The sequence below is a fragment of the Synechococcus sp. JA-2-3B'a(2-13) genome (genome assembly GCF_000013225.1).
In the GTDB taxonomy this organism is placed as follows: domain Bacteria; phylum Cyanobacteriota; class Cyanobacteriia; order Thermostichales; family Thermostichaceae; genus Thermostichus.
The window spans coordinates 2,784,619-2,899,576 of sequence record NC_007776.1 but is presented as its reverse complement, the minus strand read 5'-3'; the positions used below and the strand labels follow the sequence as shown (position 1 = coordinate 2,899,576).

Sequence of the window (114,958 nt, the reverse complement as noted above, 5' to 3'; positions counted from 1 at the left end):
GGCCCTTACCACCAACGGCTTCAACCTCAGCCAAAAAGCTCAACTCCTCTATGAAGCGGGGTTGCGCCGCATCAACATCAGCTTTGATTCCCTCAACCCCGAGACCTTTCGACTGATCACGGGGCGGGATCGCTGGCGGCAGGTCTGGGCCGGGATCCAAGTTGCCCACCAAGTGGGGTTTGATCCCCTCAAGTTGAATGTGGTGGTGATCCCTGGGCTCAACGAATCGGAAGTGGAAGATCTGGCTGCCCTTACTCTGGAGCGACAATGGCATGTGCGCTTCATCGAGTTTATGCCCATTGGCAATGCCGCCCTCTTTCAGCAGGCCGGCTGGGTGGAGTCTGAGGTGCTGCGACAGCGAATTCGCGCTCGCTTCGGCCTGGAACCTGGGTTTGTGGCCGGCAATGGGCCGGCGGATGTGTTTCGAATCCCGGGGGCAAAAGGCACCTTGGGCTTTATCAGCCAGATGTCGGAGTGCTTTTGTGATCGATGCAACCGCATGCGGCTATCCAGCGACGGTTGGCTGCGCCCTTGCCTGCTCAACGAATCCGGCCAAATCAACCTGCGGGATCCGCTGCGAGCTGGGATCCCTGCCGAAAGGCTAAGGCAGCAGGTGCGGGAATTGCTGGACATCAAGCCGGATATCAACTTCAAAGGGCGGGACACCGGCAGCCAGGGATCCTACCGGCGCACCATGTCTCAGATTGGCGGCTAGCGGGGATAAGGGATCCGCAAAAGCTGGTTGACCGGTGGGTGGGCCACCTGCAACTGTTTCCCATCTGGCCACTGGATCTGGATTTCCTTGACCCCTGTTTCGGATCCCAGGCCAAAGTGGGCCACCGGCTCCATCTGACAGAGGTAGCCGCTGCCGGCGTCGATGGCCTGGATCTGGGTACGGGTGGAGGTGAGCAGCCTTACCAACGCGCCGCGGGCCGGGGCTCCCTGGCGGGTGAGGGGCAGAACCCTCAGCCAGTTGTTGGCATTGGCCTGAGGGCGATAGAAGCTGAGAGGCTGGGCGCCAGACTCCCCATGGGCAATCAACAATTCCAGACGACCATCCCCATCCACATCGGCCACTGCTGCTCCTGTCCCCAATCCCTGGGGCTCGGCAGCATCTCCAATGTCAATGGCTTGCCAACGGCCTGAGCGCCAAGCAAACAGACGGTTGGGCTCGCCGATGTTGTTGAAAAACAGCTCTGGGTAGCCGTCGTTGTCGAAGTCGGCAGCGATGACTGTGCGAATGCGGGAGGGCCTAGCCAACTCCGGGGGGGCTACATCCTTAAAAAAACCGTCGGGGGTCTGGATCCAGAGGCGATGGGGGCCTTCCCAGTTGCCATAGAGCAAATCCAGCCGTCCATCCCCATCCAGATCCACCGCCGCCACGCCACGTCCGTGCTCGTCCGGATCCGCCAGGCCCACCTCAGCGGCAATCTCTTCAAAGGTGCCATCCCCCCGGTTGCGAAACAGAAAGTTGGGCCCCTGCTCATTGACGGCAAAAATGTCCATCCGCTGCGAGACCAAGGGCAAGGCCACCAACCCCCGCCCGCCCGTCACCCGATTGAGTCTCGCTTCTGGCGCCACATCGGCGATCATTTGGTTAGGGCCCAACTCGTAGAGGCGCATAGGGCCGCCGTAGTTGGCTACGAAAAATCCATAGCTCCCCTGGCCAAGACGATCCACACAGGCTACAGAGCGACCTGCCGTCAAGTTGAGGGCATCTTGGTTTTGCGGCAGGGAGAACAGGTCCACCCAGGCGGATCCCTGCCAGTCGAAGAGGCGATCCCCAAAGCGCTTGCGCCCGCCGAAGGTATCGGTGTTCAAGACATAAAGTTCTTCCTGCCCGTCCCCGTCAAAGTCGGCGGCAGCCACCCCAATTGCCATGCGCCCTGCATCGGCCAGGGTGTCGTCTGCTTGATCCACCAAGGTTTGCCCATCCCACTTCAAGACTCGATTGGAGCCGCGGAACCCGCACACAAACAGCTCAAAGGCCCCATCCCGATCCAAATCGCAAGCGGCAACCCCGTAGAAAAGGGCAGGTGGGTTAAAGCGGATCTGCGAGCTGCAATCTTGGAACATGGGGATCCCATCGGAGAACAATAGGAACTGGTGGAGCTTCCAGCTCTGATGGTATGCTGGATCTTCGCTGGAACTTCCCCTTCAACCATGCCACGCATCAAATCTGCCATCAAGCGCGTTCAGATCGCAGAGCGTAATCGGCTGCGCAATAAAGCCACCAAAGCCATGGTGCGCGCTCTGATGAAGAAAGTGATCTCCCTCTCAACTGCCTATGCCGCCAACCCACAGCAAGAAACTCTGCAGGAAATCCAGGCGGCGATGAGTGCTGCTTTCAGCCGCATTGATAAAGCTGCCAAAACCGGCGTCCTGCACAAAAACACAGCCGCTCGTCGTAAGGCTCGGCTGGCCCGGATTGTGAAGCTATCTGTGGCTTCCTCGGAAAAATCCCAGGCTGAGGCTTTGGTTGAGCATGGTTGAATTCTCCTGCTGCTTCGGAAGTGGTGCTTGTGCGGGATTTCAGCCGCACGCAAACGAGATTTTGCCTCGGTGCCGGCAGGGATCCCAAGTGGCAGCCAAAACCTAATCTTGAGTATCCAACCTGCGCACCAACCAGCGCCGCAGCGGATGCCACACCGGCAAGGACAGGATCCAGCGGGATTGCTGCTCCAGCATGAGACGCTCCACCGGATACAGGCCGAACAGCTCATAGCGGCTTTGGGCGATCAGGATCCCCATCGTGAAGCTGACACAGAGCAACAACCCCAAAGTCGGCCATCCTGGGCGGTGAAACAAGGCATATCGCAGGCCCGTCCAAGTAAAGTAATCCCACAGGCGGGCTATATCCGCTCGCAAAGCCCAGAGACTGGGGATCCCGACCACCAGCCACAACAGGCCCAGAAAGATGAAGCTACCACCGTGATAGAGGCGCAGCAGACGCTTGGCTGCCGGAGACAGAGCTTGAGTGCCGGAAGAAGCTTTCTTTCGCCCAACTGAGCCAGGATCAGGGAGCAAGGGCATGGGGATCCCAATTTTCGACACCTCAACACCCATTTTGGACTTATCTCCGACGCAATAGCTCGGTTGCATGGGATCCTCGAACTCAAACGAGTACTTTTCTGCTTTCGGCTCGCCCATTTTAAGGGATCGATGCACAGGGAGCCCAGTTGTGGCTCTCCCGCTGCACAGCGCCATCCAAAAAGGCACTGATCAAAGCATCTGCTCAAAGCATCTGCCGTCTGCAAGTCTTCCTTATCCGTACAGTCAAGTTTCCTGAGAGACGCCCAGACGTCCCGTTCCAAGAGCTTGGCAGACGATCTCTTTGACGTTCATATCCTGAGCGAAAACCAACATTCCCATGGTGAAGGGATCCCGCCCTGGCTCCCTAAGGCAAACCGCGCAATTTGCCCAAGCAACACTGCGGAAATCCAAGCCAGAGGCAGGTGGGCAGGGTTGGGGATTGGGAACTGGGTCGGGGATATAATGGCTCTGCACCCTTTTCTTCGGCCTTGCTAGCTCAATGGATAGAGCACCGACCTTCTAAGTCGATGGTTGCAGGTTCGAGTCCTGCGCAAGGCGCTGGCCTTGCCCTCTAAGCCTTGCTTGGGGTTTCCGACAAGCTGCCCTGGTGGGGGCACCACACCTGAACAACCACCTGCCGGGAGTGGCTTTCCACCCGCAGGGATCCCTGCAGCAGCTCCACTGCCTTTTGAACCAGCGATAGACCCAAGCCCGTTCCCCCGGCGTTGCGGCAATCCAACTGGGGGAGGCGATAGAACTTTTCAAAAAGGCGGGGCAACGCTTCTGCAGGAATTTCCACCCCTGTATTGCGCACCGTGATCAGCCAGCCGGGACGGCCATTGGAGTTAGCCTGGCTCACACTTAAATAGATGCTTTCCCCAGTGGGGGTGTACTTACACGCATTGTTTAAAAGCTCGCTGACCACCCGCGACAAGAGGCTCTCATCCGTGCAGAGGGGCCAAAGGTCGGGATCCCATTCCACCTGGAACTGTTGGCCTTGCTGCGCAGCCCGCAGCCGGAAGGGCTCGGCAAGATTGGGGATCCATTCCTGGGGAGATAAACAGGTAAGTCTGAGGACTTTGTTTCCGGATTCGAGGGCTTGCAATTCCAACAGGTCGTTGATTAACTCCAGCTCGCGGTTGGTCTCCATCTCCAAAATTTGAAAGTAGCGCCTTTCCCGCTCAGTTAGGTTGGCTTTAGATAGAAACCCAATAGCCAGCTTCATGTTGGTGAGAGGTGTGCGCATTTCGTGGGAGACCATGTGCAGAAACTCATCTTTGAGTTGGTTGAGCTCCTGCAACTGTTGCACCTGACGCTGGATCGTTTGATAAAGACGTGCTTGGCGAATGGCGATGGCACATTGGCCGGCTACCCGTTGGATGAGCCGTTGTTCCCGCTCGGTAAATATCTGCCCCGGTGGACGGGATCCACAAATATTCCCCAAAACAAGCAGTTCCTCGTGTTGAGCTGTCAGATCCCTTTTGTCGCAAATGGGAGCGATGATCAGGGTGTAGCGGTCGTGGTTGGGCCAGCAGGGGTGATGGAAGTTGCTCAATTGGCAAAGCTGTCCGCGCTGGAGCTGACGAAGCACATGGGTGAAATCCGCAAACGAAACCTCCAGGGGGAAGCGCTGGATCCCTTCTCCGGCCAAATAGTCCACCGCCAAAACGCTGACCTGCCGCTCTGGGTCATGAAGGGCAATGGTGCAATTGGATAGGTTCAAGCTCAGGGCCAGTTCTCGGGCTACCGTTTCCAAGATTTTTTGTTCATCCAAAGTGGAGCGAATTTCTTCGGTGATGAGCTGGAGTAGCGCTTCGTCGTTGTAAGCTTGTTCGAGCTCTGCATTGCGCACCCGCACTTGGTAATCCAATTCAGCATTGGCCTGCTGCAGCTTTTGATAAAGCTCTGCCTGCTGAATGGCCACCGCCAGGTGCTCCCCGATAGCCTTGGCCAGCTCGATCTCGTCGGTTTGCCAATCCGGATCTGAGATCAGGCGCCGCAGGGCCAGGGCACCCCACACTTTTCCCTGGCAAGCCACTGGGATCACCAACCAAGGGCCCAGGTGGTATTCTCGCTTTTCATGGATAGCAAAGGGATCCAAAACTTGCTCGGGATCCGGCGCATGAAAAACTTGCAGCTGCTTCAAGTATTGGATGGCCACAATGTCTGGACTATCCGGGATGTGCAGGTGAAGGGCAGTGGGCAGATCAGGCGATTGGACGTAGCTGGCAACACCTAACCATACAGCCTCAGCCGGCAGGTACTGGTAAAGGGTAACCCGTGCTGCCTGTAACACTGCCCTCACTTCCCGGACTGCCACATCAAACAGGGTGGGCAAGTCGAGCGAGGCGTTGATGGCCTGAATGAGCTGGCTGAACAGCCTTTCTCGCTGCAATTGCCGCTGCAGCTTCAGCTCGGCTTGCTTACGAGGGGTGATGTTTCTAATGATCATCAGGACTTGATCTTCCCCATAGGGGGCGATGCGAGCCTGCTGATATTGGGGCTGAGGGGATCCCTCTGGGCAGGGGTACTCGATCTCTTGAGCTTGCCGGGTTGCCAAGGCCAGCTCCAGATGCTCGCGAATGGCTTGGGCTGTGGGCTCTGCCGCACCGGCGCAGGCGACCTCAGGAAACAGCTCTTCAGGAGTTTTGCCCAGGTAGTAGGCAGGGGGATGGGGGACAGAAAAATAGCTGGGCGGCTTGAACTCCAGACATCGGCCCTGGCGATCCAGACGAAGCAGCATGTCGGGCAGGGCTTCCAGGAGCTGGCGATAGTGGCGCTCTCGCTCGGCCAAGGTGATCTCTAATTGCTTGCGCTCGCTGATATCCAGGGTCACCCCGACAACCTGGCCGGGATCCCCTTTCGGCCCCAAGAGCACAATCCCCTGGGAAAGCTGCCAGCGCATCTGGCCGTCGGCCTGGTAAACCCGATATTCCACCGAAAAGTTGGGATCCCCCTCTACCGCCCTGGGCCCAGCCGTCTGCAAAGCTTCTTTCACCCTTTGGCGATCTTCCGGGTGAACGTGCTGCAAAAACACTTCCAGGGTGAAATCTTGGCCGGGATCCAGCCCGTATTTGGCCTTGCACTGGGGAGAAGCACTCAACTCCCAGGTGCGCAGATCCAGTTGCCAATAGCCCAGTTGGGTGGCTTCTAAGGCCAAATAGAGATGCTCTGGATAAAAGCTGCCGTCTCCTGGCCGCACCGGCACCAGGCGGTATCGAGTTGAAGCCATCTCCCTCACCAGATTCTATGAGCCCTGCCTCATTGTGGACAATTTTCAGAGAACCTGGGAGATCCTACTATTCGAACTGTTAGAAATTCTTAACCTTAAGCATGGCTCCAGGGTAACTCTTAGATATGTGTTCTCCGACACCAAACCTTCAACTTGAGCTGGACTTCAACTTCACGGGGAGAAGGCCTAGGGTCACACCCTGCTGATGCGACCGGGAGGCTTTGGGCCGGGCTTGTGGGAAAGGGGGGTGCCTCTGCTATAGTGATGGTCGGTTGCATTTCGGATCCCAAGTGGTGGGATCCCCCTGGCAGGTAGGGTCAGGGCAGGCTTCGAGATGTCTTTGCGCTCTTGCGAGAGTTGACGTTGCGTTGAGCTTTCTCGGTGTGATCCTGCCCTTAGCCTGCGTGAAGCGTTTTCTCTTTTTTATGCTTTCCTGTGCAACGTTAAGCCTGACGTTTAATCACAGAAAACTTCTCCTGCTCTCGAGTTTGGGTTTATCTGTAGTAAGACCTGTATTCAGATTTTCCCGATGGGTTGACGGCTTCCTGTTCGCCCTGGCGCGGCTTCTCAAGGTGCCGTTGCCCTCTTCATTTGGTTAGCGGACGGGGAAACAGAAGATTGCTAGATCTGGACAATTAGCAGGGCCGAGGTTGTCTTCACTTCCTTGGGCTTTGGCTTAAGTTTTCCTTTCCCCGGGTATCTCTTGCAAAGTTGCCCGATGTTGGCGATGGCAACAGGATAGTCTGTTTAGCCTGCTGTTAGGTTTTCTGGATTCTCTGAGTTGGGTTGATGGGCTGGCCCGCGGCATGGCGAGCGAAGGGATCCGTTTGGCCGTTCCCAACAGACTTCTCTCCATTTTCTCCTACTCAGCTCAATCATTTTCCAACCGAAGAATTCAAGGTTATTGCTGTGGTTTGTAAAGTTTCTCCCAGTTTGGATCGACATAGCCAGTCGAGTGAATCTGCTTTGCTTGGCCAGGCTTCATTGCCCCAAGGCCACCCCTTGGATCCCCTTAGCGCCGAGGAGATGCGGCAAGTGGTGCAGATCCTGCGCCGGCAACGGCCCCTCAGTTCTCAGGGGCGCTTTGTAACCATCCAGCTACAAGAGCCGGAGCGGCCTTGGATGGAAGCGTGGCAGCCGGGGCAGCCGTGGGATCGGCAGGCTTTCGTGGTGCTGTTGGATCCGGCCAGTGGCAACACCTACGAAGCCGTGGTCTCTCTGTCAACACAGCAGGTGCGCTCTTGGCAGCTCGTTCCGGGCGTGCAGCCCCCTCTGCTCGACGATGAGGTGTACGCCTGCGACCGCCTGCTCAAGGAGGATCCCCAATTTTTGGCGGCTCTGCAGCGGCGGGGGATTGCCGATGTGGATTTGGTGATGGTGGACTACTGGACGGTGGGCTACTTCGGGATCCCGGAAGAAGAAGGGCGGCGGCTGGTGCGAGGCTTTTGTTTCCTACGTACTTCCCCTTGCGACAACGGCTATGCCCGCCCCATCGAGGGGCTCTACCCCTGGATTGACCTCAACCGCATGCAAGTTGTCAAGGTGGAGGATCGGGGTCTGTGGCCCTTGCCGCCGGAGTCCGGCAACTTCGACGAGCTGTTTTTCAAAGATTTTCGCCAAGACTTGAAGCCGCTAGAAATCACTCAGCCCCAAGGGGTGAGCTTCCAGGTGGACGGCCACCACATCCGCTGGCAGAAGTGGGATCTGCGCATCAGCTTTAACCCGCGAGAGGGGCTCGTCCTCCACCAGGTGAGCTACGAGGATCAAGGCCGCCTTCGCCCCATTCTCTACCGCGCCTCGGTAGCCGAGATGGTGGTGCCCTACGGGGATCCGCGGGATCCCCACTGTCGCAAAAATGCCTTTGATGTGGGGGAATACGGCATTGGCATGCAGGCCAATTCCCTGCAGCTGGGCTGCGACTGTCTGGGGGAAATCTACTACTTCGATGCCTGGCTGCCCACTAACAGCGGTGAGCCCATGCTTTTGAAAAATGCCGTCTGTATGCACGAGGAGGACTTTGGGGTGCTCTGGAAGCACACCGACTGGCGCACGGAACGGGCGCAGGTGCGGCGCTCGCGGCGGTTGGTGCTTTCCTTTTTCACCACCATTGGCAACTACGACTACGGCTTTTTCTGGTATTTCTACCAAGACGGCACGCTGGAGTTTGAAGCCAAGCTCACCGGCATCATCAACACTTGCGCCACGTTGCCGGGGGAAGAGCCGGAGTTTGGCGTCTTGGTGGCACCCCAATTGTCTGGCCTCAACCACCAGCACTTTTTCACTGTCCGCCTCGATATGGCGGTGGATGGGCCGTGCAACTCCCTCTATGAAGTGCATGCAGAACCTCTGCCTCTGGGGCCGGATAACCCTCACGGCAACGCCTTTCGCGCCCGCTCCACCCTGCTCAAAACCGAGCAGGAGGCTAAGCAAACGGTGGATCCCTTGCGGGGCCGCTATTGGAAGATTGTCAACCCCAATCGCCACAACCGCCTGGGACAGCCGGTGGCCTACAAACTGATGCCGGGGGACAATGTCCAGCTTTTGGCCCACCCCGACTCTTGGCTGTACCGACGGGCAGGATACCTGGCCCACCACCTCTGGGCCACGCCCTACCATCCCGGCGAGAAGTTCCCAGCAGGGGACTACCCCAACCAACACCCCGGTGGCGAAGGGCTGGTGCAATGGACGCAAGCGAACCGATCCCTGGAAAACACCCGCCTGGTGCTCTGGTATAGCTTTGGCTGCAATCACTTCCCCCGCACCGAGGACTGGCCAGTGATGCCGGCTAGCTACATCGGCTTTATGCTCAAGCCCCTGGGCTTCTTTGAGTGCAACCCAGCTCTGGATGTGCCTCCTCCCCCGCCGAAGACCAAAGGCTGCTGCAGCTTTATTGACTACCCCCCTGCCTAGAGGGCGAGGATTCTTTCAAGTGCGAACAGCTTGGGCGCGACAGGAGTGAGAGGGGAGGCACTCTTCGCCCACGGGGCTTGAGACCTGGTTTCTGGGTCACCGTAGCAGGTGCCTTCCATTGCTCAGCCCCGGTCTTTGGTGCTGGGCAAAAGCTCTGCTCAGATCTGCTCAGATTGAGAGTTCACAAGCTGCTGCGAATCACAAACGAGTAGTTGCTGCCCGGTTCCAGCAGATAGTCGGATTTTTCCAGAAAACGGCTCAAGGGCTCGCAAATCAAAGCCCGCCCCACAGAAGGCTCCACTCTGAGCTCTCCGGCCCGAAAGCGCCAGCAAAAGCGCCAAGCCCAACCATTGGCGTTGACTTCCCCCTCAATGGCACCCTCTTGCCAAGAGCGGCGGGTAATTTGGATGTGGGCAGTGGTCTGAGGCAGTCGGCTCATCCGGCATCTCCCGACGGGATCCCTTGTAGGGTAGCGCGTGGCTCCCTCGCTGCCGCCAGCAGATCCAGCATGGGGAGTGAGGTATCAGAAGCTCAACCCATTGAGTGAAAGGGATCCCCTAAATAGGGTCAGTTCTTTTGATTTTCTTGATTTTCTGAGAGCGGCTGCAACAAACCCCCCAGGGTAGGGGGGCTGTTTCCTGGGCTCCTGCTGTAGGAAAAGCTGGCCAGAAGCTAGCGAGCGGCAGTTGCAAGGGTCTTCGAGGATTTTTTCTCTGGCTTTTCAGCCGCAACCTCTGCTAACAAAGCTCGCAGGCTGGGAAAAAGGAAGTGGTTCTCCTCGACATATTGCGCGCCGAACAACCCCTTCTCCGCCCAGAAAAACCGATCAACTGTATGTTCATTTCGTCGCACCAAAATAAGTGCGGGGGGCTGAATAGACTTCTCCTGAATATATTTTCGAGCAGCGGTTACAGACTTCTCCTCACCACTGTCCAAATTAAATTGAGGAATGTGATCTAAAATCTTGCGCCCTTCCAGACGACGGCGGCTCTTACGCTTTCTTCTCCTAACCAATGTAAGCCTCCTGTAGAAGGATGACCGAACAACCGCAACCGCAAAGAATATATCAGCGCTGCTTAAGAAAAGCAATAACTTTTACCCATTTTTGTTATCATCTTTTACAAAGGCAATAAAGACAGCAGTCGCCCTCAAAGCCCTTGAAGGGTTACTTATGGACGCGCCCAAAAAAATCTAATCGGGAACCTTTCTCCGAACAAAAAATCCTCCAACAATCGCCTGCAAAGAGAGCTGGCGATTGGGCGTTTGCTAGGTTAACTGCTGATATTGATAGGGGATCCACGGGCTCTGACACCTGCGAAGAAAGTCAGATGCCGATGTGGGAGATCCGCATCAAATCTGGCCCCTAGCCTAACATTAACAAAAACGATACTCAACAGAACATATACCTAAGCTCAGCTTCAAGACAACCCCCTTTGGGCTGAAGTGCTAAGTCAATTGCCAATGCTGCAAGTCTGGAGCTGCTCAACCGAGGAGAGAAAGGGGCACTCCGGTGCCGGGCTACCGTTGAACAGCGCATGTAAGACTGTACAACCAACTTCTTGTTTCTACAAGAGATCCACTGCAGATCCCCAGCATGTCCACACAGCCCTTTCGCGAGTTCATCCTGGGAGCCCTGGAGTGAGGAGTTCTGGTACCGTAGGGATTGGATGGATCCCGCCTCAGGTGCCGGCAAGCTGGAATGAGCTTGATGGGCTGCCAGGACTGCGTTGAACCGATTAGACGGAATTCAGGCATCTTGCTAGTCTGGCTTCAGGTTTGGCTGCACCTCAAGGGCTTAGGTCTATCTTGTCTGGGTTTGGGGAGTTTTGGGCATGATGAAATTCGCGTTGCTGATGGGTCTGGGACTCAGCTTGGGATCCCTGCCGGCTTGGGCACAGGGAGCAACCCCGTCGCCTGGCCCTGCTGCAACTGCTTCTCCAACTTCGGGGGAGGCTCCGGCCACAGCAACTCCTAGCCCTCTGGCATCTCCGACTCTAACCCCAGAGCAAGTCACCGATGCCCAGGTGGAACAGTTGGTGCGGATTTTGTTGGAGTTGGATCCCCTGATTCGGGAAGCGAGCGCCCAACTGCGGGAAACCCAGAACGAGGAAGAGTACGAGCAAATTATGCAGCGCACAGAAACCCAAGCCAGCCGCATTGTCGAGGAGCAAGGGCTGACAGTGCTTCAATACCGCGAATTGATGACCTTGGCGAACGAAAATCCTGTTCTCAACCAGCGGGTTCGGGCCCGCTTGCAAGAAGTTTTGCAGGAAGGGGAAGCTTCCAACTCTCCAAAGCCGGCCACCCCGACGCCTACACCCTAGGCTGAGCTGGCTTGCCTTGGCCAAAGACAGGGAGAACCCGAGGCAGCCGCAAGGTAAAGCAGGTGTGGTTGGCCTCGCTGTTGAGGTGAATGCTTCCTTGCAACAGGCTTACCCGCTGCTGCACAAGGGCCAACCCCAACCCTGTCCCCCCTTGCCGCCAGGGATCCACGCTGGGCACCCGATAGAACTTCTCGAATACCCGCTTTTGTTCTTCTGGAGGAATGGTTACGCCGGTGTTGAGGACTTGGATGTCCAGGTGGTCGGAATGGCAGGTGGCCTGAAGGCTGATCAGGTGCCCAGCAGGGGTGAATTTACATGCATTTTTCAGCAATTCCGCCAGCACCGACTTTAGCACTCCCGGCAGGGTAAAAATGGCAGGCAGTCCTGAAGGGATCCCAAGGCTGAAGCGCTGATGGCGGCTATGGGCCTCCTGAGCAAAGGGCTCCGCGATCTGGGGCAACCACTCTTGCAGCTCCAACCAGCAGGGCCGCTGTGAACCGTTCGCGTTAGCGGGACGGAGTCCCTTGAGCACCTCTAACTGCTGCAGTTCCAGCAGATCCTCGACCAGTCTGATCTCCCGCTCACATTCGTTGTCCAACACCTTCAAGTACTGAGAGATTTTGGCCGGATCCGGGGATCTGGGAGCGCCCTGGGCAGGCAGCAGGACGGAGCTGAGCAGGCGGATGGCCATTTTCATGTTGGAAAGAGGGGTGCGCAGCTCGTGGGACACCGTGCTAAGGAAGTCATCTTTCAGGCAATCCAGCCGATGCAATTCCTGTATCTGGCGATCCAGTTGGGCGGTGCGGGCCTGTACCTTTTCTTCCAGGGTGCGGTTCAGCTCCTGAACCTGTTGGAGCAATTCCGCCTGCCGAATGGCGATGGAGAGGTGATCGGCCAGGGCCAAGATCAGATCCTGATTGGTGGCCAGCCAACCGGGACGTGCTGTTTTCAGCTAGAACCCGCAGGAGCCCCGCACTCTATTAGTGGCTAGTGACTAGTGGCTAGTCACTACCCACTCACCACTATCCAGGGTCAGTGCCGGAAGGAATGCGGCCTTCCTTGATGAAGTACAATCGGCGCATGACCCAAGTCCTGACTGTAGCTTGCAAACTCAAGGTGTCCCAGTCGCAAGCTGCAAAATTGGATGCGACAATAGATGCCTTTGTGCAGGCGTTGAACTGGGTGAATCAGAACACACCACAAAAGACAGCCAACGCCGTCAAACTGCAATCCCTTTGCTATATTACCAGATGGTACCTCAAGGCAGCTATCCAGAGTGCAGTCCACAGTGGTGATCGGGGCGGGGCCAGCTGGATTGAGTGCCGCCTACGAGCTGAACAAGCAGGGCTACCCGGTAACGGTTTTGGAAGCGGATCCGGTGCAGGTAGGGGGGCTATCCCGCACTGTAACCTACCAAGGCTATCGCTTTGATATCGGTGGACACCGCTTTTTCTCCAAGTCGGCGGAAATTGAGGCTCTGTGGACGGAGATTTTGGGCTCGGAAATGCAGGTTTGCCGTCGGCTTTCCCACATTTTTTACCGAGGTGTTTTCTTTGATTATCCAATTCGACCTACGGATGTTTTTGCCAAACTGGGGCCAGGGTTTACCACCCTCTGTCTGCTCAGTTACCTAAAGGCGCGCCTCTTTCCCAGGCCCAATCCTGTATCTTTTGAAGATTGGGTCATTAACCAATTTGGGGAACGGCTGTATCGCACTTTTTTTAAGACCTACACCGAGAAAGTGTGGGGGATCCCTTGTCACGAGATCAGCGCCGACTGGGCAGCCCAGCGGATCAAGGGTCTGTCGATGGCTTCTTTGATCCGTAAAACCTTTTTCCCCAACCGAGAGGGGGTGATCAAAACCCTGATCGATCGCTTTCGCTATCCTCGCCTAGGGCCAGGCCAGATGTGGGAGCGCGTTCAAACCTTGCTGGCAGAAGCCGGGCAGCCGGTACAACTGGATCGCAAGGTTACGGCAATCCACTGGAACCGGGCCGGAGTTCAAGCTGTACAAGCCTGTTCTCAAGGGGGAGAGACCTTTTGGGTGACCGGCGAGCAGTTCATTTCCACCATGCCGCTGCGCTCTCTGGTGCGGGCTTTGGTACCTGCAGCACCGGAGCCGGTGCGAGAGGCCGCCGAACAACTGCGGTATCGGGATTTTTTGACGGTGGCTTTGCTGGTGGATGAGCCCAACCTATTTCCAGATCACTGGATCTATATTCACGATCCCTCGGTGCGGGTGGGGCGTATCCAAAACTTCAAGAATTGGAGCGCGGACATGGTTCCGGATCCCTCGGTCACCTGCTTGGGTTTGGAGTATTTTTGCTCAGCGACGGATCCCTTTTGGGGACAAACCGATGGGGATTTGATGGCCTTGGCAACGCTGGAATTGCAGCGGTTGGGCCTGCTGGGGAGGGCAAAGGTTTTGGGCGGCACAGTCATTCGCGCCCCAAAAGCCTACCCAGTTTACAATCACGGCTATCAAGCTCACATCCAGACCATTCGAACCTTTTTGGAAGAAGCACTGCCCAATTTGCAGGTGGCAGGCCGCAACGGCATGCACCGCTACAATAACCAGGATCACGCCATGATGACGGGCCTTTTGGCCGCTCGCAACATTGTGGCGGGGGAACGGCGCTACGATGGGTGGCGCGTCAACCAAGATGCTGAGTATCTGGAAGAGGAAGATTCAACGGCAGCCCTGGCGGGAGGACGGGCGGTGCCCCGGGCCCTGGGTCACCGGAGCTAGCGGCAAAAGGGATGCCGCTGGGGGCCGGCTGCGCCATCCAACACCTCTAGGATGGCCTTGGCAGCGCGAGCCAGAACGCCGGGTTCTCCCAGGGCTGCCCGCATCGCGGCGTAGTCGGCTTGCAGTTGGGCTTTGCGTTCGGGCCGAGTTAGCAACTCCAGCGCCAGTTGGGCAATCTTCTCTGGCTGGGCCTGCTCCTGCAGCAACTCCGGGACAATGGGGCGCATCTGCACCAGGTTGGGCGGAGACATGAAGGGCACCGACACCCTCAGCCAATGGCGGGCGATCCAGAAGGTGAGGGGGTTGAGGCGATAGATCACCACCTGGGGGATCCCCAAGATGGCCGTCTCCAAGTTCACCGTGCCCGACTTGGCCAACACCAAATCAGCCGCTGCCAAGGCGAGGTGATGAGCTTTGTGGGGGGAGAAGAAGGGCAGAGCTTGGGGATCCAAAAGGGTGAGGTTGAGCCCAAGGCGGCGGGCAGCCCGCGCAATCGGGGCAGCAAAACGGGGCGAGGCCAGGGGCACCCAAAACTGTGCCTGAGGCAGGTGAGCTTGCAACAACTGAGCCGCCTTGAGCAAGACAGGCAGAACCGAGCGCAGCTCTTGCCGACGCGAAGCCGGCACCACCACCACCACCGTGGCTTCGGCAGGGATCCCCAACTGGGCTCTGGCGGCAGCACGGCTGGGCACAGCGGCCAAAATATCCAACAGGGGATGGCCCACATACTGGACATGGGCTCCTGCCGCCGCGTAGTAGCGGGCTTCCTCAGGGAAAATTGCCAACATCAGCCGCATCTGCTGGGCCAGTTGGTAGGTGAGGCGGGCGTCCTGCGACCACACCCACTCTTGGGGGGCAATGTAATAGACAGCAGGGATCTGCCGCCGTTGCAGCAGACGGGCAATGCGGCTGTTGACGCCGATGTAGTCCACCAGCACAGCCACATCTGGCGGGTCTTGGGCCAAAAAGCGGCGAATCTTCCATTCCGTCCAGAGGGCGGGGCCGATAAAGGGAAGAGCCTCTAAAATGCCAACGGAGCTGATCTCGGTAGTGCGGTGCAATAAACGGGCCCCGGCAGCAGCCATGCGCTCTCCCCCGACCGCTGTGATGCGCAGTTGAGGGCGCTGGCGCAGCAATTCTTCAATCAGATGGCCGGCCTGCAGATCCCCTGAGACCTCGCCCGTGCAGATGAACAGGTGGCTCACCAGAGCTACGCTCCCGACCCCAATCTTTAGTCATCCAGCTCTGAAGTGCTCTGCATCGCTGTCGATAAGGAATCTTCCCCCCTCCCGCGCAGGGCCGGCAGAGGGCCACGTCGTTGGGGCTGGGAGAGGGAGTCTTCCAAAAATTGCAGCAGATGTTGCAGGGATCCCGTCTCGTCCACCCACTCTTTCCCCTGTAGGGAAAGGACATGGCGCTCTCCCTCCGCACCGCTGTTACAAACGACACACAGGCTGCTGCGCAGCGTTTGCAGCGCTTTTTCCAAAGGCAACCCTGAGCGGTACAAAAATCGGTAGACCTGCCGCAGCAAGGGCAGGGATCCCTCCATCCCTTGGGCTCGCCGCAGCCCCACCAAGTTCAGACCGCGGATGCGAGCCGGATGTCCTTCCACCAACATGTAGGGGGGAACGTCGCGGTCAACCCGGCTCATCGCCCCCACCATGGCCAAGCGCCCAATGCGGGTGAACTGGTGGATCCCGACCATGCCGCCGATGCGGGCTTGAGACTCGATGTGGATATGGCCGGCCAAGGAAACAGCATTGGTAATCACCACCTGATTTTCGATGACGCAGTTGTGGGCGACATGGGTGTAGGCCATCAGCAGGTTGTAATCTCCAATCAGGGTGGCTTCCCCTTCATTGGTAGCCCGGTTGATGGTGACGAACTCGCGGATGCGATTGCCTCTGCCGATTACCACTTGAGAGGGGGCGCCGCTGTACTTCAGATCCTGAGGCTCGGTGCCCACAACTGCTCCCGGAAAAATGTGGTTGCCCTCGCCGATTTCCGTCCAGCCATCGATCACCACATGGGCCCCCACCACCGTATGGGCAGCAATGCGAACATGCTCGCCGATCACCGCATAGGGGCCAACCTGCACCGTTTCGTGCAGCTCAGCTTTCGGATGGATCACCGCAGTGGGATGAATCCGCTCCCGTGAGCGGTGCGGCGCACTTGCAGAGATGTTGGGAGTGGATCCCGCTGAAGCGAACGAACTCATTTCCGACCTAGCCAGCAACTGTGGTTACGCTCCCAACCCCGCGAAGGATCACCAAGACTTGACTCCAGGGGAGATGAGCCTTAGAGCTACGCCCCACTGTCGCGACAACATGTTTACCGTATCCCGACAGAAAGGCGCAAGCAGCCCCTGAGCCATCTTTCTATCCCAACACTTTATCTCAATTGCGAGAACACCCACACCGGAGCGCCTCCTGGATGGCCGCTGTTGGCCCATCAATCCACCAGGGAGAACATCAGCTCCCCCTCGGTTACCAGTTGCCCTCCCACCTGAGCGCGGCAGAACATCTTGCCAATGCGCCTCTGGCGAATGGTGAGCAAATCGGCGGAGAGCAGCAGTTGATCCCCCGGCAGTACCGGGCGGCGAAAGCGAACGCCATCGATCCCGGCAAACAGGGCCAAACGCCCGGCCACGTCCGGCAACTTGGTCAACACGATCCCCCCTATCTGGGCCATGGCCTCGACGATTAGGACGCCGGGCATGATGGGTCGGTTGGGGAAATGCCCTTGAAAAAAAGGCTCGTTGAAGGTGACGTTTTTCAGGCCCACCGCCCGTTGCCCCGGTTGATACTCCACAACCCGATCCACCAGCAAGAAAGGATAGCGATGGGGCAAGATCTCCAAAATCTGCTCCGTTGTGAAGACGGGGGGAGCGGTTGCCAATTGAGCGGCTGCCTCAGCCGAGAGAAGGGGAGGAGGAGAGACATCAGAGGACATGGTGAACCCACAGAGGCAGAGGACAAAACCAAATCCCGGACGGGGAGGACGGCAGGCCAGAACTCAGCCAAAAGAGCACCCAGGGAGCTGCGGAAAGGAGGGGAATGAAGCGGATCCCACCCTGGGGATCCCCTTGAAGACAAGTGCTCCGCACCGCTCTCGCAACTGAGGATGGCAGGGTTGTTGCTGCGCAACCGGATCCCTTGCTCCCCCTCACTCTTCATGGATCAGCAGGGATCCACTCTTGAGCAACTGCTCGGCCAAACGGTGGTGCAGGGCATGGCCCGCCTTGTAGGCCACAATGTGCCCCTGCAGTCGGCAGCCCAGGAGGCTGAGATCTCCTAGTAAATCTATCAGCTTATGGCGCACCGGCTCATCTGGGTAGCGCAATGGCCCCAACCACTCGGTTTGGCTACAGACAATGGCATTTTCCAGGCTGCCCCCCTGGATTAGCCCCCGTTCCCGGGCCAGCTCCACATCCTGCTGGCGGGCGAAGGTGCGGGCCGGCGCAATGGACTGGACAAAATCCGGCCTGTTCTCCCTCCAGCTCAGCCACTGTTCTCCAATCGGGCAATCGGCAAAATCGATGCCATAGGTAAAGCGGGCTGTAGGATGGGGGAGGGCGCTGACAAAGGCTTCCCCCGCCCAGACAGTGACCGGTTCTTGGATCACCCCCAGCAGGGCTGGCTGATCTTGGGCCTGGATCCCGGCCTGGGCAATGGCCTCTACAAAGGGCAGGGCAGAGCCATCCAGAATCGGCAGCTCCGGCCCCTCCACCTCGATGCGGCAGTTGTCAATGCCCAGGATGTAAAGGGCGGCCAGCAGGTGTTCCACCGTCTGCACTTGAACAGAGGGGGATCCCTGCTGCAACAGGGTGCAGAGATGGGCAGGGGCCAGGGATCCCAACCGAGCCGGGATCTCAGGGGATCCCGGTTGATCCACCCGCACAAACACCCGACCGCTGCCGGCAGGAGCTGGATGCAGACTGCAGCCAATTGGCAGGCCGGTGTGCAGGCCAACGCCTTCTAGGGCAATAGAGCTGGCTAAGGTGTGTTGCCGGCCTCTCATCGTGCTCCGCAGCGCTAGTGCAAACGCTCTTGGCCCTGGTCGAAAACGCGGTAATACAGCTCCCGATAGCCCACGCGCAGGTTGCTGCTGGCATCTGCCAACTTGGCTTTGTGGCTGCGGGTGCCATAGGCGCTGAACACCTCGTAGGTATCTCCCTCAAAGAAAAAGGAAGAGACATCGGACATCTCTTCGCCCCCCAGCAACTGCCAGCGCCCCTGGCGAAACTGCAGCCGGTAGTGGGCTTTATCCAAGCTGCCGGAAGGACGGTCGATCATGGCGTCGATGCTGCCCTCGTAGAACGGCTCGGCACCACCATTGGGGATGGATATGTCCACAGGCCACACGTCCACAGCGATATCTCGGTAGCGGCAGTTGGGCCGGTTGCACAGGCGAATCGAGCGCATGACCTCGGCAATGGCTTCCAGCCGCTGCCGCGCCTCGGCCAGAGAAAACCGCTCTGAGTCGCTATCGCGAACGAGCTGGGGCGATACCTGAGCCGGCCCTGCCAGCGATGAAGGGGCAGCCAGCGCCGGGGATCCCCAGCAGCATCCCACCAACACCAGACAAATCAAGCTCAGCCAACAACGGTATGCGGATCCCATGGATGCAATCTATGACAGAATCAAGCTCCTCTTCTCTACTCTAGGCACTCTGGGGGATCCCAACCTGATGCCGATATTACCCCACTCTGGCCCTGAACAACTGGCGCAGGTACGGCTTGTATTGGTGCAGCCGGCTGGGCCGCGCAACCTCGGCGCCATTGCCCGCGTGATGAAAAACATGGGCTTCAGGCAGTGGGTGCTGGTGGATCCCCAATGCGATCCCCTCGATATAGAAGCGATCACCACAGCCGTGCATGGGGCAGACCTGCTCCATCAAGCCCGGAAGGTGCAAACTTTGCCCGAAGCCCTGCAAGGGTGTGTGCAGGTTTTCGGGACAACGGGGCGCAGCCAAACCTACCCACCCGAATGGCAAATTCAGTCCCCCCGCCAAGCCTTTCCCGCTCTGCTGGCCGCCGGCCCTGCCGCCCTCGTGTTTGGCCCCGAAGATCGCGGCTTGAGCAACGAGGAGCTGGCCCTTTGCCATCGCCAGATCCAGATCCCCACCGATGCGACCTATCCCTCTTTAAACTTGGCCCAAGCCGTGGCCATTTGTTGCTATGAGCTGTACACCCTCGTCTGCCAGAGCCCTTCCCCTGCTCCTCCTATGCCCTCACCGCAAAGGCTTGCCCCCTTCGAGCTGCTGGAGGGATTTTTCGACCACTTAGAAGCGCTGTTGCTGCAAATTGGCTACCTGCACCCCCACACAGCCCGCCGCAAAATGCTCAAGTTTCGCGCCCTGTTCCAGCGAGCCGGCCTGACCGTAGCCGAGGTGGCCTTGTTGCGCGGGATCCTGCGGCAACTGCAATGGAGCCAGGGATGCTCTCGTCAGGAACCTCTGGAAGCAAATGCAGCTCCCGTCCCGCCGACGCAACCAGATTCCAGCAGGACCCCATCTTGACCCCAAGGCTGGGCCTCCAGCCCCGCCCTACCGCTACTGGAAGCAAGCTAGAAGGGCGGCTTCCTGCTTTCAGGCGGCGCGGAGCGCTTGTCAAGAATCTTGAGGCTTTGGCCGTGGGAGAATATCGGAGAATATCAATGCTAGAGCTTAAGGGTGGCGCGGGGATCGTAGGATTGAACCCGCTGCAGCTTTTCGTAAAGTTCTCGCTCTTCTTCGGAGATCTGGGTGGGCAAATGGATCTGCACCACCACGTAAAAATCCCCCCGTTCTCCGTTGCCTTTGGGAAATCCCCTTTCCGCCAGCCGCAACTTTCGCCCCGGCTGCATGCCAGGTGGGATCCGCAGCTTCACCACCCCATCCAAGGTGGGCACTTCCACCTGGGCGCCCAAAACCGCTTCGCTGGGGCTGATGGGCAGATCGCAGTAAACGTCGAATCCCTCTAGGCGATAGAAGGGGTGGTCTTTCAGCTCAATTTTAAGGTACAGATCACCGGCACCGCCGTTGGGGTTGGGGTGGCCTTGGCCGCGCAGGCGAATCCGCTTCCCTGGCGTAATTCCCGGCGGGATGTTTACCTCGAGCACGCGATCCCCGCCCACCCGCAGGCGACGCTTGCCCCCCTCAAAAGCTTCTGGAATGCTGATCTGGATGGTGGCCTCAGCATCGTAACTGGTGTTGCCAGTGGATCCCGAAAATCCGCTGCTGCGGTCTGCGGTTTGGCTGCGCACCCGGCCCAGCAGTTGATCGATGAAGTCTTGAAAATCATCAAATTGGCTGAAATCGACGCCACTCCCCCCAAATCCGCTCCCCCCAAAGTCTTGGCTGAAGGGGCTGCTGCTGTAGGTGTAGGCATCGCGGCTGGAGCGAAACCCGCCCTGCTGATAGTATTGGCCAAATTGGTCGTATTGCCTGCGCTTGCTGGGATCCGAGAGAACTTCGTAGGCTTCGTTAATGTCTTTGAATTTCTCTTCAGCCGCTTTGTCGTTGGGGTTGACATCTGGGTGATACTTGCGGGCTAGGCGCCGATAGGCTTGTTTCACCTCATCGGCAGTGGCCGTTTTGCTGACCCCCAAAATCTTGTAGTAGTCCTTAAAGTTTTGCATGGAGGCGTCCGCAGGCAAATCGCTGAGAGTGGGCAGAAAACCACGAGGCTAGGCGTCCCCGGCAAGGGCTCCTTCCCTCCGACCTACTGAAGAAAATGAGGAGGCGGGCTAGACGCCATCGCCCATCCCGTCCCTCCTCATTATCGGCGCTACAAGTAAGGGCGGGATCCGCCCTGGGCCCGCGGCCCACGGAGGGATCCCTGAGCAGTCACTTGCTCTCGGTGAAGTCGGCATCGATCACATCATCGCTGCCGCCGGAGGTTTTCCCTGAGCCGGGAGTGGGGCCAGAGGAGGCCCCCGGCTGTTGATACAGCTCGCTGCTCATGGCGTAGAGAGCCTCTTGCAGCTCCCGCTCTTTGCTCTGGATGGCGCTGTCGTCCTCCCGCTGGATGGCCTCCCGCAGTTCTCGCACCAGAGTCTCGATTTGGCTGCGTTTGCTGGAGGAGATCTTGTCGCCCAACTCCTTCAACTGCCGCTCGGCTTGGTAGGCCAGCGAGTCGGCCTTGTTGCGGCGCTCAATTTTCTCCCGGCGGGCCCGGTCTTCGGCAGCGTATTTTTCTGCCTCAGCAATCATGCGCTCCACCTCTTTGCTATCCAAAGTAGAGGCGCCGGTGATGGAGATGCTCTGCTCTTTGCCGCTGCCTTTGTCTTTGGCCGTCACCTTGAGGATGCCGTTGGCGTCGATGTCGAAGGTGACCTCGATCTGCGGCACACCGCGGGGGGCCGGCGGGATCCCGTCCAGCTTGAAGCGGCCCAGAGATTTGTTGTCGCGGGCCAGCTCCCGCTCCCCTTGCACCACGTGGATTTCCACAGAGGTCTGCCCATCTTCGGCAGTGGAGAAGATCTCCGACTTGCGGGTGGGGATGGTGGTGTTGCGCGGGATCAGCTTGGTGGCCACGCCGCCCAGGGTTTCCACCCCCAAGGACAAGGGGGTGACATCCAGCAACAGCACGTCTTTGACTTCGCCCGCCAGTACGCCAGCCTGAATGGCTGCCCCAACGGCCACCACCTCATCGGGGTTGACGCTCTGGTTGGGTTCTTTTCCCAGCAGCTCCCTCACCAGCCGCTGCACCGCCGGAATGCGGGTAGATCCCCCCACCAGCACCACTTCGTTGATGTCGGCCTTGGTGAGCTTGGCATCCCGCAGGGCTTGCTCCACCGGCCCCTTGCAGCGCTCCAGCAGGTCGGCACAGAGGTGCTCAAACTGGGCGCGGGAGAGCTTCAGCTCCAGGTGTTTGGGCCCATCGGCAGTGGCAGTGATGAAGGGCAGGTTGATGGTGGTTTCGGAAACGCTGGACAGCTCGATCTTGGCTTTTTCCGCGGCTTCCGTTAGCCGTTGCAGCGCCTGCCGGTCTTGCCGCAGGTCGATCCCTTCCATTTGCTTGAACTGCTCGGCCATCCAATCGACGATCTTCTTGTCGAAGTCGTCGCCCCCCAACTGCGTGTCGCCGCTGGTGGATTTCACCTCGAAAACGCCATCCCCCACTTCCAGGATGGACACGTCGAAGGTGCCGCCGCCCAGGTCGAAGACGAGGATGGTCTCGTTGTTGCGCTTGTCCAAGCCGTAGGCCAAAGAGGCTGCTGTCGGCTCGTTGATGATGCGCAGCACTTCCAAACCGGCAATGCGGCCCGCATCTTTGGTGGCCTGCCGCTGCGAGTCATTAAAGTAAGCAGGAACCGTGATCACCGCTTGGGTGACCGGCTGGCCCAGGTAGCGGCTGGCATCATCCGCTAGCTTGCGCAGCACCATGGCCGAAATCTCTTCCGGCGCAAATTCCTTGTTCAGGCGGGGGGCGTACAGTTTGACATTGCCCCGCTCGTCCCGCCGCACCTGGTAGGAGACCCGCTTGGAGTCGGCATTCAGCTCATCGTACTTGCGACCGATGAACCGCTTAACGGAGTAGAACGTGTTTTCGGGGTTGAGCACCGCTTGGCGGCGGGCCATTTGGCCCACCAGGCGCTCTCCATCTTTGGTGAAGGCGACCACCGAGGGTGTGGTGCGAGTACCCTCAGCATTGGCGATGACGGTGGGGACACCCCCCTCCATTACGGCGACAACCGAGTTGGTTGTGCCCAGGTCAATTCCTACAACTTTTCCCATCGGCTCCTTATTCTCCTCTTCTTGAGTACATTGCTTCGGTTACCGCCGCCAGCCTGTGTGAAGTAGCTTGGGCAGCCAATCTGTGAAAATCCGGCAGATGCTTGGTCACTTCCTGGGTCGATCCTAACCAGCTGGTTGGCGAGGCCAGGGCGAGAATGCCGCCCATTTCTCGGGGCTGAAGGGCAGACCGGTTACGGATCTCCGTACCTGCAGCAGCCTTGCTTTCGGTGCCGCTTGGGGTATGGCCTGGGTTGGCAGCTATTGGCAACTCTTGGGGGACTACTGCCAGGCTAGCTCTGGATAAGCTGCAGCGCCTCCAGGCCGCGGTTCACAACGGTTGCGGCCAGGGGCAGGTAGCCCATCTCCTCGGCCAGGGCTTGTCCTTCGGCAAGGGCCCAGCGGAGCACAGCTTGCAGGGCGGCGGCCATGGCGGGATCCGAGTACCGGCGGTAGGTCAGGATCCAGGTGTAGGTGACGATGGGATACGCTCCAGGGCCAGCGGGATCCGGCACAAAAGCCCGCAGGTTTTCCGGCAGCTCAATTTCGCTCAAGGCCAGGGCCGAGGCTTCCGGGGAGGGGAGAATGAACTCGCCGCGGCGGTTCTCCAGAGCTGCCACCGACAGATCCAGCTCGCAGGCATAGACCGACTCCACGTAGCCGATCACCCCTTCGCTGAGGAGCATTTGGGCGCTCATGCCCTCGTTGCCCTTTACCCCAATGCCCACCGGCCACTCTAGCGACATGCCAACACCGATTTCTGAGGCCCAAGCCGGATCGATGGCCGCCAGGTGGCGGGTAAAGGTATCGGTGGTGCCGCTGCCATCGGAGCGGTAGCAGACGGTGATGGGCAGATCGGGAATGGTTAGCTCCGGGTTCAGGGCCAGGATCTCCGGATCCCGCCACTGGTCGATTTGGCCGCGAAAGATCTTCACCAAAACGGGTCGAGACAGCTTGAGTCCAGAAGGGATCCCCGGCAGGTTGTAGCCTACGGCAATGCTGCCTGCGGTCATCGGGATCATGACCACACCCCGCTTCACCTCGGCGATCTCGGCATCGGTCATGGCCACATCACTGGCGGCAAAGTCCACTGTCTGGTCAATAAATTGCCGGATCCCAGCGGCGCTGCCCACCGGTTGGAAATTGATCTCCACCTTGGGATCCACCTGGCGGTAATCGGAAAACCAGCGCAAGTAAAGAGGAGCCGGAAAGGTGGACCCGGCTCCGTTGATCAGCAAAACTTTGTCGGAGGACTGGCTGCCGGAGGCAGGAACGGGATCCCTGCCGCTGGGTTGGTCAGAACGGGATCCCCTTTGGCAGGCGCTCAAGGTAGCGCCGGTGGCCAATAAAGAAAGCAACACTTCTCGGCGACGGAAGCGGGGCAGTTGAGCCATGGTTCAGGTTCTCCGAGGTCACCGCCCCGATCCTTGTCTTGCCTGCGGGGCCCTGTCAAGGGTTGCCGGCGAGAGCTCTTGGGATCCCGTGCGTGGCCCACTTTCCCCAGGTGGCTGTCTTTCCCTCTGTACCATCCCCGTATTCCTCGCTACGCTTCCCAGCAAAAGTCGGGATCCGACCCAAGCTCAGAAAGGAGAGACGGAAAATGGAGAATTCAAGAGAAAAACAAAGAAAAACAGCGCAAACAAGAGATTAAGCGAGCTGAGTTCTGCGGCAGTTGCACAGAGATCCCCAAGCCAAAGCCTTGTCTGGCAAGGCTTAGCGGTTTTTGGGCCTGAGTCCCCCCGCACCAGAAAAATCTTGACATATTCTGGAATAGGGCAATATATTGTGAATTCTGTGCAGAAATCCTGCGCTGTTCACATCTCGGTATCTGGGGGACTACTATGCCGACTTTGACTCGTTCTCCCTGGACACTGCGAGACAGCGAAAAGCTCTATCGCATCTCAGGTTGGGGGGATCCCTACTTCCGTATCAACGCCGCCGGTCATGTGGAGGTGACCCCACAGGGCCTACAGCAGCAGGAACCGGGCATTGACCTGTACCACTTGGTGATGGATCTGGTGGCACGGGGTTTGCAGTTGCCTCTGTTGATTCGCTTTCCCGAGATCGTGGCCGACCGCATGCGGCAAATTTGCGAGAGCTTTCAGCAGGCCATCCAGCGCTTTGGCTACCCCAACGTCTATCGGGGGGTTTACCCCGTTAAGGTGAACCAGCAGCGCCACCTGGTGGAGGAAGTGGTGAAGCACGGTCGCGCCTACCACTTTGGCCTGGAGGCGGGATCCAAACCGGAGCTGTTGATTGCCCTGGCTCTGCTGGATACTCCTGGGGCTTTGTTGATCTGCAACGGCTACAAAGACCGCGACTTTATGGAGACGGCCCTCTTGGCCCAGCGGCTGGGGCGCACCCCGATCATCGTTTTGGAGCGGCTGCAAGAGCTGGAGCTGGTGCTGCAGGCTGCCGACCAACTGGGCATTGACCCCATCTTGGGGGTACGGGCCAAGCTCTCCGCCCAGGGCAGTGGACGCTGGGGCACCTCGGCTGGGGATCGGGCTAAGTTCGGCCTCACGGCCACCGAGATTTTGCAAGTGGTGGAACGGCTGCGGGAAGCGGGCAAGCTGCATTGTCTACGCCTGTTGCACTACCACATCGGCTCCCAGATCTCGATGGTGAGCGTGCATGGACGGGCCGTGCGGGAGGCCAGCCAAATCTACATCGAGCTGGTCAAGCTGGGGGCCCCCATGGGCTACCTGGATATCGGCGGCGGCTTGGGGGTCGATTACGACGGATCCCAGTCCCCCAATCCTTTTTCCCAGAGCTACAGCATGGAGGACTACGCCGCCACCGTGGTGCAGACCGTGCTCACCGCCCTGGAACCCCACGGGATCCAGCCGCCGGTACTGGTGACCGAAAGCGGACGCGCCCTCATGTCCCACCAGTCGGTGCTGGTGTTTGACGTGCAAGATGTCAACGCTGCCAGCCCCTACCCGATGCCCACCCAGCTCACTTCCGATGCGGAGGTGATCCAGAAGCTAAACCAGCTTTACTACCAAATCCAGCCCGATACTCTGGTGGTCAATTACCGCCGTTGTCAGGAGCTGAAGGAGGCCGCCCTGCGCCAGTTCACTGAGGGATCCCTCAGCCTGCAGGAGCGGGCCGAGGTGGAACGCCTGTTTTGGAACTGCTCCGACAAGATCTGCACCTTGGCCTACGAGCAGCACCAAGCGGGGCATCCGGTGGCGGTGGATCTCTTGGATCTGGACGAAATGTTGGCCAGCATCTACTACGGCAATTTCTCTCTATTCCAATCCCTGCCGGATAGCTGGGCCATCGACCAGGTATTCCCCATCATGCCGATTCATCGTCTGGATGAGGAGCCACGCCAATGGGCCACCCTGGCCGATCTCACCTGCGACAGCGACGGCAAGATCAACCGCTTCTTCGGCGAAGACGGGCAGATCACCTCGGTCTTGCCGCTGCACGACCCCAACGGACATCCCTACCTGCTGGGGGTGTTTCTGGGGGGCGCTTACCAGGAGATTCTCGGAGATCTGCACAACCTGTTTGGCGATACCAACGCGGTGCATATCCGCTCCCGCCCCGGCGGCTACCACGTTTCCCAAGTCATCAAGGGGGACACCATTGGCGAAGTGCTGAGCTGGGTGCAGTACAACAGCGAAGATCTGGTGGAGACCCTCCACCACGCCACCGAAGCCGCCCTACAACGGGGGCAGATCAGCCTATCCCAGGCCCGCGCCTTGCAACGGCACTTTGAAGACAACTTGCGGGCCTACACCTACTTGCACTGAAGCTGGGTTTTTTCTACGAAACCCTTGAAACCAGAAAGGGATCCCGGTTTAGGCCGGGATCCTTATCTCTCTGCATCTGGAAGTTTGGGATCAAACTTGGCCGGTTACAGGCGCACTGGACTGTTCAGGGTCAAGTTAATCGTTTGGTTAGGGCGCAACACCACGACTTGAGGTGCTGTGATATTGCCCACCGCCACTCCGGCTCCGGCTCCGCCAATGACCCCTAAGGCAGAAACGCCTCCTGTGAGCAAGCCCAGCACCGTACCCCCCACAGCACCAATGGCTGCATCTTGAGCAATCGCTTCGGCAGAATAGTGGCGCGGGTCTTTCTCAGTGTGGATCAAATCAGTGGATCAAATCAGAAGACATCTGCACCGAGTAAAGTCGCCCATTGGCAATCAAAGCCGTGCCGAAGAACCTGGCCCCTCCCTGAGTCGGTCGTAAGCTGCCTCGCACCTCGCTGCCTGCTGGGATTACCAATTGGCCGCTGCCGTTGTAGATGTCCTGAGCCACCCGCAGGGTAAGTGGGTGGGTGCTGTTGGGGCTGAAGTACTGGGGCTCTTCTCCCTTGAAGCTTTGGACGGGAATGATGGTGCCCGGCTGCAGTTGGCGCACTCCCAAATCAAACAAGTGCTGGGCAGAAGCAGATGGCATTGTCAACAGACCCATGCTGGGGATGGCTAAGCCAATCATCGCTGCCGAAAGAACACGAATGCTCATAAAAATTCTCCGGTAAATGTTCGATTAAATGTTCGATCAAGATCCCAACGGAAACACAAGCCCTTGCGGGCCATCTTAAAGATCAAGCCTGACGAACGAAGCCAATTAACGCCAACAAAACCAAAGCCCCAACGGTAGCCATCAACAAACTTCCCAAAAGACCTGTAGCCGACAGGCCAAGCAAATCGAAGAGGAACCCGCCAAAAAATGCCCCGCAAACACCAACGATTATGTTGCCTATCAATCCAAATCCGTAACCGCGTCGAATATTCCCTGCCAGCCAACCCGCCAGGGCTCCGATCAAGAGAAACCAAAGGATACTGTCCATAGAACCTACTTCTCCATAGTATGCTGTTTCTACAGCATACCTATTGTTGTGAGAAAATAAATTCCCTGAGAACTAACCTTCTGTACACTTGGCACACTTGACGCCCACTTGACAAATTGGTAGCCTCTGCCGAGAACAGATCGTTATTTGTCTTTTAATATACAGACTCTATAGATTTAATAGACTGACTCTATAGAAAAGAAGATGGGAATTTCATGAATGCTAGAAAGGGATCCCCCGCTCGCTGCGACTTCACAGCCCCCAGGCCCTAAACAAAAAAAGACTGGCAGTGTGAGGTCTACCAGTCTGAGTCAGTTCCCTGTGAGTGAGCTGATGCCGTCGTTGCCAACGTCTTCAACCCAATCCTCAGTTTGTGTTGCTTTTTGCCATTTCGAAGTGATTCAGATCACTTGAAGCTTGAGGAGCCCGCAGCTTTGGCGAGCACTCCTGTCCTGATTTCTTCGTACAGGGATCCCCCATCCCCACCCCTACGAACCCTGAGGCGACAAAGGGAGCATCTCAAAACAAAGGCAACTGCTCCTCTTCTGCTGAGGCAGGGCTTGAAGCTCCCGGCTCCTCCCAGTTGGGATCCCAGTCCTGCAAGGGATCCGCATATTCCTCCAACAACTGACGGGCGGCGGCCAGCAAATCGTTGTGCAAGGGGGCCAGATCGCTGCGGTTGGCCAAATACTGCTCCAGAGCCGTCAGGGGCTCAAGTCGGCTGGGATCCCATCCCGGCAGACGGATGCGGCTGGGGCTGACCACTTCTGGGGCGATGGTGTAGCTAAAAGCAGGGGCAAGAGCGTTGTGCAGAGCCCGCTCATCAATGCACTCTAGCTGGTCGGGCCGTATGCGGTAGATCAACCGCAGGATGGAGCCGGCCACGGGGGCCTTGGCGATGGCGGCCAGCAGCTTGGACTGCGCCTGCTGGGGTGGATCTGCGCTCAGATCCAGGCGAATGGTGTGAAAGGTACGGGTTGGCAGGGGCAAAAATTCATAGCTGGCCCCCGTAGGGGTGACTTCCACCAGCACACAGCCTTTTTCCTCTTTTTCTTCGCCAAAATCCACCCGCTCAATGCTGCCGGGATAGAGCATCAAGGGATCCCGACACAGCACCTGGTGACGGTGTACATGCCCCAAGGCAACATATTGATAGGCAGGCCGAGCCAGCAGCGAAAGGGGCACCGTAAATCCTCTGCCCACCGAAAGATGGCGTTCTGCTCCGTAGCGGGCTGTCTCCACCATGACGTGAGCCAACAAAATCGCCGGGATCCCTGGCTGCAGGGTGCGGATCTCCCCTTCTAGGGCTAGGCGGAGGCGCTGCAGGAGCTGATGCGCGAGGATTTCCCCTTCAAGCGCCAAGCTTTCCTGTTGGGCGAGTAGAGCAGAGCGACTCAGCCAAGGTAAAGTGGTCACCTGCACCGGGCCACCGCGAGTTTCGATCCGATGAGTTTCCAGTCTGTCCCCCACAATAAAGCCTGAGACCCCCAAAGCGCGGTAGATAGCCAGGCTGTTGCCTCCCTGTCCCTGCCCGTACTGATCGTGGTTGCCCACCAACAGGACGGTTGGGATCCCTGCATCGGCCAGGCGGCGAAACTGTTGGGCAAAAAGCTCTTGATGGAGAGGGGGGGGTGTCGCATCGGGGAAAGCATCGCCCCCAAACAACACCAGATCCACCGCTTGGTTGAGAGCATGGTCAATGCACAAGCGCAAAGAAGCTACAAAATCTTCCAAACGGGTATTCAGGCCGGTAGCTGGGTTAATGTGGCCGTAGGCAAGACCACTGCCCAGATGAATGTCGGAAAGATGTAGCAACCTTACCATCTTGGGCGCTCTTGGAGACTTTGCAGCTCTCCCATCTGTTGGGATAAACCTTGCCGTTCGCGTTAGCGGGACGGAGTCCTTTGGTTGCCCAGAATGGCAAACCCAGGGTTGAACAATCTTTGCTTAGGCTTGGCGGCGGGGCCTGGCTCGATCCAAACGCAGAGGCCGGCCCATGAATTCCTGCCCGTTCGCGCTCTCGATGGCTTCGTCCTCCTCAGCTTCGGTTGCCAGATCCACAAACGCGAAGCCTCGTGTCTGACCTGTCTCTCGGTCTATCGGGATTGTAACCGACTTAACGTTCCACCTCTGCTGGAAGAAAGCTTTCAGTTCTTCTGTTGAGGCTTTATAGTTTAGGTTCCCCACAAAAATGGTCATGGCAATTCAAGCAAAGTAAGTCACCAATCAGCAAGGGTGGCAACAAAGCTCCAGAGTACTTCACTTCTATCATGGAGCCCTGCCGAATCGCCGAACATGACGGGATGTAAAGGGATCCCTGCCGGAAAATCTTCCCCCTTCCCCATCCAAAATGCGCTTTCGTCAAACTTGACGGGCCTGTACTTTTTCTGCCATTGGGTTGAATGCCTCTGCCCTCGCCTCGGCCAAGCTCCCTTCCGGCACGTCGAGATCCGGCATCTTGTCACGTTGTTGCGATTTGTTAAGATATGTATTATCCTGCTTGCACTACCTGGCCAGATCTGCGCTGTTGGAACTCTTTGCAGACCTCTCTACCTGAGCACCCTGAGGTGATAATGATGGATGAAACGCTAGAGCTTTCTTTGGAGCAGCAATTTCGCCAGCGGGCTTTCGAGACCTTGGTTTCTCGCATGAGCCCCGAGCAGGCCAAAGACATTTTGGTCAAACTGCACAAGCAAATGCTGTTGCAGGAGGCCACTTACCGCCAACTGCTGCGTCATTCCCTCAGCGCCTGATGCACGCCCTTTCGCTTCCCACCTGGTGGATTCACATTGCCAGCGTCTTGGAGTGGATCGCTGCTATTGTGCTCGTGTGGCAATTTGGGGAGCGGGTGGGCCAGCCCGAATGGCGAAGTTTGAGCTGGGCGATGCTGCCTGCTTTGTCGGGGGCGATGTGCGCGATCACCTGGCACTGGTTTGACAACGACCCCAAGTTAGACTGGGTGGTGACTGCACAGGCCAGCTTCACCTTGCTGGGCAACTGCACCTTGGCTTGGGCTGCCTACCGCATTTGGCGAGCTGAGAGAGCCGACGAGCCTGCACAGGAGGGGGATCCCGACTAGGCGATGAACAGTTTATTTGCCCTCTCTCTGTTCCCTTACTTGGTCTTTTTATTCTTTCTGTCGCGGCTGCGCCGGATCCCACGTTTGGCTTTGGTTGGATTTTGGCTGTTGTTGCTTTTTGTGGCCGTCAGCATCCCGGCAGGGCTGTACGCTCAGATGCACTACGGCACTTCCCTGGCCAATGTGGATCCCTTGCATGGAGGGGCAGAGGCTTTTCTCACCCTCTCCAATATTTTGGTGGCCTTGGGCTTTAAGCAGGGAATTGACCAACAGGCCCAACGACTTCCAGAGGCTGGCGACGGCAACCCTGAGCCATGATCATCCCAAACAGGTCCCTACCCCCTCTTCAAAACCAAAAAGGAGAAGAGAGTTAGGCAACAGTGGTTTCGGCGCAACTGGGACTGAATGTAGAATAGGGATCCAGGCCTGATACCTGCTGTTATTCTGTGAGATCTGCCAGATGGTGGCTACCCTTTCTGTTGCTGTTCCCAAAGTGAAGCTGAAGCATCCGCCCCTGCGCATTTATCGCATGGGGGACAAGGTGCTGCGGCAGCCGGCCAAGCGCATCAGCCAGGTCAACGACGAGATCCGCCAGCTTGCCCGGGACATGCTGCAGACCATGTACAGCTTTGATGGGATTGGTCTGGCGGCTCCGCAGGTTGGCATTCCCAAGCGCATGATTGTGGTGGATCTTTATCCCGATAAGCCGGAGGTGCCACCGCTGGTGCTGATCAACCCGGAGATCCGGGAGTACATTGGCGAGGCCGTTGCCGGGCAGGAGGGTTGCCTGAGCATTCCGGGGGTATTCTGCGAGGTCATGCGCCCAGAAGGGATTGTGGTTTCGTTCAAGGATGAAACGGGGCGGCCCCGCACCCTTCGAGCGGACGATTTGCTGGCGCGGGTGATCCAACACGAAATCGACCACCTCAACGGCGTGTTGTTTGTGGATCACGTGGAAAACGAGCTGGTGCTGGATCAAGAGCTGCGCAAGCACGGCTTCCAGATGCAGGATGTGCAACGCAAAGGCAAGCCCTCTGCTGTTCCCCGTTGAAGCCTTTCCAGACCGGTCCGGACGACTGTCGGTTTGGTTTAGTGTTGCAAGCGCTGGGCCAAGAGCTGCTCTTCCAGAGCGGCAATGCGGTTGTAGGCAGCGGTTAACTGGGCACTCAGGCGCTGTATTTGGGCTTCGGGGGCCAGCTCATGCCCCATGCTGCGGTTGCTCACCACGGTGGGTTCATCATCCAGCAGGAAGTTGTGGCTGCCATCTTCCACCAAGTCTGAGATTAGAACGCTGTAACGGGAGGGGGTGGGGGTGTTTTTTTTGGCTTCCTGGGTAGCCAGGAGAACAGCCACCACCTGCTCGGGCATCCGCTCGATGGCAGCTTTTAGCTCCTGTATTTGCGACTCCAGACGCTCAAGGTAGTGCTGCACTGCTTCGCTCATAGCTGCCCCAGTTTTCGACTACCTTCATTGAAAAAGGCAAATTTCGGATCCCCTCTTCTTCCCCCAGATCATTTAACGATTGCTTCCGGGAGGTGTTCCCCGAAACTCCTGGGTTCTCTCACAAGCCACAATTGAGGTGTGCATTTTCCGGAGATTTTGGTTTTCCGGTCATCCATTTCCGAAGCAAAAAGCTGTGCAGATGCAGGATGCTGTTCAGGGATCCCGACCGCGGGGCTATACCTTGCCCGTTTTCGCCGTTGCCTCGGCCAGGGCTGCTCTTCACCACCTTCTGGGGATCCCTTTGGAGAAGGAAGGGGGGCGCTTGGTTGTTGCGGTGCAGGCTGAGCCCCAGTCCCTTGAGGCTCGGATCCACATCCCGGTGGAGCAGGTAGCTGCCTTGGAGAAGACAACAGCTCTGGCCATTACCCGCTCGGATCCCGGCCCCCACCTGGATCTCACCCGCGACACGCCGGTCTGGGCTTGGGTGAGGTTGGAGGAGAGGGATCCCGAGGATCCCCCCTTGATCTTGGAAGCCGGGGAAGGGCTGGGGCGACGCACCGATGGCAGCCCGGCCATTTATGCCTATGCCCGCCGTTTGTTTGAGATCAATCTTTTGCCCGGGATCCCCCCCGATTGCCGGTTGCGGGTTCGCATTATCTTGCCTGAAGGAAAGCTGCTGGCCGAGCGCACCTCCAATGCTGCTTTTGGGGTGCTGGAAGGGCTGGCCCTGTTGGGAACGCGGGCGGAGGTGGAGCCTTCCTCAAGTGTTGAGAGCTTAGAGCAAGCCCGCCAAGAGCTGCAACAAAAGTTGGAGCGGCACAAGCATTTGATCTTTTGCGTGGGCAGCCATGGGCAGCAGGTGGCGCTGCGGCAAGGGATCCCGGAAGACCAGATCCTGCGAGTAGCCAATTGGATAGGGCCGTTGCTGGTGGAAGCGGCGCTGCGGGGGGCGGAGTCCATTCATTTGATCGGCTACCACGGCAAGCTGATCAAGCTGGCAGGGGGGATCTTCACCACTTCCAGCCACGTGGCCGATGCTCGCTTGGAAATTCTGGCGGCAGCCCTGATCCGGCGCGGAGGAACGGCAGAACAGGCGCGGCAGGTGTTGGAGTTGCGGACAGTAGAGGCAGCGGTGCACTATCTGGATGGCCTTGGCTGGGCAGCACCCGTGATGCAGGAGTTGGCTCGCCAAATCCTGGAGAGAGCCACAGGCTATGTGCAAAAGTATGCCGGTCGATCCCTGCTGTTGGCGGTGACGTTGTTCGACCGACAGGGGCAAATCTGCGCCCAGGTGGGGATCCCATAATGAGGTCATTTCGATTGAGACGAGGACATTGCAATCCCCCCGGATCCTCAACCATTTTTCTCCCGAAGTGTCTTAAGCGCTCCGTGCCGCCAAAGGCAACCACCCCCGGCTCCTCTCCCTTTAGTCCGTGCTCCAAAAGTCAATCCCTCTGCTCGAAACCCGCTGAGCAACGGTGGATCCCGGCCAAGACCACATAGGAGAGCGTTACGGCTGAGGAAGCAGATCCACTTTCCCAGCCACTGCCAATCAGACTCAGGTTGGCACTAGGATCCCACACCTAGTTCCCGGAGATGTTGACACTATCCACCCGCCAGCGAGTGGCCGAGCCGGAAGCTGTACCAGAAGAGCGATAGCGGAAGGCAATGTAAACACGGTTGGAAGGCTGGATCCCAGCCAGAGAAATCGGGCCGGAGTTGACGAAGCTGCCCGTAGAGAGAGTGGGAATCGTCAGAGCAGTCCAAGTGGCTGCATTCACTGCCGCTGGAGTGCCTGCACCGCTGTAGTTGGTGGAGTAAAGAACGCTTAGTTGTTGCGAAGGAGGAAGGCCGTTATCTCTAAAAGAACTCCGATTGCGGAAGGTCAGAACTGGGTTGCTGACGGAAGCCAGGTTCAGAGGAGGAGTGATCAGCCAGTCATTACCCGGTTGCTGACCGTTGAAAGCGTTGGCCTCGGCAAGGGAGTTGACACAACGCCAGGAACGACTGGTGTCGCCGTCCACATCCACAATCTGCCAGCCGGCTGGAGCAGGGTTGCAGTTATCAAAGCCTTCAGTCAAAGGCAGGTTAACGGAAGGAGGAGTTGGTGTCGGTGTGGGCGTCGGTGTCGGTGTTGGGGCCGGAGTCAGGTTCAAGCCAACGAGCACCGGATCGTGGTCGGAAGAGCGGAAGGGATCGCTGGCGTAGAAGAGGCTCTGCTGAGAGGGACTCTTGAAGCTCAGGGTGTAGTCCAAGCTCACGGGCTCATCAGCGTTGATGTGCCACTTAGCTGAGCCTGTAACTTGGGGTCTCAGACTGCTGTTGGCCAGGGCATGATCCAGAGATCCCCACTGTCCTTGGAAGCTAAAGGAGTAGCTGTTGGGGCCATTGAGGTTGATGAACCCGCCCGCCTCCAGAGTTTTGATCGGATCCTCCATAGCGTAGGAGTTGAGATCCCCCATAATCAACACATCCGGATCGGTGGAGCCAGTTGGATTGGTGGCGAGCCAGCTCAAGAGTTGCTGAGCGGCCCGGGTGCGGTTGCCGTTGCAATTGCCTTGGAAGGGATCGTTGTCAATAGGATCGCAGGGAGAAACCTTGGACTTGAAGTGGTTGACCACAACAGTGAAGGTGGCGTTGTTGCTCCGCTGCCGGAAGGTTACAGCCAGAGGAGGACGATGGAAGCGTCCGGGGCCTTGGGTGAATTCCCCTGTGTCCAGGAAGGCCGGGTTAGTGCCGGGGGCAATTTCAACCGTAGCTGGCTTGTAGATAAAGCCGTTGGTGATGGCATCGCCGCCCAGGTTGGGCACTCCAACATTCACAAAGGCGTAGGTTCCTGCCCCCATGACCTGGTTGAGCCCGTTCACCAAATCCTGAATGGAACTATTCGAACCGTATCCATCGTTTTCTAACTCGTTGAGGCCTACGATATCGGCATCCATGCGGCGAATAGCCTCGATGAGCTTATCCCGCTGGCGGGTGAACTCGGTGGCGTTGCTGGCTCCCTGACAGGAGGAGTTATTGGGGAAGCAGGCGTTGCCAAAGGTGTTGAAGTAGTTGAACAGGTTAAAGCTAGCTACCCTCAGGGAGCCCCCTACTGAGGGTGGGTTTTGCGGGCGAGGGTTGGTGGCTGTAAACCTGGGCAAGTTGTTGGGATCATTGGGGTGGATACGGTAGTCGATGGTCGCATCCACATCGCCACTGACATTCCGGCCTCGCAACTGGGTCATGATCCCGGTGATGTTGCTGACGCGATCGCCGCCGCGCACAGTGTTAGCCGCGCTCAGGCCACCCGGAGTGGGGTAGATAACCGGATCTGGGTTTTGGGTGAGCAGCCGGTCATCAATGCGAATCCGCTTTCGGTCGTTTTCCGCTTGAATGGCAGCTGCCTGGCTGGGAGCCGCAATTTGCGTAGGAGTGAACAACCGCTCTGTGGCCACACTCAGCTCCCCGTGGCGTCCCAGCAAGAAGGAGTCGCTTACAAACAGGGGCTGATTTCCAAATGTGACCAGCATTCCTTCCAGAGCTTCCCTTTGCTCCGCAGTCAGCGGTAGAGAGATCTGCACTGGGGCCGGCAACGGATTGTCAGAGCTACAGACAGTAAAGCTGGTGACGTTGGAGAGCTGGGTTTGCTGGCGGAACTCAGCAACCGTTCCGGTCACCTGAACCCTATCCCCAAGCCTGACGTTATTAGCTGTGCCACTGAAAACGAAGATGCCATCTGATGTGGCGGGATTCCCGTCACCATCATCTTGTAGGTAGTAGCCCTGGAGATAGGTTTGGCCAGCCACCCCCTCATTTTCAAAGTCTCCTACTACGATTCCAGAAACCGTGACTGTTTGGTTCACCAGGGGGGAAGTGAAGCCAGTGCCCTGGACAGTGCCAACTGGGATCAGGTTGGCGTTGGGATCACAGCCTCCCGGCGTGGGCGTCGGTGTTGGCGTGGCTGTGGGTGTTGAAGTCGGGGTCGGTGTGGGCACAGGTGTAAGTATTGGCAAAAGAGTTCTTCTGGAGCCGAACCCTTGAAGAGAAACCAAAAGCACCAAACCAAAAACTAGCACCGCAATTGATTGGGCAACACGACGCGAAGTAACCCTAGACCACATCTGCTTCACTCCTCCCGAAACTTCAAAGGATCCCGTATTTTTACCGTCTATATGGACACCATCTTCAGGAAGGAATCTGAGTAAAGGGGCAGTTAAGGTACGCTTAAGAAGACAAGAAGTTACCCCCGCCTGAGTCAAAACTCAGGGGAGAACATGGGCAGGCTTTTTCCCCTAATCCCCCAATTCGGGATCCGGTCGTACCCGCACCCCCATCTGGCGCAGCAGACGCAAAGAGTTTTCCGGCCCATCGATCATCTGCTGCTCGTTGATCCAGTAGGTAGCAATGCCCAGGTCTTCTAGAAATCGCACATAGGGATCTGGCGGTGGCCCATCGAAAACGGCGGCCTTCTGAACGGAAAAGCCCTGCTCGATCCAAGGGCCGAGGGCAAAGCGCTCGTAGTAGAGCAACTGTCCCACCACTTCCTGCAAAGCCTCTGCCGCATCCTTGTGGTGCAGGAGCTTTACTTCGGCCAAAAGCAGATGCCCGTCCGCCACGGCCAAAAAGTCAAAGGTATGCTGATCCTCCCGGACTTCCAATCCTGCCAGGCGGAACCAGCGGCGAAACTGGTGCAAGATCTCGTTGTGGCGTTCGCTGCGCTCCAACTGACGGCGACGGCGGCGTTCTGCCATCAGCGGGTCTGTCCCGGCGCTGTGAGGGATCCCACTGCTGCGGAACTGGGGCGGCTCATCGGGATCCAAAACCACCTTGCCCCCAGCAGGTTGATGCAGGAGGGGCGGCATCTGGGGCAAGAGTTCTGTGGATCCCCACTCCACCTCTGGCTGCTGAGCCCAGGTAAGCAGGTGTCGATTCAAGGGGTGCTCAGGGTGGGTGTCGAACAACAGGCGCAGTTGAGACTGGCTAAACTGAAAATCCAGACGAAATTGCTCGATGGAGAGGCTGCTCCGCCCCTTTTGCAAAGTTTCCTGGCCAAAGTAAAGCATCACCAAGAGCGGGTAAATCGGCAGCGGACGATGGGAGGGAATGAGCATCGCCCACATGTCATCCGTCCAGTGGGGGAGCAGGATCTCGGCCTGTTTGCCTTTGCCCACCACCTGCAACATTTTGGGGTGTCCCGGCTGCCAGCCACAGGGGTGATCGTCAAAGCCGCAGGTCTGCCGCCCTTGATCCACGCTCAAGGGGTAGCGCCCATCATAAAGGCGGAAAGGACAGAGATCCCGGTCTTCGGCCAAAAAGCGCTCGTCTTGCCACAAGTGGGCCGCCAAGGCATGACAGCCGATCCCTTCCTGGCTGTTGCAGGCTTTGAGCCAGCGCCGTTCCGCCAGTTTCCCGCCCACTTTGCTCGGGGCCAGGGGCCGGATCAAACCGTTTTCCCCCTGGTTGAACAGAGGCCACACCAAAGGCTCGCCGGTTTCGGGCAAGGTCGGTAAAAGAGGGTGGGTTTTGCTGTAAAACGGGTCGCAAATGCGCTGGGCCACTTGCTGCAAGGGCAGTCCGCGAGGGGATCCCACCCAAGGCAAGAGGGATCCCGATCCGGCCTGAGCGCGGTGATACTGGATGGCCAGAGCCACCTCTAGCCCTATGGGACGGAGTTCCGGCGTGAGCTGCCGGTAGCGCTGCAGCAGCCGGGAAGCCTGCACAAACAGGTCGTAGCGCCGAACGGGAACTGCGTCAGCCATAGTGTTGCAGGAAAAGCTCCCCACTGCCTTGGGCAAGAGCTGGCACAGACAAGCACCATGGCCTCAAGAAATGAGACCTTGGCAACTGTCTCTGCAGACCCTGACCTTGCCGAGGATATCGGGCCGACACCCATTCCCCTTGGCGTCAGGTCAGTAGTCAGTGTAGTGGAGAAACCCAGGCGCGAGAAGATGTTGCCACCTGGCGGCAGGTTGTGGGAAAAATGCGCAGCAGGCCCTAGCGTCGCGGCCACCAAGGAAACCAAGGAAGCCACCAAGGAAACCAAGGAAAGGGAAAGGGGCGCTCTGTCTCTGCGTCGCGGTTGTACTCCGTAGGTCGGCCTGTGTCCCGCTGAAGCACCAAGCTGCCCACATAGTCGGCCTCTCGATAGACGCGGGCAATTTGATGGTGGATTTGGGCCATGTCTTCAGCAGAGACCACGCCATTGTCGGTGGCTTTGTAGAACTGGACCGTGACCCGAATGGGAAAGCGAGGATCCCGCTCGATGTCCAGGTTGTTGACCTCGGTGAAGGGGCCCTCTACCTCTCCATGTCCGATGACAGCGGCTTCTACATTGCTGAGGCCGGCCAGGTCGGCTGCGGGTCCGAAAAACTTGACAGAGATATCCTCAACTTCCCTTCGCGGCGGCTGCCGCTGCTGGAGAGCATGCCTCTAACCCCCAAAACCCTGAACTTTGCTGAATTTACTGAGCTTTAGGCGGTTTGGCAAAAGTCATTGAGAGGGATATAGTAGACCAAGTTTCCCCCTGATCCTTGAGTCCACCGCAACGGTTGCCGGGAAGTGAAGGGGGAAAGCGCTCGGGGGGTATTCCTCAGGGCTTTGCGGGATACCGCCTTCCTGTTTGGACTCCGTCCCGCTGACGCGAACAGAGATAGGCAGGATGCGATCGCTTCTTTCCTGAACCATGTTCAGGAGAGTTCAGCGTGAATGTATCAGGTACTTGGATCACCATCACCAGGTTCAGGGCTTCTTCTGCTACTTCCGCCGAATGGGGATCCTGAGGGGTTGGGTTGGCGGCTTGCTCGGCCCGAAAATCGCTGAGGCGCTGCCCGGTGAGGCTGGCCCGTTCACCGTTTTGATTGAAGAAAAGGCGCTGGCCCCAAATAGCCCCGCCCACCTTATCTACCTTATCTTCGGTGCGGTTCTCGATCACCGTAATGCTGGTGCCCTCGTGGGTGGCCAAGATTGCCAGCACGGCTGGGTTGCCGGGATGGGATTGGTAGTTGAACAGCACCGGGTTGAATTGAGCGGATCCCCCGGCAGGGATAGGCAAAAAGGCGGCCTGGGCGCTCACCAACACATGGCTATCCCGTGGAGCCAGCAGGGAGTTGCGGTTGCCGGCCCAAGAGCCGGGATCATGTAAGTAGCGGCGCAGATTCCCCAGCAGCTCTCGCAGCGACACGGGTTGCAGGGGTTTTCCTTTTTCGTTGCCCACCAGCACCTGTAGGCTATCGAGGGGCAGGTCGGCAGACAGATCGGCAAAGTTGGGGTAGCGGATCACCGGCATCAAGCTCAGCTCGTAGTGACCCGTTCTGGGGTTGAGCTGTTGTACCTGGATGGTCATGTCGCTGATGTTGGGGCCAAGGGCAGATCCCTTGTGGCGTCCGGTATCTTCCCAGGTGATGTTGACGATATCCAGCCCATACTGCTTTGCCAAGGCTCGCGCTTGCGGATCCCAGGTCATGGAGATCGTCTGGTCAATCACCTGCCTGTAGGCCAAGTACTCTGCCCACTCTGAAGGCGAGGGGGAAGAAAGGAACTGGTGGAGGGGAAAATCCGTAGGGGTTGCCTGAGAAGTAGACACCATCGGCGGAGCGGCCAGGGAAATGCCCACCCAGCTCAGTGAACTCAGCAGCCAGGGGATGGGGGCGCGCATAGCAATATTCCTGAGGATTGGAAATTGGGGGACTATACCCTGACAATAGCTCCCAAAAGGGGAGAGGACGTGGCGGTTTCGCTTTTGGCAACCCCATGCTTTTGCCGGGATCCCAGGCTGCCTGGGCTAGGATAAGAGGCTGTAGCGCTTTCGCAGATCATTCCAGATCATGGCCAATATTCGCCGGGATCCCGAGGTCAACGCTTCTGTGGCTTCTGTAACTCCAGCTTCTCCAGAGCCTCAGGTGCAGGTTCAGTCTTTGCCGCTGCATGTCATGTTCCGCCTGGGCCTGTTTCAGATGGGCTTGGGAATGATGTCGCTGCTCACTCTGGGAGTGCTGAACCGCGTCATGATCGACACGGATCTGCTGGCCATCCCGGCAACGGTGGTGGGGGGATCCCTAGCCATGCACCAGTTGGTCTCCCCGGCTCGGGTTTGGTTTGGGCAGCTCTCGGATGCCAAGCCCCTGTTTGGCCTGCATCGCACCGGCTATGTGCGTCTGGGATCGGTTCTATTTGCCGTTTGTATCTTCCTGGGGGTGCAGGTGGTGTGGGGTTTGGGGGAGAGCTTTGCGGCCACGGGTTGGTCTGGAGCCACCTATGGCTGGGTAGGCTTGGCCTGTTTGATGTTTGCCCTCTATGGTCTCTGCCTCAGCGCCTGCTCCACGCCTTTTGCGGCTTTGCTGGTGGATGTGTCAGACGAGGACAACCGCTCTAAGTTGGTGGGGATCGTCTGGTCTATGTTGATGGTGGGGATTGCCGGCGGGGCCATTGGCTCGGCAGTTCTGCTGCGGGGCTTGCAGCCAGACAACCTGCAGAGCACCGTCAACCGCCTCTTCGTCATCATTCCAGCCGTGGTGATCCTGCTGGGGGTGATCGCCACCTGGGGAGTGGAAAAGCGCTATTCCCGCTACGGATCCCGTTCCACCTTGGCCGGACGAGAAGACCAAATCACCCTGGGTACGGCCATCAAGGTGCTGACCGCCAGCCGCCAAACCCTGATCTTTTTCGGCTTCTTGGTGTTGATGACCATGGGCCTGTTTATCCAACAGCCGATCCTAGAACCCTACGGCGGCGAGGTGTTTGGCATGACGGTGGCCCAGAGCACCCAGCTCAATGCCTTTTGGAGCCTGGGTATTTTGGCAGGGATTGTGCTGACCGGATTTTTCATCGTGCCTAAGCTAGGCAAGCAGACAACGGCTCGTCTGGGCTGCCTGCTGGTGGCAATCTCTTTTGGGCTGACCATTGCCTCAGGGTTTACAGGCAATCCACGGCTGCTGCAGCTGTGTATGATCCTGTTTGGCTTGGCTTCTGGGATCACCACCAATGGCGCCATTAGCCTCATGTTGGACTTGACGGCAGCGGAGACGGCAGGCACCTTTATCGGGGCTTGGGGTCTGGCCCAGGCCATGTCCCAGGCGGTTTCCACCTTGCTCGGCGGGGCTTTGCTCGATCTGGGGCGCATTCTCTTCCCCACTTCTTCAGTGCTTGCCTATGCCACCGTCTTTGGGGTGGAGGCAGCGGTGATGTTGCTGGCCGTGCATTTGCTGGGACGGGTGAGCGTGGCCGAGTTTCGCGAAAAGACCAACCGTGCGCTGACCCAGGTGTTGGCTCTGGAGCTGGAGGGCTAGCAACGCGGGGCCGACTCGTAGTGGGGGCAGCCCTGACAGGGCCCGCTGGGGTTGACGGCACAACGCAGCAAGGGCGAGTGGGCATTGAACCGACAGGAGGGATCCCCCAGGCAATTCCCTGCTTCCTGCGGTGGGTTTACCGAACGCACCAGGGCGCGGATCCCACACAGGTGGTATTTGCCTTGCCGGAGCCGGTAGGAATGACGCTTTTCCAGAACCAGGTAGTGCTGCTCTGCCAGTTGGACGTAGGTGCCCGGATGGGGACTACTCTGCCAAGGACATTCCTCCACCACCTCTCCTGAATCCACATCAATCCACTGAATGGGCAGGGTCAGGTTGGGGGAAGACATAAGGTGCCAACGGAGCCAGTTTAGGGCAGCAGACTACAGGATGATGGGCTTGGTTTGACCCATGATAAGACCTGGGCAGCTTTTTCCGGCAACACTGACTAATGTTCCTAATGTTCTCTCTTCTGTGACTTGGATCCCGCTGATTTACAGAACTTCTACAAAGTCAAGCCCAGAGAAAGCTGTATCAGAAAAAGCTGTATTTAGAAAGCTGTATTCAGTGTAATGGAGTAATGGATTTTCCGCAGCGGGCGGAGAACGGGATAGGTTGGGCCTGTGGCGGCGAAAAGACGGATGCTTGGACTAGCTGTTGGAATGGGCTTGGCGGGCCAGTTGGGTGAGAAAGGCCAGAGGATGACGGTTTTGGAGCTGCTGCCTAATCCGCTCTTGCAGGATTTCCTCTTGCCAGGGATCCCCAGAGGACAGCCACTCTAGGTAACTGAGCCCCGCCACCCGTGTCAGATAGGCCCCCGTCACTGCCTGCAGGGGGATCCCCATAACCATCAAGGGGCTGGCCTTGAGCAGAGAGCCCAAAGCCTGAGTGGCCAGCTCCAGCCCCCCCAGTTGCACCACCATTTGCGCCAAACTCTGGGCGATTTGCTGGGCCCGGCGTAAGGTAATGCGTCGGTCAAACACCTGGTGCAGTTCCCCAATCATGCGCGCCTGAATGGCTACTCCTGCCAGCACATCCAAAGCAGGAAGAGGGTTTGCCGCCAGGGCAGCAGCGGTGGCCCACTGCATCCGTTCCACGATCTGGCGACCCTGTTGGCGACGTTCTTCTTGGAGGGCCTGCTGGACGGCTTCGCTGAGAGTTCGGGTTTGCAACAAGGCATTGGCCAAGCGCAGGTGGGATCCCTTCTGCTGCAGCAGGTGAGCCATTTGTTGAATGAGGGCCTCTGTCTCGGGGGGCTGCGGCTCCCAAGTTTCCCACACAGAGCCATCTTCGGAGTAGTAGCGAACCTTGAGGGGCTCTGGATCAGCGGCGATGGCCACCACCTGTTCGGCAGGGATAACACCGGCGGTGCGTCGGCGCAAATGGGCCAAGATGGTCTCTACATCCTCCGGCAGCATCTGATCGGTTTTGTTGAGGGCCAGGATGGCGGATTTGCCCAGCCGGGCCAACTCCAGCATTTCGGCATACTCCGAAGCCAGCAGGTCTCCGGCCACCACCAAGATCAGCAGATCCGCCTTCTGGGCCAGGGCGCGGGCTTCCGCTTCACCTGCTCCCCCAATCGTCAGCAGCCCAGGTGTGTCGGTAAGGGAAATGGGGCCGTTCCAGCCCTCCAATTGGTAGGTGTGGATGGATCCCTGCTGGGTGGTGCCCAGGGTGGGGGCTGTTTCGCCCACTGGTCGGCCCATCAAGGCATTGATCAACGAGGTCTTGCCGGCGGAACTGGTGCCGAACACCACCAGATGCAATTCCTCCTGGTTAAGCCGCTGATTGATCTCTTGCAGCTTGGCACGCAGGGCACGGCGACTGATGTCATTCTGCAGCTTCTGGATCAGGCGATCGGCATCTTCCAGATCGGCTTGCACCTGATTCCGAGTTAACTTAACCCGCCGCAGCGGTTGTGTCCGCTGGTTTGGAGTACTTTGCCGTCGGCCAGCCTGCTGCCACCAATGGCGCGCTGCCAGACCTGCTGCTGCTGTCCCTCCCAGGATCCCGGCCACTGCCAGATCCGCCAGCGGCAACGAATGGGGGGCGATAAAGCTATAGATCCCGCTAACCCATTGCAGATATTGGCTCAGGGCCGCCAAACCCAGCCCTGCCCACAACCACACCCAAGTGGAGCGCGACAGCACCATCCCAACCCACAGCCTGCCCAAATCTTCAAATCAAGCAACCCAAAATTGCTGAGCCATCCGAGTCGCTTCTCCAGCATAGGGCTTGCTGTAGCTGAGCATACAGTTTTGTCGAGAGCTTTTTTGTCGAGAGCTTTGCTGAGAAGTAGCTGAGCAAGAGACCAGAGAAGGGAGCGGGGAGTCAAAAACACCCTCAGCTCAACCGGCCAAATGAGCCAGGGATCCCCTCTCCCAAAATCGCCGGCGGCTCCAGTGGTGCCGGCAAAAATTGGCCGCCGCGATAGTCCAATAGCTGCACCAGCAGCAAGTAGCCCACCCCCAGAGCAATGGCCAGGATCCCTGTAACGATTGCTACCCACTTAGGCCGCTCCACGCTGAATCTCCCCAATAAAGTGCTGGATCTCGATGCTTCTATGATGCCCGAAGTGGTGGCCCAATTCCTAACGCGGCGGGATCAAGACGGTGTCGATGACGTGGATGATGCCGTTGGAAGCTTGAATATCCGCGGCGATCACGTTGGCGTTGTTGATGCGAATCCGTCCGCCCTCAAGAAGCGTGACGGTGACGGGGGATCCCTGCAAAGTCGTTACCTGCTGGCCGGATCTGAGGGCACTGGAAGGAGCCAAGCCAGGAACCACGTGGTAAGTGAGAATGCGCACCAGCTCTGCCCGGTTCTCAGGTCGCAGCAAAGATTCCACCGTGCCAGGGGGCAAAGCGGCAAAAGCAGCATTGGTGGGAGCGAATACCGTGAAGGGACCTTCCCGCTGCAAAGTCCCCACCAAGCCCGCTGCCTGCAGGGCCGTCACCAAGGTACTGAAGTCGGGGTTGGCGGCGGCAACGGCGACGAGGTTGGGCAGCGGCGTAGGGCTGGGAGAGAGAGTTGGGGTAGGCGTCGGCGGGGCAATGGCCGTATCGCTGCTGGAACTGGCACAGCCTACCAAGGCTAAGCAAGCAGCCGCCGTCAGCCCAAGGGTGAGGGCTTTGTAGTTCATAACAAAAGTTAATACTCTAAAACATTTGTCATCATCTTAGGGGTAGCAGCCGCTCTCGCACGGTTAGCTGTAGAGCAGAGCAGGGATCGCCTTCGCGTAGAAGTGGCTGCGATAAAGTTCAGTATCCTGGGGGTGTGATTGCTGGAGAGGAGAAAGGCCATGAACGGGATCCCGTCGTGGTTGCGGCAACTCCGCCGCTGGCTGCCCTGGGTTGCTCTGCTTCTCATTCTGGTCTTGATCGGCTACTGGGTCGGCCCTCGGCCCAGACCCTACCCCCAAGAGCAGGAGCTGCCCACCCTTGCCCCTCTGCCGCAGCACCCCCGCATTCGGGTGGAGTTCAACCAAAGCCGGGAGAGCACCTATCGGGATCCCTACCGCCAGATCCGCCGCTACGGCTACAACCTGGAAGAGTTGATCATTTCCCAGATTCGCTCCGCTCGTCAGTCGGTGGATATTGCCGTGCAAGAGCTGAACCTACCGCTCATTGCCCAAGCCCTAGTGGAGCGACGACAGGCCGGGATCCCGGTGCGTTTTATTACTGAAAACACCTACGTGCGAGCCTGGCACCAACTCACCCCTGACCAAGTGCGGGCGCTGGACGAGCGCAGCCGTCGCAAGTTCGAGGAGTACCGCAACCTGGTGGATGTGAACCGCGATGGACGGTTTTCTCCCGAGGAGATTGCCAGCCGAGATGTGTACGCCTTGCTGGATGGAGGCCAGGTGCCCTGGCTGGATGATACCGCCGATGGCTCCAAGGGCAGCGGCCTGATGCACCACAAATTTGTGGTGATCGACGGGCAGAAAGTCTTGACCGGCTCGGCCAATTTCACCCTCTCTGATATTCACGGGGACTTTGATGCGCCTGGCAGTGTCGGCAATGCCAACCATCTGCTGCTGCTGGACAGCCCGGAGCTGGCCCGCCTCTACACCGAGGAATTCGATCTCATGTGGGGCGATGGCCCCGGTGGCTTGACCGATAGCCGCTTCGGCGTGCAGAAGCTCAAGCGTTCCCTGGAAACGGTGTACATTGACGATGCCATTGTGGGGGTTCACTTTTCTCCTGCCAGTCGCTCCCTGCCCTACGAAGCCACCTCCAACGGCATTATTGCCGCCACCCTGGCCCAAGCCCGGCAACAGGTGGATCTGGCTCTGTTCGTCTTTACGGATCCGGGCATTGCCAACCAACTCAGGCAACTGCGCCAGGAGCGCAACGTAGAAATCCGCGGGGTGTTCGACCCTGGTTTTGCCTTCCGGGACTACAGCCGCACCCTGGAGATGTGGGGGCTGTTGCTCCCCGACGAAAAGTGCCAGGTGGAGGCGGCGCGCCTGCCCTGGACGCTGCCGGCCCAGTCTGTAGGCATACCCAACCTCGCCCCCGGCGATAAGCTGCACCATAAGTTTGCCATCATCGATCCCGGCACTCCTCAGGCCACGGTGATCACCGGATCCAACAACTGGTCGGTCTCGGCCAACCACCTCAACGACGAAAACTTCCTGATCATCCGCAATGGCCGAGTGGTGGATCACTTTGTGCGGGAGTTCGACCGGCTCATTGCCGATGCCCGCTTTGGCCCCAGCCGCCGCCTGCAACAACAGGCAGAAGAGGCGTCCCGTCGCTGCCCCAACCCCGTCCCCGTTGCCGCTTCCTTGCCTGAACCGGAGCCGGAGCTGCTGGAAGTCGAGGTCGTTCTTCCTCCTGAGGCGGGATCCCCTTCCCCGTCGGTTGCTTTTCCGGTGGCGTCTCCTGGGGGATCCCCTCGCGTTAACCTGAATACGGCCACGGCGGCGGAGCTGGAACAGTTGCCCGGCATTGGCCCCGCCCTGGCGCAGCGCATTATCGAGGCCCGCCCCTTCTCCTCTTTGGAGGATCTGCAACGGGTCAATGGCATTGGCCCAGCCCGGATTGAGCAGCTGCGGGATCGGGTAACCTGGTAGGAGTTAGCCCCCTCTTGGTCAGGTTGAGGGCGCGGAGTGCTTTCGGAAGTTCATCCCAGAGCAGCTCCTAAAGGGCCTCTCCCCTCGAATAAACCCCAAATTAAACCCCAAATATAGTCATTTCAGTTCAAACCAGGACACTGCACCCACGCCTAAAATGTTGGTCGCATCGGCGTTGCAGAGCAATAATGCAGGGGGCCAAAAGGCTTTTCAAGGACTCCGTCCCGCTGGCGCGATCAATGGCCCAGGTGTCTCACCCTAATCTGAAACGACTATAAATCAGGGATGCATAAGTCTATTCAGAAAGCTCCAGAAACGCTCCCATGCGGCGAAACTTTTGGTAGCGCTCCTCGCGCAATTCTCGCCCGCTCAGGCTAGAAAGTTCCTTGAGATGCCTGAGAAGAGCCTCTTTGAGGGTTTGAGCAGCTTCCAAGGGCGCGCGGTGGGCGCCGCCAACCGGCTCTGGCAGGATCTCGTCGATCACCTCCAGTTGCAGCAGGTCTTGGGCGGTAATGCGCAGGGCTGCCGCCGCTTGGGGAGCCTTCTTGGCATCCTTCCAGAGAATAGCCGCGCAGCCTTCCGGCGAGATCACGGAGTAGACGGCGTGCTCGAACATCAGGATGCGGTTGCCCACCCCAATGGCCAATGCTCCGCCGGATCCCCCTTCGCCGATGACGGTGCAGATGATGGGGATCTCCAGCCGGAAAAGGGTCTGCAGGTTGGTGGCAATGGCCTCTCCTTGGCCCTCAGCTTCCGCCTTGACGCCTGGGTAAGCCCCCGGCGTATCGATGAAGGTGAGCAGGGGCAGGCCGAAGCGGTGGGCATGTTCCATTAGCCGCATGGCTTTGCGGTAGCCGGCGGGATTGGGCATCCCAAAGTTGCGGTGGATATTGTCTTTGGTGTCGCGACCCTTTTGGTGGCCTAGGATCATCACCGGCTGATCCCCCAGCTTGGCCAACCCGCCCACAATGGCTGGATCGTCCTGGCCGTGGCGATCCCCGTGCAGCTCAAACCAGTCGTCACAGATGGTCTGTACGTAATCCAGGGTGGTGGGGCGGCGGGGGTGACGGGCCACCTGGAGCCGTTCTACCGGCGTGAGCTGGCTGAAGATCTCGCGGCGCAGCTCTTCGGCTTTGGCTTCCAATTGGCGAATCTGCTCAGAAGCATCGATGTCGTTTTCTTCTGCCAAGGCCCGAATTTCTTGAATTCGTTGCTCCAGGGCGGCAACAGGCTGCTCAAACTCCAGCAGCAGGCGGTCGGTGGACTTGGTCATGACCGGTTGGCTAAACTTCGGGGGCGTGCTGTGCCTGGCAAAGGCTGCACAGATTTGGGGATGGGACTTTGATCTTCTCACATGTAGATCCCGTAGGCTAGAGGGAGCAATCCCCCTACTGCCCAAGAGGGATCCCTTGTCTGCTTCTGTCTCTTCTCCCCCTTCACCCCTTCCCCCCTGGCTGCGCTGGGGGGTGGTGGGATCCGTCGTCTTGGCTATCGGGGTGGGAGCCTTTTGGCACTACGGGCGGCCTGAGCGACAAATCCGCGTCCACACGGAGAGATTGCTGCGGGCGGTGGAGCAGCGCAACTGGGATCAGGTGGAGATGCTGGTCTCTGAGGCCTATAGCGATGGTTGGGGCCTGGATAAGCAGCGGGCGCTGGCCTACAGCCGCGAGATCTTCGGGCAATTTTTTCGCTTGCGCCTCCAACCCCAAGCGCTGCAGGTGCAGCTCGACCTAGGGGATCCCAGTCGCCAAGGACGGGCCACCCTCTGGTTTGTTATCGAGGGCTCCGGCGGCCCCTTGGCCAACCTGACGCGGGATCAGGTGAACGCCTTGGAGCAACCCTTCCAATTGAATTGGCAGCGACGGGGTGGGGAGCCCTTTCGCTGGGAGCTAACCCGCGTGGAGAATCCAGAACTGCAACTGCCCCCTCTCCCTTCTCAAGAACAGGCAGGCCAGAGATGAGGGTCGAACACCAACAGGGGGAGCTGGCCTTCAACTGGCGGGATCCACTGCACAATACCCCGTTGGCGGGCCTGAGCTGCATAGCGGCTGGGGAGAGGCTGCAACTGGGAAGAGGGCAGACGGCGCAGGAGGGGCTGAGTGGGAATGGGCAGAGCCCCTGTTTCTGGGTTGTCGATCTGGTCGGACAATCCGTCCTCAGAACTGCCTGGCTGCAACAGAATAACCCCTTCCGGTTGAAAAGGGATCCCTCGGCCCAGCAACAAACGACCGGTATCCAAAAGCTGGGGGCCGCCCTCCTGAGCAAGCTGAAACTCTGCCCAGCTAAAAACTCGCCGCGCCCGATCAACAGGGAGGCCGAAGCAGTAGGAGCCCAGTTGGAAAGTAATCAAGGTCTGCCGGTTTCTCAGTTGTTCTTGCCGAGCCAGACGACGCAGGCGCAGAGGGGAAAGCAGGGGCATGGACTACCTCGCCATCAAAACGCCGGTGGAAGGTGCCGAAGAGGCTGGTTGCAGCAGTTGCCGCAGCTTTTGGATCAGCTCCTGTTCCTGGAAGGGCTTGGAGAGGTAGGCGCTGGCTCCCAGCCGCTGGGCCAGTTGGCGGTGTTTCTCGCCACTGCGGGAGGTGAGCATGACCACGGGAAGCTGGTCATACAGGGGGTGGGCACGAATCTGGGCCAGCAAGCCAAAGCCATCCAGCCGCGGCATTTCAATGTCGGTAATCACCGCTCGGATGGGAATTCCTCTCTGCAAGTGCTCGAGGGCCTCTTGTCCGTCGCGAGCCTGTTCAACCCGGAACCCTGCTCTTTCTAGGGTCATGGCCAAGAAGCGGCGCACGTTGACCGAATCTTCCACCACCAGCAGGGTGGGCTGGGCGGCAAACCTGGGCTGGGGAAGGGGATCCCTTGCCGACTGACAGGGCTGATCCCGCTGGGCGAGCAGCCAGCTCAAGAGGGCAGGCGGATCCACGAAAAGAGCGATTCGCCCATCGGCCAAAACCGTACAGCCGGAGAATCCCGACGGCAGAGGCAGACCTCCCTCCACCGGGCGCAGAGTTACCTCTTGCTCCCGCCAAAAGCGATCCACCAACAGGCCATAGGGCCGGTTGTCTTCTACCACCAGCAGCACCACAGGTCGGTCGAGAAGGGGGGTCTCGTCAATTTCCCGGCGAGGCTGCCAGCGCGCGAAGCGAAACCAGTGGCCCACAGGAATTAAAGGGATCTGCTCCCCTTCCCAGAGAAAGGAATCGGCAGGCAACTGCGGGGGGATAAGCAATTCTTCCACTGCGTTGGCCGGAAAAGCCAACATCAACCCCTGGCATTCTGTCAGCAGCACGCGGGTGACGCTCAAAGAAACGGGCAGAGTGAGGGTAAACAGCGTGCCCCGTCCCGGCCAAGATTCCACCTGCACCTGGCCGCCAATTCGTTGCAGGTTGGTGCGTACCACGTCTAGACCCACTCCCCGTCCAGATAGCTCGCTGACTCGCTCGGCGGTGCTGAAGCCCGGCTGGAAGATCAACTCCAGCAGCTCCTGGGAGCTGGCCTCAGCCAGGTCGGCAGCGGAAAACCCTATCTGCAAGGCGCGGGCCCGGATTTTATCCAGACAGATCCCTGCCCCATCGTCTCGCACCGTGATCAGAGTGCGGTTGCCCCGTTGGCTGGCGGCAATTTCGATGAGGCCCTTGGCCGGCTTGCCCTGGGCCAGGCGGGTGTCTGGAGCCTCGATGCCGTGGTCAAAGGCGTTGCGCACCAAGTGCAACAAGGGATCCGCCAAGGCCTCCAAAATCGAGCGCTCGATTAGGGTGGATCCCCCCAAGACCCGCAGCTCCACGGGCTTGCCATGGGCTAAGCTCAGCTCCCGCAGCGCTCTGGGGAAGCGATCCGTCAAATCCGATAGAGGCTGCATGCGCACCTGGTCGAGACGGGTTTGCATTTGCCTGGAGAGGCGGCTGAGCTGGCGGGCGCTGCCTTCGGTCTCCTGCAGGGTGGTGTCGATATCGTGGGTTACCTCATCAATTTGCACAACGGTTTCCATCACCTCTTGGGTCAGCAGGTGCATCTCTCCATAGCGATCCATCTCCAAGAGGTCAAAGGTATCGGCCAAGGTCAGGCCGGGATCCCCTTCTTTTTTCAAGAGCACAGAAGCAGGCACGGTGGCAGCGACGCGGTCGTAGCTGCTGCGCAGGCGGCTGTTGGTTTCTTCTAGAGTGCGAACCCGCCGTTTGAACAAGCTGACCAGCTCCCGCAGCCGTTGCAGGCGACTGTTTAAGCGGTTGCGCTCCCCTATGAGCTCTCCCAACAGCTCCCCCAACTGTTCCAGAGGGCGAGCCGGCACCCGTAGCATCTCGGCAGCGCTTTTGGCCCCGGCTGGAATCGAATCCGGCAGCTCGGTGGCTCCTGCCATTGCAGGGGGAGGGGCTTCTGGCGGGGGGGAAACTGGAGGCTCTGCCGGATCCCAGGAGCTGGGGAGAAGAGCGACCTGACCGACCAGCACCAGGGCCTGCGAGCGTCGCCAAGCTTGTAAAGCCGCCTGAGCAACGGGCAACACCTGCTCCTTGGCATTTGGCGGCAGCGTCTCCAGAGCTTGGACTACTGAGCCGCACAGGGTGGCAAAGGCAGGCAGATCCAACATTTCCCCCAGCGCCCCCAGCTCTTGGGCAGCAATGAGAAACTCCTCCCGCAAACAGGGCTGCTCGGGGTGGGCCAGCACACCTTCCAACCGCTGCAGACAGGCCTCCACCTCGGTTGCAAACAGCAGCACCCGCATATCGCCCCCGGCCTCTGCTGCCAGGACTTGGACGTTGTCCTCAGGCTGCAACTCTCCCAACTGCTCTCGCAATTGATCGAAAAGAGGCTGCACCCGCTCTGCCAGCCAAGATTCGTCCAAAAGCCGCTGCTGGCGGTGCTGCTGGGCTATTTGGCGCATGCAATCCAACGCCGCCAAGAGGTTGCGCTCCACTGCGGGGTCGGCTTTTTGGGGATCCACCTGCAAGATCTTGAAACCATCTTCCAGGCGATGGGCTAAGTCGCTAAGCACCGGAAAGCCCATCATGGCCGCCCCGCCCTTGATGGAATGAGCAGCCCGCAGCAAGCGATCCAAACGGGGGCGATCCAAACTCTGGGATCCCAGGCCCAACACCCCTGCCTCCAGGGTGTCGAGGTAAGCCTGGGCTTCGTCCAAAAACTGCAGCCTAACCTGCCACTCGCGTGGGTCGAGGGAAGTGGGATTCGGCCCCATGCTAAACCGCCTCCCCCACCTTGAAGGTGGACACAGAAGTCTGCAACTGACGGGCAACCGCCACCGTAGCCTGGAGAGAGTTGGCCACCTGCTGCGAGGCTGCCGCCGTCTGGGCGGCAATGTTGGCGATTTGCTGCATCAACTGGCGCACCGTTTGAGATGCATCTGCCTGGGCATCGGTGGAGCGGGCAATGGCCTGAAAGAGCTGGTTCACCTGCCGCGAGACTTCCACAATTTGTCCCAGGCTCTGCTTGGCTGCTTCCACCAAGCGGGTTCCCTCCACCACCTGGCCGGTGCTGGTTTCCATCGCCTGTACCACCTCGCCGGTTTCCCGTTGGATCCCTTCCACAATGCGCTCGATCTCGCGGGTGGCTTCTGCCGACTGGGCCGCCAGTGCCCCGACTTCCTCGGCGACCACCGCAAAACCTCGCCCTTCTTCGCCGGCACGGGCTGCCTCGATACTGGCGTTCACCGCCAAGAGGTTGGTTTTCAGCGCAATCTGGTTGATCAAGGACACCACCTTGGAAATCTGCTGGGAAGATTCCCCCAGCCGCTTCACCTTCTTGGCCGTTTCGGCCACCGTTTCCCGCAGTTGCAGGATGTTTTGCACTGTGCGATCCATAGTCAAGCTGCTGTTGATGGCCGTGGCGGCGGCAGATTCGGCAACGGTGGCGGCCTGTTGGGCTTTATCGGCTACCTCCTCGATTGAGAGCGTCATTTGCTCGACAGAGCGCAAGGTCTCTTCGATTTGGGTGGCCTGTCGGAGAGCGGCTTCGGCCAACTCGCGAATGGCTGCCTCGTCACGACCAATGGATTGGTTGACTTGACCGGCGGCCTGCTGCACTTGAATCACGATGTCGCGCAAGCTCTCGATAATGACGTTGAAAAAGTCCGCCATGATGCCAACTTGTCCGGCTGTTAGCTGCGCCCGCACCGTGAGATCCCCCCGCGAGGCTTCTGTGACCTCGCTGATAAGCTGCAGCAGCTCTCTTTGCAGCGCTTCCGACCGCTCCCGTTCCTGGGCGGCCACGGCTTTTTGCTCCAGCGCCCCCAGGTTACCCAAAGCTTGACCCAGGCGGTTGGCCAGCTCTGCCAAGGTTTTCTGTTCTTCGTCAGACCAGCTCTGGCTTTGGGCGCGGCCTATTGCCAAAAAACCGTAAAGCTCATCGCCACGCACCACCGGCGCTATCATCTCGGCTTTCAGTTGGGCTGTGGCCAGCCTCTGCAGGTAGTCGGCGCCCAGATCTGGCCTAGGCACCGGGCCAAAAGCGTAAACTTGCCCGCCGTGGAGAGCCTGCTGGATCGGAGCCGGGATCCTGCGGAGGAGGGTGCCCAAGGTGTCGGGCAGGCGGCTGTCGTGAGATTCAGCGATAACCTGCGCCTCTTCGGGAGCGGTCAAGCGATAGAAGGCCACTCGTTCGGCACCGAAGCGCTGGCGCATCTCGCCCAACAAGTCAGTTAGGGGATCGATCAGCTCTTGCTCTTGGCGAATCCGGGCAATATCGGCAAACCGCTGGGCCAGTCGGGTGTCGGAAACCTGTCGCTCGTAGGTGGCGTTGCGTTCCCGCACAAAGTTGCGCACCAGGATCAAAATGATCCCCCAGCTCAGCAGCAGAATCGGGAAGCTGATGCCGGAAAAGATCAAAGCCTGCAGCAGATTTTGCTCGTAAAGCTGGACGCTGGCCTGAATGTTGCTGCGAATGGCCTCCAGGGTTTGGTTGATCCCTTCGGCGTAGATGCGCTTTTGCTCTTCGTACTCAGGGCTGTGCAGCAAGTTGAAAGCCCGTTCCTGCTCGCCGGCCCGAATCAGATCAAAAGCCTGCACTTCCCACTCCACCAGCTTGATGTTGGCTGCTGTGGTTTTGGCTGCATAGGCTTCGTAAGAGGCGGGATCCAATTGCTGAATCTCCGCCAGCACCTCATCCAACTGAGGGACATGGATGTTGTAGCGCTCTTCCCAGGACAGATCCCCGCTGGCAGCGGCCATGCGGGCAGACATGGTCAAGACTTCATCCAAATAGATCACCTGATCGCTCAGGTTTTGCAGGGTGAACTGCCGCGAGATCGCCGGCTTGAACTCGAAATAGGTGCGGGCTACGCTGCCGGCAGAGACGGCAAACAGCAGGGAGCTGATGCCCAGAGGAAAACTGATTGCCAGGGCCAGGCGGGATCCCGCGACTTTGCGTTGGGGCCGGGAAGATGGAGCAGGCCTGAGAAAGAGGGGACGGAAGGAAACCATAGAATTTTGCCTTTAAGTGAGGGTAAGTCGGGGAAAAGGTCGCCAAGATCAAGGGTTTGCCGAGGAATCAACTGAGTTGAGCTTTTGGACAATGGCAAGAGGGTCGAGCACCCAGAGAGGCTCATCCCCTTCCAACACCAGCCCTTTGCAAGAGTCGTAGAAGTTCTCCAGTCGAAAGTTGTTTTGTGCTGCCTGGGCTTTTGTTAAGGGTTGGATCTCCTCGGCGGGCACTCGAGCTACTCCTTTCACGTGTTGGGTTGCCAGGCCCAAGCCTGTTCGCACTGGCGATGCAGAGCCCCCAAATTCTGGGCGCATCACCACCAAGTGGTGTTCGGGCTGCCCAAAGTCCAAGGGCTCTAGGCCGAGAAATTGCGGCAGATCCAGTCCCCAGAGAATGCGATTGCGATAGTTGAACAAGCCCAGCACCCATGCGGGCTGGTTGGGGAGAGGGGTAAAGTGGTGCGGGCCAACAATTAGAGCTTCCTGGGCAAATGCCATGGGCAAAAGGGCCCGACAGTCTACCCCCAACTGTAGATGTAAGTACAGCTCGCCGGTACGGGTAGAAGTAGGGCTGTGTGGGGAGAAAGCTACCGCCATTGCCGTTCTCGCTCTGCCAATTCTAAGACATCTCCTAAGAACAATTCGTGATAATCACAGGGATCCTAACTGGAGGCGCAGCTCAGCAAGGACAGGAGTGGCAAAAATCATGAGCTCGGGCTGAGCACTACTGATTTCACGGCCCGCAAAATGTCTTCGCGGGTAAAAGGCTTGGTCAGATAAAGATCGATCCCTTGCTTCATGCCCCAGAGTTTGTCCAGCTCTTGATTTTTAGAAGTACAGGCCACAACGGGCAACTTTTGGGTTTCCGGGTTTTTCTTGATTTGGCGGCACAATTCCAGCCCGCTCATGCCTTCCATGACCAAGTCCGTCAGCACCACATCGGGTTTGTCGTTGCGGATCTGCTGCAATGCCTCTTGGGCGTTGGCCACCGCTACCACCTGATAGCCTTCTGAGCGGAGGTAATCGCTGATGAGCTGTCGCTCCGAGGCCACATCTTCCACCACAAGAACTTTCACCATGATCGACATCTCCTTATCTCTTTTTCGACGAACCTTTAGAGGGATCCCTAGCTGAGATAGCGAAACACCATCTGCAGCAATTCTTCCTGCCGAAAGGGCTTGGTCAGGTAATCGGTGGCACCGGCCAGGCGCGCCTTCACCCGATCGATCAGACCTTTGTGGCCTGTGACCATCACCACCGGCACATCCTTTAACACGGAGGATTTGCGGATGAGGCTGCACAATTGGTAGCCATCCACGTTGGGCATACCCACGTCCAGCAGGATCAAATCTGGCTTGAGGGTGGTCAGCTTCATCAGGGCTTTCAAAGAGTCGCTGATGGTGTGAATGACCAGGTTGTGCCCTTCCAACAACCGCTGCAACTCGCTGAGCATGGCTTCGCTGTCGTCAATACAGGCCACAATCCAGGTTTTCGAGGCTTGGGGAGATGGGCCTAGATCTGCAAGCCCGTTGGCCAGGTGAAGAGGGACGGTGGGAGTTTCTGAGGGCTGTGATTCTGTCTCAAGCTTGGCCGAGTAGGTTTTGGGCAGCCGATCAAAGGGGGGCTGGGGATCCCGCAGGACAAGGATACCGGCTTTGACCAGAGGATGTAGGCGGCGAGCGATCTGGAGGTCGTCTTGATCGAGAAGGGCGCTCAACTGGCGGAAGCTAAACCCCTTCAGTAACCGGCCTAGCCGTTCCTGTTGCTCGGCGGGAAGGCGTTCTGCCTGGGCCCGGCTGGCAAAGTAGGGCCGTTGGTAGGGGGAGGTGATCTCAGGCCCCAAAGATTGCCATGCCCGTAGCCGCTTTTGGATCAGGTCGAGCAGGGATCCCCCATCCCACTGGCCCAGGGTGGGCACGTTGTCCAGTGGGATGATCTCCTGCTGAAAGCCCCCTGGAACCAGCAACAGATTTTGCAGCACCTCCTCGCCGATCCAAGCATTCAACCTGCGCGCAGCTTCCCAAGGCAGCAGTTGCTCCGTTACCATCCAACTCAGCCCCAGAAGGTCTGCAGGTAGAGGCCCAGTCTCCTGAGCCAATAGCGCCTCCACCTGCCGATGGATGCGTAGGCAATTTTGGCGAGTCAGAGAAAAGACTTGATGGCTGAGCCGACGCAGGTGGCGATCCAAGCGCTCCAAGGGCTCCAAGCTGTGGTGAGCAAACCCCAGGCGACCTTGGTGAAACACCAATGACCAAGTGCCCAGCCCCTCCCCTTTGTCCAAGGCACTGAAATACCGAACAACTCCTGTGAAGCTGACCTCTGCGTTCAGCAGATGGGCCGAGACTTCTGTACAGACGGGGGGACGGTTCATGGGTCGAGAGGACGTGCTCGGACAATTTCCTGCGCTGAGGTTGATGACACGACTGAAGTCTTAGCTACCCCACAAGCCGGTGAAAAAATGCTTTCCAGAATACAGTTCAAGCCCAGCCCTGACCCAGACGAGATCTTTAGATGAGCCAAGCCCAACAAGACGGCCAAGGCTGCACGAACTCAAAGGCAGTTTCAGCGTTCAATCCGTATTCAGAAAAACTCTCCTCCTGGGGAGATCGATGACTATTGCTCATCAGCCAATCTCTAAAGGTGAAGGCTATCCCTCAGATTGTCTGCTGGCTTTCTTACTCGGGAACTTCCCACGGAAAGCCTGCAGGACAAGATAATAAAGGTAACCCCGATAAACCTCTTCCGTAAAAATACGGAACTTAGGTCTTCTCCAATTTCCAAAGCTGCTCCAGGTGGGCTTGGCAGCGGCGCAGCAGTTGCCGACTTTCTTCAAAGCTGATCTGCTCCAAGGCTTCGGGGTAGGAGCACCAGCGGTAGGCGGCCACCTCCTCCGGTTGCACCTGCAGGGCCGGAGGAGGAAATTGGGGCGGCAGCAAGGCCACGTAGTAGGTAACGGTTTTGGCCACTCGGTTCCCCTCGGGATCCGTAAAGGTGTAGGCTTCCTGCAGCGTCAAAGGGTCAGACTGGCCGGGCAGGGTCAGAAGCTGGTAGTCGGTCAAGCCGGTTTCCTCTCGCAATTCTCGCTGCGCCGCCTCCAGGTCGCTTTCGGAGCTATCCTTGTGCCCTTTTGGGAAAGCCCAATGCCCCTTCTGGTGCTGGATGAGCAGATACAAATGCGAAGAGCCGGGTCCGGGAGCTTCCTGGGCGGGTGGGTGGGGCAGGATGGGGATCACCCCATAGGCAGCATCTATCAGCATTGGGGAGCTAATCTCCAAAGAGTTTGATGGCTGGCGGCTTAGGAGCGAAGACCTCGTTGGGATCCACCTGCGGGCGCTCTACCCCCTGCAGGGGCGAGAGGGGGCGACCGGTGTCGAATTGGAAGAGATAGATGGGCAACTGGCCATTCCCCAGAGGCAAAAGAGCTAAAGTATCGATTTGGGTCAGGGCGTTGCGGCTGGTGGGTCGGGTTAGGTTGAAAGCAACGATTCGGTCTTCCAAGGAATTGTCCGGGCTGGAGCGCCGGCCCAGGCCAATGCTGAACTGCTGGTTGCCCTGCTCATCCACTCCCAAGGCCCGCACATCTCCCAACTCCGCTTGAGGAGCGCTCCCCGGCAGGCCGGCTACCACCGGCGGCGCATCCACCGGCGGCTGCGAAGGCAAAAAGCGCAACTGCGTCCCTTCTGGCAAAATGCGGTAGTCCTGGTAGTCATGCTGGATGGACAGGGATCCCCTGAACACGCGGCGGTTCAGGCCCTCCAGGGTCCAAAAGCCATAGCCCAAATTGATGCGGGTGCTCTCCGGCAGCCAGTAGCGCTCCCCTCCCTCGGGAGCTGGCACCGCCGTAAACCCCATCAGGACATAGGCCTGCCCCCACACCCCCGACAAAAACAGCAACACCTGCCGCGGCAGCCCCGACTGCGGATCCAGCCACAGCTCCCGCAACTGGCCTTCCTGAATGGGCTCTAGGCGCAAGTGCTGGACAGGGGATCCAGCCAAATCCACCCGTTCTGAGGAGAGGACGCGGTAGCGGCTGGGATCCGCCTTCAAGTAAAAGCTCACCGAGGGCAAGAGGGCTTCCGGTCGGCTCACATACACCGAGTACAGCTGCAGCAGATCCGACTGGTTCACCACTTCCAATTGGCGCGAATCCAAGAGGCGGATGCGATCCCCTTCGGCTACCCAAGCCTGCCAACTGCCGTCGCGGCGGTAGAGCACATCCAACGTGGCTGTGAAGGTTTGGGATCCCTCCACCCGCACCTGCTGGCGATATTGCAAGTTGGGCAAAGGGGGCAATTGCTCTAGAGCGGCGTTGTAGCGCTCCAGCCAAGCTTGGGGATCCTGCTTAGGGCTGGCAAGAGAAGAGGGAGCCGATTGGGCCACGGCTGGATCCCCTGACGGCAGACCGACCAGTCCCGTTGCCAGGAACACCACCCCGCCGAGATAGCCCCAGCCTCGAAGGGATCCCTGCCGCTTCCTAAATTGGGAGGGCTCAGGGAACATCAGCTCACCTCGCAACACCGCTCTTGCTGCCCTTCTTGTCGCTGCTTGTGCCCGGATCAGAGCGCTTCCCACACCTGAGAGAAAGCGTTCGGAAGGGATCCCTACTCTCTGCCCGCCGATTGAGTACGCCTATTCAATGGAAATGGATTGGGGGCCGTCGGAGCGACCGGAAGGCGGGGGCTCCTCCACCCTCAGCCCCTGGGACTCCAGCCAACTGCGCAGCGGATCTTGCTTCACATCCAAACGCAGCAGGCCGCTGAGAAAACCGCCACAGAACGGAACAGGATTGCTCAGAAAGGTCTTCCAGACCTCATTCATCTCCATAGCCGCAACACCAACCACCCCCCCAATCCTAGCAAGGCCGGCAGGTGGGGATCCCCTCCCTTGGCTAGACGGCAATCAACTTCTCTCGGTTTATGTTCTGCAGCACACTAAAAATGCTGTTGCCAATGCGCTGGAACTCTTTACTGCTTTTGTCGGCAAAGTGCAATACCCAAGGAAGCCTACAGGCTTGAAAACCACTGGCGGGATGAAGCTGGGAGAGATGGTAAGTTTGTATAGCCAGAACTTCCAAAGGAGTGTTGCCGTGTTCATGGACAACTCGCAGCGGTCTTGCGCTGCCAATTGGCACCGAGGACTTCTTAATGGGCTGGCTTGTTACGAGCATAAATGACCTTCGTTCATGGTCAAAAATGACAGTGCCCATTGCAGCGTCTCTATAGCTTCCTTTTTCCTCTCTTCCCATTCTGACTGTGCCACTTTTGCGCACTCCAACAATATCCACAGCAATCTTTTCTTTTCTTAGTTCCTCAATTGTTTTATCAAATTCGCCTCTTTGAACTAAGCCATCCCTCATCAAAAGAACCTTTCTAGGGTATCGATGAAATTTGTTGTAGAATCTATTGACGAGCTTGGACACGGTTTGATAAATTGCCTCGCCGGAAAAAGTTTCTCCTCTTTGTATATCGGGCAACTCCCAGCCTAAGCTTTGACCATTGGCCAGTACCGCGAAGGCAGAGGTTCCGTAGTAAAGCTCTCGATTCGTCCCCACATCAAAACCAATGGTAAGCTCGGAGCACTCAGGATGATCGAGGGGTTCAAGCAACACGGGTTGCCACGCAGCTTTACACAGAAGTCCTAGTACGACATTTAGAGCTTTGTAGGGGTCAGCTCCAGGAATCATAAACTGAGTTGCTATTCCTGCTCGAAGTGCTTGCAAGCGGATCTTTTGCTTGTGCTCATTAGGCGACAAGGGCATGACAACCAGAACGGTTTTGATCCCTTTGTCGGCCCAGCTTTGCCAAAACCTCTGTTGAGCAAGGTCGCCTTCAGGCAAATCTTGACGGGTTGCGTAAAAGTCTATTTCAACTCTTGCTCCGCTCTTTTTAGCTACTTCAAGTAGGCACTTGCGAACCTCAGTAGGATACTCACGTTTATTATCGTCAAGATTTAGAAGTCCAAACTTTGTCTCGCCAACTCTTGCACATCCTTGGTACCTAACTCTCGCGGGGTTTTGGACTTGTCTATGACCAAACCCCAATAGCCTTGGACTTGGCATAATGTATCCTTCTGCTTTTAGGGGATCAGCCTGAAAGTCAGAAATATTGTAGACATTTTCTATAATAGTTTTTGCGGTCTCTTTAGACTCTTTCAATCTCTCTTCTAAACTTTTTCTGATGTGCTCGCTAACCAAGGAGCTAACTTTTTTGCCAGTCCATCTTTGATCTTCTATACTTGCTAGCATCTCCAAAGTTAAAACAGGCGACAGTCTCCGCGATAGATGAAGGATAGGCTCTGCCTTTTGTCTGAAATTGCGTTCTCTCGAGACCACTTGAACCACCAGAGAGCCATCAACTTCTTCTGGAGTTGCTCCGTACTTCTGTACATGATAATCCGCTAAGCTAGTGTTTAGCTCCGCTAACCATACTTCCCTTGGCGACTGATTGGAAATAATGCCTCGATACTCCCAAGTTGGGTATTTATTATTTTTTGTCCTGTATGTGTTTCGTACAATTTCAATTGAGACATCTGGGTAATTTTCCAGCCACTCATGCAGCGTCCATGGGCTGTAGAAATGGTATCGGATGTCGATCTCTAGATAGAGCTTCTTATCTTGTCTAATAACAACGTCTAGCTCTCTTCCTCTGTGAACCTCCCACCCATCTCCGCAAAGTGGTTTTACTCCTTCCGAGTCCTCAATCCGTTCTACTCCTTCCAGACCCGTAACCCACCAGATCAATCCTCCTCCTGTTGATCGCTCAATCTCTGTTCTTTTGTACTTAGATCTTAGACTCCAATCTAGTTTCTTGCGCTCGAAAGTTTCTAGAGCCTGTCTCTCTGTAGGGTCTGTACAATCTAGAGCCTTAGAACCAAGCTCTTCCAACTCCCATTCCTCTGTTTTGAGTTTACTGGCCGGAACTTTTTCTCGGGTTATGATGCGATTTCCCAGACGAACAGCCATTACACCTAGCTGATTACAAATCTTGGAGAGAGCCCTCTGCTCCTCTCCTAGATCTGGAAGAGGGTTTGGCCTGCAACTATACTCATAGAAGGTGAGCTCTTCTTGAGTTAGCTCCTTGACGAAGAAGCGATTAAGAGTAACCTCAACTTTCTTCTGGAGTAAATTCATTGGCAGACTCTAGTTTCAAGTTTCTCTCTAGGATCTCTAGGATAAGCTCTAATTCTCCTGCTCTTCACGAGGGATCTCCAAACAACCCTGGCGGAGCCAAATCTCTGCTGATCGCCTCCGCCTGAAACCGACCGCTCATGCCCACCACCTGCCACTCAGCACTGCGATCCCCCTGGCGGAAGCGCAGCCGTCGGGCTCGCAAGGGCACCACTTCTACGACTTCTACCGGAAAGTGTTGGTATTCGCCCAAGTACTCCCGGTAATCCGGAGGTAAGTTTGAATGACTGTGGATTTGAATCCAAAACACCCGTCCCGCTTCGTTGCCATAGGCGCGGATCTGCTCTTGACCTCGGTATTGCTCCACCCCCCGCAAGCGCTGTCGCCCCACCGGCATGGGCTGTGCCCATTCGGGCAAGGGATCCCCTAAGCTCACGGCCCACCCTGGCCCACCTAGCCCCAACCAACACAACAACAGCAGTCCCCAAACCCAAGGCCATCTGTGCAGCGTGCTGTTCCCGGTTTTCAAGGCTCGGCCGAACATGGCAAGTTCTTCTCCGCAAGTGATCCCAATGCTTTTGGATGTTGAAAACAACTTCGTCTCAACGTAGGCGAAAGCCGATCCGACCGCCTTCAATATCAAAGGCAACGTCGATATTGAAAAACAGCGGCATGCCCAACAGTTGCACCCCCTGGTTGCCGTTGACGAAAATCCGATCCCGGCTGGGCGTAATGGGAAAGCCAACCCGAATGCGGTAGTCAAAAGCCCCCTCCAGCACAGCTCGCCACTCTGCCCCAGGGGGTAAGGTCGAGGTGGAGAAGGGAGCTGCCCCCAACAGCCTGACATTGAGAAAAATGTCGGAAGAACCACTGTCAAAAACGGTGGGGCTGAGAGCATTTTGAATAGAAGTGTTGCTGATGCTGTAGGCCACTTGCAAAGCCTCATCCCGCCAGATGGGTGTGCCGTCGGGAAAGCTTCCCACCTGGGGAAACTGCCGGAAATTGAAGCCGACGGTGTTGGCAGCCGTTAGGCCAACCGTGAACAGGCCCTGGGTGGAGTTGAAGCCCCCCGTTTGAATAATGTACCCAGAGCGGAAATTGCCCGGAAGGCGGGTGAGCGGACTAAACAGCTCGCGGTCGGGGCTGCGCTCATCCAAGGACGTGCCTAGGATCCCGGCGAAGGGCCGCCCTTCTCCAAACAAGTTCTCTGAACAACTGGCCACCAGGGCGTCCACACAGGTGATCCGGTCGATCAACTGAATCGTTACCGGCTCCCGACTGGGGATCCCTCCTATGCTGAAGGGGGCGCGGGCCAACACCCCGATAAATTGCGTGCCATCTCCGAACGTCACAGTGGAAGGGATCCCCGTCCGTTCCAGGCCAAAGCGACCTGCTGCTGTCGCTATGATGCGCAAACCTGCCGAGCCGGTATCCAGTAACACCTCAGCTCCGCTCCCGGCCACCCCCACTGTCAGGCCCAGGAGCTTGAAGCGGCTGTTGCCCAGGGTACGCACTGGCATGGGAATCGACTCGGTTCCCGGTTGAGGTGGGAGAGGGATCAACGCAGGGGGGGAAGCCACAGATTCCCCCTGGCCAGAACAGCCGGCACCGAGCAGCAGCAAGGCCAAGATCCCAACTAGGGCGATTGCCATTCCCCAAGGGCTGTGCCAAGCCCGCCCAGACCGTGGCTCATTCTTTGGGCTTGACCTCACCTGCATTGAACACCCACACTAAGCCGATAAGGAGCGTATCCTGTCTGCAAGCGGCAAAGAACATTCCCATTGCCAGCATGCTCGAACCCGGAAGCATCGCGCGGCAATATTGGATCCCGGCCAAAGACAGTGTACACAAGGCCGACTGAGGGAGAGTGCGCAATACCGTCGTCAACTGTGGGGTTGCAGGGCTGGCTGGGCCGAAGCCTACAGCAGCAGCTCTGCCTGCCAATCGACCACTTTTTGGAAGCGAAAAGCGCCTGCCAGGGCTCCCCAAACCTGTCGGTGGGTGATGGGATCCATCCCTCGGTCATGGCTGCAAAACTCGCTCTCGCTCAGGTGCAAGGTGGTCTGCAAATAGGTGGCTTGGCCGTTGCGCACCACGCAACACCGGCACCCCGGCTCCGTCACGCCGACAAAGAGGGATCCCTGCCTCTTCACATGCACATCACACCCCTCTAGATAGGCCAGATCGGCAGCCTGCAGTTGACTCAGTTGGTCTGCCCTCTCCCGAGCACAGCCCCGCCACCGCTGCGGCTCCAGAGGGCGGTAGTTGCGAATCACGATCCCAGCGCTTGCCTGAGTCAATTCCACCACCGCCTGCCGATAGGGATCTTCCAAATGGCCGCTGTAGGCTTGCTCCACATAAAAGCCGATCCCGCCCAAAACGTGGGCCGGCAAGGGGCGGTAGGCCACCCGGATCTGGGCAAAAAACGGTGGATTTTCCCAGGCTTGCTCTTGGTTGCTGAAGTCTCCTGCAAGCCAACGCGCCATCTGCAGCAGCTCTGGGGAAGGAGTGCGATCCAACCCAATAGGCATAAGCGGGCATCCAGAACTTCTGTAAAAGGTGTGTACCGAAAATCTTAGGGAATCAAGTGTTAAATTATGTATCCTTTATGAGAATGTTCGCTCTGACACTGAAATGGCTCCCTTCCAAGCCGCAAAGCCGCGATTGAGGCTGACATCTTTCTTCACATTGTAAAGCTAGGTCAAGAAACGTTCTCTTTTGTAAAAAACTGCCGCTACGAAAGATAGGGAGCATTGGCCGGGATCCCAGATGGGAAACAGATTGAAAACCGATCTAAGCCTTTTTGCGCGAGGTAAAGCCGATTTACATTTTTTGATTTCATCGCTTCTTGCCTTCGCGGTAGAAAAAGACTGGAAACAAGGCGAGCCAACTTCTTCTCGTCTGCCAGTTGAGGTTGCCAGCAGCGGCTGAGGCTTCTTGTCCAAGTCCGATCCCTTGGATGAAGGCCTGGATCTGGGAGCGAGCTTCGCTTGCTCATCTTGGTTCTATCGGCTTTGATCCCGTCGGCGGTTCTGTGAGTTAAACAGCACCTCTCGGCACTGGGGATCCAAGCGGTGTTGCATTCCTGGCCGGCAGGTGCTCTCTTGTCCGCTGCAGGGAATGTGGATTCATAACCTCTTTTACTTTCGCTAGGGAGATTCAAAACCATGAACGATGTATTTGGCAAAGTTGTTGCCCAAGCTGACTCCAAAGGCGCTTTTTTGGGAGAGAACGAGTTTGCCGCTCTCCAGCAGGTAATTGCTGAGGGGAACAAGCGTTTGGATGCTGTGAACCGCCTCACCAGCAATGCCTCCAAGATCGTGACCGATGCCATCCGTCAGTTGTTTGCCGAGGAGCCCAATTTGAACGCTCCCGGTGGCCCTGCCTACCCCAGTCGTAACGTAGCCGCCTGTATGCGGGACATGGACATTATTCTCCGCTACATCACCTACGCCGTGGCAGCCGGAGATGCCAGTGTGCTGAACGAGCGCTGCTTGAACGGCCTGCGGGAAACCTATCAAGCCTTGGGCACCCCCGGTAGCTCGGTGGCCAACGGCATCCAAAAGATGAAAAAGGCTGCGGTGGCGGTGGTAAACGACCCCAACGGCATCACCCGGGGGGACTGCAGCGCTCTGATTGCCGAAATCGAATCCTACTTCGATCGCGCTGCTGCCGCTGTGGTTTGATCCCTTGTGGACTGAAGTTTCTGTTGTGTCCGGATCCAGTTGTGAAGACCTCTCTGGGATCTAAGACAACTCGGGTTGGCAGGGGATCCCTAGAAAAGCAACTTTTTTTGCAGCGATTTTGCAGTTGAGACTTTGAATCTTTTGCTTTGTTCTTTGCATTGAGCTTGAGTTAAGTAAAGGAGCGTTTTGAATCATGCAAACCCCAATTGTTGACGCCATCGCCACTGCCGACAGCCAAGGGCGCTACCTGAGCAACAGCGAATTGCAGGCCATCAATGGCCGTTTTCAGCGGGCTGCCGCCAGTATGGAAGCCGCTCGAGTTCTGAGCAGCCGTGCCGACGAGCTGGTGCGCGGTGCCACCGAAGCCGTTTACGCCAAGTTCCCCTACACCACCCAACCCGGTGGGCAGTGCCACACCCAAGCTGGCAAGGACAAGTGCGCCCGTGACGTGCGCCACTACCTGCGCTACATCACCTACTGCTTGGTAGCCGGTGGCACCGGTCCTCTGGACGAGTATCAGTTGGCCGGGATCCGCGAGATCAACGCCGCTTTTGAACTCTCCCCCAGTTGGTTCATCGAAGCCCTGCGCTACATCAAAGCCAACCACGGCCTGACCGGGCAAGCGGCCACCGAAGCCAACACCTACATCGACTACGCCATCAACGCGCTCAGCTAAACCCTTGGCTTGGGATCCCTCTAAAAGGGCGACGCCGGCTAGCCAGTTGGCTCATCCCATAAACCAGGGGGGATGGCGAGGGAAGGTTGTTGAGGGCAACGGTGGTGAGCCTGCTACGTTGCGGAGAGATACGTTTGACCACGTGGGTTTGCGGATCAGTCTCCCCAATTAGGAAGGCGCCACTGTTGCTCTTCTGCAGCTTGGGGCTGCCGATTTTTGATTTCTAATTTTAGTTTTCGATTTCTACAGTCGTTTCAGGCTAGGGTGAGACGCCTGGGCTATTGATCGCGCCAGCGGGACGGAGTCCTTGAAAAGCCTTTTGGCCCCCTGCATTATTGCTCCGCAACGCCGACGCGACGACGCAACCAACACTTTAGGTGTGGGTGCAATGTCCTAGCTTGAATCGAAATGACCCTAAACGCAAGCTTGTTCTCAATCTGTGTCCATTCAGTTCAATCGGGGGAATTAGCATGAGTGCAATTACAGCGGCAAGCCGGATGGGGATCCGGGGCATTACGGAGACCACCCCACTGGAGTTGCGCCCCAACGCCAGCCAGGATCAGCTCAATGCGGTGCTGCGGGCCATCTACCGTCAGGTGCTGGGCAACGACCATTTGTTTGGGGCCGATAGGAAGGAGCTAGCCAGTGCGGAATCGCTGCTGCGCCAGGGCAGCCTGACGGTGCGGGAGTTTGTGCGATTGATCGCCAAGTCCGAAGCCTACAAAAAGCGGTTTTTCTACCCCAACTCGCAAACCCGGGCCATCGAGCTCAATTTCAAGCATCTGCTGGGACGCGCTCCCACCAGCCCCAAAGACATCGCCCGCCATTTGGACATCTACCAATCTGGCGGCCACAGCGCGGAGATCGATTCCTACATCGACAGCCCAGAATACCTAGAAGCTTTTGGAGACAACATCGTCCCCTACCCGCGTGGGTTTGAATACCGCAAGGCTCATTCCACCCGCGACTTTACCAATCTCTTCGCTCTCTACGGGGGCTACGCCAACAACGATCGCTCCCAAGGGCCCAGACCCCGTCTGATGATGCCTTTGGCCACCGGGTTTACCCCGGCCATTCGCCGCATTGGGGTGCGGGGCCTGCTGCCGCCCAGCCCCATTTCCAAACACCTGGGGCCGCCAACGGGCCAGTCGGATCGCATGTTCTGTGTGGAAGTGACCCGACTGCTGAATCCGCCTTCGGCGCTGGCCACTTCCAGCCGAGTGCGCAAATCCAACCAGCAGATTTTCGTCTCTGCCGATCAACTGTCGGCGACAATGCAGCGGTTGCTCAAATCGGGCGCCAAGATCGTCAGTGTCCGCAGCGCTTAATCCCTTCTCGGTGTCCTCTCCGTTGTTGATTCCATGACCACTGCTGTTCCTCTGGATCCCAATCCGTCGGTGGATCTCACCCCGGCTGGACAAATCGCCAAGCTGCGCCACGGGGATCCAGGGGAACGCTACTATGCGGCTTGGTGGCTGGGGCGCATGCGCATTGCCGAAGGGATCCCGGCCCTGATCGAGGCCCTGGCCGATGAAACGGATCGCACCGCTCAAGGGGGATATCCGCTGCGGCGCAACGCTGCTCGTGCTTTGGGTAAACTGGGATCCCTCGCCGGGATCCCTCCCCTGAAGGCGGCTTTGTCTTGCTCCGATGGCCAAGTGGTGGCAGCGGCTGCCCAGGCGCTGGTTGAGATTGCCCTTGCCAACAACCTCAACAGGGATCCCGACGAAGTGGAAAAGCTGGGATCCGCTTTGCTGGAAGGGCTGCGCCGTGTGGAGCGAGGACTGCAAACAGAAGCCCAAGCCGCCCTAGAGGCCATTGTCGAGGCTCTTGGACAACTGCAGGTGGCTGCTGCCCTGGAGCCAATTCGTCCTTACCTAGAGCACACTTCCATCCGTTTGCAATGTGCGGCGGCACGGGCCTGCTATCGTCTCACCGGGGATCCGGCCTTTGCCCAGCCTCTGCTGTCGGTGTTGAATCACCACAACATCCATCTGCGGCGGGCTGCCCTTTTGGATTTGGGGGCCAGTGGCTATTTGCCGGCAGCACAAGCCATTGCGGTGGCGGCGGTGGAGGTCAACCTGAAGCTCCTCGCCCTCAAACAGTTGGTGGAGATCAACCTGGAACAACATCAAAGGATCCCCGGCACTGAGCTGCAGCAGGTGCTGCGGCTGATCGACGAGCTGCTGTGAGCGGTGGTGCTTCTGGGCCCTTGCTGTTCACATTAGCGGGACGGAGTCCTTTGCAACTGACCTATCAAGGCATTGCCCATGAGTTTGTGCATCCCTCTGCAGCGATTCAAAGCCGTCAGAATCTGTCCGCTCGGCACCACGGTTGGGCTCCGTGGCTGTAGCACTGCCTCAGCTAGAAATCGCAGGAGCCCCGCACTGTACCCGTAGGGTCAGTGCCGGGAGGAATGCGCTTTGATGAAGTACAATGAACTTATGAGCCAAGTCCTGACCATATCCTGCAAGCTCAAGGTGTCCCCGTCGCAAGCCGCCAAATTGGACGCGACTTTGGAGGCTTTTGGCCAAGCCTTGAATTGGGTCAACCAGAACACGCCGGAGAAGATCGTCAACGCGGTCAAGCTGCAATCCCTTTGCTACTACGAGATTCGAGCCCGGTTTGGCTTGTCCAGTAACTTGGCAAGGACTACGTCCCGCTTACGCGACCAACAGGTGTGCAGACGGGTAGCGGGTTCCCGCAAAGTGGCTAAGCAGAAAAAGCGTCCCGTCAAGGAGTTTAAGAGCGGCTTTGTTACCTACGACGCTCGCATCTTTTCGTTCCGTCAAAAAGACTGGACGGTGTCGCTGACCACGGTTGAAGGGAGAGAACGCTTTGAGCTAGCCATTGGTAACTACCAGAGGGGAATGCTGGCTGGCTCTAACCCCAAATCGGCCACCCTAGTCCAGCGGAAGGATGGCTCCTACTACATCCAGATTTGCGTAGAGAAAAAGCCACCCAAGCAACAAGATACCGACAAGGTGATCGGGGTGGACTTTGGAAGGACAGATATTGCCCATACGTCAGACGGGGACAACTGGAATGGACAGCAGTTGAACAGAGTCCGAGACCACTACTCCCGGTTGAGGGCGGTACTCCAACGCAAAGCCAGTAAGGGCACCCGCAGTTCGCGGCGCAGATGCAGAGAACTGTTGCAACGGCTGTCTGGCAAGGAGAGACGCTTTCAGTCGCGTCAGCGTTGCGTAGCAAAAACGTGGGTCAATCATCGCATCTCCAAAGCTATTGTCTCTAGGGCAAAAGCTACCAACAGCGCTATTGCTCTGGAAGACCTGACAGGGATCCGGGAAAGGGTCAATCAACAGCCACGCAGCAAAGCCGAGCGGCGTAGGACCAACAGTTGGGCGTTCTACCAACTACGTCAGTTTCTGGAGTACAAGGCGAGGGTTGCAGGGGTTTCTCTGATTCTTGTTCCGCCCGCCTACACGTCGCAGACCTGTCACAAGTGTTTACACATCCATCCCGATCCTGCGCAATCCTACCGCAGTGGCAAGTCGTTCAAGTGTGGGCACTGTGGATGGGAAGGGGATGCGGATTTGAATGGTGCGAATGTGATTGCGCTCTTGGGGGCTGTCGTAAACCAGCCTAGAGGTTCGTGGTTGGCTTGCCAACTGCAGGGCTACCGAAAGCCCGCTCCGTACCGCTTTAGCGGTCGGAGTCGGGTAGTTTACTTTGTTGTTGAGGCAGTGGTTGGGGTGCAGGACACAAGGTAATGGAGGAGTCTGCCACTCAGGAAGAGATCCCTGGGGGATCTCCTTCAGCAGGGCCATCCCGTTCGTTGATGTCGGTGGCGGGCTTGGTGGCCGGGGCGACCTTGCTCAGTAAGGGCATAGGCTTTATTCGCCAAGCTTTGATTGCAGCAGTGTATGGCTCGGGGCCGGAGTACAGCGCCTTCGGGGTAGCCTACATCCTGCCCGGTTTTCTGTTGATTCTGCTGGGAGGGATCAACGGCCCTTTTCACAGCGCCATCGTCAGTGTCCTCAAAAAGCAGCGGGATCGGGACAGGGAGGATGCGGCTGCCTGGCTGGAATCCATTTCCACCTTGGTAGGCTGCCTGCTCCTGCTGGTCAGCTTGGGCCTTTGGTGGGGAGCGGACTGGGTGGTGCGCCTGAATGCGCCGGGAGCCAGCCCCGAAGTCCATGCTCTGGCCGCTGCGCAACTGCGGATCATGGCCCCTTTGGCCTTGCTCTCGGGGTGGATTGGCATCGGCTTTGGAGCGCTGAATGCTGCCGAACACTACGCCTTGCCTGCCCTTAGCCCGCTGATCTCCAGCTTGGCGGTGATCGGGATCCTGGTCACGCTGGGATGGACGGGGATCCCAACTTTGCTGGCCTGGGGCGTGCTCATCGGGGCCATTGCCCAATGGTTGGCCCAAGTTCCGCTCCAGGTGCGGTTAGGGCTGGGGCGACCGCGCCTGCGCTTTGAGTGGGGATCCCCGCAGGTACGGGCGGTGGGCTTGCTGATGTTGCCGGCGGTGATCTCCTCCGGGATGATCCACATCAATGTTTATGTGGATCTGTTTTTTGCCTCTTTCGTACCTGGGGATCGCACCATCGGCAACTTGGGATATGCCCAGCTTCTGGTACAAACGCCGCTGGGGATCCTCTCCAACATGGTGCTGGTGCCCTTGATGCCTCTCTATGCCCAGTTGGCAGGGGATGGATCCCGTTGGCCGGAGCTGCGCCAGCGTATCCGCCAAGGGCTGATGCTTACGGCAATTGTGACCCTGCCCCTGTCGATGCTGTTGGTGGCTTTGGCCGAGCCCATTGTCCAAGTGGCCTACCAGCGGGGGCGCTTTACGCCGGAGGTGACACAAGAGGTGGCAGCCCTACTCATGGCCTATGGTCTGGGGATGACCGGTTACCTGCTGCGGGATGTGCTGGTGCGGATCTTCTATGCCCTGGAGGATGGGGCTACGCCTCTGCGCATCAGCAGCATGGCCATTGGCCTGAATGCCCTTCTGGACTTCCTATTTTTGCAGGCTTTTGGAGCGCCGGGCATTGCCCTGGCCACCGCCGGCGTCAACCTGATAGCCGTGATCGGACTGGGGATCCGGCTGCACCGGCACCTGCCAGGGATCCCTTGGCAGGAGATGGGACAAGCCCTGCTGCCGTTGCTGGGGATCACCGTCTTGGCCGGGGGGCTCAGCCATTGGCTGTGGACCCAACTGCGCTCCTACGAGATTGTGGGGTCTCCCCTGCTCACCGCCGTCATTGGGGCCGGGCTGGCCGCGGGTTTAGGTCTAAGCTTGTTCGCCGCCGGAGCTCTCTACCTGCGGATCCCAGAAGTGGAGTGGGCAGCAGCCCAACTGCGGAAACGGGTAGGACGCCGGGGGAGCAAGTTGGCAAGCCGGAACTAGCTGATAGCTTCCAGGTAATCTCGCACGCGGTTGCGCCGCTTCGGCTGACGCAACTTCTGCAGAGCTTTGGCCTCAATTTGCCGCACCCGTTCCCGCGACAGATCCAAGGCGCGACCGATTTCCGCCAGCGAATAGGTGCGCCCATCCCCCAAGCCGAAACGCATGCGGATCACATCCCGCTCGCGGCTGGTGAGATCCGAGAGCAACTGCTGTAGATCGCGATGCAGGGCTTCCCGCATCATGGTCTCTTCTGGAGAAATGTCGTCAGTTTCCAGCAAATCCCCCAGTTCGGTGTCCTTGTCTTTGCCCACCTTGGTTTCCAGAGAAACCGAGCGGGGCACCCGTACCAACAGCTCGCGTACTTGAGGCGGCGTCATCTCCAACTCGGAGGCGATGTCTTCGATGGTGGGGGTGCGGCCCTTTTCCTGGGAGAGCTTGCGCTGCGCTTTTTTGATCTTGTTCAGCTTCTCGGTGATGTGAACGGGCAGGCGGATGGTGCGGCTTTGGGTGGCAATGGCGCGGGTAATGCCCTGCCGGATCCACCAGTAGGCGTAGGTGCTGAAGCGGTAGCCCTTTTTTGGGTCGAACTTTTCCACCGCCCGCTCTAGGCCCAGCGTACCCTCTTGGATCAGATCCAACAGCTCCAAGCCGCGGTTTTGGTACTTTTTCGCCACCGACACCACCAGGCGCAGGTTGGCCTTGATCATGTGTTCTTTGGCACGCTTGCCAATCCGCTGAATCTGCTGCAGCTTTTCAGGGGTCAGTTGCGCCCACTCGGGGTACTGGTTGGCCTTGGCCACCCATTCCGCAAGAGTGGGATCCCGTCCCAACTCTTTCTGCAAACGCAGACGCAAATCCAAGAGCTTCATGTAGTCTTGGACTTTTTGGGCCAGGGCCACCTCTTCATCGCGCCCCAAAAGAGGAACACGACCAATCTCCTGTAAATAGAGGCGCACCAGATCAGTGGAGCGGCGGGTTGGCTCCTCTTCCAGAAACTCGCCATCGGCCAGATCCACCTCTGCTTCTTCGGCAGCCTCGAGGAGATCGGCGGGGCCATCCAACAAAATGTCGTTGAGTTCAGGTTCGTAGTTAGACATGTAGGGTGTTGCTGATGTAGCGACAGAGGTAGCAGTTCAGTGGGCTGAGAGAGGAATGGTCAGTGATGTGGAGCAAGTTAAGCTTAAGTGTTCCCCAACGGTAACTTCGCGCCTGCTCAACGCCTTACAGCAGTCAGAGGAAATCATACATTGACCTCTTCCTCAACCCGACCTCCTGCCCATGCCCCATAGGGAAAGGCTGAAGTAGCAGCGTAGGGGTCACACGGTGGGTAGAGCGTGAGCCCCTTATCATAACTTAATTATAGTTGCATTTCTCAGCCCAGAGACATGAGAGCCAGCGTAGGATCCCCCCAGTTCAACCGTCACCGCCACTGCGAAAAAGCGTATTGCCCTCAGGGTGAACCCAGCAGCTCGTCCTTGGGGGAAGTAACCCATCCATCCTAGAGGGTCTAAACTTCAAAGGTAGCGTGTAAATTGCTTTGCCTATTCCAATCTATTCGATTCTATTCGATGAACTGTTCCCATTCACCTATCCCACCCAGCTGTGGGGGAGCCAGACTCCCCGAACAGGTCAACCCCCTTCCTCTGGGCGGACTGGGCTCTGCTCAGGCACTTGGGTTGGCCATAGCCCCGCTGACGGGGGAAAAGGTTTCAACCTTGGCGTTGACGACTCTATTGGCCATCGGTCTATTCTTTTTTCTGCGAGCTGCGGGCAAAGATCGCGTTGAGACTCGCGTCTATCTCAGCAGTCGCAGCCTGGAAGAAATGGGATCCGCTCTGCGAGAGCACTTGGAAAGGCGTGGCTATCGTCTCCAGTCCGCCGATGCCGAGGGGATCGCCACCTTTGCAGGGCAGGGTCAGGCTAGCGTGGGGCTGGCCCTTTTTTTGACGGGGCTGGCGGGGACGGGACTGGCCTGTTTGGCCTTGGTGCTGCAGACCCTTGAGCCGGGGTGGGGAGCTTGGCCCTGGATGGTGGTGCTGGCTTCTCCTTGGGCGGGTTGGTACTACCGGCAGCGCAACCAACGCCCGGAACAAATCCGCCTGAAACTGCAGGAAGCCGACGAGGACTCCGTCCCGCTCTCGTCCTGGGAACGAACGCCAACGGCTTCTGGATCCCACCTGTGGGTGGAGGGGCATCGGGATGAGCTGGATGGGCTGGCTGCAGCCCTGAGGTTGCAAGAACGGGATCCCGACAGGGGTAGGGGAGCCTAAGGCTAATCGGGAAAGAGAGGCGCTGGGATCAAAGACAGTTGATCCCCAACGGCAGGGTCGGGGCTGCGATTGGGAGCGGGCTCTTTTTTGCAGTTCTTCTGGGCAGGTTGGCTTTTCCCTTGGTTTCTCAAGCCCAGGCCGATGCGGCTGTGTTTTTCCACCAAGGCCAGCACCTGTTCGGCCCGCTGGATTACCGGCTGCGGCAGGCCAGCCATGCGTCCCACCTCGATGCCATAGGAGCGATCTGCCCCCCCCGGCTGTACCTGGTGCAAGAAGATGATGCGATCTTGCAATTCCTTGACCACCACCTGAAAGTTGGCCACGTTGGGCAGCAGGGTCTCCAGTTGGTTGAGCTCGTGGTAGTGGGTGGCAAAGACCGTACGGGCGCGCACCTGAGTGGCCAGGTATTCCGCCACCGCCCAGGCAATGGAAAGGCCATCGAAGGTAGCGGTGCCTCGGCCAATCTCGTCCAGCAGCACCAAGGAGCGCTCGCCGGCGTGGTTGAGGATGTTGGCGGTCTCGTTCATTTCCACCATGAAGGTGGACTGGCCGGTAGCCAGATCGTCCACAGCGCCAATGCGGGTAAATACGCGGTCGCAGAGGCCCAACTCTGCCCGCCGCGCGGGGACAAAGCTGCCCATCTGGGCCAGGATTTGGATGAGCCCAATTTGCCGCAGGTAAGTGGACTTGCCGGACATGTTGGGCCCGGTGAGGACGATCAAATCGGGGCCGTGGGGGGATCCCAGTTGCACCGAATTGGGCACGAAGAGGCCCTGAGGCAGGGATTTTTCCACCACCGGGTGGCGACCCTCCTCGATGATCAGCCGGCGGTCTGTTGTGAGGAGGGGACGGGTGTATCCCTGCTGCACTGCCACTTCCGCCAGGCCAAACAGAGCATCGACGGCAGCCAGGGTCTGGGCCACTTGGCGGATGGCTTCGGCCCGGGATCCTGCCTCTTGGCGCAACTGCACAAACAGCTCGTATTCCCGCTGGTTGATGTCGGTTTGGGCGGTGAGGATGCGGGCCTCTTTTTCTTTCAGCTCGGGGGTAATGAACCGCTCTTCGTTGGTCAGGGTTTGCTTGCGGATGTACTCTTTGGGGACTTGGTGGGCCTTGGCGCGGCTGATGCTGAGGTAGTAGCCGAAGGCCTTGTTGAAGCCCACCTTGAGAGTGGGGATCCCAGTGCGGTCGCGCTCGCTTTTTTCCAACTGGGCAACCCACTGGCGGTCTTGCTCCACCTGCTGCCGCAGCCTGTCCAGCTCGGGATCCACGCCGGGCCGGATCAGACCCCCTTCGGTAAGGATGGGCGGGGGCGAGGGCAAGAGGGTGTGCTCAATGCGGCGGCCCAGATCCACCAGGGCGGGATCCACCTGTTGCAGGCTTTGCAAGAGGGGAGTCTTGGCTTCCCCCACCAGCTCGGCCAACTGGGGCAGTTTGCCCAAGGAGGATCCCAAGGCCACCAGCTCGCGCGGGTTGGCGGTGCCCGATCCGACGCGGTTGGCCAGCCGCTCCAGGTCGTACAGAGAGTCCAGGAGGGATCCCAGGCGGGCCCGTAGGGAGGGGTTTTCCAAGAGCTCCTGGATGGTGTCTTGGCGAAGGCGAATTTGCTCCGAATCCCGCAAAGGCTGCAGCAACCAGCGCCGCAAAGTGCGCCCCCCCATGGCTGTACGGCTGTGATCCAGCACCCAGAGCAGGGATCCCACAAAAGCCCCCTCTCGGATGGTCTGGGTGAGCTCCAAGTTACGCCGGGTTTGGGCATCCAAGATGAGGTAGTCCGTGAGCTGGTAGGTGCGCGGGGGAGGCAGGAGCGGGTGGCCTCCCTGGGGAGAAGGCTGCAGCAGGGTCTTTGGTGCTACGCACCGCTGAGGCGAATGGGTTTCTTCTAAGTAGTGCAAAAGCCCTCCCGCTGCTCGCACCGCCAGAGGCAATCCCTCACAGCCCAATCCTTCCAGAGAGCGCAGGCCGTAGGTTTGCATGAGGTTCTCCCGCGCCACCGCCAGTTCAAAAGGTTCGGCTGGGCGCAGGGTATAGGCGTATTGGTTGGGGAGACCCAGGGGCTTCTGGGGATCCCCTGGACGGATGAGGCCTAGTCCCAGCCCCTCCTCGGTGGGCAGCAAAACCTCTGCCGGCTGCAGCCGGGCCAGTTCCTGCTCCAGTTGCTCTTGCCCCTCGCTCTGACACACCCAGAACTCGCCGGTGGAGATATCCGCATAGGCTAGGCCCCAGCGGCAGGGAGCCTGCTTCGATCCTTTGAGCCGCACGACGGCTGCCAGGTAGTTGTTTTGCCGCGCCTGCAGCAGCTCCTCTTCGAGGACGGTGCCAGGGGTGATCACCCGCGTCACTTCCCGCCGCACCAAGCCCTTGGCCTGATCTGCCGGCTCCATCTGGTCGCAGACGGCCAGGGCATAGCCTTTGGCCACCAACTGGGCAGCGTAGCGGTCGAAAGCATGGTAAGGGATCCCGCACATGGGCACCCGCCCTATGGCCCCTGCTTCCCGCCCGGTGAGCACCAGCTCCAGCTCCCGCGACACCCGCTGGGCGTCCTGGAAGAACATCTCGTAGAAATCCCCCAGGCGGTAGAGCAAGATGGCGTGGGGATACTGCCGCTTCAGCTCCACATAGTGCTGCATCATGGGGGTGAGCAGGGCGGGATCCACCTCTAAGGCATCCCAAGTAGGCTCGGCGGAAGAACTCATGGCATCAAAACGTGGGCAAGCAATGGGCTGAAGGTTCGGAGTCTAGCCAACTCGGGCCGACCAGCTTGGGCCATTCTAGATCCAGGTCTAGATGAAGTTTGAGACGTTTCCCCAGCCCTTCTCCCCTGATTCCCATTTCGCGGTTGGTTGCCATGACCTCGCTCAGGGTAGTTGGATCCCCCCTGAGGTAAGGCCGAGTGGCTGGGCAGAGGCGCTGCCCGGTCTTGTCCAAAAGCCCTGAAGCGCAAGAGGGAGAAATTTAGGCACAAGCTATTGAAACTGACTTGCAACATCCAAGAAGCCTTGCTATTCTAGCGACTACGTTTTGTTGAGTTTGACTTTCAATAAAGCTCGGGAGGGAGGCCTGGCCAACTTGGCTGAGTTTTCCATCCCGCCCTTGCGGGCGGAGGGGGTTTCTTGGCCTCAGAAGGCTCTCTTCCTGGGCAAAGCTCGAGAGGTTTTCCCGGTGCTGGTCGATCGCGAGTGTCCGTATACAGAGGTTGAGGGGGGCAGAGGCTGGGGGCAAAGAAAGCGGCTGCTCTCGCCAATCGGTTTGACCTGTTTGCTATTGAGTTTCATTTTCCTAGTACTTTTGGTCTCGATTGCTTTGGGATCCGTTCCCATGACTTTCCCAGAACTCTGGCAAGCCCTGTGGGGGCAGGGGGATCCCATTCGGCAGACGATTGTTTGGCAGTTGCGGCTGCCGCGGGCGCTCTTGGCCCAGTTGCTGGGGGCGGCTCTGGGGATGGCAGGGGCCCTGTTGCAGGGGATGCTGGGCAATGGGCTGGCGGATCCCTACCTGCTGGGCATTTCGGCGGGGGCGGGCCTGGCGGCGGTGGGGTTGCTCACCTTGGGAGAGTGGACGGCTTGGGTGCCCCTGGCCGCTTGGGTGGGCGGGGTGCTGACTACCGTGTTGGTGTACGGGTTGGCGCGTACTCCCTCGGGACTGGCGGTGGAGCGGCTGATCTTGGCGGGGGTGGCCGTCAGCGCCCTGTTTGGGGCCATTAGCTCCACCTTGTTGTTGATGGCAGATGACCGGGTGCAGGTGGCTCTCACCTGGTTGATCGGCAGCTTGAGCGGGCGGGGCTGGCCAGAGGTGCAGGTGGCCGGGGCGTATATCCTGGTCGGCTTGGGATTGGGATGGGGGCAGGCGCGGGCTTTAAACCTGCTGAGCTTGGGGGAAGAGATGGCGGTGAGCTTGGGGATCCCTCTGGCGCGGACGCGGGTGGTGATTGGTCTGGTGGCGGCTTGGCTGGCGGCAACCGCCGTCAGTGTGGGGGGGTTGATCGGCTTTGTCGGTTTGGTGGTGCCCCACATGGTGCGGCAGGGGGTGGGATCCGATTACCGCTGGCTGTTGCCCCTTTCTGCCTTGGCAGGGGCGACCCTGCTGAGCGGTGCCGACATCCTGAGCCGTTTGGGCCCGATAGAGCTGCCGGTGGGGATTGTCACCGCTGTGATGGGGGCTCCCTTTTTCGGCTGGCTGCTGCGGCAGCAGGGGGCAGGGCGATGAGAGAGCCCATCCTGCAGGTCGAGGACTTGAGCGGGGGCTACGGATCCCGGACGGTGGTGCGACAGGTGAGCTTCAGCGTGCAACAGGGGGAATGGCTGAGCATTGTCGGCCCCAATGGTTCCGGCAAATCGACGGTGCTGCGACTGTTGAGTCGGGTTCTGATTCCCCAAGCTGGGCGCGTGTACTTGGGCGGTCGGGATCTGCACGCTCAACTCACTCCAAAGCAGGTGGCCCGGCAGTTGGCTCTTTTGCCCCAGCAGCAGCGGCTCCCGGCAGGGCTAACGGTGCGGCAATTGGTGAGTCTGGGGCGTTCTCCCCACCAGCCCTGGTGGGCGTGGCAGTTGACGCCGGCGGATCGGCAGCGGGTGGAGTGGGCTCTGGAGCAAGCAGGACTGGGATCCCTGGCGCTGCGGCGGGTGGAAACCCTCTCGGGGGGAGAGCGGCAACGGGCTTTTCTGGCGCTGGCTTTGGTGCAGGAGCCGCAGGTGTTGCTGTTGGATGAGCCCACCACCTTTTTGGATCTGCGCCACCAACTGGAGCTGCTGGAGCTGTTGCAACGGCTGAAGCAGGAGCAGGGCCTGACGGTAGTTACGGTGCTGCACGACCTGAATTTGGCCATTCGCTACAGCGAGCAGATTGCCTTGCTGGGATCCGGCCAGATGCAGGCCCTGGGGTCTCCCTTGGCGGTGTTGACCCCCAGCCGGGTGCGACAGGTGTTTGGCCTGGAGGTGGAGTGGATCTCGACTCCGGTAGGGCCACAGCTTTGCCCCCTGCGCAGCACAGCTCCAGCGGCAGCAAGGCTCCTCTCCCTGCCGGTGTCAGGGTGCTGAGGGAGGGTTTGTCCGGTTTTGCAGTGAGTTTTTCCTGGGGTGGATTTGAGGAGTCTGAGAGGTTATGCGCATGAACGGTCGTTGGTGGCGGGTGGTGAGTTTGGGGTTGAGTTTGGGAGTGGGCTGGGGATCCCTGTCCCAGGCTCAGCCCAATGCCCGGATCCCTGATTCGACAACTCCGCCGCTGTTGGCCCAGGCCACCCCTGCACCGACCACCCTGCCAGAGCAGATTAGGGAGCTGAAGGCGCAAATCGAAGCTGCCCGCCAGCGGGGGGATCAGGCAGAGGTGGAGCGGCTACAGGCCGAGCTTCGGGCTCTCCAGCAGGAAGGCACGCCGATCTTTAACCTGCAACAGGTCACCGTAACCGGTACTCGCACCGAGCGCACCTTGGCCGACTCGCCCGCCAGCATTACCGTCATCGACCGGGAGCGGTTGCGGCGGGAGCTGGTTCAAAACATTCAGGATCTGGTGCGCTACGAGCCGGGGGTGAGCGTGCGGCGCAGCGTTCGCTACGGCCTGCAGGACTTCAACATCCGCGGCCTCGACGCCAACCGGGTGTTGATCCAGGTGGATGGGATCCGCCAGCCGGAGCGATTTTCCTTCGGCCCCTTCACCATTGGCCGGGATACCTTTGAGCTGGAGGCCTTGAAAACTGTAGAAATTATCCGCGGCCCCGCCTCCACCCTCTACGGCAGCGACGCGCTGGGGGGTGTGGTGACCTATACCACCCTGGATCCAGCCGATCTGCTGGGGGAACGGGACAGCCATGTGGGCCTGTCCAGCCAGTACGACAGCAAAAACCAAGGGTACGTCAACACCCTCAGCTTGGCGGGTCGGCAGGATAACTTAGAGGCCCTGCTCATCTACACTCGCCGCGACGCCAGAGAGCCGGATATCCAGGCGGATCCCAGTTTCAAGGATCGGCAGACGGTGGAGGGAGACAATGTTCTGGCCAAGCTGGTCTATCGCTTCAGTCCCTTTGACAGCCTCACCCTGACGGCGGAATACTTCCACAACCGCACCACCACCACCTTTTCGCCCCGCAACCTGGATCCCGGCATCCGCTTTTTCAGGGAGACCATTGAGACCGAGCGCAGCCGCCTCAGCTTGGAATATCGCTACGCCAACCCCGATACCCCCGCTTTTGAGCTGGCCACCGTCCAGATCTACTACCAGCCGGCCCGCACCCAGGAGCCCAGCGTGGAAGAACGCACCCTCACGGTACAAGGTCGGCCCGTGCCTGTGCGTCGGGATACCTTCAACGAGCTGGTCAGCAACATTCTGGGAGCCAGCGTACAGGCCCAGAGCCGCTTCCAAACCGGGGATCTCTCCCACCGCTTGGTGTATGGAATGGAGATCTCCACCACCCGCAACGAACGTCCCCGCAACCGCTTCCAAACCAACCTGCTGACCGGGGCAGTCACCCAAAACATCCCCCCGGACACTTTTCCCACCAAAGATTTTCCCGACTCCGATACCGTGCGCTTTGGGCTGTATTTGCAAGATGAGATCGACTTTGGGGGCGGCAACTTTACCCTCATCCCCGGCATCCGCTACGACACCTACCGCCTCACCCCCAGCCCTGACGAAGCCTTCTTGAAAAGTGGGGCAGAAGCCGCCAGCCTGTTTGCCGATGCCATTTCTCCCAAGGTGGGCCTGGTGTGGAGGATTAATCCCAACCTCACCTTTACGGCCCAGTACAACACCGGTTTTCGGGCCCCTCAGTACAACGAAATCAACAGCGGCTTCACCAACCTGGTCAGCCCCTTCTTCCGCTACCGCACCCTTTCCAATCCCAACTTGCGACCGGAAACTAGCCAAGGCTTTGAAGTGGGGTTGCGGGGGATCTACCCCCAGGCCAGCTTTAGCTTGGCCGCCTACTACAACACCTACAACGACTTTATCGAGGCTTTCCGGGAGGTGGGATCCGAGCCTTCACCCCCCGGCCCGCCAGGGAGCCCGCCACCTCCACCGGTGACTCTCTTTCAGAGCCAGAACGTCAGTCGGGCCCGCATCTATGGTGTAGAAGCCACCGGGCAGTACTTCTTCAGCCCCGATTTGACCGGCTGGAGCCTCAATGGCAGCTTTGCCTGGGCGGTGGGGGATAACCTCACCGAAAACAAACCCCTCCTTTCCATTGAGCCACTGACGGCAGTACTGGGACTGCACTACGACGATCCCAGCCAGATCTGGGGAGCCAGGTTGGTGGCCACGCTGGTGGCGGATCCCCGCGACCCGCAACGGGAGGTAGTGCAACCGAACCCCAACGCTCCACCTCAAATTCCGTTTGTGCCCAAGGGCTACACCGTGGTGGATCTGCTGGGCTACTACAACCTGGACGACAACTGGCAATTGAATTTCGGGGTGTTCAATCTCTTTGATGAAAAGTATTTTCTCTACTCCGAAACCCGCTCTCTCTTTGTCGGCCCTGAAGTGGAACGGCGGGCCCAGCCGGGACGGCATGCTGCGCTCAGTTTTTCCACCCGGTTTTAGGGGCCAAGACCTGAGGCCGTGTTTACTCTGGATCCTGCTCTAACCGATGCTTGCCGAGCCACCTGCCCGCACCCCCAAGGGATCCCTCTCTCTTCTTCGGAAGTCCTGTCCCCAGCTTTTGTGGCGACTGCAGGGGTGGTATTGGCAGCAGGCGGGCATGGCCTGGGAGGCGGGGCTGGCTTGGTTGGCGTTGTGGCTTTGGGCTGGCGCAAGAGAGAGCGGCTGGCTGGAGTGTGCCGAGGAGCTGCTGCAAGAGGCTTGGGTGGCCGGCTATAGCTGGGCTGCCCTCTGGACAGCTTGCCAGGAGGGGGAAGATCCGCCGGGGACCGTCCTCCACCTGCGAGCCAGGGATCCCCGACCGCTGCGCCGGGAGGGGTTGATTTCCCTCCTCTTGCACCTGATGGCGCTGCTGGGGCTGGCTTGGTGGGGATCCCGGCCTTTATCAGACGCAGAACTCCGGATCCCAGTCACGCTTTTGCTGGAGGATCCCGAGCCACAGTTGCTCGAACCGGATTCAGAATCCATAGAATCTCTCCCACCAGAGCCAACAGCAGAGCCGCCCGGCCCGGCCCCGGAATCGCCCCCTGCAGACGATCTATCCCCACCGGAGCCTGTGCCCCAAGAGATCGAGATGCCAGCCATCCCGGAGGCTGAATCTTTGCTGGCCCTGCAAACTCCGACCCCTACGCCTCCACCGACCCCTACACCCATTCCCACGGCAAAGCCAGAACCCACCCCTACTCCTCCACTGACCCCATTACCGACAGCCACCCCGCAACCCACTCCTCCGCCACAACAGCCCACCCCAACTCCGGCGGTTACCCCCACCTCTACAGCGACTCCACTCACCTCCGCCCCGGTTACCTCAAGCACCCCTCTGCCCCGCTTTACCCCCTTGATCCAAGGGATCCGTTCCAGCGTAAAGACTGCCGCCGCTCCGCCTTCCCCCGGCAGCGAGAGCAGATTGGGGCCAAGGGATCCTGAAACCGGGACACCTAGCAGGACAGGTGCAGCTCAACTCCATTCCTTTGCCCCGACACCTGGAACGGCGGCTCCCACCCCCAGCCCCTCCCCACCGGCAGTGGCTGCCAATCCTCAGCCGGACATCCTGGCCCGCCCGATCCCCGGTCGCAATCCTCCGCCCCCCTACCCTCCTCAAGCTCGCCGTCTCGGCCAACAGGGGCAGGTGCTGCTGCGGGCCAAGGTCAATGCCCAGGGGCAGGTGCAGCAGGTGGAGATCGCCTCTTCCAGTGGGTTTCCCGCCCTGGATAGGGCAGCGCAGGAGGCGGTGCAGCGGTGGGAATTCAGCCCGGCCTTGAGAAACAACGCCCCCATCGAGTCTTGGGTGGTGGTGCCCATCCAGTTCACCCTCAATTGATTGCTGTTTGGGAATTGTTTTGGAGATTGTCTATGCTGTCTCGTCTTTCTCGCCGTCAACTGTTCGCCTTTGGTCTGGCCAGCGTGGGGGCCTGGGGAATGGGGCGTTTGGCCCAAGCCCAAGGTCGGATCCCTCAGGAGCCACTCCTGTCAGCGAGACAGAGTCCTTTTCGTCGGGTAGCCAGCCTCACCACCTTGACTGCCGATATCCTCTATCGCTTGGCCCCCGATAGGTTGGTGGGGATCCCTGCCGGTCGTTTGTTGGAGGAGGATCCCCGCTTCCAAGGCTTGACCCGCCTGGGGCTGGGCAACCAACCCAACCTGGAGCAGCTTGTGGCCCTACAACCGGACTGGGTGGTGGGGGCCAGTGGCTTTCACGAGGCTCTGGCAGAACGGCTGCAGGAGCTGGGGATCCCCACCTACCTCACCCGCGTGGACAGTTGGGCTGCTTTGGAAGAGACGATTGCCACCCTGGCTGCTGCTTTGGGGGCGGATCCCGATCCCTTGCTGCGGCAGTATGGATCCCTTTTGCCCCAGGAACTGCCCCGCGTTCGACCCAAAACCTTGCTCTTGGTGGGCACCCAGCCGATTCTTTCTCCCAACCGGCAAAGCTGGGCCGGGGATCTGCTGGAACGCTTTGGCGCGGACAATCTCACCGCTACCTTGCAAAGCCAAGGGCCTTTTCGGGGCTACGTCACCCTTTCGGCAGAGCGCATCCTGGAAGCCAACCCAGAAGTTCTGCTGGTGGTCAACCCGGAGGCGGCGGATCCCTTGGCGTTTTTCCGTTCCCGCCCCTTTTGGAATCGGTTGCAAGCCGTCCAAACTGGGAAAGTTTATGGATTTGACTACTACGGCTTGGTCAATCCCGGTAGCTTGGAGAAAATTAGAGTTGCCTGCGAGCAGTTAGCCCGCATTTTTTGAACGGACTTGGAGTGTCTGATACATTTACGCTGAACACTGCTGAACATCACTGTTCAACTATGCAGCGATAGCATTCTGTTTGTTTCCAAACAGAATGGCGGTATCCCGCAAAGCTTTGAGTAGAATACCCAAAGCGCAGTTTCCGTGTCGTCTTACTACCAATTTTCTGCTTTGCTTTGGCTACCATGTTGGCAGACTCGAAAGTAAACAGAAAGATCAACTGGTAGTAATCCGTACTGAACATATTATACATTATTTTCAGTATAGTTGAGCTTATTATTGACTAGAGTCATGCTCTAGTCCAAGCTATAGCGGGTCAGGCGCTGCACTTGCTCGGGAGCAAGGCCAAGCTCTTGGGCAATCTGAGCCGACACCTGGTCTGGATCCAGTTGTGGAAATTCAAATTCCAGCTTGCGCAGGTGGGGATTGGTGGTAGTCACCTCCACCTTAGTGTAGCCACGGGAGCGGCGGATCTCCGCCTGAATGGAAAGAATATCCAGAGCCAAGGTGGCTTGTTGCTGGCTGCGAATCGCCAAAGGTTGCTCTAGCCGGCGAGGACGGCTCAGCGCTTGGCCCGTCACCCACTCTCCCCCCGCCACAAAAAGAAGCCCTGCCAAGGGCAGCACCAGCCAAAAATCAAACCCTAGATCTTGCCACCGATGGATTTTGGGCCACCCCACCGTTGTTCTCTCCCTTGCAGAGGGCTATTTCCGTGATCCATCCTAGCCTGGGCAGTGGGAACTGGCCGTCTTGGTCAACGGCGCACAGGACGATGCGAATTTTGCTGGTGGAGGACGACCCGGAACAGTTGGAGCTTTTACAGGCTGCCCTGTCCAAGTGCGGCCACGTGGTTGACTGTGCCAAGGAAGGGGAGATGGCTGCCTGGCTGATGGAGGAGAAAGCCTATGATCTCCTGATTTTGGATTGGATGCTGCCGGGGCCAAGCGGGATCCAGCTCTGTCGGCAATACCGCCAATCGGGGGGATGTGCGCCGGTGCTGATGTTAACTGCCAAAGACGCAACATCGGATGTGGTGCAGGGGTTGGATGCGGGGGCGGACGACTATTTGGTCAAGCCGGTGGATCTGGTGGAGCTGCTGGCACGGGTGCGGGCTTTGGGACGCCGTTCCCACCAATGGCAAGGAGACAGCCTCAGCCTGGGATCCCTGCACTTGCACTTGGCCAGCCTGACCCTAGAGCGGCAGGGGAGGCAGGTACAGCTTTCGGGCAAGGAGTTTCAATTGATGGAATACCTGATGCGCCATCCCAACCAGGTGCTCAGTCGGGGCCAGATCGAGCAGGCGGTGTGGGAATGGGGCTGTGAGCCGGAGAGCAATGCCGTGGCTGCGTTGGTGCGGCGGTTGCGGCTACGGTTAAAAGAGGTGGAGGCCCAAGATTGGCTGGAATCGGTGTATGGCCAGGGGTACCGGCTGCGCATAGCCTCTCCAGAAGAGAACCCATGAAAGCAGTTTCTAGGGGGTGGCGATGGAGGTGAAAAGAGCTGAACACAAGCATTCTCTCCCATGGCTGGGCTGGAACTGGGTTTCCCTGGCACACCCCCTTCAGCCGCACCTGGGGCAGAAGGCTGCGACAAGAGGGACGGGATCCCTGGTGTTTCACCACAGCCGCCGTCGCTTGGCCCGCAGCTTTGCCGGGGTCATGGGGGGGATCCTGCTGGTGTTTGCCGCCGTCTTCTACCGCTTGGAAGTGGAGAACCAGTTGCAGGCTTTTGACGAGGAGCTGCAGGTTCAGGCCGGGATCATGGCGGCAGCCATTAAGTACGAGCTGCGCCAGGGGCAGTGGCGGTTGGTGTTGAACGAGGTGCCCTTTTTGGGGGGGAAAACCCAACCCCTCGACCATCACTTGGCCTATGTGCGCTGGTTCGATCCTGCTCCCGGCACCGGAAGGGAAAGCTTGGGATCCCTGCGCCAGTACACGGGATCCCGGCCTCCTCTGGAGCTGTTTGACTTGGATGGCCCGCCTCACCATCTCCAACTGGGTTTCCAAACGGTGGAAGGAGAGAGCGGCTTACTGTTGCGCCAGCTCACGCTGCCGGTGCAGCAGGAGGAAAAGCTACTGGGCTACTTGCAACTGGCGGTGCCCCTGGAACCGCTGCAACTTACCCTGGGTCGCTTGCGCTGGGGGTTGGGGATCGGGATCCCGCTGACGCTGGCGTTGATCGGCGGGGCCGGCTGGATCTTGGGGGGGCTGGCGATGCAGCCGATTCGTCGCTCCTACGAGCAGTTGCAACGCTTCACTGCCGATGCTTCCCACGAGTTGCGCGCCCCCCTGGCCGCCCTGATGAGCAATGCTCAAATGGCTCTGCTGGCCCCGGAACAAGCTCAACCTCGCCTGGAAAAGGTGGTGAGCGGTGCCCGCCGCCTCAGCGTGCTGATCGATACCTTGCTGCAGTTGGCCCGCCAGCAGGGATCCCTGCCCCTGGAGGATCTGCCGCTTCTGAATTTGCGAGCGCTGTTGCAGGAGCTGAGCGAGCAATACCGCCCCCAAGCTGAGGCCCTTGGCCTTCACTGGCAATGCCACCTGCCTGAGACGGATCTTTCTGGGGGTTGGCTTGTGCGGGGGAACGCTGCCCTGCTGCGGCAGGCCATCGAGAACCTACTGCGCAATGCCCTGCAGTACACCCCTGCAGGCGGCACAGTGCAGGTGAGCCTGGAAAGCCAGCGCCAGCGCGCTTACCTCCACGTCAAGGATACAGGCATTGGCATTCCCCCCGAGCATCTGCCCCATCTGTTTGAGCGGTTTTACCGGGTGGATGAAACCCGTGCTCGCCATACGGGTGGGTTCGGTCTGGGCCTGGCCTTGTCCCAGCAGATCGTCACCGCCCATCGGGGATCCCTGCGAGTGGCCAGCCAAGTGGGAGAGGGATCGATATTTACGGTAGAGCTGCCCTTGTCATCTTCAACGTCATTTTTCTCCGCCATTCTCAAGATGAGCCGCGATAACCCAAACCGGCTTGTCCTGTCGATTGGAGTCTATGACCAATGACGATTCGTTCCTCTTTTGCTCGCGCTCTGGGTTGTTCTCTGCTGATTTTGGCTCTGCTCACCCCCCTGGTGCTGGGATCCCCGGCGCAAGCCCAGCGGGGCAGACGCTCTGCTCCTGAAGCCACAGCTCCCCTTCAGGTACAGCCAACTTGGCAGCGCCCGCGGGATCTTGAGCGAGCCAGCCGCGATCTGGCTAAGGCGCAGCGACACCTGGCCGAAGCCAGCTTCCTCTCTCAGCGGGGGTCTTCCCCAGAGGCTGCCCGCCTTTTGGAACACGGCCAGGAGAGTTTCACCAACGCCCAAGCCTCACTTGAGGCGGGGAACTTCTTCGCCGCCCGCGAGCAGGCCAAAGCAGCGGAAAACTTAGCCAAAGCAGCCAAAGTTCTCTATGAGGCGGAGCTGGGTTTTATGGGCCGCCCTGGCCGTTCCTTCTTCGAGGCCCCTTTCCGGGCTCAGGAGTACCTCAGCCGGCTGCAAGCGGAGATGGCCTTCGCCAACATCAACTCCGGCAGCGTCTCTGACCTGCAGAATCAAGTGCAGAACCTGTTGAGCAACGTGAATACGGATCCCAGCAGCTACACCTTCGCCGACTACAGCCGTAGCAAAGCTGCCCGCTACTCCGCCCGCGCTGCCCTACACCTGTTGGCGGCTGAGCGCCTCGGGGGGATGACTACCCTGACCAGGCGCTGATCTGGCCTACCCGGAACTGGGGATAGAAGGGATCCCTGCTGGCTGAGTCTTCGGGGTTAACCCCTCTACCTTCTCTTGCCCCTGCTGCAGTTGGGTCAAAGTGAAAGCCCCCAAAGCGGGGGCTGTTCTTGGTTAGATATTGATCGCGTCTTTACATCTGCCCTTAGTGTACCTGCGTTCTCTGCACCTGCGCCACTTTCGCAACTACCGGGATCAAGAGATCACCTTTGACGCGCCCAAAACCATCCTGGTGGGGGAGAACGCCCAGGGCAAGACCAACCTGCTGGAAGCGGTGGAGCTGTTGGCCACCTTGCGCTCGCGGCGGGCCAGCCGGGATCGGGAGCTGGTATACCAAGAGGAGCGACAAGCCCAGATTGCCGCCACGGTTGAACGGCTGGGGGTGGCCCACGAGCTGGTGATGGAGCTGCGCAGCAGCGGCAGGCGATCCCTGAAGGTGGACGGGCAGGTGCTGCGCCGCCAGGCGGACTTTTTGGGACAGGTGAATGCCGTGGTGTTCTCCAGCCTGGATCTGGAGCTGGTGCGAGGGGGGCCAGAGGCGCGGCGCAATTGGTTGGATGGGGTGTTGCTGCAGCTGGAGCCAGCTTACCTCGGCCTGGTGGAGCAGTATCGCCAGATCCTCAGGCAGCGCAACGCCCTGCTGAAGCAGGATCCCGCGGCTGCCGGCGACAAGTTCTCGCAGATGGACTTCTGGGATGCCCAACTGGCCACCACCGGTAGCCGGATCATGCGCCGTCGTGCCCGGCTGCTGCAACGGCTGGAGCCTTTGGCTGCTCACTGGCACCGGGTCATTAGCGGTGGACGGGAAACCCTGACCCTTACCTATCGACCCCAAGTGCCCCTGCCGGATCCCCAGGCCAGCCCCGAAGTGATCCAAGCCCAGTTTTTGGCCGAGATCCGCGCCAAAGCCGCCGCCGAACACTCCCTGGGCAGCTCTCTGGTGGGCCCCCATCGGGATGAAGTGGAGCTGTGCATTAACGGAGTTGCCGCCCGCGCCTATGGATCCCAAGGCCAGCAGCGCACTCTGGTTTTGGCTCTGAAATTGGCGGAGCTGGAGCTGATCGAGCAGGTGGTCAGGGATCCGCCCTTGCTGCTGTTGGACGATGTGCTGGCCGAGCTGGATCTGCACCGGCAAAACCAACTCTTGGAAGCCATTCAGGAGCGCGTGCAAACCTTGGTTACCACCACCCACCTGGGATCCTTTGACGCCGGCTGGCTCAAAGCCGCCCAAATCCTTCAGGTGCAAGGGGGGCAGCTTTTTCCCAGCAAAACAGGGGATGGGATCCCGTAGGACAGACCGGAGCTCTGGCAGTGAGGGAAACCCTATCTGGGAGGGGGGCTAGGGGTGGTCGCGTCAGCGGCGCCGAGCGCTTGGGCTTTACAGCCGAGCGCGATCCAGGCTGCGGTATTGAATCGCTTCGGCAATGTGGGTGGGGGCAATGGCCTCCGCGCCCTCGAGATCGGCGATGGTGCGGGCCACCTTGAGGATGCGGTCGCTCCCCCGCGCAGACAGGGCCAACTTTTGGATGGCGCTTTCCAAGAGCTTGCGACAGGGATCCGAAAGGGAGCACCACTGCCGCAGGTGGCGGGATTGCATCTGGGCGTTGCAGTGGATCCCAGGCTCGTTTTGAAAGCGCTGCCGCTGCCGTTGTCGTGCCCGCTCCACCCGCCGCTGCACCGCTTGGGAAGATTCGCCGCCCTGGGCGCGGACAATTTCTTCCGGCTTAAGGCGGTTGACCCGCACCTGCAGGTCGATGCGATCCAGCAGCGGGCCGGAGAGCTTGGACCAGTAGCGCTCCCGCTGTTGCGGCGTACAGGTGCAGGGGTGAACGGGATCCCCGTAGAAGCCGCAGGGACAGGGGTTGGTGGAGGCCACCAGGGTGGTTTGGGCGGGAAACTCTAGGGAAACGCGGGCGCGGGAGATGGTGACTTTGCCATCTTCCAGGGGTTGGCGCAGCACCTCTAACACCTCCCGCCGGAATTCCGTCAGCTCATCCAGGTACAGGATGCCATGGTGGGCCAGCGAGATTTCCCCGGGCTTGGGGTAGGGGCCGCCACCCACCAGCGCCACTGCCGAAGCCGAATGGTGGGGAGCGCGAAAGGGCCGCTGGGCGATCAGGGGGGTCTGGCGTCCCAGGTGCAGGTTTTGCCGCAACAGGCCGGCTGCCGAGTAGATGCGGGTGATCTCCAACATCTCTTCCCACTGCAGCTGGGGCAGAATGCCGGGCAGTCGCCGCGCCAGCATGGTCTTGCCCGCTCCCGGGCTGCCCACCAGCAACAGGTTGTGCCCGCCGGCTGCCGCGATCTCCAGAGCCCGCCGGGCATGTTCTTGCCCCTTCACATCGGCCAAATCCAGCAGGGGTTCCGTTTCGGTTGGCAACATCTGTTCTGGCTGGATCCGCACCGGCTCAACTCCCTCTGGGTTTTGCAGCCAGCCCACCACCGCCGCCAAGGAGGGCAGCCCATACACTTGGATCCCTTGCACCACCGCTCCTTCCGGCCCATTTTCCTGGGGTACCACCAGGCGGCGGATCCCCATCTCGGCAGCGCTGGCGGCAATAGGCAGAACCCCGGCCACCGGGCGTAGGGTGCCGTCTAGGGCCAATTCCCCCACCATCAGGGTGTTGGCCAGCGCTTCCCCCTCGATCACACCGGAGGCCGCCAAGATCCCGATGGCAATGGGCAGATCGAAGCTGGGGCCCTCTTTGCGCAGATCGGCAGGGGCCAAGTTGACGATGATCCGCCGCTGGGGTAAAGCAAAGCCGGAGTTCTTGATCGCCGCCCGCACTCGCTCTTTGGCCTCCTGAACGGCAGTATCGGGCAGTCCCACCAAGGTGATCTGGGGCAAGCCACCGCCCACATCCACCTCCACCGTAACCTGCACGGCCCGGAGTCCCAGCAGAGCGGCAGCAGTGACTTGAGCAAACAATGCAGTCACCTCCCTCGGATAGTTCTTTTACCCTTTGCACAAGTGGCCGCAGGCCTATTCTGTCCCAACACGTATCCTGGCCGAAATTGGGATCCCCACGCTGCCGGCTGCATTTGCCCAAGGAGAATGTCACAATCATCTCAGGTTTTTCCTGCCCCCAAGGAGGCACGTCGGTTTTCGCAGTCGCAGTCTTTAATGAATGCGGGATCCCGGATCCGAGCTTGCCGAATGGCTCAGGCTTGGGTTGGCTGTTGCTGCCGCCTTTGCGCAGCACAGCAGCGGTGAGGCTATGTTCTGACCAGGATGGGAACCCCCAGGGGGGGATAGCAGGGATCCGGATCCCTCTGATCGCAGCCTGCACCTCCAACCCAGATTTCCCCAGCCATTTGCCCTTTGGCAGAGGTCAAAAGGCGGGCACACCCCTCTGCCGACAAGCCAACAGAGGGACGACCCCATCTCTAGGAGGCTGATGCCGGTGGTCTTTCCTGCTGCTGAACCCCCTTTCGAGCGTTTCTCTGGCTCTGGGAAAAAGCGCGCCCTAACCTGGAATGAACTGGAGGAGCAGGTGCAGCAGTTTGCCCAGCGCTACCGGGGGCAGGTGGTCCAGCTCAGCCCGCCAGAGCTGGCGGTGGCGCTGCAGGAGTTGTCGGAGCTGACGCAGGCGCTCGCCCTGGCAGCCCATCTTGCCGAGGGTTGCGAGAGCAGCAGCCTCCCAACAGCGATCCCGGCTGAGGCCGAACCAGAGATGGCCTGGACGAAGGCAGACCCCAGCTGGAGGGATCTGGAGCGGGTCATCTCCCTGCAGAGCCAGCTGTTGTTTTTCCCCCTGGAACTGCAATCCCTGACCGCCGTTCCCCTCGGCGAACCCGCAGCTGAGACGCCGCAGGAGCGAGAGGATCGGCCCTCGGATCCCTTGGCCGCTGCTTGTGCCGAGCCGGAGCTGCGCCCCTTTCGCCAGTTTTTGTGTCGCCTCCTGCAGCAGCGGGGTCACCAACAACCGGAGCCTCTGGAGTGCCTGCTCCACCAACAGTACCCAACAGGAAGGTTAGCTTGGCGGCAGTTGTGGCAAGTGACCCTGAACTCGCCTGCTGCGCTCCCAGAGCACACTCTTGTCCAGCTGCAGAGCTTACAAACTCACGCCAGCGCGGAGATCCGCTGGGTGGCCTACCAGCGGCTAGTCCAACACCTAGAAGCCCATGCCGATCTGGGTGGGTTTATCCTCAGCACCCTGATCCGCGACCACCTGTGGGAGGCCCAATGGCGGGGCTATGACTCTGCTGCCGAGCTGTATCTGGCCCGCCAGGGCCTGACTCAGACCTTTTTGGAGAACCTATTGGAAGGGATCCGCGATCGGTTTGACCTGTTCCAGCACTATTACCGCCTCAAAAGCAGAACAATGGGACGTTCCATTCGCATCTGCGATCTGCATGCGCCCTGGGGGGATCCCGTGCCGCCCCTGACCTCTGCTGAGGCCACCTCTCTAATCTGGGCAGCCCTGCAGGACTTCTGCCCCGAGTGTGCGGCCCAGGCCAAACCCTGGCTGCTAGAAGTCGGCTCGGCAATCGAGGCAGACAAGCCCAATCGCGCAGCGGGCACAGCCTTTCGCCCCGGCGAAACGGAGTTCTCGCCCAGGTCGGGAGAAACGGGATCCGGCGGGAGCGAGCTCCTGTTGAAGGTTCTTGCTATCATCAGCCAGCGGCTCCGGCCTGAGGATCCCCAAGTTTGGCTGGATCTGGAGGAGATGCAGGGGAGTTCCGCACTGCTGCCGCGAGCGTGGGGGGTGCAGGCTCACACCGTCTTTTTGCAGCAAATACTCCTGGATCACCTGGTTGCCTCAGCAGTGGGATCCCCTCGCATGGGCAGGCCTGCTCTTTACGACCCAGAGGGGCAAACTGCTCCGCAGCGCTGGCGGGAACGCTCCGGCAGCCTCCAGTTGGCCCAGGCCCTGTTGATACACCATTTGGAAGCCCAGTTGCAGGCGGTGTTTTACCAGAGCTTGATCAGTCGGCTGGAGCTGATTCTCTATCGGTCGGGGCTCCCCGCATGGGAAAATGTGGCAACCTATCCTCTTTGGGTGAGCGAAGAGTGGTTGAAGCTGTGTCAAGAGCTGTGCGGAGATGCGGTGGAACTGTTGCCGGAACACCAGTTTTACTGGGTGGGGATGCCGGAGCTGTTTCTCCACCCCTTTAGTGCCTATCAGGCTAGCCTTGCCAGCCTGGTGGCCTTGGCCTGTCACCGCCGCTATCACAGTTCTCCGCGCAACTTTCTGCCCCACTACCTCCGTTGGTTGGCCAGCCCGCCCGGATCCCTGACTTTGGCAGAAACCACCCAGCTGCTGCAGGCAGATCTGAGCGACCCAGGGGGAGTGTTGCAGGCGCTGGAGGAGCTGGAGCATTGGATCGAGACGCTAGAAAAGCTGCTGGAAGAGAATCCAGATCACTGAACCAACGATGACCCACCCTTGTTCTCTTGGACATAGGCGTGCTCTGCGGCGGGAAGAACTCTGGAACCCTGTACCCGACTCCTGCGAACCCACCCCAGCGGAGCCAGCCGTTAAAGCGCGTCCCTTCCTAAAATGGGCAGGGGGAAAAGGGCAACTGCTCAGCCAATACGAACCCTTTTTTCCTCGCGCCTGGAACACCTATCACGAGCCCTTTTTGGGGGGTGGAGCGGTCTTTTTTCATCTGGCCCAAGGGATCCCATCGGGTTCTCGACACTTTGTTTTGTCGGATATCAACCCTGAGCTGGTAAACGTGTATTGCTGCGTGCGGGATCAGGTGGAGGAGATCATTGCCCTGCTCAGCCACCACCAAGCCCACCACAGCCGGGATTATTACTACACCATCCGCGCGGCTCGATTTGAAGATCCGGCGCAACGGGCTGCCCGCCTGCTGTATCTGAACAAGACCTGTTTTAATGGCCTCTACCGGGAGAACTCGCGGGGAGAGTTCAATGTCCCTTTGGGCCGTTACCGCAATCCCCGCATTTGCGACGCGGAGAACCTACGGGCCGTGGCACGGGTTTTACAAGGCGTGGAGATCGCGGTGCAGCCGTTTTGGCAGGTGCTCGAACGAGCCAAACCCGGGGATTTCGTCTATTTGGATCCCCCTTACTATCCCCTTTCTGCCAGCAGCAGCTTCACAGCCTACAGCCGGTTTGCCTTCGGCGAAGCGGAACAGATCCGCCTGCGAGAAGTGTTTGGAACATTGGCCGACCGAGGCGTGCAGGTGCTGCTCTCCAATTCCGATTGCCCCTTTGTGCGGGAACTGTACCGGGATTACCCCATCCAGACCATCTCTGCCAGCCGTGCCATCAACGCCCAGGGCCACAAACGCGGTCCCATCACCGAGGTCTTGGTGCTGAGCCATCCCAGCCTGGCCACCGCCTGCAGTGGGCCGGAAGAGATCCCGTTTTGCCCCGGAACCATCTAGGGTAATGGATGAGCAGGTCGAGATCCAAGGCGGGATCTCGAGCTTGGACACACTATTGCTCCGCAACGCTGACGCGACGAGACAACGGGAACAACAGCGCATGGATCCACGAGAAATTGAGGCGTTGGTACGGGCCGCCCTGCCCGGTGCGAGAGTACAGGTGGAAGACACGGTCGGCGATGGCCACCATTTCCAGGCCATTGTGGTGGCGGAACAATTCCAGGGCTTGCCCCTGATCAAACAGCACCGGCTGGTGAATGAGGCCCTGAAAGCTTACCTGCAGGATGGCCGCCTACATGCTTTAGCCCTGCGCACCTTTACCCCCGCCCAGTGGGAGCAACTCCAGGGGCTGGATTCTGGTTCATCAGCCAATTGAGCCAAGAGGAGCATTCCCAGTCGGGCTGTGCATCGCCTCAACTCCTCTCTCCCTTTGAGAAAGGGGCTGAAGCTGTCGCAAACGGGAATCTTGACATCCTCCCCGGCCTGAAGGCCGGAGATTCCTACCACGCTGCGCATGGATGGCTCCTTGCGCAGTCGTCTCGGCGGGTTCCTGCTTCCGACCGCCCGTGCGGTTCGATCCACAGGCCATCCAGGCTGACACGGGTGGTTCACCCACCCGCATCCCGACCGCAGCGTCGGTCGTGTCCTGCCCTTCGTCTCGCAACAGCTGTATCCCGCGAGCAAGGATGTTGATGGCACCGACCAGAAAGGCCTCCGGCCCGCTGCCGCGAAAGGCCTCCGGCCCGCTGCCGCGAAAGGCCTCCGGCCCGCTGCCGCGAAAGGCCTCCGGCCCGCTGCCGCGAAAGGCCTCCGGCCCGCTGCCGCGAAAGGCCTCCGGCCCGCTGCCGCGAAAGGCCTCCGGCCCGCTGCCGCGAAAGGCCTCCGGCCCGCTGCCGCGAAAGGCCTCCGGCCCGCTGCCGCGAAAGGCCTCCGGCCCGCTGCCGCGAAAGGCCTCCGGCCCGCTGCCGCGAAAGGCCTCCGGCCCGCTGCCGCGAAAGGCCTCCGGCCCGCTGCCGCGAAAGGCCTCCGGCCCGCTGCCGCGATCGGCGTTATTCTCATAGCCGCACGCCACGCACTCGAACCAGGCTTGGGTCTGGCGGTTGTCTGATGAAACATGGCCGCAACATGGACAGGTGCGGCTCGGGTTCTGCGGCGGCACGACAATGAGCCTGCCGCCTTTCCAGGCCAGCTTGTACTCCAGCATGCAGCGGAACTCATACCACCCCTGGTCGAGAATGGCTTTGTTTAACGCTGACTTGGCGCGGACGTTCTTCCCAGGAGCATCTGCTGTCCCTGCCGCCAACTTGGACATATTCCGCACCCGCAAGTCCTCGATGCACACGATTGCCTGGCTTTTGCAAATCGCGGTCGAGACCTTGTGCAGGAAGTCGCGGCGGGCGTTGGCCATCTGAGAATGAATACGCTGGAGGCGGGCTTTTGCCTTCTTCCAGTTGTTGCTGAACTTGACTTTGCGGGAGAGCGCTTGCTGTGCCTTGCGCAAGCGCGCCTCGTGCCGCTTGAAGCTGTTGAGGGGCGCGTAGAACGTGCCGTCCGAGAGGGTAGCCAAGCGGGCAATGCCCATGTCCATGCCCACTGCGCCCCCCTGCGGAATAGGCCAATTAACCTCCCGCTCGGTCTGGATCGACACGAACCACTTGCCAGCGTGCTTGGATACGGTGACGTTCTTGACCTTGCCCACCACGTCGCGGCTGTTGCGATAACGCAGCCAGCCAAGTTTGGGCAGAAAGATGCGGCTGTTGGCCTGGTCCAGCTGGATTTGCTTGGGGTCGGGATAACGGAAACTGTCCGACCGGCCTTTTTTCTTGAACTTCGGGAAGCCGGCGCGCTGGGCGAAGAAGTGGCTGTAGGCTCGCTCCAAATCCTGGAGCGCCTGTTGCAGCGGATGCACCGGCGCATCCGCCAGCCACGCCGTATCTGCGCTGTGGCGCCACGCGGTGAGCAGCTGGCACAAGCCCGCATAGCCTAGCTTTTTCTGACCTTGCTCGTGACGCTCCTTCTGCAACGCCAGTGCTTTGTTGTAGACGAACCGGCAGGAGCCAGCAAAGCGGCGCATCTGCCGTTCCTGCTGGCCGTTGGGCAGCAATTCGTACTTGAAGGCTTGAAGTCGTTGCACCGCTCAATCGTATTCTTGACCTATGCGTGATGACAACGATATAGGCTACGGTTCGCGCTATCCTTCCCTGCCCTGAAGGACGGGGCTTGCCGCGCCTTTTGGTCAGTCGGTGTTTTCGTTGCTCACAAAGGCCGACCCATTGGCCTGGGGTTCGGGCGATTCCAGCGCGTATTTGAGCGCATGCCAGGCCAGGTTGGCGCATTTGATGCGCACTGGAAATTGGGCTACCCCTTTCATGGCGTTCAAAGCCCGTTGCTCCCGCGGGAACTCTTCGCCACCGCGCATCATGGCTTGGAAGCGCTCCACCAACTGCAGAGCTTCGGGGATGGTGCGCCCCCGCACCGCATCCGCCATGAGATCGGCAGAAGCCAGGGCAATGGCACAGCCTGCCCCCTCGAATTTGATATCGACAATCCGCTCCTGGCTGGGATCCAGTTGTAAGGTGAGGTCGATGGTGTCGCCACAGGAGGGGTTGTGGCCACGTTGGTGGCGGTGGACGGGATCCACTCTGCCGAAGTTGTGGGGCTTTTTGTACCGCTCCAGAATGACTTGCTGATAGAGTCCGCGCAGGTTATCTAGAGGCATTGTTGCTCCTGGTTGGTCGCTGCTCTGGCCGGTCGGCAAAAGTCGATCCGCTCATAGCCCATTGCCGCCGGGAATAGCCATAGTTCTCAGATATTCAGGATTTGGGAAGCGAGCCCGACCTGGCCCATCTGGTTTTGATCTTAACCCCGTTCTTGGTAGAGCTTGAGTCAGTAGAAAAACTCCTGCCAGCGCAGGGGCTTAAGTTTGCGCATGTACAGCCAATCAAAAAAGTTCTTCAGCACCGTGGCTGCATAGCCGCGCCAGACCAGCCTGCCTTTCTCGGCAACGGCAACGCGGTTCCCCACCGTTACACAAACAAAAACCGTGGCCTGCGGTCGGTAGGGGATCAGAGGTTGGCCGCGGATGAGCCGCAGCAGGTTTTGGGCTGCAATCGGCCCCTGGCGCACCGCGTACACGCCGATCTTGGGCAAGAGGCGGGATCCCCAAACAAAGTCAGCGCAGTCCCCCACCGCCAAGATGTGCTCTGAGCCTTGCACCCGCAGGTATTTGTCCACGAGCAGGGCTCCCGTCGGCCCTGTTGGCAAGCCGCAGGTGCTCAACCAGCTCGGCACCTGGAAGCCACCTGCCCACAGGCGGGTCTGAGCTATCAACTCGGTGCCATCCGAGAGCCACACCTGCTCCGGCCCAAAGGCTTTCACCTGACATCCGGCCCAGATTTCCACCCCCAGATGGCGGATTTCCCTTTCCACCGCCCGGCGGAAGGGTTCCGAGAAGCCCTCGACCAGATGGGCCTGGCGATGGATCAAGATCAGCCGGGCTTGAGCCAAGGGGATCCCTGTTTCTGCGCTCATTTCCCGGCAAAGATCGTAGAGTTCCCCCATCAGCTCTGTGCCGGTACAGCCTCCTCCCGCCACCACAAAGGTCAGCAGGCCCGGCGTCCGATCCCCCTGGGCTGACCGTTGCCAGCACTGCCGGATCCAGGTTTGGGCAGCCACCAATTGTTCTGCCGGTCGAATGGTGAAGGCATGTTGGATCCCATCGATGGGGCGCAACTCCCGGCCCACATTCACCAACAGATAGTCGTAGGCCAGAGTTTGGATCCCGGCTTCACTCTCCAGGGTCAGGGTTCGAGCTTCGGGTTGGATGTGGGTGACTCGCCCCGGCAAAAACTGGGCGCCGTTGGCTTGAATATGCTCCAGCAAAGGGATCCGCACCAGCTCCAGAGAAAACCGACCACTCAGCAGCCGCGTGGACATGCCTGAATTAACACTGTAGGGATAGGGGTTGATGGCGATCACCCGTGCCTGCCCTTTGAGCGCCCGCAAGGCGTCGATGGCTCCATAGCCACATCCGGCCAAGATCACAGTGGGCAGGGATCCCCTCATGGCTGGAGCGGGAACTTCTGGAGATCCCCGGCTGCCCATTCCAGGATGGAACCGGAATAGCTTTTGGCCTGCCGGCCCAAATGGGTTAAAACCACCGTGACCCAAGCGGAGCGAACCCCAGCTGTGCAGTAGGCAATGATCTCGGCTTCTGGAGGGATCCCGGCTTTTTGCAGGCGGGCGTGAATTTCATCGGGCGGCAATAGGGATCCCGCCGCATCCATCAGCTCCTTGTAGTAGAGATGCACAGCGCCGGGGATGTGTCCACCGCGCGCCTCACCATAGGGGGTGGCTCCCTTGTATTCTTGGGCTTCGCGACTGTCGAGGATGGCCACACGGTCGGAGCCAAGGCTGGCCCGCAGAGTGTCCCGGTCGATCTCCCACCGGTCGGTTCGCTGCACTACAAAGTCGCCCCGTTGCGGTTCGTCGGCGCTTTGTCGGGTTGTGGTCAGCACTCCCTCCTTCACCAGGGCCGGATAGCCCCCGTCCACCATGACTGCCTGGGGATGACCCAAGCTGCGCAACATCCAAACGATCCAGCCATCTTCTCCCCAGCCCCGCAGCGGATCGGCCACCACCACCACCGGACGCCCCTGAAACACGCCAAGGCCCTGCAGCCTTTCGGTGAGAAGGGCATCATCTGCCAACAGCTTGCCGCTGTTTGCAGCCTCTGGTTGAGTAAACTCCGTCCAGTTCACCGGAATTGAACCCTTCAGGATCCCGTCGGCTTGCAATTCCGCACTGCGTGCATCCAGAAGCGTTGCCCCTTGTTGGATGAGCTGGATGGCGGTTGCAGGGCTGACCACCCAACCTGGCGTTGGTGTCATGGGTTGAGAGAACCTTAACTGGAAGATCCTATCCCACCTTACGGGACGAGTAGGCCGGTATGGGCCTCTTCCATCTGTTTGGAGAGAAGCCGTTGCAGGCTCACTCTGGCTTCGGAGAAGTTGGGAGCGATTTCCAAAGCCGAGCGAAAGTGTTCAATGGCCTGCTCCAGCTTGCCTTGGCGGGCAAGGATGGATCCCAGACGATAGTGAGCTGCTCCATAGCTGCCATTGCTGCGAATGGCCCGTCGATAGCTGGCCTCCGCCGAGGTTAGATCCCCCTTGATGCGCGACGCCTCTCCCATGCCAAAGTGAGCTTCGGGCAGATCTGGGTCTCCTTTCAAAGCCTGTTCAAACTGCTGTATAGCCTGCTGCAACTGTTGAGGCTGGATGAACTTGCGCCCAGAGGCATCCCGTTGTTTGGGCCCCAAGTAGGCTAGGCCAATGGCGGCCATCGCTTCGTGCAGATCGGGGGCCAGCTCCAAAGCCCGCCGGTAGTTCTTCACAGCTTCGCTGTATTGCTCTTGGCTTGCCAACACCAGGCCCAAGCCGTAGTAGGCGCGAGCCTGCTGTCTTTTGAACTGGCCATTGAAGATCACCTGGCTGAACTCTTGGCTGGCTTGAGCCAGATGACCTGCATGCACCATTGCCAAACCCAGATCCACCCGCACACCGGCTGCCAACTCAGGAGCGAGATCCAGGTTGAGAGCAGTTCGGAAGGCTGCGATTGCCGCTTTTAGCTGTCCTTTGCGCATCAGCGCTTGTCCCATCACGGCGTGGCCCAGGCCCAGGCGATCATTCAACTCCAAAGCAGCCCAACAGGAATCGATGGCCTCGTCCCATTGCCCCAGCTTGAGGCGAATTTGAGCAACGCAAAGATGGGCCTCGCTGAAGTGGGGATCCAGCCCCAGGGCCTTTTGTTGCTGGGCCAACGCTTCTGCCCAGTTGCCCTTCTCTGCCCAGGCTTGGCCGAGCAGGCTATAGATCTCAGCTTGGGCGGATCCCTGGGTGAGGGGGAATGCTTCGGGTAAGTGGGCCAGAACTTCATCCGGCTGATGCTGGGCCAGCCACTGCCGTGCTAGAGCCTTCAGGGTTTCCACCAGGTGGGTGTTGATGCCGCTCCAGTTCGGGTTCAGGTGTTTGGCCTGTTGGTAGTGGCTCAATGCCTCCTGCAGTCGGTTGGTTTTCGCCAACAGATGGGCCAGTTCAATGTGGGCCTCTACGTGATCTGGCTGTCGCCGCACAGCCTCCTGAAACCGCTCCACTGCCTCAGGAATTGGATTGGCCTGTAAAAAGGACAGCCCTTCTGTAAAGGGATCCTGGGATCCCTCCCGCTCAAAGGTGTTGATGGCACGCCGGCCTTGCCAACCCAGCCAGCCCCCCCCTGCAGCCAAGATCAACAGCGGGATCCCCAGCCCCAGCGATCTGGCTCGGGCAGGAACATCGGCTTGCCCAAAAGAGCGCACCACCAACCCAGCCCCCAGCAGGAGAGACAAAGCCAGAGCTCCCCCCAAGAAGGGCCTTAGAGCAGGCCTGTGCAACCATTGATCAAGTGTCGGAAAGTTGGCCAGAACGTCGATAGGAGAACTGGGGCGAGCAGTTGTAGGCAGAGGGGTCGGGATCCCGTCTTGGGAAGGGGCATGGCCAACCGAGGCCTGGCTTGGAGCCGCTTCTGGCCAGCGCTCTTTCTGAATTTTGGGAACCGGTGCCCCCAGAGTTTTAACTTTGCGAAAATCGGAGTTGTGGTCGGGATCCACAACAGGTTTTTGGGCCTCCAGCACCTTGATCTCAGAAATCTTGGTGCCCGGTAATACAATCTGCGTGGCATCGGCACTGCTTTCCCCAGAGGACAAGTAGAAGACTTTTTTCCACTGCGGCTGTGTTTCCCCCTGAAGCCGACCGTACACCACCAGTTGGCTAACTCCCTGCACAGGCAAGCCCCCCAATTGGCTGGCAACTCGATGCAACACCATAGAGCAGCTAAACATCCCCTGCCGTGGGAGATCCACCATGAGGTAAAGGGCATCTTGCTTCAGGGCCGAACGGGTTGGCAGGGGGGCCAGGGCCTTCTGCAGAGCCTTGATCAGGGTTTCCACGCTGCGAGCAGCAGATGAGCCAGCCATAAAGTTAGAGTTAGCAAAGTTAAGTTAGAGAGTGAAAAAATGGTCTTGTAACAACTCCAATCCAAGAGGGATCCACTTCTCTCGGCAAAAACGAGTACCCCCTCGCCAGAAGTCCAGGCCTCTGACCTCATCTTGCTGCCTCATTGTGCTCAATCTGCCGGAGTCCGTCAATATACTGAAAGAGCCTGTTACAAACGGGGCTGCCGGCCCATTCTGGGACGGAAGAGGTGGGTGTGGTCAGGGCTGTAGAGCCGCGAGCGGGCAGACCTGGAGCTTGACAAGCCTTTCAAGGCAGGGCTGACGAGATAGAGCACTGTGCGTTCTAAGCCGGCTTGCCGGGTGAGGGCGGCCATCTCGGCCAGGGATCCCAGCCAGATCTGTTCGTCCGGCCAACCCAAGCGATAACAAACGGCAACCGGGGTATCGGCGGGGTAGTGAGCCAGCAGATCTGCCTGCGCTTGTTCTACGTGGCGGGCGCTCAGATATAGACACAAAGAGGCGCGGTGGGCTGCCAGACTGGCCAGGGCTTCTGCTTCCGGTACCTGGGTGCGACCGCTGGCGCGGGTGAGGATAATCGTCTGTACCAACTTGGGTATGGTCAACTCCACCTGCAAACGGGCGGCTGCCAATTGAAAGGCGCTTACTCCCGGCACGATCTCAAAAGGGATCCCTGCCTCCGCCAGCCGGATCAGCAGCTCGTGCAGAGCGCCGTAAAGGCAGGGATCCCCATCCTGCAGCCGCACCACCCGCCGCCCCGCCTTGACCCGTTCCACAATTTGCGGCAGCAGCGTTTCCAGCGTGAAGGAGCGGGTGTCAATGGCCTCAACCCCAGGGCGACAATGGGCCAGCACTCCCTCTGGCACCAAAGAACCTGTGTAGAACACTACATCGGCTTCCGCCAGCAGTCTTTGCCCCCGCAGGGTAATCAGCTCCGGATCCCCGGGGCCAGCCCCGACAATGTAGACAGGCCACGACGTCGGTTCGCGCATTTGCTTGCTTCCTACCCCTTCAAGGGCCTCTTTGAAGATCCCTTTTCCAAAGTCTTTTCAAACTGGATTCCAAGGGAACTTATCTGGAGGCTCAAGCATGCAAGATCACGACAGGCACTCGCATCCCATCTTAAGGTACGTTCGGGAAGACTATTATCCCTACGTTGTTTTACCCCAGCCGATTGCTCTCCTCTTGAGGGGGCCAGATCTCCCACCTTGCCCGCCGGAGCCGGAGCCGCCACAGATGCCTGCCCGTCCGCTGGAGCCGGAGCCGCCACAGATGCCGGAGCGCCCAACGGAACCTGAACTACCTCGAATGCCGGAACGCCCTGTTAGGCCAAATCTACCCGAGCTACCCCAGCCTTTGATGGGCAAGCTGCAATCGGCATGGGCAACTGGTGCTGGTGCATAGAGCAGTCTAGTGTCCGGTGCTATACCCGTAAACTACCCGGCTCCGACCGCTAAGCGGTACGGAGCGGGCTTTCAGTAGCCCTGAGCCTGCTCTGCTCTACCAGAGAACAAAACAGGCCCGAACCTCTAGGCTGGTTTACGGCAGCCCCCAAGAGCGCAATTACGTTTGCACCATTCAAGTCCGCATCTCCTTCCCATCCACAGTGCCCACACTTGAACGACTTGCCACTGCGGTAGGATTGCGCAGGGTCGGGATGGATGTGCAAACACCGGTGGCAGGTCTGCGACGTGTAGGCAGGCGGCACAAGAATCAGAGAAACCCCTGCAACCCTCGCCTTGTATTCCAGAAATTGACGTAGTTGGTAGAACGCCCAACTGTTGGCCCTGCGCCTTTCGGTTTTGCTGCGGGGTTGTTGATTGACCCTTTCCCGGATCCCTGTCAAGTCTTCCAGAGCAATAGCGCTGTTGGTAGCTTTTGCCCTAGAGACAATAGCTTTGGAGATGCGATGATTGACCCACGTTTTTGCTACGCAACGCTGACGCGACTGAAAGCGTCTCTCCTTGCCAGACAGCCGTTGCAACAGTTCTCTGCATCTGCGCCGCGAACTGCGTGTGCCCTTACTGGCTTTGCGTTGGAGTACCGCCCTCAACCGGGAGTAGTGGTCGCGGACTTTGTTCAACTGCTGTCCATTCCAGTTGTCCCCCTCTGACGTATGGGCAATATCTGTCCTCCCCAAGTCCACCCCGATCACCTTGTCGGTATCTTGTTGCTTGGGTGGTTTTTTCTCTACGCAAATCTGGATGTAGTAGGAGCCATCTTTGCGCTTGACCAGGGTGGCAGATTTGGGGTTGGAACCAGCCAGCATCCCACGCTGGTAGTTGCCAATGGCCAGTTCAAAGCGTTCTCTCCCTTCCACCGTGGTCAGCGACACCGTCCAGTCTTTTTGACGGAACGAGAAGATGCGTGCGTCGTAGGTAACGAACCTACGCTTGAACTCTTTAACTGGACGGTTGCGCTGTCTCGCCACTTTGCGAGCGCCTGCCACCCGTCTGCAGACCTGTTGGGCCAAGTTGCTAGACAAGCCGAATCGGGCGCGAATCTCGTAGTAGCAAAGGGATTGCAGTTTGACCGCATTGACGATCTTCTCCGGCGTGTTCTGGTTGACCCAGTTCAGTGCCTGCACAAAGGCATCCATCGTCGCGTCCAATTTAGCGGCTTGCGACTGGGACACCTTGAGCTTGCAGGAGATGGTCAGGACTTGGCTCATAAGTTCATTGTACTTCATCAAAGCGCATTCCTCCCGACACTGACCCTACGGGTACAGTGCGGGGCTCCTGCGATTTCTAGCTGATATCGCAATGCAGGTATCTAGAGATGGAAAAAGATCACTCGTTTTACTCATTGACATTGAAATTGATGAGCCATGGTTTCTTGAAGGTAATCTGTGTAGGCCAGCCCATACTGTGAATGATCCTAAGCAAAGTAAGCGTGATGCTTATCTAGCGGATAGAGGCTGGGTTGTAGTTCGGTTCTCAGAACGGCAAGTTTATGAAGAAAGTGAAAAGTGCATTAATCTCATCTTTTGCTTGGTTTCAGGTGTCTTGGGTGCATTAGATTCTAAACAGCCAGACTTATCATTTTCATTTCCAACGGACCACAAGAGATGGGGTGATCAAAGTGCTCTTAGTGAACCTAGATTTCCTCCTTCCTACTTTTAATTCCCAAGGTTGAGACTGGCCCTACCGGGATTGAATTGAGCTAACGCGCTGGTCCGAGACGCTGCTGCAAGATTTGTGCGGCCAGCAACACATCTAGGGGGGTGGTTAGCTTCAGATTGGATTCCTCCCCTTCGACGATGTAGACTGGCCAACCCAGCTTCTCGAATAGGGCTGCATCATCGGTTACCTGCCAACCCTGGGCCAGAGCCTCCCGATGGGCTTGCCATAGCATCGACAGGCGAAACCCCTGCGGCGTTTGCGCTGCCCACAGCCGGCTGCGTTCTGGGGTTGACTGAATTTGGATCCCTTTTGGGCCTGCCTCAGCGACTTTAATCGTGTCCTTGACAGGGATCCCCGCGATGAGACCATCCACCTGCTGCAAAGCAGCACTACAGCGATCGAACAACTTAGGGGTAGCTAGGCAGCGGGCCCCATCGTGGATCAACACCCGCTCTACTGTTCCCAGGTTATAGAGATACTCAACCCCCCTGTAAACCGACTCCTGCCGCGTCGCCCCCCCTTGTAAAAGCTGCACCGGCGTGGACAGATCCATTGCCGCCAGGATCTGCTCGATGGCTGGCCAATCGCCGGGTTGGGAGAGAATGCCGATCCACTCGATGGAGCTGGCCTGATCCGCAGCCTGCAACGTCCAAGCCAAAATCGGCTGACCCAAGAGCGGCAGCAACAGCTTATTGACCGCAGCTCCCATTCGCTTGCCGCTGCCAGCCGCCGGGATCAGAAGGTGCATGGGATCCAAAAGCGCATTCAACCGGATCCCAGTGTACTGCTTGAGGTCAACAAGCCATAAAAGAGAGGGCCAGCCCTGACCCTCCCTTTTGATGCTCATTTGATGCTCAGTTCAGCAATGCTCCGATCCGGCAACCCCAGGTCAGACCGAGCACAACGGCTCAAGATTGCTCCGAATCGGTGGCAGCAGTAACGAAGTCGGGGTAGGCCACGTTGCCATGCTCGCCCACATCCAAACCGGCGATCTCTTCCTCGGCGCTGGTGCGCAGGCCGGTTACAGCCTTGAGGATATAGAACAGGATCAAGCAGGTAATAAAGGGCCAGAGGAAGTAGAACAGAGCGCCCACCACTTGTACCCCAAATTGGGCCCAGGTGACCTCTTCAGCATAGTTGGCATTGGCAAAGAAGGGGATCCCTGCTGCCAACACCCCCCAGATACCACAGGTGCCGTGTACCGAAATCGCGCCCACCGGGTCATCAATTTTCAGCACCGTATCCAGGATCACCACCGAAATCACCACCAGAATCCCGGCCACCGAGCCGATGATCAGAGCACCCAAAGGATGGACGCTATCGCAAGGGGCAGTGATCCCCACCAAGCCGGCCAGGACACCGTTGGCGGCAAAGGTCATATCCGGCTTGCCAAAATGAACCCAAGAGGTGAACATCGCCCCAATTGCTCCAGCCGAAGCTGCCAGCAGCGTATTCATGGCAATCCAGCCAATATCGACAGAGGCTGCAGTGGTGGAACCGGCATTAAACCCGATCCAGCCCAAGGCGAGGATAAACACCCCCAACATCCCCAGCGGCAGGTTGTGGCCAGGGATCGCCCGCGGTTCTCCATTAGGGCCGTACTTGCCAATGCGAGGGCCGAGCACAAAGGCGCCTGCCAAGGCCGCAGCGCCGCCTACCAAATGCACCACCCCCGATCCAGCGAAATCAATGTAGCCCAGATTTTCCAGCCAGCCGGCTGTGCCGCCGTTGTAGTCGCCGAACAGCCCGTTCCAGGCCCAACCCCCAGAGATGGGGTAGATTAGCCCAGAAATAACGATGGAGTAGATCAAGTAGGCCAAGAACTTGGTGCGCTCCGCCATGGCTCCGGAAACAATGGTGGCGGCAGTGGCGGCAAACACCATCTGGAAGACAAAGAAAGTAAAGGGCCAGCCATCTGCCTCGTAAGCCTGCTGCCAGCCAAAAGCAAACCAGTCGGTGCCGAACAAGCCACCACTGTTGCCGAACATGAGGCCAAACCCGATGAACCAGAAGGCGCAACAGCCCATGCAGAAGTCCATCAAGTTCTTCATCATGATGTTGGCGGCATTCTTGGCGCGGGTAAAGCCCGTCTCCACCATGGCGAACCCTGCCTGCATGAAGAACACCAAGGCTGCTGCCACGATCGTCCAAACAATGTCAGCGTGTTTCTGAACTGCCTCGGCCTCTTGAGCAAAGGCAGTTCCCTGGCCGAATAGAAAGACCAGCGCAGCCATTAGAGCAGCAGTCAGACTCCACCTGGCCGGTCGCCAGAGCCACTGGGGCACCTGGCTCTTGAGCTTTTGGATCATTGTTGTACTCATGCTTTTCGACTCACCTAAAGGGACAGTACTTCTCAAAAGACATTACCCGGAAAGTGGGGCAAGAACATCTCATCAGGTATATAGCAAAAGAGACATGCAGCAAACCCCCACAAGGCTCAGGACGGGTAGCCCAAACCCCAAAGATCCCTCCTTACAGGGCATCTTGGTTGAGTTCGCCAGTGCGGATGCGGATGGTTTTTTCGACGGGGCTGATGAAAATCTTGCCGTCCCCAATTTCGCCGGTGCGAGCCGCTGCAATCAGCTTCTCCACCACCGTATCCACCAGGTCATCTTCGACCACGATCTCCACTTTCAGCTTTTGTAGGAACTCTACCGTGTACTCGGATCCCCGGTAACGCTCGGTTTGTCCCTTTTGCCGGCCAAAACCCCGTACTTCACTTACGGTCATGCCGACAATCCCGGCATTGACCAAAGCAATTTTGACCTCATCCAACTTAAATGGCCGGATCACGGCCTCGATCTTTTTCATCTGCCTCCTGCACCCTGAACAGTTCCGCTAATTTCTAACACTACCAACACCTGTGAATTGTAAAAACGGATACATTTTTTATCTCCTACTGAAGATGCTTACCACTCTGGGTTGGCTCCCGTCAAGACTGGAAGGTCAAGCTTAAGCTACCCTAACGGGAGGAAGCCTCCGATGGGGTCTCACCAACATCCACGGGCGGCTGAGGGCTAAGAGAGGCCAAGCTGGCTGTAATGAGCGCTACCGCAAGCCACCACAGCATTTGTACCTGGGGACGATACCAGATGGTATCCACCAAGCCGTGGGCCATCATGCCGGTGCAAGCGGCCAAGCCCGCTGCCACCCACAGACCCTGGGGATCCCGCAAGTTGAGCAAAGTTTTCCAGCATCTCCAGCCGTGATCCCAGAGCACCAAGAGGAACCAGGCGAAAGTTAAAGATCCGATGAAGCCAGTCTCTACGGTGAGCTGCAGCGGCACCGAATAGGCTCCAAGGGCGCTGAAGTTGCCTCGTTGGTAGAGGGGATAGACGCGGTTAAAGGCAACATTGCCGGGGCCGATCCCCAAGATGGGAAAGTCGCGGATCATCTCCAGCACCGCCGCCCAGACATTGAGGCGAAAGTTGTTGCTGGTATCCAACCGCCCCCAAAAAAGGCTCTGCACCCGCAGCCGCAGGGAGCGTACCGTCAGGATCCCGAGCAACAGAGCAGCCCCCCCTCCGCCCAACAGGGCCGGCAAGGCCCAACGCCGCCAGCGGGCTGGCAAATCGACAGAATGCCACTGTGCCAACAGCACGGCCATCAGGGTGAGCATGGCCAGCCCCCCAATCCAGGCGCCACGACTGTAGGTGAGCAACAGGCAAATCAGGTTCACCGCCGTCGTAAACCCGGCCAGGAGTTTCGCCCCCCAACTGGGCCAAATCCAAGTGGCGGCCAGCCCCAGGGGAATGACCGGGATCAAGTAGCCCCCATACAGATTTGGATTGCGCAGATAGCTGTACACCCGCGTCAGACCCGCCAAACCCGACTCCGGATCCACCCAGGTGGCCAGTTCTGCTGCCCCATAAAAGTATTGCCGCAGGCCATGGATCCCCATCACCAAGCTGACCAAAAGCAGGGATCCCACAATCCCATCTCGGAATTGGGGTTTGCGCAGCAGACGATGCAACAACAGATAACCAGCCAGGTAGAGAGTCAACTTCAGCCAGCCATCCCGTGCTGCGTAGGCAACCGGAGAGAGAATCGTTGCCAAGGTGGCGATTCCCCAGAAAAGGACCAGGGGCAGATGCAGCGGCAGCCCAATCGGCGTTTCCACCAAAGTGCCCAGGCCCACCAGAGCGGCCATAGCCAGCAAAATCAGGCCCAGGATGCCGGTGGAGCTTTGCGCAGAGAAAATCCAGTAGAGCAGCACTAGCCCCAGGCCAATCCGGTCGGAAGTTTGAACCAATATGCTGCTCTTCCCCCAACTTTGCAGGGATCCCAATAGGCGGCCCAAAAGGCTCCCCTGCTGCCAAGCCTTGATGGGAAAGTCGCGCAGCAGAAAACCCTGCCACAGTTGCGTTGCTCGTTCCATAACCCTCCGGAGCCTGTTGGGCACAAGTTCATACGCCCCAAGTCACCTTCCGATTGTGTCGGTGGGACGAAGTTCTAGCTTATATCCCCAGAGGCAAAGAGACAACGAAGAAGAGCGCAACTTCTTATCGCGCCAGCCGGACAAAGTACCCCTCAACAAAAACAAAGAACCGGCTGACTCACAAGACTCTACAAGACAAAACGCACCGAAGAGTTATCAAAGTTAGGTTTTCAATCTTAAGAACAAGTCTCTGTAAAAAGCAAAGAAGAACAGCAGGAAAAACTACAAAAAGCTCTATCTCAATCTTCAATCAAATGTTGGATTGCCGCAATCGAAGATCTCCTGACCTACCACAGACCGATTCTCAAAAGATTCTTCAGGCAACACAGGCTAACACTTGACCTTGAGATCCTCTTTCACCTTCGGCATTAGGAGAAGGGATTTGATCGCCTAAGCGGGATCCAGACCAACCTTCCTTGGCTCTAACTGCGTTCTGGGAATTGGAGTTGGAATAGTGAATCTGAATACGAGTAGGACGGCCCAGACCCAGGGCGGATCCCATGCAACGGGCTAAGATTTGCACCTTAAACTCAAACTCGCCAATGCCATCCATAATCTTTAACCCTGCAGTCTCTGCTCTTAATTCAACTGTAGGAGAAGGTCTACGAAACCTCTTCAGTGGGAATACAGAACTTTTTGAGCTGCGGAGACTTCTGGATTATGAAAGTTATGTAAAGATGCCTTTGTTTTCGCCAGACAGGGCGAGTACTTGACCTATTCTTAAACAACTTGAGTCAAGCTGGGCTCGGTATCTTCACCAAATTTTCGGGCTGGAGGCCCGCACCATAGCCGCAGGCTTGGTGTCGGGAGGAAAGCCCTCCTCCATATAGGTTTGCTGGTCAAGTCTGGATGAACTACAATAGGCCCATGAGCCAGACTGTCTCTGTACGTTGCAAGCTGATAGTCCCACAAGAGTTGCGTCAAGAAATTGACCGCACTTTGCAGGGCTTTGCGAATGCTTGCAACCAGATTCTCGACACCGCCAAACAAAAGAACTGCTGGAACACCGCCAAGCTGCACCACTTGGTCTATCGGCCGGTAAGGGCAGCAACGGGGCTGAAAGCCAACCACGTCTGTCAGGCGCTCCGTCGGGTGATTAGCAATGCTAAGGCGGTGAAGCAAGTCCACAAGTTCCGCCCCACCAGTCTGACTTTGGACGCGCGTACTTTTAAGTACCGAGAGTCCGACCAAGCCGTGGGCGTGACCCTGATGAGCGGACGGGTTTGGCTCAAGCTCAAGATCGGTGGCTACCAGATAGCGCTTCTGCGAGGCCAGAAGCCGACAAGCGCAACCCTGTCCAAGACCAAGCAAGGGGACTACTACATCAACATTGCTGTTGAATTGGATACTCCCCCGACTGGCAAAACTCCAAAGGTGATCGGAGTTGACTTGGGCAGGCGGGATATCGCCACCGCTAGCAACGGACGCTCTTGGAGTGGAGAGCACATCCAGGCCGTCCGTGACCGGTTCAGCCGTGTACGCGCCAAGGTTCAATCCAAACGCACTCGCAGCTCTAGGAGACTGCTGAGAAGGCTCTCTGGGAGAGAACGGCGCTACCAGACATGGCTGAACCACAACATCAGCAAAACCTTGGTCAGGGATGCCCAGGCTATTGGTGCGGCACTGGCTTTTGAAGACTTGACAGGCATCAGAGATTGCCTGAATCAGAAGTCTCGAAGTAAGGCTGAGCGGCGCAGGACTAACAACTGGGCGTTCTACCAGCTCAGGATGTTTGTAGCCTACAAGGCTGCCATTGCTGGAGTGCCTGTGGTGCTGGTGCCGCCTGCCTACACCAGTCAGACCTGCCACAAATGCCTGCACATCCACCCTGAGCGGGGTAAATCCTACCGCAATGGCAAGTCGTTCAAGTGTGGACATTGTGGGTGGGAAGGGGATGCTGACCATAACGCTGCTCAAGTAATCTCTCTCCTTGGGGCGACTGTAAACTCGCCTGAAATTCCGAAACTTAGCTGTCCTCTGGGGCCGCTAGGGATTGGGATAAAGCCCGCACCCTGCGCGTAGCGCGGGTGTCGGGTAGTTTACTTGGACTGACTCCCTCCACCAAGTTGAGCAGGGATCCCGGCCAAACCGCTTAGACAAGGGGAACTGACCTACGCAAAATGGAGGAAGTAGGGGAAAAGCATCTCGTAAATCACTCGGTCGAAGCGTGCCCGTTTACCTGTACTGGGGAGATGACACCTATCGCCTGATGCAGGCGGTGCAGCAGTTGCGCGACCAAGTGCTGGATCCCCACTGGGCTGCTTTTAACTACGATCGCCTGCCGCCGGAATCCACGATTGCCGGGCTCAACCAAGCCATGACCCCGCCGCTGGGATCCACCGCCCGCTTGGTTTGGCTGGAAGAGACGACGCTCACCCACCATTGCTCGGAAGATCTGTGGGAAGAAGTGGAGCGCACACTGGCCCAGTTGCCCCCCACCACCCATTTGCTCTTGACCACCAGCAGCAAACCGGATGGGCGCCTGAAATCCACCAAAATCCTCAAAAAAACGGCCATTGTCCGCGAGTTTTCGCAACTGGCCCCTTGGGATGAGGAGGGCATTCTCCAGCAGGTGCAGCGGGAAGCTGAACAACGGGATCTGGCCCTCAGCCCGGCAGCCGCCCAGAAATTGGCCGAGGCGGTGGGCAATGACTCCCGTCGCTTGGCGATGGAATTGGAAAAGCTGGCCCTGTTTACGGCAGGTCAACAGGATCCCATTTCTCCTGAACAAGTCGAGGCGTTAGTTCCCGCCAGCGCCTACAACAGCTTTCAATTGGCGGGATCCCTGCGCAAAGGGAATCTGGAACAAGCCCTACGCATCTTGACCCATCTGCTGGATCACAACGAGCCGGCTCTGAAGGTTCTGGCGGTGTTGGTGGGCCAATTTCGCACCTGGCTATGGGTGCGGCTGCTGCTGGATCAGGGAGAACGGGATCCCAAGGTCATCGCCCAGAAAGCAGAAATCGGGAATCCCAATCGGGTTTACTTTCTGCAAAAAGAGGTGGGATCCCTGAAGACCACAGCTTTACTGAAAGCAATGCAGCAGCTTTTGCAATTGGAATACAACCTCAAGCAAGGACAGCCGGAACGAGATGCCTTTCAAGAAGCGCTGATCCAAATCGTGGCTATATTGGGTGAAGGCCGAGCTCAGAGCAAGTAGAGCAGAATAAACAACACGATCCAAACCCCATCCACAAAGTGCCAGTAGATCTCGGCAGCTTCGACGCCAAAATGATGTTGAGCGCTGTAGTGGCCGGGTTTAAAGGAGCGCCAGAGCACTGCCAGAATAAACAGCAACCCTGCCATCACGTGGAGACCATGAAACCCCGTTAAAACATAGAAGGTGCTGGCAAACAAATTGGTGGTGAGGCCAAACTCCAGGTTGCTGTACTCATAGAGTTGCCCTGCCAGGAAAACCGCCCCCATCAGCGCTGTGAGGGCAAACCACAGCCGCAGACCCCTGACATCATCGGCCTTGATGGCCGACCCAGCTTTGTGAATGACGAAGCTGCTGGAGAGCAAAATCACCGTGTTGATCCCGGGCAAGAGCAATTCCCGCTCTGGGGTTCCCTCCGGCGGCCAGACAGGAGCGGTGAGGCTGTAGGCCAGGTAGGCCATGAACAGCCCTAGGAAAAGACAGCCTTCTGCCACCAAAAACATCAAGATGCCAAAGACGCGATGATCTGGGTGCTCAGCGTGGGCAGTGTGGGCCCTTGAGTGGCCAACCATCAGCGTTTCAGAGGCAAGGGATCCTTGCATATTCCTTTCCACCTAAATTCCTGAATTCCTGAGACTTCTTGAGGCTGTACAAGCAGCCCAGCCAAGACTGGAATACCCAGTGAGCAGGGGATCAGCCGCCCACCGGGCATCCGGCCTGCTAAGAAGAAGTAGGCTCCGCTTCTGCCAGCGCCAGCTCCCGCAAGGTTTGCAACTGAGCAGCAAAGTAGTCCAGCGTCTCCTTGCTGTGCAAACCGTAGTCATAGGGGCCGGTCAGCAAAATGGGATCCCCATAAAAGTTGTGATGGGGCGGGGGAGAAGAAGTTGTCCACTCCAGTGTCAGGGCCTGCCAAGGATTATCCCCAGCTTTTGGCCCGGCCACCCAGGAGTAGATGGCGTTAACCAAAAAGGGCAGGGTGGAAATGGCCAGAACAAAGGCCCCCACCGAGCTGATCCAGTTGAGGTCGGCAAATTGGGGATCGTACTGGGCCACCCGGCGGGGCATCCCCATCAGGCCCAGCTTGTGCATCGGCAGAAAGCAGATGTTGAAGCCGACGAAGGTCAGCACAAAATGTACCCGCCCCCAAAACTCATTCAACATGCGCCCCGTCATCTTGGGGAACCAGTGGTAGATGCCGGCATAGATCCCAAAGACGCTGCCGCCAAACAACACGTAGTGTAGGTGGGCCACCACAAAGTAGGTGTCGTGAACGTGGATATCCAGAGGCACCGAGGCGAGGATAATCCCGCTCAAGCCGCCGATCACGAACATCGAGACAAAACCCATGCCAAACAGCATGGCCGAGCGGAAGTGGATTTTGCCGCCCCACAAAGTGGCCAGCCAGCTAAACACCTTGATCCCAGTGGGAACGGCAATGGCCATGGTGGCGATCATGAAGAACACCCGCATCCAGTCAGGGGTGCCGCTGGTGAACATGTGGTGCGCCCAGACGATCAACCCCAAAAAGCAGATGGCCAAGCTGGAATAGGCAATGGCTTTGTAAGCAAAGATGGGCTTGCGGGCATGCACCGGCAAAATCTCCGAGATCATGCCAAAGACCGGCAAGATCATGATGTACACCGCCGGGTGGGAGTAGAACCAGAACATGTGCTGGTACACCACCGGATCCCCGCCGCCGCTGGGGTTGAAAAAGGCCGTACCCGCCAACAGGTCAAAGCTGAGCAAGATCAACGCACCAGCCAAAACCGGTGTTGCAATGAGGGTAAGAATAGATGCTGCCAGCATGGCCCAGCAAAACAGCGGCATGTCTTCCATCTTCATGCCGGGCATGCGCATCTTCAGAATGGTGGTGATGAAGTTAACCGCCGCCAGGATGGAAGAGGTTCCTGCCAACAAAATGCTCAGGATCCAGAGTTCTTCCCCCACCTTGCCGCTGATCAAGCTGAGGGGGGGGTAGGAAGTCCAGCCGGCAGCCGGAGCCTCTATGAACAGGCTGGCCAAAAGCAGGATCCCTGTGGGCGGAACCAGCCAAAAGGCCACTGCATTCAGCTTGGGGAAGGCCATATCCCGCGCCCCGATCATCAGCGGTACCAGGTAGTTGCCAAAGCCCCCCACCAAAGCAGGCACGATCCACAAAAAGATCATGATCGTGGCGTGCAGGGTAAAGGCACCGTTGTACCGCTCAAAGCCGAGAAAGTCGGCCTCTGGAGTAGCCAGCTCTGCCCGTACTGCCGTCGCCAGCGCCCCTCCCACCAAGTAGAAGAAAAAGGTGGTCACCAAGTACTGGATCCCGATGACCTTGTGATCGGTGGAGAAGGTAAAGAAGCGCCACCAAGGCTCAGCAGGAAGTTCAAGTTCAACCTTCGGTGCAGCAACAAGTCTTGGGCTGTCTTGCAGCTGGGTCATTGCACAAAAGCTCCTATATCGCGTTGGCAGAATGTTGTTCCCACAAGCGCAGGCCAAAGGGGCGTCAGGGATCCCAGCTAGCCTGCGGAAGGAAGGGATCCAGAATGGGACTGGAGAGACTTCAAATCTGAGGGGGAGACGCCCAAACGCTGGTGGTGGACATGGGCAAAGGCAGACTCGGCCTCAGGGGAGCCTGGCCGAGGAGAGGGATGGACTGGCGAGAAATCTGAAACGAGGGCCAAGGTGCTGCCCTCGCCACGGGCGGCCAAAACTTGCTCCTGCTGCCAGCGCTCGAAGTCTTCCGGCGTATCCACAAACAATTGCCCTGCCATCACCCCATGATAGGGGCCGCACAGCTCTGCGCAGATGATGGGGTACTGCCCCAGTTGAGTGGGCACAAACTCCAGGTGGGTCTCTCGGCCCGGGATCACATCCTGCTTGAGGCGAAACTGCGGCACCCAGAAGGCATGGTTCACATCCAGAGCCGTCATATCCAAGCGCACCCGCTTGTTCAGAGGAAGGTGCAGCTCGCTGGCCACCAGGCCGGACTCCGGATAGGTGAACAGCCAAGCGTACTGCATGCCCTGCACCTGAACGACCAGATCCGGCTGGCCCATTTCCTTCCCGGGTAGCACTACAGGGGTATAAGCGTAGCCGGGATCCCCCGCCTCAGCTTCGTGGGAAGACTCCATCACCATGGCCGTGTGGATATGGCCGCCCACATCGGTGCCCCCGTAAACAGCCTGATAGACATCTATACTGGCCAAGCCCAACCAAAGAATGATCACCGCCGGCACCGCCGTCCACACGATCTCCAACAGCACATTGCCGTGATTGGGATCCCCGTCGCCTTTGTCGCCTCGCCGCTTGCGGTAGCGGACAATACAGTAGAGAAGCACTCCCTGTACCACCAAAAAGATCCCTGTGGCAATGGTCATGGTGCTGTTAAAGAGGCTGTCGAACAAGGGGGCTGATTCGGCAGCAGATTCGGGAAGCAGATGGTGGTTTTGCCCGTACCAAAGGCTTGCCAGGGTCAGGAGGATCCCCATACCCACCAAGATGATGTTGCTAATCGCACTCACGACTGCTTTTCCCCAATACAGAGAGCATCTACCCTAGCAGACAATCCGCCCACAGCGTTTGCAGACTACGTTTTCTACTGTTGCCGTTTTTTGTTTTTGTTTACATTGCTTACAGGGCTTACAAAATTTTTGCCTATGGAGCCCGATCCGCTGTGCACGGACTTCCCACCGCTATCAAATACTAGTTCGCGGGGGAAAGAAAGTTGTGTAGACTTATGGATCTCTTCAGGATCTTGCTGGGTGAGCAGCGGCGAGACAGAGCTTTGGTTCCGAGATTTTCGGCAGACCTGCGCAAGGGCGGTACTGCACTGAAGGCCGGCTCTGGTTGAGGGCCATCTCTCCAAACAGAGGTTCTTGTTGCCCGCAGACTGAGGTAGGGTGGGATAACCCCGCAATTGGGCTGGTTTGGACAGGTTTTCTCTCTTTAACAAAGGAGGGGCGCGGGGAGCTATAAGTCCCGCGCTGTATGCAAAGCATCAGCGTCGGGATACATGGACTCCCCGCACTTGTCGATTCTCTCGATGGGATAAGACAAGTATTTACCAGCAGCTATAGCTTGTGGTAAACTGCCACTATGCTGACCATGAACTACACTTACCGGATCTATCC

General features: G+C 58.6%; 99 protein-coding genes, 1 tRNA gene and 2 pseudogenes (2 of these 102 running past the window's edge). 42 read left to right on the top strand and 60 right to left on the bottom strand.

The window, feature by feature from the left end:
- Positions 1-715 carry the 3' portion of a GTP 3',8-cyclase MoaA gene (gene moaA / locus CYB_RS13335; protein ID WP_011434340.1) on the top strand. 263 nt of this gene lie to the left of the window's left edge, so the window shows 715 of its 978 coding nt (coding positions 264-978); its start codon lies off the left edge, out of view; it ends in the stop codon at positions 713-715.
- Here the strand turns inward: moaA and CYB_RS13330 are convergent.
- A complete protein-coding gene (locus CYB_RS13330) occupies positions 712-2,076 on the bottom strand; it encodes a CRTAC1 family protein (RefSeq protein ID WP_011434339.1) in 1,365 nt (454 codons plus the stop codon). The two genes, moaA and CYB_RS13330, sit on opposite strands and share 4 nt — an antisense overlap.
- Positions 2,077-2,163: 87 nt before the next feature.
- On the opposite strand from CYB_RS13330, the gene rpsT reads away from it, so the two are divergent.
- On the top strand, positions 2,164-2,493 hold the full coding sequence (gene rpsT, locus CYB_RS13325) for a 30S ribosomal protein S20 (RefSeq protein ID WP_011434338.1): 330 nt from the start codon (positions 2,164-2,166) through the stop codon (positions 2,491-2,493).
- 102 nt (positions 2,494-2,595) lie between these two features.
- Here the strand turns inward: rpsT and CYB_RS13320 are convergent, their stop codons facing one another.
- Positions 2,596-3,033: a hypothetical protein gene (locus tag CYB_RS13320; RefSeq protein WP_187147245.1), complete on the bottom strand. Its 438-nt coding sequence runs from the start codon at positions 3,031-3,033 to the stop codon at positions 2,596-2,598.
- Positions 3,034-3,518: 485 nt separating this feature from the next.
- Here CYB_RS13320 and CYB_RS13315 point away from each other — a divergent pair.
- Positions 3,519-3,591: transfer RNA gene (locus tag CYB_RS13315), tRNA-Arg, on the top strand.
- Between the two features lie 13 nt (positions 3,592-3,604).
- Here the strand turns inward: CYB_RS13315 and CYB_RS13310 are convergent.
- Positions 3,605-6,265 (bottom strand): sensor histidine kinase, encoded by a 2,661-nt coding sequence (locus CYB_RS13310; protein WP_011434336.1) that lies wholly within the window; start codon positions 6,263-6,265, stop codon positions 3,605-3,607.
- Positions 6,266-7,174: 909 nt separating this feature from the next.
- Between CYB_RS13310 and CYB_RS13305 the strand changes: the two genes are divergently transcribed.
- Positions 7,175-9,175, top strand: coding sequence for a primary-amine oxidase (locus CYB_RS13305; RefSeq protein WP_011434335.1), 2,001 nt, complete (start codon positions 7,175-7,177; stop codon positions 9,173-9,175).
- A 181-nt stretch (positions 9,176-9,356) separates the two neighbouring features.
- Here CYB_RS13305 and CYB_RS13300 read toward each other — a convergent pair whose 3' ends face one another.
- Positions 9,357-9,614: a DUF3146 family protein gene (locus tag CYB_RS13300; protein ID WP_011434334.1), complete on the bottom strand. Its 258-nt coding sequence runs from the start codon at positions 9,612-9,614 to the stop codon at positions 9,357-9,359.
- A gap of 233 nt (positions 9,615-9,847) precedes the next feature.
- Positions 9,848-10,189: a DUF3155 domain-containing protein gene (locus tag CYB_RS13295; protein WP_049749658.1), complete on the bottom strand. Its 342-nt coding sequence runs from the start codon at positions 10,187-10,189 to the stop codon at positions 9,848-9,850.
- A gap of 818 nt (positions 10,190-11,007) precedes the next feature.
- Here CYB_RS13295 and CYB_RS13290 point away from each other — a divergent pair.
- Positions 11,008-11,499: a DUF4168 domain-containing protein gene (locus CYB_RS13290; protein WP_011434332.1), complete on the top strand. Its 492-nt coding sequence runs from the start codon at positions 11,008-11,010 to the stop codon at positions 11,497-11,499.
- Here the strand turns inward: CYB_RS13290 and CYB_RS13285 are convergent.
- On the bottom strand, positions 11,489-12,403 hold the full coding sequence (locus tag CYB_RS13285; RefSeq protein ID WP_011434331.1) for a sensor histidine kinase: 915 nt from the start codon (positions 12,401-12,403) through the stop codon (positions 11,489-11,491). The two genes, CYB_RS13290 and CYB_RS13285, sit on opposite strands and share 11 nt — an antisense overlap.
- 176 nt (positions 12,404-12,579) lie before the next feature.
- Between CYB_RS13285 and CYB_RS15045 the strand changes: the two are divergent.
- A pseudogene (locus CYB_RS15045) lies at positions 12,580-12,741 on the top strand (RNA-guided endonuclease TnpB family protein); the annotation flags it as partial.
- A 34-nt stretch (positions 12,742-12,775) separates the two neighbouring features.
- Entirely contained in the window at positions 12,776-14,248 is a 1,473-nt protein-coding gene (locus CYB_RS13280) for an NAD(P)/FAD-dependent oxidoreductase (protein ID WP_011434330.1), read from the top strand.
- On the opposite strand, the gene lpxB is transcribed toward CYB_RS13280, so the two are convergent.
- The 5 genes from lpxB to CYB_RS13255 all read right to left on the bottom strand — a co-directional run bounded on the left by lpxB (position 14,245) and on the right by CYB_RS13255 (position 18,870).
- On the bottom strand, positions 14,245-15,453 hold the full coding sequence (gene lpxB, locus CYB_RS13275) for a lipid-A-disaccharide synthase (RefSeq protein ID WP_011434329.1): 1,209 nt from the start codon (positions 15,451-15,453) through the stop codon (positions 14,245-14,247). The genes CYB_RS13280 and lpxB overlap by 4 nt on opposite strands.
- Before the next feature lie 26 nt (positions 15,454-15,479).
- Positions 15,480-16,466: an acyl-ACP--UDP-N-acetylglucosamine O-acyltransferase gene (lpxA, locus tag CYB_RS13270; protein ID WP_011434328.1), complete on the bottom strand. Its 987-nt coding sequence runs from the start codon at positions 16,464-16,466 to the stop codon at positions 15,480-15,482.
- Between the two features lie 233 nt (positions 16,467-16,699).
- Positions 16,700-17,200 carry a 3-hydroxyacyl-ACP dehydratase FabZ gene (gene fabZ, locus CYB_RS13265; protein WP_011434327.1) on the bottom strand — a complete coding sequence of 167 codons (501 nt, stop codon included), beginning with the start codon at positions 17,198-17,200 and terminating at the stop codon, positions 16,700-16,702.
- A gap of 213 nt (positions 17,201-17,413) precedes the next feature.
- The gene (lpxC, locus tag CYB_RS13260) at positions 17,414-18,268 is read right to left on the bottom strand and encodes a UDP-3-O-acyl-N-acetylglucosamine deacetylase (protein WP_011434326.1); all 855 of its coding nucleotides are present in this window, start codon (positions 18,266-18,268) and stop codon (positions 17,414-17,416) included.
- Positions 18,269-18,282: 14 nt separating this feature from the next.
- Positions 18,283-18,870 (bottom strand): hypothetical protein, encoded by a 588-nt coding sequence (locus tag CYB_RS13255; protein ID WP_011434325.1) that lies wholly within the window; start codon positions 18,868-18,870, stop codon positions 18,283-18,285.
- A gap of 67 nt (positions 18,871-18,937) precedes the next feature.
- On the opposite strand from CYB_RS13255, the gene CYB_RS13250 reads away from it, so the two are divergent.
- A complete protein-coding gene (locus tag CYB_RS13250) occupies positions 18,938-19,768 on the top strand; it encodes an RNA methyltransferase (RefSeq protein ID WP_011434324.1) in 831 nt (276 codons plus the stop codon).
- 140 nt (positions 19,769-19,908) lie between these two features.
- On the opposite strand, the gene CYB_RS13245 is transcribed toward CYB_RS13250, so the two are convergent.
- The 3 genes from CYB_RS13245 to pstS form a co-directional block, all read right to left on the bottom strand.
- Positions 19,909-20,868, bottom strand: coding sequence for a DnaJ C-terminal domain-containing protein (locus tag CYB_RS13245; RefSeq protein WP_011434323.1), 960 nt, complete (start codon positions 20,866-20,868; stop codon positions 19,909-19,911).
- A 208-nt stretch (positions 20,869-21,076) separates the two neighbouring features.
- Positions 21,077-22,969 (bottom strand): molecular chaperone DnaK, encoded by a 1,893-nt coding sequence (gene dnaK / locus CYB_RS13240; protein WP_011434322.1) that lies wholly within the window; start codon positions 22,967-22,969, stop codon positions 21,077-21,079.
- Positions 22,970-23,259: 290 nt separating this feature from the next.
- Entirely contained in the window at positions 23,260-24,360 is a 1,101-nt protein-coding gene (gene pstS, locus CYB_RS13235) for a phosphate ABC transporter substrate-binding protein PstS (protein WP_011434321.1), read from the bottom strand.
- A 447-nt stretch (positions 24,361-24,807) separates the two neighbouring features.
- Here pstS and speA point away from each other — a divergent pair, with 447 nt between their 5' ends.
- Positions 24,808-26,730, top strand: a complete 1,923-nt coding sequence (gene speA, locus CYB_RS13230) for a biosynthetic arginine decarboxylase (protein ID WP_011434320.1) — start codon at positions 24,808-24,810, stop codon at positions 26,728-26,730.
- A gap of 104 nt (positions 26,731-26,834) precedes the next feature.
- Here the strand turns inward: speA and CYB_RS15470 are convergent, their stop codons facing one another.
- From CYB_RS15470 to CYB_RS13210, 5 genes are all read right to left on the bottom strand, one after another.
- A complete protein-coding gene (locus CYB_RS15470; protein WP_011434319.1) occupies positions 26,835-27,074 on the bottom strand; it encodes a hypothetical protein in 240 nt (79 codons plus the stop codon).
- A 1-nt stretch (position 27,075) separates the two neighbouring features.
- Positions 27,076-27,450: a hypothetical protein gene (locus CYB_RS15465; protein WP_238376818.1), complete on the bottom strand. Its 375-nt coding sequence runs from the start codon at positions 27,448-27,450 to the stop codon at positions 27,076-27,078.
- An 82-nt stretch (positions 27,451-27,532) separates the two neighbouring features.
- Positions 27,533-27,778 carry a GlsB/YeaQ/YmgE family stress response membrane protein gene (locus CYB_RS13220; RefSeq protein WP_011434318.1) on the bottom strand — a complete coding sequence of 82 codons (246 nt, stop codon included), beginning with the start codon at positions 27,776-27,778 and terminating at the stop codon, positions 27,533-27,535.
- A 519-nt stretch (positions 27,779-28,297) separates the two neighbouring features.
- A complete protein-coding gene (locus CYB_RS13215) occupies positions 28,298-29,602 on the bottom strand; it encodes a metallophosphoesterase family protein (RefSeq protein WP_011434317.1) in 1,305 nt (434 codons plus the stop codon).
- A gap of 123 nt (positions 29,603-29,725) precedes the next feature.
- Positions 29,726-29,977 carry an RNA recognition motif domain-containing protein gene (locus tag CYB_RS13210; RefSeq protein ID WP_011434316.1) on the bottom strand — a complete coding sequence of 84 codons (252 nt, stop codon included), beginning with the start codon at positions 29,975-29,977 and terminating at the stop codon, positions 29,726-29,728.
- Between the two features lie 374 nt (positions 29,978-30,351).
- Here CYB_RS13210 and CYB_RS13205 point away from each other — a divergent pair, with 374 nt between their 5' ends.
- The 4 genes from CYB_RS13205 (at position 30,352) to def (ending at position 31,908) form a co-directional block, all read left to right on the top strand.
- A complete protein-coding gene (locus tag CYB_RS13205) occupies positions 30,352-30,531 on the top strand; it encodes an NblA/ycf18 family protein (protein ID WP_238376817.1) in 180 nt (59 codons plus the stop codon).
- Entirely contained in the window at positions 30,531-30,857 is a 327-nt protein-coding gene (locus tag CYB_RS13200) for a DUF2499 domain-containing protein (RefSeq protein ID WP_011434313.1), read from the top strand. Before CYB_RS13205 ends, CYB_RS13200 begins: the two co-directional genes overlap by 1 nt.
- A gap of 3 nt (positions 30,858-30,860) precedes the next feature.
- On the top strand, positions 30,861-31,175 hold the full coding sequence (locus CYB_RS13195; protein ID WP_011434312.1) for a DUF3593 domain-containing protein: 315 nt from the start codon (positions 30,861-30,863) through the stop codon (positions 31,173-31,175).
- Between the two features lie 142 nt (positions 31,176-31,317).
- On the top strand, positions 31,318-31,908 hold the full coding sequence (gene def / locus CYB_RS13190) for a peptide deformylase (RefSeq protein WP_011434311.1): 591 nt from the start codon (positions 31,318-31,320) through the stop codon (positions 31,906-31,908).
- 38 nt (positions 31,909-31,946) lie between these two features.
- Here def and CYB_RS13185 read toward each other — a convergent pair whose 3' ends face one another.
- Positions 31,947-32,300, bottom strand: coding sequence for a hypothetical protein (locus tag CYB_RS13185; RefSeq protein WP_011434310.1), 354 nt, complete (start codon positions 32,298-32,300; stop codon positions 31,947-31,949).
- Between the two features lie 199 nt (positions 32,301-32,499).
- Between CYB_RS13185 and cbiD the strand changes: the two genes are divergently transcribed.
- Positions 32,500-33,606, top strand: coding sequence for a cobalt-precorrin-5B (C(1))-methyltransferase CbiD (gene cbiD / locus CYB_RS13180; protein ID WP_011434309.1), 1,107 nt, complete (start codon positions 32,500-32,502; stop codon positions 33,604-33,606).
- A 277-nt stretch (positions 33,607-33,883) separates the two neighbouring features.
- Here the strand turns inward: cbiD and CYB_RS13175 are convergent, their stop codons facing one another.
- From CYB_RS13175 to CYB_RS15460, 3 genes are all read right to left on the bottom strand, one after another.
- The gene (locus tag CYB_RS13175; RefSeq protein WP_238376816.1) at positions 33,884-36,280 is read right to left on the bottom strand and encodes an ExeM/NucH family extracellular endonuclease; all 2,397 of its coding nucleotides are present in this window, start codon (positions 36,278-36,280) and stop codon (positions 33,884-33,886) included.
- A 297-nt stretch (positions 36,281-36,577) separates the two neighbouring features.
- Positions 36,578-38,044 carry a hypothetical protein gene (locus tag CYB_RS13170; protein ID WP_011434306.1) on the bottom strand — a complete coding sequence of 489 codons (1,467 nt, stop codon included), beginning with the start codon at positions 38,042-38,044 and terminating at the stop codon, positions 36,578-36,580.
- Between the two features lie 235 nt (positions 38,045-38,279).
- Positions 38,280-38,465, bottom strand: coding sequence for a hypothetical protein (locus CYB_RS15460; RefSeq protein ID WP_238376815.1), 186 nt, complete (start codon positions 38,463-38,465; stop codon positions 38,280-38,282).
- Here CYB_RS15460 and CYB_RS15455 point away from each other — a divergent pair.
- Positions 38,448-38,759, top strand: a complete 312-nt coding sequence (locus CYB_RS15455) for a hypothetical protein (protein WP_041436856.1) — start codon at positions 38,448-38,450, stop codon at positions 38,757-38,759. The genes CYB_RS15460 and CYB_RS15455 overlap by 18 nt on opposite strands.
- A 115-nt stretch (positions 38,760-38,874) precedes the next feature.
- Here the strand turns inward: CYB_RS15455 and CYB_RS13155 are convergent, their stop codons facing one another.
- Complete coding sequence (locus CYB_RS13155) at positions 38,875-39,939, bottom strand: hypothetical protein (RefSeq protein WP_011434304.1); 1,065 nt, start codon at positions 39,937-39,939, stop codon at positions 38,875-38,877.
- Positions 39,940-40,108: 169 nt separating this feature from the next.
- Between CYB_RS13155 and CYB_RS13150 the strand changes: the two genes are divergently transcribed.
- Complete coding sequence (locus CYB_RS13150; protein WP_011434303.1) at positions 40,109-41,569, top strand: BCD family MFS transporter; 1,461 nt, start codon at positions 40,109-40,111, stop codon at positions 41,567-41,569.
- On the opposite strand, the gene CYB_RS13145 is transcribed toward CYB_RS13150, so the two are convergent.
- From CYB_RS13145 to CYB_RS13130, 4 genes are all read right to left on the bottom strand, one after another.
- Entirely contained in the window at positions 41,566-41,919 is a 354-nt protein-coding gene (locus tag CYB_RS13145; protein ID WP_071818178.1) for a DUF6464 family protein, read from the bottom strand. The genes CYB_RS13150 and CYB_RS13145 overlap by 4 nt on opposite strands.
- Before the next feature lie 300 nt (positions 41,920-42,219).
- Positions 42,220-43,722: a GTP-binding protein gene (locus CYB_RS13140; protein WP_083757669.1), complete on the bottom strand. Its 1,503-nt coding sequence runs from the start codon at positions 43,720-43,722 to the stop codon at positions 42,220-42,222.
- Between the two features lie 190 nt (positions 43,723-43,912).
- The gene (locus tag CYB_RS13135; protein WP_011434300.1) at positions 43,913-44,092 is read right to left on the bottom strand and encodes a hypothetical protein; all 180 of its coding nucleotides are present in this window, start codon (positions 44,090-44,092) and stop codon (positions 43,913-43,915) included.
- A gap of 67 nt (positions 44,093-44,159) precedes the next feature.
- Positions 44,160-44,711, bottom strand: a complete 552-nt coding sequence (locus CYB_RS13130; RefSeq protein ID WP_011434299.1) for a fasciclin domain-containing protein — start codon at positions 44,709-44,711, stop codon at positions 44,160-44,162.
- A gap of 159 nt (positions 44,712-44,870) precedes the next feature.
- Here CYB_RS13130 and CYB_RS13125 point away from each other — a divergent pair, with 159 nt between their 5' ends.
- Complete coding sequence (locus CYB_RS13125; RefSeq protein ID WP_011434298.1) at positions 44,871-46,646, top strand: phospholipase D-like domain-containing protein; 1,776 nt, start codon at positions 44,871-44,873, stop codon at positions 46,644-46,646.
- A 295-nt stretch (positions 46,647-46,941) separates the two neighbouring features.
- Here the strand turns inward: CYB_RS13125 and CYB_RS13120 are convergent, their stop codons facing one another.
- Positions 46,942-47,919 (bottom strand): acetyl-CoA carboxylase carboxyltransferase subunit alpha, encoded by a 978-nt coding sequence (locus CYB_RS13120; RefSeq protein WP_011434297.1) that lies wholly within the window; start codon positions 47,917-47,919, stop codon positions 46,942-46,944.
- Between the two features lie 136 nt (positions 47,920-48,055).
- On the opposite strand from CYB_RS13120, the gene CYB_RS13115 reads away from it, so the two are divergent.
- Positions 48,056-48,607, top strand: coding sequence for a hypothetical protein (locus tag CYB_RS13115; RefSeq protein ID WP_041436853.1), 552 nt, complete (start codon positions 48,056-48,058; stop codon positions 48,605-48,607).
- Here CYB_RS13115 and CYB_RS13110 read toward each other — a convergent pair.
- From CYB_RS13110 to CYB_RS13050, 13 genes are all read right to left on the bottom strand, one after another.
- Positions 48,583-49,065, bottom strand: coding sequence for a hypothetical protein (locus CYB_RS13110; protein ID WP_011434295.1), 483 nt, complete (start codon positions 49,063-49,065; stop codon positions 48,583-48,585). The two genes, CYB_RS13115 and CYB_RS13110, sit on opposite strands and share 25 nt — an antisense overlap.
- A 3-nt stretch (positions 49,066-49,068) precedes the next feature.
- Positions 49,069-51,840 (bottom strand): hybrid sensor histidine kinase/response regulator, encoded by a 2,772-nt coding sequence (locus CYB_RS13105; RefSeq protein ID WP_011434294.1) that lies wholly within the window; start codon positions 51,838-51,840, stop codon positions 49,069-49,071.
- A gap of 1 nt (position 51,841) precedes the next feature.
- Positions 51,842-54,079 carry a methyl-accepting chemotaxis protein gene (locus CYB_RS13100; RefSeq protein WP_011434293.1) on the bottom strand — a complete coding sequence of 746 codons (2,238 nt, stop codon included), beginning with the start codon at positions 54,077-54,079 and terminating at the stop codon, positions 51,842-51,844.
- A gap of 48 nt (positions 54,080-54,127) precedes the next feature.
- A complete protein-coding gene (locus tag CYB_RS13095; RefSeq protein WP_011434292.1) occupies positions 54,128-54,676 on the bottom strand; it encodes a chemotaxis protein CheW in 549 nt (182 codons plus the stop codon).
- A 107-nt stretch (positions 54,677-54,783) separates the two neighbouring features.
- The gene (locus tag CYB_RS13090) at positions 54,784-55,158 is read right to left on the bottom strand and encodes a response regulator (RefSeq protein WP_011434291.1); all 375 of its coding nucleotides are present in this window, start codon (positions 55,156-55,158) and stop codon (positions 54,784-54,786) included.
- A 47-nt stretch (positions 55,159-55,205) separates the two neighbouring features.
- Positions 55,206-56,450 carry a response regulator gene (locus CYB_RS13085; RefSeq protein ID WP_011434290.1) on the bottom strand — a complete coding sequence of 415 codons (1,245 nt, stop codon included), beginning with the start codon at positions 56,448-56,450 and terminating at the stop codon, positions 55,206-55,208.
- A gap of 388 nt (positions 56,451-56,838) precedes the next feature.
- Positions 56,839-57,336 carry a bis(5'-nucleosyl)-tetraphosphatase gene (locus tag CYB_RS13080; protein ID WP_011434289.1) on the bottom strand — a complete coding sequence of 166 codons (498 nt, stop codon included), beginning with the start codon at positions 57,334-57,336 and terminating at the stop codon, positions 56,839-56,841.
- Positions 57,337-57,343: 7 nt separating this feature from the next.
- Entirely contained in the window at positions 57,344-58,579 is a 1,236-nt protein-coding gene (locus CYB_RS13075) for a hypothetical protein (protein ID WP_011434288.1), read from the bottom strand.
- 129 nt (positions 58,580-58,708) lie between these two features.
- On the bottom strand, positions 58,709-58,921 hold the full coding sequence (locus CYB_RS13070; protein WP_238376814.1) for a hypothetical protein: 213 nt from the start codon (positions 58,919-58,921) through the stop codon (positions 58,709-58,711).
- Positions 58,922-58,967: 46 nt separating this feature from the next.
- Positions 58,968-61,040 (bottom strand): argonaute PAZ domain-containing protein, encoded by a 2,073-nt coding sequence (locus CYB_RS13065; protein WP_238376813.1) that lies wholly within the window; start codon positions 61,038-61,040, stop codon positions 58,968-58,970.
- A 232-nt stretch (positions 61,041-61,272) separates the two neighbouring features.
- On the bottom strand, positions 61,273-61,749 hold the full coding sequence (locus CYB_RS13060) for a hypothetical protein (protein ID WP_041436850.1): 477 nt from the start codon (positions 61,747-61,749) through the stop codon (positions 61,273-61,275).
- Between the two features lie 58 nt (positions 61,750-61,807).
- Entirely contained in the window at positions 61,808-62,785 is a 978-nt protein-coding gene (locus CYB_RS13055; protein WP_187147244.1) for a hypothetical protein, read from the bottom strand.
- A 339-nt stretch (positions 62,786-63,124) separates the two neighbouring features.
- Positions 63,125-63,736: a chromophore lyase CpcT/CpeT gene (locus tag CYB_RS13050; protein ID WP_041436847.1), complete on the bottom strand. Its 612-nt coding sequence runs from the start codon at positions 63,734-63,736 to the stop codon at positions 63,125-63,127.
- Positions 63,737-63,974: 238 nt separating this feature from the next.
- Here CYB_RS13050 and CYB_RS15255 point away from each other — a divergent pair, with 238 nt between their 5' ends.
- The 7 genes and pseudogenes from CYB_RS15255 to murJ all read left to right on the top strand — a co-directional run bounded on the left by CYB_RS15255 (position 63,975) and on the right by murJ (position 70,947).
- Positions 63,975-64,136, top strand: coding sequence for a hypothetical protein (locus tag CYB_RS15255; protein WP_187147243.1), 162 nt, complete (start codon positions 63,975-63,977; stop codon positions 64,134-64,136).
- A 236-nt stretch (positions 64,137-64,372) separates the two neighbouring features.
- Positions 64,373-64,891 (top strand): phycocyanin subunit beta, encoded by a 519-nt coding sequence (locus tag CYB_RS13045; protein ID WP_011434282.1) that lies wholly within the window; start codon positions 64,373-64,375, stop codon positions 64,889-64,891.
- 193 nt (positions 64,892-65,084) lie between these two features.
- Positions 65,085-65,567, top strand: coding sequence for a phycocyanin subunit alpha (locus tag CYB_RS13040; RefSeq protein WP_011434281.1), 483 nt, complete (start codon positions 65,085-65,087; stop codon positions 65,565-65,567).
- A gap of 470 nt (positions 65,568-66,037) precedes the next feature.
- On the top strand, positions 66,038-66,895 hold the full coding sequence (locus tag CYB_RS13035; RefSeq protein ID WP_011434279.1) for a phycobilisome rod-core linker polypeptide: 858 nt from the start codon (positions 66,038-66,040) through the stop codon (positions 66,893-66,895).
- A gap of 33 nt (positions 66,896-66,928) precedes the next feature.
- Entirely contained in the window at positions 66,929-67,759 is an 831-nt protein-coding gene (locus CYB_RS13030) for a HEAT repeat domain-containing protein (RefSeq protein WP_011434278.1), read from the top strand.
- Positions 67,760-68,011: 252 nt separating this feature from the next.
- Positions 68,012-69,254, top strand: a pseudogene (locus CYB_RS13025) (RNA-guided endonuclease InsQ/TnpB family protein).
- Between the two features lie 46 nt (positions 69,255-69,300).
- Positions 69,301-70,947 carry a murein biosynthesis integral membrane protein MurJ gene (murJ, locus tag CYB_RS13020; protein WP_011434276.1) on the top strand — a complete coding sequence of 549 codons (1,647 nt, stop codon included), beginning with the start codon at positions 69,301-69,303 and terminating at the stop codon, positions 70,945-70,947.
- Here the strand turns inward: murJ and sigC are convergent.
- Positions 70,944-72,044: an RNA polymerase sigma factor SigC gene (gene sigC / locus CYB_RS13015; RefSeq protein WP_011434275.1), complete on the bottom strand. Its 1,101-nt coding sequence runs from the start codon at positions 72,042-72,044 to the stop codon at positions 70,944-70,946. The two genes, murJ and sigC, sit on opposite strands and share 4 nt — an antisense overlap.
- 579 nt (positions 72,045-72,623) lie before the next feature.
- Here sigC and CYB_RS13010 point away from each other — a divergent pair.
- Positions 72,624-73,217: a cofactor assembly of complex C subunit B gene (locus CYB_RS13010; RefSeq protein WP_238376811.1), complete on the top strand. Its 594-nt coding sequence runs from the start codon at positions 72,624-72,626 to the stop codon at positions 73,215-73,217.
- 2 nt (positions 73,218-73,219) lie between these two features.
- Here CYB_RS13010 and mutS read toward each other — a convergent pair whose 3' ends face one another.
- Positions 73,220-75,913, bottom strand: coding sequence for a DNA mismatch repair protein MutS (mutS, locus tag CYB_RS13005; RefSeq protein ID WP_238376810.1), 2,694 nt, complete (start codon positions 75,911-75,913; stop codon positions 73,220-73,222).
- A 466-nt stretch (positions 75,914-76,379) separates the two neighbouring features.
- Here mutS and CYB_RS13000 point away from each other — a divergent pair, with 466 nt between their 5' ends.
- The 5 genes from CYB_RS13000 to CYB_RS12980 all read left to right on the top strand — a co-directional run bounded on the left by CYB_RS13000 (position 76,380) and on the right by CYB_RS12980 (position 83,045).
- Positions 76,380-77,423 carry a FecCD family ABC transporter permease gene (locus CYB_RS13000; RefSeq protein ID WP_011434271.1) on the top strand — a complete coding sequence of 348 codons (1,044 nt, stop codon included), beginning with the start codon at positions 76,380-76,382 and terminating at the stop codon, positions 77,421-77,423.
- Positions 77,420-78,253, top strand: a complete 834-nt coding sequence (locus CYB_RS14155) for an ABC transporter ATP-binding protein (RefSeq protein WP_011434270.1) — start codon at positions 77,420-77,422, stop codon at positions 78,251-78,253. Before CYB_RS13000 ends, CYB_RS14155 begins: the two co-directional genes overlap by 4 nt.
- A gap of 70 nt (positions 78,254-78,323) precedes the next feature.
- Positions 78,324-80,747: a TonB-dependent hemoglobin/transferrin/lactoferrin family receptor gene (locus tag CYB_RS12990; RefSeq protein WP_238376808.1), complete on the top strand. Its 2,424-nt coding sequence runs from the start codon at positions 78,324-78,326 to the stop codon at positions 80,745-80,747.
- Positions 80,748-80,793: 46 nt separating this feature from the next.
- Positions 80,794-82,125 carry an energy transducer TonB gene (locus tag CYB_RS12985; RefSeq protein ID WP_011434268.1) on the top strand — a complete coding sequence of 444 codons (1,332 nt, stop codon included), beginning with the start codon at positions 80,794-80,796 and terminating at the stop codon, positions 82,123-82,125.
- A gap of 32 nt (positions 82,126-82,157) precedes the next feature.
- Positions 82,158-83,045, top strand: coding sequence for an ABC transporter substrate-binding protein (locus tag CYB_RS12980; protein ID WP_011434267.1), 888 nt, complete (start codon positions 82,158-82,160; stop codon positions 83,043-83,045).
- Positions 83,046-83,341: 296 nt separating this feature from the next.
- On the opposite strand, the gene CYB_RS12975 is transcribed toward CYB_RS12980, so the two are convergent.
- Positions 83,342-83,725: a hypothetical protein gene (locus tag CYB_RS12975; RefSeq protein ID WP_011434266.1), complete on the bottom strand. Its 384-nt coding sequence runs from the start codon at positions 83,723-83,725 to the stop codon at positions 83,342-83,344.
- A gap of 92 nt (positions 83,726-83,817) precedes the next feature.
- On the opposite strand from CYB_RS12975, the gene rppA reads away from it, so the two are divergent.
- The 4 genes from rppA (at position 83,818) to recF (ending at position 88,048) form a co-directional block, all read left to right on the top strand.
- A complete protein-coding gene (rppA, locus tag CYB_RS12970; protein ID WP_011434265.1) occupies positions 83,818-84,507 on the top strand; it encodes a two-component system response regulator RppA in 690 nt (229 codons plus the stop codon).
- A gap of 28 nt (positions 84,508-84,535) precedes the next feature.
- Positions 84,536-86,050, top strand: coding sequence for a sensor histidine kinase (locus CYB_RS12965; protein WP_202943703.1), 1,515 nt, complete (start codon positions 84,536-84,538; stop codon positions 86,048-86,050).
- A complete protein-coding gene (locus tag CYB_RS12960; RefSeq protein WP_011434263.1) occupies positions 86,047-86,739 on the top strand; it encodes a hypothetical protein in 693 nt (230 codons plus the stop codon). The genes CYB_RS12965 and CYB_RS12960 overlap by 4 nt, the downstream gene beginning before the upstream one ends.
- Positions 86,740-86,905: 166 nt before the next feature.
- A complete protein-coding gene (recF, locus tag CYB_RS12955; protein ID WP_011434261.1) occupies positions 86,906-88,048 on the top strand; it encodes a DNA replication/repair protein RecF in 1,143 nt (380 codons plus the stop codon).
- A gap of 87 nt (positions 88,049-88,135) precedes the next feature.
- Here recF and CYB_RS12950 read toward each other — a convergent pair whose 3' ends face one another.
- Positions 88,136-89,686 (bottom strand): YifB family Mg chelatase-like AAA ATPase, encoded by a 1,551-nt coding sequence (locus tag CYB_RS12950; RefSeq protein WP_011434260.1) that lies wholly within the window; start codon positions 89,684-89,686, stop codon positions 88,136-88,138.
- 469 nt (positions 89,687-90,155) lie between these two features.
- Between CYB_RS12950 and CYB_RS12945 the strand changes: the two genes are divergently transcribed.
- The 3 genes from CYB_RS12945 (at position 90,156) to CYB_RS12935 (ending at position 93,493) form a co-directional block, all read left to right on the top strand.
- Positions 90,156-92,129 carry a M3 family oligoendopeptidase gene (locus CYB_RS12945; RefSeq protein ID WP_011434258.1) on the top strand — a complete coding sequence of 658 codons (1,974 nt, stop codon included), beginning with the start codon at positions 90,156-90,158 and terminating at the stop codon, positions 92,127-92,129.
- 7 nt (positions 92,130-92,136) lie between these two features.
- Positions 92,137-93,117, top strand: a complete 981-nt coding sequence (locus tag CYB_RS12940; RefSeq protein WP_011434257.1) for a DNA adenine methylase — start codon at positions 92,137-92,139, stop codon at positions 93,115-93,117.
- 100 nt (positions 93,118-93,217) lie between these two features.
- Positions 93,218-93,493 carry a BolA family protein gene (locus CYB_RS12935; RefSeq protein WP_011434256.1) on the top strand — a complete coding sequence of 92 codons (276 nt, stop codon included), beginning with the start codon at positions 93,218-93,220 and terminating at the stop codon, positions 93,491-93,493.
- Here the strand turns inward: CYB_RS12935 and CYB_RS12930 are convergent.
- From CYB_RS12930 to CYB_RS12900, 7 genes are all read right to left on the bottom strand, one after another.
- Positions 93,482-95,251 carry an RNA-guided endonuclease InsQ/TnpB family protein gene (locus CYB_RS12930; protein WP_011434255.1) on the bottom strand — a complete coding sequence of 590 codons (1,770 nt, stop codon included), beginning with the start codon at positions 95,249-95,251 and terminating at the stop codon, positions 93,482-93,484. The genes CYB_RS12935 and CYB_RS12930 overlap by 12 nt on opposite strands.
- Before the next feature lie 102 nt (positions 95,252-95,353).
- A complete protein-coding gene (sufU, locus tag CYB_RS12925; RefSeq protein WP_011434254.1) occupies positions 95,354-95,836 on the bottom strand; it encodes a Fe-S cluster assembly sulfur transfer protein SufU in 483 nt (160 codons plus the stop codon).
- Between the two features lie 167 nt (positions 95,837-96,003).
- Positions 96,004-97,182, bottom strand: coding sequence for an NAD(P)/FAD-dependent oxidoreductase (locus CYB_RS12920; RefSeq protein WP_011434253.1), 1,179 nt, complete (start codon positions 97,180-97,182; stop codon positions 96,004-96,006).
- On the bottom strand, positions 97,179-98,006 hold the full coding sequence (locus CYB_RS12915) for a sulfurtransferase (protein ID WP_011434252.1): 828 nt from the start codon (positions 98,004-98,006) through the stop codon (positions 97,179-97,181). The genes CYB_RS12920 and CYB_RS12915 overlap by 4 nt, the downstream gene beginning before the upstream one ends.
- 38 nt (positions 98,007-98,044) lie before the next feature.
- Positions 98,045-100,126, bottom strand: a complete 2,082-nt coding sequence (locus CYB_RS12910) for a tetratricopeptide repeat protein (RefSeq protein WP_041436843.1) — start codon at positions 100,124-100,126, stop codon at positions 98,045-98,047.
- Between the two features lie 188 nt (positions 100,127-100,314).
- Positions 100,315-101,115: a precorrin-4 C(11)-methyltransferase gene (gene cobM, locus CYB_RS12905; RefSeq protein WP_011434250.1), complete on the bottom strand. Its 801-nt coding sequence runs from the start codon at positions 101,113-101,115 to the stop codon at positions 100,315-100,317.
- A gap of 461 nt (positions 101,116-101,576) precedes the next feature.
- Entirely contained in the window at positions 101,577-102,794 is a 1,218-nt protein-coding gene (locus CYB_RS12900) for an RNA-guided endonuclease InsQ/TnpB family protein (protein ID WP_011434249.1), read from the bottom strand.
- Positions 102,795-102,885: 91 nt separating this feature from the next.
- Between CYB_RS12900 and CYB_RS15755 the strand changes: the two genes are divergently transcribed.
- A complete protein-coding gene (locus tag CYB_RS15755; RefSeq protein ID WP_148202775.1) occupies positions 102,886-103,245 on the top strand; it encodes a DUF559 domain-containing protein in 360 nt (119 codons plus the stop codon).
- A 40-nt stretch (positions 103,246-103,285) separates the two neighbouring features.
- On the opposite strand, the gene ispD is transcribed toward CYB_RS15755, so the two are convergent.
- The 4 genes from ispD to CYB_RS12880 all read right to left on the bottom strand — a co-directional run bounded on the left by ispD (position 103,286) and on the right by CYB_RS12880 (position 107,623).
- Positions 103,286-103,993 (bottom strand): 2-C-methyl-D-erythritol 4-phosphate cytidylyltransferase, encoded by a 708-nt coding sequence (gene ispD, locus CYB_RS12895; protein WP_041437650.1) that lies wholly within the window; start codon positions 103,991-103,993, stop codon positions 103,286-103,288.
- A gap of 160 nt (positions 103,994-104,153) precedes the next feature.
- On the bottom strand, positions 104,154-105,566 hold the full coding sequence (locus CYB_RS12890; RefSeq protein ID WP_011434247.1) for an ammonium transporter: 1,413 nt from the start codon (positions 105,564-105,566) through the stop codon (positions 104,154-104,156).
- A gap of 151 nt (positions 105,567-105,717) precedes the next feature.
- A complete protein-coding gene (locus CYB_RS12885; protein ID WP_011430352.1) occupies positions 105,718-106,056 on the bottom strand; it encodes a P-II family nitrogen regulator in 339 nt (112 codons plus the stop codon).
- Between the two features lie 151 nt (positions 106,057-106,207).
- Complete coding sequence (locus CYB_RS12880) at positions 106,208-107,623, bottom strand: IctB family putative bicarbonate transporter (protein ID WP_011434246.1); 1,416 nt, start codon at positions 107,621-107,623, stop codon at positions 106,208-106,210.
- A gap of 927 nt (positions 107,624-108,550) precedes the next feature.
- Between CYB_RS12880 and CYB_RS12870 the strand changes: the two genes are divergently transcribed.
- The gene (locus tag CYB_RS12870) at positions 108,551-109,705 is read left to right on the top strand and encodes an RNA-guided endonuclease InsQ/TnpB family protein (protein ID WP_011434244.1); all 1,155 of its coding nucleotides are present in this window, start codon (positions 108,551-108,553) and stop codon (positions 109,703-109,705) included.
- A gap of 145 nt (positions 109,706-109,850) precedes the next feature.
- A complete protein-coding gene (gene holA, locus CYB_RS12865) occupies positions 109,851-110,843 on the top strand; it encodes a DNA polymerase III subunit delta (protein WP_011434243.1) in 993 nt (330 codons plus the stop codon).
- Here the strand turns inward: holA and CYB_RS12860 are convergent.
- The 3 genes from CYB_RS12860 to CYB_RS12850 all read right to left on the bottom strand — a co-directional run bounded on the left by CYB_RS12860 (position 110,831) and on the right by CYB_RS12850 (position 114,349).
- Positions 110,831-111,442, bottom strand: a complete 612-nt coding sequence (locus CYB_RS12860; RefSeq protein WP_011434242.1) for a cytochrome c oxidase subunit 3 — start codon at positions 111,440-111,442, stop codon at positions 110,831-110,833. The genes holA and CYB_RS12860 overlap by 13 nt on opposite strands.
- A gap of 118 nt (positions 111,443-111,560) precedes the next feature.
- On the bottom strand, positions 111,561-113,267 hold the full coding sequence (ctaD, locus tag CYB_RS12855; protein ID WP_011434241.1) for a cytochrome c oxidase subunit I: 1,707 nt from the start codon (positions 113,265-113,267) through the stop codon (positions 111,561-111,563).
- Positions 113,268-113,344: 77 nt separating this feature from the next.
- Positions 113,345-114,349 carry a cytochrome c oxidase subunit II gene (locus CYB_RS12850; RefSeq protein WP_041436839.1) on the bottom strand — a complete coding sequence of 335 codons (1,005 nt, stop codon included), beginning with the start codon at positions 114,347-114,349 and terminating at the stop codon, positions 113,345-113,347.
- A gap of 583 nt (positions 114,350-114,932) precedes the next feature.
- Between CYB_RS12850 and CYB_RS12845 the strand changes: the two genes are divergently transcribed.
- On the top strand, positions 114,933-114,958 hold the start of the coding sequence (locus CYB_RS12845) for an RNA-guided endonuclease InsQ/TnpB family protein (RefSeq protein WP_011434239.1). It continues 1,237 nt past the right edge of the window; the window shows 26 of its 1,263 coding nt (coding positions 1-26); its start codon is at positions 114,933-114,935; the stop codon falls past the right edge of the window.

What these genes read in the sequence shown, in the direction of transcription:
- CYB_RS13330 (WP_011434339.1), bottom strand. Translation starts at nt 2,076, where the DNA reads ATGTTCCAAGATTGCAGCTCGCAGATCCGCTTTAACCCACCTGCCCTT.
- rpsT (WP_011434338.1), top strand. Translation starts at nt 2,164, where the DNA reads ATGCCACGCATCAAATCTGCCATCAAGCGCGTTCAGATCGCAGAGCGT.
- CYB_RS13320 (WP_187147245.1), bottom strand. Translation starts at nt 3,033, where the DNA reads ATGCCCTTGCTCCCTGATCCTGGCTCAGTTGGGCGAAAGAAAGCTTCT.
- CYB_RS13310 (WP_011434336.1), bottom strand. Translation starts at nt 6,265, where the DNA reads ATGGCTTCAACTCGATACCGCCTGGTGCCGGTGCGGCCAGGAGACGGC.
- CYB_RS13300 (WP_011434334.1), bottom strand. Translation starts at nt 9,614, where the DNA reads ATGAGCCGACTGCCTCAGACCACTGCCCACATCCAAATTACCCGCCGC.
- CYB_RS13290 (WP_011434332.1), top strand. Translation starts at nt 11,008, where the DNA reads ATGATGAAATTCGCGTTGCTGATGGGTCTGGGACTCAGCTTGGGATCC.
- lpxA (WP_011434328.1), bottom strand. Translation starts at nt 16,466, where the DNA reads ATGAGTTCGTTCGCTTCAGCGGGATCCACTCCCAACATCTCTGCAAGT.
- fabZ (WP_011434327.1), bottom strand. Translation starts at nt 17,200, where the DNA reads ATGTCCTCTGATGTCTCTCCTCCTCCCCTTCTCTCGGCTGAGGCAGCC.
- lpxC (WP_011434326.1), bottom strand. Translation starts at nt 18,268, where the DNA reads ATGAGAGGCCGGCAACACACCTTAGCCAGCTCTATTGCCCTAGAAGGC.
- CYB_RS13255 (WP_011434325.1), bottom strand. Translation starts at nt 18,870, where the DNA reads ATGGGATCCGCATACCGTTGTTGGCTGAGCTTGATTTGTCTGGTGTTG.
- CYB_RS13250 (WP_011434324.1), top strand. Translation starts at nt 18,938, where the DNA reads ATGCCGATATTACCCCACTCTGGCCCTGAACAACTGGCGCAGGTACGG.
- CYB_RS13245 (WP_011434323.1), bottom strand. Translation starts at nt 20,868, where the DNA reads ATGCAAAACTTTAAGGACTACTACAAGATTTTGGGGGTCAGCAAAACG.
- dnaK (WP_011434322.1), bottom strand. Translation starts at nt 22,969, where the DNA reads ATGGGAAAAGTTGTAGGAATTGACCTGGGCACAACCAACTCGGTTGTC.
- pstS (WP_011434321.1), bottom strand. Translation starts at nt 24,360, where the DNA reads ATGGCTCAACTGCCCCGCTTCCGTCGCCGAGAAGTGTTGCTTTCTTTA.
- speA (WP_011434320.1), top strand. Translation starts at nt 24,808, where the DNA reads ATGCCGACTTTGACTCGTTCTCCCTGGACACTGCGAGACAGCGAAAAG.
- CYB_RS15465 (WP_238376818.1), bottom strand. Translation starts at nt 27,450, where the DNA reads ATGAGCATTCGTGTTCTTTCGGCAGCGATGATTGGCTTAGCCATCCCC.
- CYB_RS13220 (WP_011434318.1), bottom strand. Translation starts at nt 27,778, where the DNA reads ATGGACAGTATCCTTTGGTTTCTCTTGATCGGAGCCCTGGCGGGTTGG.
- CYB_RS13215 (WP_011434317.1), bottom strand. Translation starts at nt 29,602, where the DNA reads ATGGTAAGGTTGCTACATCTTTCCGACATTCATCTGGGCAGTGGTCTT.
- CYB_RS13210 (WP_011434316.1), bottom strand. Translation starts at nt 29,977, where the DNA reads ATGACCATTTTTGTGGGGAACCTAAACTATAAAGCCTCAACAGAAGAA.
- CYB_RS13205 (WP_238376817.1), top strand. Translation starts at nt 30,352, where the DNA reads ATGATGGATGAAACGCTAGAGCTTTCTTTGGAGCAGCAATTTCGCCAG.
- CYB_RS13200 (WP_011434313.1), top strand. Translation starts at nt 30,531, where the DNA reads ATGCACGCCCTTTCGCTTCCCACCTGGTGGATTCACATTGCCAGCGTC.
- CYB_RS13195 (WP_011434312.1), top strand. Translation starts at nt 30,861, where the DNA reads ATGAACAGTTTATTTGCCCTCTCTCTGTTCCCTTACTTGGTCTTTTTA.
- def (WP_011434311.1), top strand. Translation starts at nt 31,318, where the DNA reads ATGGTGGCTACCCTTTCTGTTGCTGTTCCCAAAGTGAAGCTGAAGCAT.
- CYB_RS13185 (WP_011434310.1), bottom strand. Translation starts at nt 32,300, where the DNA reads ATGAGCGAAGCAGTGCAGCACTACCTTGAGCGTCTGGAGTCGCAAATA.
- cbiD (WP_011434309.1), top strand. Translation starts at nt 32,500, where the DNA reads ATGCAGGATGCTGTTCAGGGATCCCGACCGCGGGGCTATACCTTGCCC.
- CYB_RS13170 (WP_011434306.1), bottom strand. Translation starts at nt 38,044, where the DNA reads ATGGCTGACGCAGTTCCCGTTCGGCGCTACGACCTGTTTGTGCAGGCT.
- CYB_RS15455 (WP_041436856.1), top strand. Translation starts at nt 38,448, where the DNA reads ATGGTGGATTTGGGCCATGTCTTCAGCAGAGACCACGCCATTGTCGGT.
- CYB_RS15460 (WP_238376815.1), bottom strand. Translation starts at nt 38,465, where the DNA reads ATGGCCCAAATCCACCATCAAATTGCCCGCGTCTATCGAGAGGCCGAC.
- CYB_RS13155 (WP_011434304.1), bottom strand. Translation starts at nt 39,939, where the DNA reads ATGCGCGCCCCCATCCCCTGGCTGCTGAGTTCACTGAGCTGGGTGGGC.
- CYB_RS13150 (WP_011434303.1), top strand. Translation starts at nt 40,109, where the DNA reads ATGGCCAATATTCGCCGGGATCCCGAGGTCAACGCTTCTGTGGCTTCT.
- CYB_RS13145 (WP_071818178.1), bottom strand. Translation starts at nt 41,919, where the DNA reads ATGTCTTCCCCCAACCTGACCCTGCCCATTCAGTGGATTGATGTGGAT.
- CYB_RS13140 (WP_083757669.1), bottom strand. Translation starts at nt 43,722, where the DNA reads ATGGTGCTGTCGCGCTCCACTTGGGTGTGGTTGTGGGCAGGGCTGGGT.
- CYB_RS13130 (WP_011434299.1), bottom strand. Translation starts at nt 44,711, where the DNA reads ATGAACTACAAAGCCCTCACCCTTGGGCTGACGGCGGCTGCTTGCTTA.
- CYB_RS13125 (WP_011434298.1), top strand. Translation starts at nt 44,871, where the DNA reads ATGAACGGGATCCCGTCGTGGTTGCGGCAACTCCGCCGCTGGCTGCCC.
- CYB_RS13120 (WP_011434297.1), bottom strand. Translation starts at nt 47,919, where the DNA reads ATGACCAAGTCCACCGACCGCCTGCTGCTGGAGTTTGAGCAGCCTGTT.
- CYB_RS13110 (WP_011434295.1), bottom strand. Translation starts at nt 49,065, where the DNA reads ATGCCCCTGCTTTCCCCTCTGCGCCTGCGTCGTCTGGCTCGGCAAGAA.
- CYB_RS13105 (WP_011434294.1), bottom strand. Translation starts at nt 51,840, where the DNA reads ATGGGGCCGAATCCCACTTCCCTCGACCCACGCGAGTGGCAGGTTAGG.
- CYB_RS13100 (WP_011434293.1), bottom strand. Translation starts at nt 54,079, where the DNA reads ATGGTTTCCTTCCGTCCCCTCTTTCTCAGGCCTGCTCCATCTTCCCGG.
- CYB_RS13095 (WP_011434292.1), bottom strand. Translation starts at nt 54,676, where the DNA reads ATGGCGGTAGCTTTCTCCCCACACAGCCCTACTTCTACCCGTACCGGC.
- CYB_RS13090 (WP_011434291.1), bottom strand. Translation starts at nt 55,158, where the DNA reads ATGGTGAAAGTTCTTGTGGTGGAAGATGTGGCCTCGGAGCGACAGCTC.
- CYB_RS13085 (WP_011434290.1), bottom strand. Translation starts at nt 56,450, where the DNA reads ATGAACCGTCCCCCCGTCTGTACAGAAGTCTCGGCCCATCTGCTGAAC.
- CYB_RS13080 (WP_011434289.1), bottom strand. Translation starts at nt 57,336, where the DNA reads ATGCTGATAGATGCTGCCTATGGGGTGATCCCCATCCTGCCCCACCCA.
- CYB_RS13075 (WP_011434288.1), bottom strand. Translation starts at nt 58,579, where the DNA reads ATGTTCCCTGAGCCCTCCCAATTTAGGAAGCGGCAGGGATCCCTTCGA.
- CYB_RS13065 (WP_238376813.1), bottom strand. Translation starts at nt 61,040, where the DNA reads ATGGCTGTTCGTCTGGGAAATCGCATCATAACCCGAGAAAAAGTTCCG.
- CYB_RS13060 (WP_041436850.1), bottom strand. Translation starts at nt 61,749, where the DNA reads ATGTTCGGCCGAGCCTTGAAAACCGGGAACAGCACGCTGCACAGATGG.
- CYB_RS13050 (WP_041436847.1), bottom strand. Translation starts at nt 63,736, where the DNA reads ATGCCTATTGGGTTGGATCGCACTCCTTCCCCAGAGCTGCTGCAGATG.
- CYB_RS15255 (WP_187147243.1), top strand. Translation starts at nt 63,975, where the DNA reads ATGGGAAACAGATTGAAAACCGATCTAAGCCTTTTTGCGCGAGGTAAA.
- CYB_RS13045 (WP_011434282.1), top strand. Translation starts at nt 64,373, where the DNA reads ATGAACGATGTATTTGGCAAAGTTGTTGCCCAAGCTGACTCCAAAGGC.
- CYB_RS13040 (WP_011434281.1), top strand. Translation starts at nt 65,085, where the DNA reads ATGCAAACCCCAATTGTTGACGCCATCGCCACTGCCGACAGCCAAGGG.
- CYB_RS13035 (WP_011434279.1), top strand. Translation starts at nt 66,038, where the DNA reads ATGAGTGCAATTACAGCGGCAAGCCGGATGGGGATCCGGGGCATTACG.
- CYB_RS13030 (WP_011434278.1), top strand. Translation starts at nt 66,929, where the DNA reads ATGACCACTGCTGTTCCTCTGGATCCCAATCCGTCGGTGGATCTCACC.
- murJ (WP_011434276.1), top strand. Translation starts at nt 69,301, where the DNA reads ATGGAGGAGTCTGCCACTCAGGAAGAGATCCCTGGGGGATCTCCTTCA.
- sigC (WP_011434275.1), bottom strand. Translation starts at nt 72,044, where the DNA reads ATGTCTAACTACGAACCTGAACTCAACGACATTTTGTTGGATGGCCCC.
- mutS (WP_238376810.1), bottom strand. Translation starts at nt 75,913, where the DNA reads ATGAGTTCTTCCGCCGAGCCTACTTGGGATGCCTTAGAGGTGGATCCC.
- CYB_RS14155 (WP_011434270.1), top strand. Translation starts at nt 77,420, where the DNA reads ATGAGAGAGCCCATCCTGCAGGTCGAGGACTTGAGCGGGGGCTACGGA.
- CYB_RS12990 (WP_238376808.1), top strand. Translation starts at nt 78,324, where the DNA reads ATGAACGGTCGTTGGTGGCGGGTGGTGAGTTTGGGGTTGAGTTTGGGA.
- CYB_RS12985 (WP_011434268.1), top strand. Translation starts at nt 80,794, where the DNA reads ATGCTTGCCGAGCCACCTGCCCGCACCCCCAAGGGATCCCTCTCTCTT.
- CYB_RS12980 (WP_011434267.1), top strand. Translation starts at nt 82,158, where the DNA reads ATGCTGTCTCGTCTTTCTCGCCGTCAACTGTTCGCCTTTGGTCTGGCC.
- rppA (WP_011434265.1), top strand. Translation starts at nt 83,818, where the DNA reads ATGCGAATTTTGCTGGTGGAGGACGACCCGGAACAGTTGGAGCTTTTA.
- CYB_RS12960 (WP_011434263.1), top strand. Translation starts at nt 86,047, where the DNA reads ATGACGATTCGTTCCTCTTTTGCTCGCGCTCTGGGTTGTTCTCTGCTG.
- CYB_RS12945 (WP_011434258.1), top strand. Translation starts at nt 90,156, where the DNA reads ATGCCGGTGGTCTTTCCTGCTGCTGAACCCCCTTTCGAGCGTTTCTCT.
- CYB_RS12940 (WP_011434257.1), top strand. Translation starts at nt 92,137, where the DNA reads ATGACCCACCCTTGTTCTCTTGGACATAGGCGTGCTCTGCGGCGGGAA.
- CYB_RS12935 (WP_011434256.1), top strand. Translation starts at nt 93,218, where the DNA reads ATGGATCCACGAGAAATTGAGGCGTTGGTACGGGCCGCCCTGCCCGGT.
- sufU (WP_011434254.1), bottom strand. Translation starts at nt 95,836, where the DNA reads ATGCCTCTAGATAACCTGCGCGGACTCTATCAGCAAGTCATTCTGGAG.
- CYB_RS12920 (WP_011434253.1), bottom strand. Translation starts at nt 97,182, where the DNA reads ATGAGGGGATCCCTGCCCACTGTGATCTTGGCCGGATGTGGCTATGGA.
- CYB_RS12915 (WP_011434252.1), bottom strand. Translation starts at nt 98,006, where the DNA reads ATGACACCAACGCCAGGTTGGGTGGTCAGCCCTGCAACCGCCATCCAG.
- CYB_RS12910 (WP_041436843.1), bottom strand. Translation starts at nt 100,126, where the DNA reads ATGGCTGGCTCATCTGCTGCTCGCAGCGTGGAAACCCTGATCAAGGCT.
- cobM (WP_011434250.1), bottom strand. Translation starts at nt 101,115, where the DNA reads ATGCGCGAACCGACGTCGTGGCCTGTCTACATTGTCGGGGCTGGCCCC.
- CYB_RS12900 (WP_011434249.1), bottom strand. Translation starts at nt 102,794, where the DNA reads ATGAGCCAAGTCCTGACCATCTCCTGCAAGCTCAAGGTGTCCCAGTCG.
- CYB_RS15755 (WP_148202775.1), top strand. Translation starts at nt 102,886, where the DNA reads ATGCAGGTATCTAGAGATGGAAAAAGATCACTCGTTTTACTCATTGAC.
- ispD (WP_041437650.1), bottom strand. Translation starts at nt 103,993, where the DNA reads ATGCACCTTCTGATCCCGGCGGCTGGCAGCGGCAAGCGAATGGGAGCT.
- CYB_RS12890 (WP_011434247.1), bottom strand. Translation starts at nt 105,566, where the DNA reads ATGAGTACAACAATGATCCAAAAGCTCAAGAGCCAGGTGCCCCAGTGG.
- CYB_RS12885 (WP_011430352.1), bottom strand. Translation starts at nt 106,056, where the DNA reads ATGAAAAAGATCGAGGCCGTGATCCGGCCATTTAAGTTGGATGAGGTC.
- CYB_RS12880 (WP_011434246.1), bottom strand. Translation starts at nt 107,623, where the DNA reads ATGGAACGAGCAACGCAACTGTGGCAGGGTTTTCTGCTGCGCGACTTT.
- CYB_RS12870 (WP_011434244.1), top strand. Translation starts at nt 108,551, where the DNA reads ATGAGCCAGACTGTCTCTGTACGTTGCAAGCTGATAGTCCCACAAGAG.
- CYB_RS12860 (WP_011434242.1), bottom strand. Translation starts at nt 111,442, where the DNA reads ATGCAAGGATCCCTTGCCTCTGAAACGCTGATGGTTGGCCACTCAAGG.
- ctaD (WP_011434241.1), bottom strand. Translation starts at nt 113,267, where the DNA reads ATGACCCAGCTGCAAGACAGCCCAAGACTTGTTGCTGCACCGAAGGTT.